The organism is Sphingopyxis sp. Q841, assembly GCF_052384365.1.
Lineage (GTDB): Bacteria > Pseudomonadota > Alphaproteobacteria > Sphingomonadales > Sphingomonadaceae > Sphingopyxis > Sphingopyxis terrae_A.
In genome coordinates, this window is the sequence record NZ_JBQSUM010000001.1 from 559,521 (window position 1) to 672,872 (window position 113,352).

The window sequence follows — 113,352 nt, forward strand, 5'->3', positions numbered from 1 at the left end:
CGAGGGTGGCTGACGGTCACCGATCGGGAGGCGCAGATCGACGCGTGTGCCGCCGATTTCGGTGCTGATGACCGCATTGCCGTCCTCGACCCCGATGCTCGTCTTGTCCCCGACCGGGATCGTCCCGACGTCGGGCACGTCAAGCGGCTGGACCGGTCCCGCAGGATCGGCAGCCCGCGGCGGCTTCTTCGGTTCGGCGCCGCGGCCGCTGGCCTGCACCATGAAATCGCGCCAGATTCGCGCCGGCACGCCGCCGCCGGTCACACCTTGCAGCGGCGAATTATCGTCGTTGCCGACCCACACGCCGACGACCAGCCCATCGGTATAGCCGATGAAATAGGCGTCGCGATTGTCCTGGCTCGTCCCCGTCTTGCCAAAGCCGGCGATCGGCAGCCGCGCCGCGCGCCCGGTACCGCGATTGACCACGGCGCCCAGCATATCCTCTATCCCGTCATGCTCGCGCGCCGAAAAATGGCTGGGCCCCCAGACCATATTTTCGAACCAGCCCTTGTCCTCGCTCTTGAAGGCGCGCGGCACGACCGGATAGGCGTTCGCCGCCACCGCAGCATAGGCGGCGGTCAGTTCCATCAACGTCATCGTCGAGGTACCGAGCGCCAGGCTCGGGTCACCCTTGGCCAGCGGTGCGGTGACGCCCAAATCGCGCGCCATCGCAATGACGCGGTCATCGCCCACTTCCTGCAGCAGCCGCACTGCCGCGACATTGCTCGAGGTCGCGAAGGCGTCTTCCAGCGTGATGCTTGGCGAATAGATGCCGCTGGCGTTTTTCGGCCGATAGGTGCCGATTTCGATCGGCCCGTTGGCGATGCGGTCGTCGGGGCGCCAGCCTTTGCGCAGCGCCGCGAGGTAGACGAACAGCTTGAAGGTCGATCCGGGCTGGCGCCGTGCCTGGGTGGCGCGGTTGAACGGCGATGCGGCATAGTCGCGCCCGCCGATCATCGCGACGACCTCGCCATCGGGGCGCATCGCGACCAGCGCCACCTGCGATTTGCCGAGCGCGGCGCGATTGACCGCACGCCGCGCCGCCGCCTGCAAACGGGCGTCGAGCGTCGTCGTGATCGTCTGGCGCGCATAGCCGATGTCGCTGAGCTTGCGGGCCTGCGGCAGCGCCCAGTCGGCGAAATAGGTGCCGGTGGGTAGGTCATCGCGCTCGCGCACGTCGATACGCGGCGGCCGCATCGCTTTCGCCTCGGCTGCGGTCAGATAACCCTCGCGCGCCATCGCCTGCACGACCAGCCGCATCCGCTTTTCAGCCAGATCGGGGTTCTTGGTCGGGGCCAGCCGCGACGGCGCCTGCACCAGCCCTGCCAGCATCGCCGCCTGCGCCGGGGTCAGCTTTTCGGGCTGGCGATAGAAATAATGGAGCGACGCGGCGCGCAAACCATAGGTGTTATCGCCGAAATAGGCGTTCGACAGATAGCGCTCGAGGATCTCGTCCTTGGTCAGCCATGCTTCGAGCCAGAAGGCGATCAGCGCCTCGCGCGCCTTGCGGCCCAGCGTGCGCTTGGGCGTCAGGAAGGTGAATTTGGCGAGCTGCTGCGTGATCGTGCTGCCGCCCTGGGTGCGGCCGCCGGTAACATTGCTCCACACCGCCCGCGCGACGCTGCGCGGATCGACGCCCCAATGATTATAGAAACGGCGGTCCTCGATCGCGATGAAGGCCTGCGTGACATGATCGGGCAGGTCGGCGACCTTCACCGGCTTGTCGACGACCGCGCCGATGCGCGCGATCGGGGTGCCGTTCGATGCGAGCAGGGTAATCTGCGGCGGCGCAATCGGTTCGAGCGATTTCGACAGCGGCGCCGTAATCGCCAGCCAGCCGACGAGCAGGATGAAGAGAATCGCAAAAGCCGCAAAACCGCGCGACAGCCAGCGCAGCCATCGTGGCCGCGGCTTCTTCGCGCCCGCCGGCGTCGCAGGCGTTTCGGCAGGCGGAAACAGCGGTTCTTCAACCGCCGGAGGCGGAGGATCATCGGAAAAAGGGAAAGCGGTCATTCTTCGCGCCGTATTACACGCCCAATACAGAGCGCGCAATCGCTCCTGCGGCGAAGCGCAATCGGGCGGCACTTCAGTGCATGTGGCGCAGCTTGTCGGGGTTACGCACGACGTAGATGCCGACGACCAGCCCGTCCTCGATTTCCAGCGCGGTCGTCTGATATTCGCCGTCGGCCTCGCGCGTCACGAAGCCGGGTAGCCCGTTGATCGTCCCGACCTCGACCAGCATTGAGGCATGTTTTCCGAACAGGACCGCCAGGCTGCGATGCACCCGCATGACGAGGTTGAAGCCGAGTACCGGCTGCATCGCCGCGGGCCGCTTGCCGCCGCCATCGGACCACATGCCGACATCGGCCGCGAGCAGGCTGCCGAGCGCGCTCATGTCACCGCTCCGCGACGCCGCGAAGAAGGCGCTCGCTATTTCGAGTCCGCGCTCGCGCTCGAGCCGGTAGCGCGGACGCGCGTCACGGACGTGGGCGCGGGCACGGGTCGCGAGCTGGCGCGTCGCCGCCGCATCGCGGCCAATCGTCGCCGCGACCTCGTCGAACCCGACGCCGAAGACGTCATGGAGCAGAAAGGCTGCACGTTCGAGCGGCGACAGCCGTTCGAGCGCAAGCATCAGCGGCAGCGTAACATCGTCGTCGGGTTCCTCGCCGACGATCGGGTCGGGGAGCCACGGCCCGACATAGGTTTCGCGCCGCGCCCGCGCCGATTTGAGCTGGTCGAGGCAGAGCCGCGTCACGGTACGCCGCAGAAAGGCAGCAGGCTCATGCACCGCCGCACGATCGGCGCCGAGCCAGCGGATGAAGGCGTCCTGCACCACATCCTCGGCATCGGCGACCGACCCGAGCATGCGATAGGCGACGCGCGTCAGCAGCGGACGCAGCGGGTCGAAACTCGCCGCCGCATCCGCCGCTTCCGCATGCGAAGGTGCCGTCCCCGTCACGCGGCGCGGGCCGGCTGTTCGTACCAAAGGTCGAAACCGACCGCGATGCGGTTCCATCCGTTGATGATGTTGATCATCAGCGTCAGCTTCACCTGTTCCTCCGGCGTGAATTCGGCCTCGAGCGCCGACTTGGCTTCGCCCTGTGTGTGCCCCTGCGACAGGCGCGTCAAGGCGTCGGTCCAGGCGAGCGCCGCGCGTTCGCGAGGCGTATAGCAGGGCGCCTCGCGCCACGCCGCCAGCAGATAGATGCGCTGCTCGCTCTCGCCGCCAGCGCGCGCTTCGGCGGTGTGCATGTTGATGCAATTGGCGCAGCCGTTGACGATCGAGGCGCGGATCTTGACGAGTTCGATCAGGCTTTTCTCGAGGCTGTCCTGCACAGCGAGCGAGGTCGCCATCCACTGCTTCATCAACTGCGGCGCTGCGGCGAAGGGGTCGGTTACCTTGGTCATGTCATCACTCCTTTGTTCGGGTTGTGCCGACATGACGAGGCAGCGCCGGTCGATTGTGACATGGCGCGCGAATAAATTTCGCGGCGACGGCTTTTTGCGATAGCTTCGCCCATCGACAACGACCGAAGGGGGCGTGTGATGAAGTTTCTCGATGGCTATCGTGAACAGGCCTATGCGCTGCTGCGCATTGTCGCCGGCTTGCTGTTCCTCGCGCACGGAGTGCAGAAATTCTTCAATTTCCCGACCGATTTTCCGATGCCGCTCAACCCGATGCTCTATGCCGCCGGAACGATCGAACTCGTCGCGGGCGCGCTGATCATCATCGGCCTGTTCACGCGGCCCGCGGCCTTCATCGCCAGTGGAATGTCGGCGGTCGGTTATTGGGTCGCCCACGCGCCGAACGGGCTCTATCCGATCGTCAACGGCGGCGAGACGATCATCCTCTACACCTTCATCTTCCTGTTCATCGCGACGCGCGGCGCCGGGATATGGAGCATCGACGCCAGCCGCTCCAAAGGCTGAACGGCTTTGGCGTCAGGGCGCCGTAGCTCTCAGCTTCCCGGCCCCTCATAGGCTTCGACGATCCGCCCGACGATGGGGTGGCGCACGACGTCGGCGCTCGTGAAGCGGCTGACGTTGATGCCTTCGAGACCTTCGAGCCGCGCGACCGCATCGGCGAGGCCCGATGTCGCGGGCAGCGGCAGGTCGACCTGCTTCGGGTCGCCGCAGATCACCATGCGGCTGTTCATGCCGAAGCGGGTGAGGAACATCTTCATCTGCGGGATCGTCGTATTCTGCGCTTCGTCGAGGATGATGAAGGCATCGGCGAGCGTGCGCCCACGCATGAAGGCAAGCGGGGCAATCTCGATCTCGCCGCTAGCGATGCGGCGTTCGACCTGCTCGGCGGGCAGGCAATCGTGCAGCGCGTCGTAGAGCGGGCGCAGATAGGGATCGACCTTTTCCTTCATGTCGCCAGGCAGGAAGCCGAGCTTCTCGCCCGCCTCGACCGCCGGGCGCGACAGGATCAGGCGCTGGACGCTGCCGGTGATGAGCTGGGCTACGGCCTGCGCGACCGCAAGATAGGTCTTGCCCGTGCCCGCGGGACCGAGCGCGAATATCACGTCGTCGCGCGCCAGCGCCTGCATATAGGGGATTTGCGACGGCGCGCGCGGGACGATCGTCTTTTTGCGCGTGCGGATCATCACCGGCGGCGCGTCGCTGGTTTCGTGGCGGATGATGCCGTCGAGCGTCGGCTGCGCCGTCATCGCGATCACCGCATCGACCAGCCCGCTGTCAATCTCTTCCCCGCGTTCGATCCGCGTATAAATTTCGGTCAGCACATCGCGCGCGCGCGCTGCGGCTTCGGCCTCCCCTTCGATCTGCACGCGATTGCCGCGCGCCGAAATATAGACGCCGAGCCTGTTCTCGATCGCCACCAGATTACGGTCGAACTCGCCGAATAATATGCCCAGAAGCTGGGTTCGCTCGAACTCCACCGACAATCGGACGCGGTCGCCGGGTTCGGCGGGCGATGCGGCGGTCAGCGGGCGTTTCGACACGTGGGCAGGGCTCCTTCTTTCAGTAACAACCTGTGTACTCCCGCGAAGGCGGGAGTCCATCCCGTGGCACCGGAATGCGGCGAAAGGAGATGGGTCCCCGCCTTCGCAGGGAAACCCAAACTCAAAGCCGGCACTAGGCAACCGCTTCCATCAACGGCTCGGCCCCCAGGCTGTTGGGCCCGGCCGATGTAACGCGCACATCGACCATGTCGCCGATCGCCAGCCCCGGCGCCGTCACATGCACCGATTGCAGCCAGGGCGATTTGCCGATCAACTGGCCGTCAAACTTGCCCTTGCGTTCGAGCAGCAGGCGCGTCGCGCGCCCGACCGTCGCTTCGTTGAATGCCTGCTGCTGCTGATTGAGCAGCGCCTGCAGCCGCTGGAGGCGGTCGTTCATCACCGCTTCGTCGATCTGCTCGTCCATCGTCGCCGCGGGCGTGCCGGGGCGGCGCGAATATTTGAAGCTGTACGCCATCGCATAATTGGTCGCGCGCACGATATCGAGCGTCGCCTCGAAATCGGCCTCGCTCTCACCGGGAAAGCCGACGATGAAGTCCCCCGAAATCGCAATGTCGGGGCGCGCCGCGCGAACGCGTTCGATGACGCGCAAATAGCTGTCGACGCTATGGCTGCGGTTCATCGCCGCGAGGATGCGATCGCTGCCCGCTTGCACCGGCAGGTGAAGGAATGGCATCAGATTGTCGACCTCGCCATGCGCCGCGATCAGCCCGTCGGTCATGTCGTTCGGGTGGCTTGTGGTATAGCGGATGCGCTCCAGCCCGCCCTCCCGCGCAAGCTCGCGGATCAGGCCGTCAAGGCCGATCGCCCGGCCCTTGTCATCCTCGCCGTCCCACGCGTTCACATTCTGCCCGAGCAGGGTGATTTCGCGCACCCCGCCCGCGATGAGCGCGCGCGCCTCGGTGATCAGGTCGGCGAAGGGCCGACTGATCTCGGCGCCGCGCGTATAAGGCACGACGCAGTAGGTACAGAATTTGTCGCAGCCTTCCTGCACGGTCAAAAAGGCCGTCGGGCGCTGACCGCCCGCGCGCTTTGGCAGCGCGCCGAACTTGCTTTCGAGCGGCATGTCGAGGTCGATCGCCTTTTCGCCGCGTTCGGCGCGCGCGATCAGGTCGGGCAACCGGTGATAGGCCTGCGGGCCGACGACGACATCGACGCTCGGCGCGCGGCGCGCGATTTCGGCGCCCTCGGCCTGCGCCACGCAGCCGGCGACCGCGATCGTCGGCGTACTGCCGTCCTCGCGCTTCAGCCGGCCGATGTCCGAATAGACCTTCTCGGCCGCCTTTTCGCGGATGTGGCAGGTGTTGAGCACGACCAGATCGGCATCGGCGCCGTCCGCGGCGGGAACATAACCCTGCGCGCCCAGCATCTCCGACATGCGTTCGCCGTCATAGACGTTCATCTGGCAGCCGAAGGATTTGACGTGGAAGGTCTTGGCGGGATTTTTGGCGGGGGAGTCGGATGTCATCGGCGCCCTATAGGCGATGGCGGCTGATCGCGGAAGGGTTTGGCGTCTGCGCCATCGCGCCGGCGATCGCGGCGCGCGCGGCCTCGGCCAATAGCTTGCGGTCCGCCTCGGCATCGTTGGGCAGCGGATCGAGATAATGGATGGTCAATGTGATCGGCCGCTTGCGCGCGAGCAGACGCTTGAAATTGTCGAGGCCCGATTCGGGATCGAGCCACGCAATATCGGGAGCCTCGACCCCATAGTCGAGAAACACCGGCTGCACCTGGAGCCGTGGCGGCGTCGGAATCACCGCCTGCAACAGCGACGGCCGGAATGGCAGCAAGCCGTCGCCGGGCCCCGTCGTCCCTTCGGGAAACAGCGTCACCGGGCGCCCGCGCGCAAGCGCATTGCGCAGATCGTTCGTCTGATTGTGAATCTCGCGCTTCGCCTCACGCTGGACATAGATGGTGTGATTCTGGTCGGCGAGCCAGCCGACGAGCGGCGTCGTGCCGACCTCGGCCTTGGACACGAAGGCCGATCGCGCCGCACCGCCGAGCGCCAAAATGTCGAGCCAGCTGACATGGTTCGACACGAACAGGACATCGCGGCGCAGCCGCGTCCCGGTCGTCGTGACCCGCAAACCCGCGATCCAGCCGACCGCGTTCAGAAAGGCCATGACCATCGGCGATGGCCGCCCGATGGCGCGGTAGAAAAGGTGCGGGACGATCAGGAAAAAGAGCGTCAGCACCATCAGCGCAAGGCGGAAGACCGAGCGCCAGGTGATCCGGGCGCGATCAGTCGCGCTTGCGATCGATGGCGACACCGTAAAGCTCCATGCGGTGATCGACGAGGCGGAAGCCCAGCCGTTCGGCGATCACCTTCTGCAACGCTTCGAGTTCGGGATCGACGAATTCGATCACCTTTCCCGTTTCGACGTCGATCAGATGATCGTGATGCGCCTCTGGCGCGGCTTCGTAGCGCGAACGGCCATCGCCGAAATCATGGCGGTCGAGGATGCCCGCTTCTTCGAACAGGCGCACGGTACGATAAACGGTGGCGATCGAAATGCCGCTGTCGATCTTCGACGCGCGCTCATAAAGCGTTTCGACGTCGGGATGATCTTCGGAATCCGAAATCACGCGCGCGATGATGCGACGCTGTTCGGTAATCCGCAGGCCCTTTTCATGGCAAAGGGCTTCAAGATCGATGGAACCGGGCATGATGGCCTTTCGTGCAAAGCGCGCAGGTCGCGTCCTGTTTCTTCAATCTGTATAGGGTCGCCCCGCGCATAGAACAAGGGCGGCGCCCCCCGGCACCGCCCCTGCATTCTGCGCCGTGAAAAGCTCAGACTTTCTTGCGCTTGCGGCCGCCGCCGCGCCCCTTGGTGCCCAGGCCGATTTCCTTGGCGAGCGCGCGGCGCCGTTCGGCATAATTGGGAGCGACCATCGGATAATCGGCTGGAAGGCCCCACTTTGCGCGGTAATCGTCGGGCGTCATGCCATAGTGGGTCATCAGGTGGCGGCGAAGCATTTTCAGCTTCTTGCCGTCTTCCAGACACACGATATGGTCAGGCTTCACCGACGCGCGGATCGATACCGCGGGCACCGGCTTTTCTTCTTCGACCGCCTTTTCGCCAAGGTTCGACAAGGCGGTGTGGACGTTGTTGATCAGGATTGCGAGATCTGAAATCGCGACGCTGTTATTGCTGACATGCGCCGCGACGATGTCGGCAGTCAGCGTGACGAGCATTTCATTTGTATCGGCAGACTCCGACATGAAACTCATTCCCCATATAAAGACCCGGATAATCAGCGATTTGATTATTGGGGGGTTCCTACCCCGAGGAAATTCATGCCATTTTGGTGGGAATTTCGCAATGCCTCAATTGCTAATGATCAGCGTCCTTGACTGGGCGCCGCATCGTAATCGCATCGCGCATTACGCCATCGCGCCCGCGATAATAAGCAGGGCGCCGTCCGCACTCCGTAAAACCCGACGCCCGGTAAAGATGAATAGCGTCATTGTCGGCCCGCATTTCAAGGAAATAGTCTTCGGCGCCTTCGCCCGATGCCCAATTCTGCCAGTCGGTCATGAGTTTTTTTGCGACGCCGCGGCCGCGAAAGGCCGGGTCGACGGCGAGCAGGAGCAATTCGCTTTCGGGACCGGCGATCCGCGCCGCATAAAAGCCGCACGCCCGCTCCCCGACCCATGCCAGACAGATGCGCGCCGAAGGTAGCGCGAACAGCGTCAGCAACTGACCTGCACTCCACGCTTCGCCATAGGCGGGTTCGAACGCCGCATCCATGATCCGCATCGCCGCGTTCAGGTCTGCGACGCGCGCGGTGGCGATCCGCACTGCCTCGCTCATGGCGTCGCCATCGGTTTTGCGTCGGGCGCCCGCCCGTAAATGGGACGGGGGTGATCGAACAGGGCTTCCGCCGGCAGCGCAGGGAGCGCACGCGCGTCGGGCAGCATAACGAGCGCTTCGCCGAAGCCGCGGCGCGCGACGAAAACGTCGGCGCGGTTCCCGACTATCAAGCCATCCGCGTTCTCTACGGCGACTTCGGGTAGCAGCGATTGAACTGGCCCGCGCGGCGTCAGCTTGGCGCCGAAGGGCTGGACGAACCATTGGCCGTGCCCGCCCTCCATGACGACGAGCGCGCCGCCTGCCGCCGCAATCGGCGCGGCCGCCGCCGCGGCGACGAGGGCGGGGGTCGAAAAGCCCCGGACCGGGACGCCCCAGGCCAGTCCCAGCGCGCGCGCCGCTGCGACGCCGATGCGAACGCCGGCAAAGCTGCCGGGCCCGCAGCCCACCAATATCCCGGCCGCTCGTCCACCGCCTTGCAGTTCGGCGATCAGGGGGATCAACCGTTCGGCATGTCCGCGCCCGATCACCTCGTGCCGCGCATCGACGGTGCGCGCGCCATCGATCAGCGCGACCGTGCAGGCCTCGCTGGCACAATCGATGACGAGCCGGAGCGCGTCAGGCGATGCGGTTGAAGCGGTCAAAGTCCGGCCGCGGGCTGCGCTCGAAGATGCTCGCCGGATCGCCATAGCCCAGCGTCGAGATGAAATTGCTCTTCACATTCGGCGTATCGGCGAAAAATGCGGCGTCGACAGCGTCATTGTTGAACCCCGACATCGGTCCGGTATCGAGCCCGAGCGCCCGCGCGGCCAGGATGAAATAGCCCCCCTGCAGACTGGAGTTGCGGAACGCGGTTGTCGCCGCGTGCGGCGCATTGCCAGCAAACCAGCTCCGCGCGTCGGTGTGCGGAAACAGTTCGGGCAGATGTTCGTAGAATTCATTGTCCATCGCGATGATCGCAGTGACCGGCGCCTTCAATATCTTTTCGGCGTTCGCGGGCATCGACAGCGCGGCGAGCTTTTCCTTGGCGGCGTTCGAAACGCACCAGACAATGCGCGCCGGCAGACTGTTCGCGCTCGTCGGGCCGAATTTCATCAGATCCCAGATCGCGCGAAGCTGCGCGTCCGACACCGGCTTGTCGAGATAGCCGTTATAGGTACGCGCGGTGCGGAAAAGCTGGTCGAGGGCGCTGTCGGAAAGCGGCTCGCTCATCGGGACATACTCCTGTGGCTGGGATCAGATCAGACCGCGTGGACGGCGGTGACTTCGGGAACATAATGTTTGAGCAGCGACTCGATTCCGTTCTTGAGCGTCGCAGTCGACGAGGGACAGCCGGCGCAGGCGCCCTGCATCTTCAGATAGACATTGCCCTTGTCGAACCCGCGATAGACGATGTCGCCGCCGTCGTTAGCGACCGCCGGGCGGACGCGCGTTTCGATCAATTCCTTGATCTGGTCGATGATGTCGGCATCGGCCGGGTCATCGGCAAAGCCGTCCTCCGCGTCGCCCGGAACGCTGATCCCCGCAGCACTCGCCGGGTTGAACAGCGGCATATCGCCCAGGAAATGATCCATGATGATGCCCAGCACATCGGGCTTCGCCATCGACCATTCGGCGCCGGGCGCGATCGTCACCGACACGAAGTCACGCCCGAAGAAGACGCCGCTTACGTCGCCGAGCGTGAACAATGCCTGCGCCAGGGGCGAGGCTTCAGCCTCTTCGGGGCTGGCAAAGTCGCGGGTTCCCGTTTCCATGACCGGACGGCCGGGCAGGAATTTGAGCGTCGCGGGGTTCGGAGTCGGTTCGGTTTCGATCAGCATGGGTCGCATTTGGGACCGCGCGGCCCTTTGTGCAAGCCGCCGCGCCGCGCTACACGCCAAATATGCGCCGTTTCACCCATTTTGCCGCCATCGACTGGTCGGGCGCCCGCGGCGCGCGCCAGCGTGGCATTGCACTCGCCGTGGCGAGCGGCGGGGCGGCGCCCGCGCTTGTCCGGCCGGGGCATGTCTGGTCGCGCGCGGAGATATTCGACTGGCTCTGCGACGTTGCCGCTCAAGGCACCGACATTCTGATCGGCTTCGATTTTTCGGCCGCATTCGCCTTTGCCGACCGCCACGCCTATTTCCCCAAATGGTCCGACAGTCCGCCCGATATGCGCGCGCTGTGGGCGCTCGTCGCGCGCCATGCAGCGGACGATCCGCATTTCGAGGCGCATGGCTTTCTGAACAATGTGGAAGCCCGCCGCCATTTCCGCCATGCAAAGGGCGATGTCGGCGACTTGTTCGAGGGCGGTACGGGCCGGCTGCGTATCGTCGAACAGCATCAGCGCGCGACGCGCCAGGCGGCGAGTGTGAGCAATTTCAACCTCGTCGGTGCGGCGCAGGTCGGCAAGGCAAGCCTGTCGGGGATGCGGCTACTCCACCATCTCGGCGGCGCTCTCCCACTCTGGCCGCTCGATCCGGCGCCCCCGCGCGGCCCGCTGCTCGTCGAAATCTACACCGCGCTTGCCGCGCGCGCCGCGGGCGTGCCCGCCGGACGCAGCAAGATCCGCGACGGCGCCGCGCTCGACACCGCGCTCGCGGCGCTCGGCTCGCCGCCGGCGGGGCTTGCGGGCCCGGTCAGCGACCATGCAAGCGACGCGCTGCTCAGCTCCGCGTGGCTTCGCGCGATCGCCGCCGATACCGCGCCCTGGTCTCCCGCACCGCTCACCCCGACGATCGCGCGCACGGAGGGCTGGACCTTTGGCATAATTTGACGCAAGGGGCGCGAACGCGCGCCGGCTTAGCTCAGTTGGTAGAGCAACCGCCTTGTAAGCGGTAGGTCGTCAGTTCGAGTCTGACAGCCGGCACCATCTAAAGCGCTGAAATCTGCAGTTTTTGCCAATTTTCGGCAGTTTTTCTGCTATCACCGTGGTTATCGCCCCCCCAGATTGTCTCCGTTTGCTCCACCCCATCGCAGGGCACCCAGCTACTGCATTTCCGGCTCGTCTCACCGGCACCCGTCACCACAGAGGTCGAGGTTGACACGCGCCGCCATTGGGACCGCGAATTCCGCATGCGCGACCTCGCCTGATGCCCCGATAAGGGACGGGGTGAAGCCTCGCACGCTCCGCAATATCAGGGCAACGTCTGGCGCCCGCGCGCGTTAGGCAAAGAGAATTGGAAAGGAAGACCATGGTGCGGTTGCTGCTTGTGATGACGTCGGCCCTGTCGATCGCCGCCGCGACGCTTTCGCTGCAATCCTGCGGCGCGAGTGATGTGGAGGCGGCGCCGCCGGCTGGCCCGCTTAACAATGTCGTGACTCTTCCCGACGGTTCGACGCTCGCCGCCGCCAAGGGCTCGCTTTCGCGCAACATCGCCGAGTGGCTGGCGTCGCGCGACGGGCAGAAGGGCGAGTTTGCATTTGGTGGCTTCGCCGAGGATCGGCCGATCCTGACGCGCGCAGGCATCGGGCAGGCGGCCGACCTTTCCAACATCCTGCGCGCGGCGCCCGCGGCTTCGATGGAAATTGCCGGTGACGCTGGGCAGGCGCGGGCGCTGGCGCATATGCTCGGCGACCGCGGCATCGCGCCTGATCGCATGAAGGTGGTTCCGGCGGCTGGACTGGGTAGTGTATGGCTGACGATCGACAGGGGTTCGACCGCCTCGTTGACAACCGCGAAATCCTGACGGCGTCATTCGGACCCTAGCGCCCGAAACCAATCGGCATAATCTGTATTTACCGCCATGCGGCGATTGAGATCGGGGGCGCCATCCGACCACCACCCCGGTCCGCGCTCGCCGAGCCCCCGCTTCGCGCGATCGACCGCGGCCCTCGACCGCCGCATGGCGGCGGCGTTCTTCTCCTCGCGCGCCATGCGCACCGCCCGCCGCGCCGCCATGAGGTCGGAGACAAGACGCGTGCGCTCTTTTTCCGACAAGTTGGGATTGGACATCCGCCAAAGACGACCGCGGACCACGAAATAACGGCCGTCGGGCGTCACGGGGTGGTGAAAAGATCGCTCTGGCACGTGCTGCCGCCCTTCCTTCCTCGGCGCAGCCGTCGGCCCGAACATGAGCTTAGGTGACCGGCGGCCGAAGGGTCGTGGGCCGCCGGCACCCGTCAGAAAAAGCGGACGAAAGATCGTCCACCCTTCCCGAACCAACGCCCGCGTCGATCAGGGCAACGTGCGGCGACCGCGCCCGAACAGAAAGGCGAGGACGAAAAGCACGACGCCGATGACGAGCAGAATTTTCGCAAAGCCGGCCGATAGACCGGCAATGCCGCCAAAGCCGAGAAGCGCGGCGATCAGCGCGACGACGGCGAAGATAATGGCCCATTTGAACATGAAATGTCTCCCGCGTTCCGGCCGCGCCGGTCCGCCTCCCCGCGTTTAGGCGTAGGAGCGGCAAGACGCGCCGTTCGGTCTATCCTTAGTGGATGCTCACCAAACGCTGCCGAACCGCGTTGGTTCCGGCTCCAATGCTCTGAATTTCCTTTCATAACATAGGTTAAGTCGATGTTTTCAAGTGATCTTTCAGGGGGCAATGGCCGCGGCCGTGCGTCTCCCATGCGCGCCCGCCCCCGAGGGCGATCTGAGAAGAAGAGGCCATCATGGCGCAGAATAATCAGCAGGGCGGCAGTCAGCCGAACCAGAACCCCCGGCCAGAATCCCGGCCAGGACGGCAAGCAGAAAGGTTCGATGCCCCGCACCGACAAATCAAGCTACACCGACAAGCAGAAACGCAGAGCCGAGCATATCGAGAAGGGCCATGAAGAGCGCGGGGTGAGCAATGAGGAGGCCGAGCGCCGGGCTTGGGCGACGGTCAACAAGGAATCGGGGGGCGGCGACATGTCGGGGTCGGGCCGCGGCCATTCCGACACCCATGAATCCTCGCGCAAGGGCAGTTCCGGTGAAAGCCCTGAGAAGCGCTCTCACGCAGCAAAGAACGGATGGGAAATCCGGCGCCGCTACGGGAACGGATGAGGAGGCGGATAAGGATGGAGCGATTGCGGCCTTGCGGACGTTGATCCCATGTCCGCAAAGTGAGTTTGTTCATGATCCAGCCAGCAACGAAAGAAGATGGCCACACGCATGGCGCGCATGATCATGCGGCGGGTGCTAGTTCGCGAAGCCTCGCGATCGCTTTGGCGCTGACTGCGCTGTTTCTGATCGCTGAACTCGCCGGAGCCTGGCTTTTCAACAGCCTCGCGCTCTTATCCGACGCTGCGCACATGTTCACCGATACAGCAGCGCTGGCGCTCGCGCTGGTTGCCGTCCGGATCGGGCGAAAGCCCGCGGATGCCCGCCGCACCTATGGTTATCGCCGCGTCGAGATCCTCGCGGCAGCCTTCAATGCGTTGCTTCTGCTTGCCATCGCCGCCTATGTGCTCGTTGCGGGGGCAAGGCGCCTTTTCGCGCCCGAGGATGTCGGCTCGATCGGCATGCTCGCCGTCGCGGCCGTCGGGCTCGCGGTCAATCTCGTCGCCATGCGCGTCCTCGCGCACGGCACGCGGGACAGCCTCAATGTCAAGGGCGCCTATCTCGAGGTCTGGGCCGACATGCTGGGATCGCTCGGCGTGATCGGCGCGGCCGGCCTCATCTGGCTGACCGGCTGGCGCTGGGTCGACCCTCTGGTCGCGATTGCAATCGGGCTCTGGGTAGTTCCGCGCACCTGGATATTGCTGCGCGATGCCGCCAATATCCTGCTACAGGGCGTGCCGCGCAGCGTCGACCTCGACACTGTCCGCGCGCAAATCCTGGCTTGCGGGGGAGTGGTCGCGGTCCATGAACTTCATCTCTGGTCGGTCGCCGGGAACGACATGAATTTCACCGCGCATATCGTTACCGCGACGCCTGATGGGCACGGCAGGGTCCGGCGGGAAGTGGCGGAAACATTGCAAGAGCAATTCGGCATTACGCACGCGACGCTACAGCTCGAAACGACGGGACGCGCGTGCAAGACGCCCGCGCACCCCTGACGCCTGTGCCCGAACCGGGAGATCATACGCGCCGGGTGGTACGACGGCTATCGCATATGGGCAAACTCGCCCGACCGGCGGCATCTGCTGGTCCCGCAATTCCGCAGATGGGAGCTGCGTCGGCGCGGCTAGAGTCCCGCGATTTCCCCGCTGTCGATCGCTTTGCGGACGCAGGCCTTTTGCGCCGCGTTCGCCGCAACGGGATCGGTCCGGGCGAGTTGTTCGGCGGCAAGTTTCGCGCCCGCCATCTGGTCCGCAGGGACGGTCTCGACCGCGACATCCCACCAGTCGCGTATCTGCCAGCTCGGGCCGGAAACCGGGCCTTCGGCCGCGATCTTCTCGATGAACAGTTCGACATGCGCCCGGCACGCCGCCGCGTCGAGCCCGGAGCCGGCTTCTGTCCGCGCGGCGACAGCGGCGCGCATCTCACGATGAGCGCGGTAGCGCGCAAGCAAAGCCAGCCCGTCGATATCGGGCGTGCGGCGCACCGCCAGCGCGGGATCACGGCGGCACATCATCTGCGCGGCGTGCCGCGCGAGATCATTGGATGGCGAGGCAAGCTCGGCGCGCCCGAATTTGCGCAGCCGCTTGCCACCCGCGGAGAATTCGCTGCCGGCGAGCATCTGGACCTGCAAGGCAGCACAGTCGGCGCGATAGGTCGCCAGCATGAAGGCTTCGCCGCGCGGGCCATCGGCAGGCAGGAGAAAGGCCCCGGCATAGTCGATCTGCCCGCCCCCGCGATCGACCCAGCGCAGATCGAAATATTTGGCGCCGTCGGGCCCAAGCGTGTCGGGCACGGGATTGGCTTGTCCCGACCGCGCAACGAGGTCGGCGAGTTCCGCCTCGGTTTCGGCCTCCCCGGCTTCACCGGCCGCGGCCAAGGCTAGCCGATACTGGCCCTGCGCGGCGTCGGGCGCGCCGAGCGCAGCATAGGCACGGCCAAGATCGAGATGCCACGCGGGCAGGATGGCGAGCATATGATGACGCGGCGCGACGAGCGTTTCGAGCATGTCGGCGGCTTCGCGCGCGCGGCCTCCGTCAAGGGCCTTCCGCGCCGACCGCGCCAGATCGGCATCGCGATCGACCTGACTTTGCCCGGAGGGTGGCGGCGGAGCGGCCAGCGAAGGCGCGGCCGCCGAAATTGCCGTAGCGATCCCGGCCAGCAAAAATCTGCGCGAGGCAAGCGCGCCGATGACGCGCCGTAGCAATGTGCAACTCGTCGGGGCGCCAGCGACCTTAGATGTCCGCATATCGATCGACGGTGCGCGCCGCCCCGCAAGAGCCGATACCGCTTTGTCCATGCCCGCCCCCTTCAACCTTCAAATTCAGCTTCGAGCAAAAGGCCCCGAAGTCAAGAGCGTAGCGAAGATCATCCCAGGCCAGGACCGCACGCGGATTGCCTATCCTGCGGAGCAGAACCCCTTGCCTGCCCGGCCGCGGGTCCCGCTGGACAGCCGGGCGTACCGTCAGCGGGATGGAAAGGGCAGCCGGCTGGCGCCCCTCCCCCCTCTGGCTCGACTAGAAGCGATAGCCCCCAGCGAACACGACCTGATGGCGCGACGCCTTGAGCCCGGTGCCGACACCGGCATAGCTATATTCGCCATAATCGGAATAGCGATATTCCAGCCGCCCGAAAATCGGACCCGATACATATTCTGCTCCGCCGCCAAGGCGATAGCCGTCCAGATTGTCGCCCTCGGTGAGGCTGCTCGTGCCGTCATTATATTTGAGCTTCACCCGGGCATTGGTGTAGCCGCCCTTGGCAAAAAGCAGGACATTGTCGCTGGCCGCAAAGCCGATCCGCGCGCCGACATAGAGGTCACGGCCGGTCACGAGCGATGCCCGGTCCCCCGGGACAACGACGTCGGAGACGCTTTCCTCGGCGGTCGAGTCGGAGATCTCGGTTTCGATTCCGAGGATCGCTCCACCCAGATCGACATCATAGCCGGCGGTCAGGCCATAAGCGAAGCCGCCTTTCGAGCCGCTGTCGCCGTCGAGTTCGAGCTTCACGCTGTCATAGCCTGCAATGGCGCCGAGCTTGAAACCCGCCAGACCGCTGCTGTCCTGCGCGTGCGCGGGAACCGCGAAAAGCGTTGCGGCAAATGCCGCCGTCATCATCTTTCTCAATTTTTCCTCCTGTTGACGAGCGCTTGGCTCGCGCCCGGAAGAAAAGGCGCAACGAGCTAAGTCAAACTCACTTCGGATATAATTGTCGATAAATTTTGCTTGTTGCCGTTGCGCCACAATTGCGCGCAATGTCTCTGGCGCACGTCGCGGGATCGCCGACACCACATGCACTGTCGATCCGATCGGATGAGCATCGCACTATTCGGGCTAGACCGCCCGTCTGCAGTGGATCTGCGTCATTGTCCTAGGGCGACGCAACGTCAGCCCGCGGAGCCGCCGATTTCGCGCAGTGTCCCCGCGTTTGCAAAATAAAGCTCCTCGAACAATGCGGGCGGGACCGGGGGGCCGAACCAGTAACCCTGCCCCTCCTCGCATCCCTGCTCGCGCAAGAAGGCTGCATCCTCGGCCGTTTCGACGCCTTCGGCGATTACAGAAATGCCGAGACGGCGCGCCATGTCGATCAGCGTGGTGACGATGATGCGCTCGCGCGGTGCACTACGCACCATCCGGGTGAAGCTCTTGTCGATCTTGATGTGGGTGACGGGCAGCGTGCGGAGCAGGTTGAGCGACGCAAAGCCGGTGCCAAAGTCGTCGAATGCGAGGTGCACGCCCTGATCGCGCAGTGCACCGAGCTGTTCGACGATCGGTGCTTCGCCCTCGATCAGGATATTCTCGGTGATCTCGAGTTCCAGTGCACTGGGCGCCAGGCCGCGGCGCGCGCAGACGCCGCGCACCAGCTGCGGCAGATCGCCGGCGCGAAACAGCGCCGCCGAGAGATTGATGCCCATCCGGAAATCGGGTGCGCGAGCGCGCCAGAAAGCTGCGCAGACGCTGGCCTCCTCGACGACCCAGCGCGCGACCGGCGCGGCGAGCGGCCCGGCTTCGAGCGCGGCAAGGAACGCGGCGGGCTCGAGCAGTCCGCGCTCGGGATGTTTCCACCGGATAAGGGCTTCGGCCCCGGTGAGCGCACCATCGGCGAGGCAGAACTGCGGTTGATAGAATAGACAGAATTCGCCGGCTTCGAAGGCCCGGTGCAATTCGGCGTCATACATGCGCCGTGCGACCGCTTCGGCGCGCAGCGCGGGCACATAGACATAACGCGACCCTGGCCCGAGCTGGCGAGCCTGGAACAGCGCCAGTTCGGCGCTGCCGATCAGCGCGTCGGCCTCACCGCCATGATCGGGCGCGAGCGCGATCCCGACATGGCCCGACAAACGATGTTCGACGCCATCAATATGGATAGGAGCGGCGATCGCTGCAATCATGGCCTCTGCCAGGGCATCGATCGCCAGAAGCGCGTCCGCCGCGACAAGCAGCGCAAAGGCAGCGCCGCCGCAACGCGCCGCCATATCGGATCCCGTAACCAGCGTGCCCAGCCGCGTCCCGATTTCGCCGAGCACCGCATCGCCCGCTGCCTGACCGAGCGCGTTGTTGACGTCTCCGAAGCCCGCGAGATCAGCGACAAGGAGCGCGTGCGGCGCGCCGGCGACGGCGGCTTCTGCCAGGCGCGCGCGCAGGAGATTGCGATTGGGCAGGCCAGTGAGCGCGTCATAATTCGCCAATCGGTAGAGCGCGTCATGCTCGGCCTGCGCTTCGGTCATGTCCCGCACGATCGTGCCGAAATGGATGACACCATTCTCGAACCAGTGCGACCAGTGAATCTCGCCCGGAAAGCGGGTGCCATCGGCCCTCACTCCCGTGAGCGGTGTCGCCTCGGTAACCGGCGTGCCCCCTCCGCGGACGCGCGCGATCGCGGCGTGGACGAGCGGATGATCGCGCGGATCGATGATGCTGTCGATCGGCTCGCCGATCATCGCCGCGGCATCGTGACCGAACATCATGCTCGCTGCCGCATTCCAGGCGGTTACGCGCGCTCCGGCATCGAAGCAGATGACCGCATTGGGTGACGTCGCGGCGCTCGCGGCAAAACGATTGGGCCGGGTTGCCGCCTGAACGCCGAGCCGGCGAAGCTCGAGCTTGTCCGACACGAGATCGGCGAGCGCGCGCAATCGCGCCCGGTCCCCGGGCGACAGGCCGGCGCGCGGCGCCGGATCGAGCACGCACAGCGCGCCAAGCGCATGGCCGGACGGCGATCTGAGCGCGGCCCCGGCGTAGAAGCGGATGAGCCCGTCAGCGACGAGCGGATTGTCGTGAAAGCGCGGATCGAGCGTCGCATCCTCGACGACGAGAATATCCTGGGCATTGATCGCATGCGCGCAGAAGCTCGCATCGCGCGACATGTCGCATGCCCCAACGCCCTCGCTTGCGGCGAAAAAGACATGGTCATCGCCGATCATGTTGACGGCAGCCGCGGGACAATCGAAGGTGCGCGCCGCCATTTCGACGATCGGCTGCAGGCCGGGCAAGCCGAGTGCGGGGTCTATCCCATATTCTGCGAGCGCTGCGAGCCGTCCGACTTCGTCAGTGCTTCGTTCGGGACATCGCAAGGCCGGCCTCCTCTCCCCGCATGATAAGCCATGCTTTGGTCAAATCGGCGTTAATCAGACCCCCAATAGGTCAATATTACATTGGTAAAGCCAGCGCGATCGCAACCATTTTGGTCTCAATTTTCCCGCCAGCGGCCCGCGGATGGCGGCGGGCGCGCCGCGCAATGGCGCGGCGCGGATCGCGCGGGTGCAATTTTGGCCCGCCAAGCCTCTAATCTTTGATCTGGCGACCGATACAGCAAGCAAGGCCGCTGGCGGGAACCCGTCTCGCGGAGGACCCTGCGGCCAGGCACCTCTCCGCTCAACCGCCGCGACATGGAAAATGATGAGGCAGGCTTGGCCGAACACGAAGCCGCGCCGACGAACATGCGCAACCATCCTTCGCTTTGGATGGTTCGTGCTTCGGAGCGGGGGCAGAAGAGGAAAGCAGAATGACCCGCAAAGCCAAAGCCGGAAAGGTCGGTGAAAACAGCAAGGAGAAGCGCGGAAAGCAGATCGCGGCAGCCAAGCTGCGCAAGCAAGTGGGCGACAGCAAGTCGATCGCCGCGCCGCTGGTCGATAGCGAAGCGACGCTGGCGCGCAAACCCGAGTGGGAGCCGCGCTATCGGGGTTCTGATCGCCTTGCCGGGAAGGTCGCGATTGTGACCGGCGGCGACAGCGGCATCGGCCGCGCGGTCTGCGCACTCTTCGCGCGCGAAGGGGCCGACATCGCCATCGTCTACAAATCGAACACGCGCGATGCCGAAGCGACGGCCAGGATCGTCGAGGCCGAGGGACGAACCTGCCTGACCATCAAGGCCGATGTCGGGCGGAAAGATGCCGCGGCGAAGATCGCGGACGAGACGATCGCCAAATTCGGTCGCATTGACATATTGGTGAACGATGCCGGCGAACAGCATCCCGCCGAGGACATCCGCGACATTTCGGTCGAACAGCTCGAGCGGACCTTCGCCACCAATATATTCGGCATGTTTTATCTTGTTCAGGCGGTACTACCGCACCTGCGCGCGGGCTCGGCGATCGTCAACTGCACCAGCGTCACCGTGTACCAGGGAAGCGCCGGACTGCTCGACTACAGTGCGACGAAAGGCGCGATCACCGCCTTCACCCGGTCGCTGAGCGAAAATCTCGTCGGCAAGGGCATTCGCGTGAACGCGGTCGCACCGGGGCCGATCTGGACACCGCTCAACCCGCGCGGCGGCGCGCCCGCCGAAAAGGTCGCGACGTTTGGCGAGAGCACGCCGATGAAACGACCGGGTGAGCCCAATGAGGTCGCACCCTGTTTTCTGTTCCTCGCCTGCGAGGACAGCAGCTATATGTCGGGCCAAGTGCTTCACCCGAACGGCGGCACCATCGTCAACGGATGAGCGACCCCGCTCTGGCGAGCGCCGCCGTAGGTGGCAGTTGCCCGCCCCTCACTCAAAATATCTACACGAGCCCCCGTCACTGCGGCGGTGCGCGCAGGACAGCGGACGAACCATGGCTGATCCAGCGCGTAGAGCCATCTGCGACCAGGCGGCTCACGCAAAAAGGCGAGGCCGGTGCGCGCTCTGCGGAGGGGCTGCGTCGCCTAACGCAGCCTCTTACGGACGGATGGGTCTCGGTCGCTCGGTCACCCGTTCGGACTGCAAGGCAGACCGTCGCGCGACGCCCATGAAGCTCCCCGAGCCGGCGGGCCCGCACGCCGGGCCGGTGAGCCGAGGGGTGCTGCACCATGGACGCCTTGATCAGCGATCGACCATCTTGCTCTGTGAGGGATCCCAGTCACCCGCGTTGAGGTGCCCCTGGAAGTCGGGCACTGGCCGCGCCCGAGCTTCCTCGGGGGTTGCCGCGATGCCGTGTGCCTCTATGTCGGCGATCAGCCATCTCATCTCGGAGATTTCCTTGCGCTGGGTCCGTATGATCCCGTTCGCAAGAGCGCGCACGCGCGCATCGTGGATGCGGGCCCGCTCGCTGGTCAGAATGGCGATCGAATGGTGCGGCACCATCGCGGACATATAGTCGGTGTCACCGACGGTTATCTGGCTGCGGACGAGAAAGAGCGAGCCGGCGAATACGGCCGCCGCGGCGCCGATTATGATCATATTCTTCTGCGAATTACGGTACATTGCGCGCATGAAGCCCAGCATGATCAGCGCCATTGCGGCGCCCATCACCAAGGTCATCCAGAAACGCGTCTCGCTCCACAGGACATGATCGAGCGCATAGCTATTGAGATACATGAGCCCGAACATCACCGCGGTTGAGGTCCCCACCATCGCCATGAAGCGCAGGTAGTTGCCGTTGTTCGAGCCGGCTTCATGCAGACTGTGGTTCATATTGCGTCTCCTCCGGAGCCCCCGCAGGAAGAAGCGCGCCGGACGTCTCAGGGGTTCCCGCGCCCTGCGACGCGCGGCGCCTTACGCTCGAACAATATCCGGACTCTCCGGCCGGCAGAGACGGCTTGCGGGCCGTCCTTCGGTGGGCGCCGCATCAGCTATCGAAGAGCTCGACATGCGTCTCGGCGGTGCGCCCGTAATAGACCACGCGCCGGCCCAGGAAGGAGACATGATAGCCGGCGCAGCCGGCCGTCTTGGCCTGCGCACTGAACGCGGCATAGCTGTAGTGGGGCACGTCCGACTGCGCCCAGCGCACCAGCGCCGCGATGCGCGCGTCATCGAAGCGGGCCGAAACGTCCTCTGAACAGGATGGCATCGCGAGCTCGACGCTGTCGCCGTCGGGGAGATAATATATCTGCATGGCCCGGCGATAGTCGACATCATAGCCTTCGAAACCCGCGTCGATGAGCTTGCCGACAATCTCGGGGAAACTCACGCGTCCGTCGTAAGCAGCGTTTAGGCAATATTCGGCGGTGGCGGTCTGGTCGGCGTGCATGTTCACTTCCTTTCGTTCGAAGATCTTTGCGCTCAGTCGACAGGAGCGGCCGAGAGGCCGTTCCGGGCGATCAGCGTCTCTAGAAGGGCGCGCAGCTCGGCGCGTTCGGCATTGCTCATCACCGCAAAAAAATCGGCATCATTGCGATCGGCAAGCGCAGCAATCGCATGCACCTTCTGCGCACCGGCCAGCGAGAGCGAGAGGCTGTGGCCCCTTTTATCGACGGGATTTTCGCGCCGCTCGACAAGGCGCTTGGCAATGAGCCGTTCGGCGAGCTTGCTGATCGCTCCTCTGGTCATCCCCATCTTCGTGGCAAGTACCGATGGCGCCATCTCGGTCTCATCATAGAGCGAGCGCAGCATGACCCATTCGGCGACAGTCACAGCTTCGGCTGCGATCTTGCGCGCAAACTCGTGCGACACTGCGTTCGAGACGCTGCGCATCAGATATCCGAGATGCGCCGTCAATTCAGAAACACCGCTCATGGCCGCTCCCTTCGCCGCCCGGTCGCACAATGACGTTTCCTAGTCAACTATATTGGGCGGAGAGGGCGAGGCTGCGACTTGGCACGGGTCAGCGACCACGCCCGGAGGGCGAGCGTTCCGCCAACCGCGTCGGTCGGCGGCGGCGCGGCATCGAGCGGGCGAATGCGCAGAGGTTTGATTTCTGTCGGTCGGCTCGGCCAAGGCCGAGGTTCACCGGTCTGCATGCGACCAGCGGAGCGAGCCACGATGCGGGACGCGCGTCGATCTTGTCGCCGGGACTTTTCCGATGCGCGCCGCAACCGCTGCCCGCGAGATCGCATGTGCGGGCGCGCTGGTGGCCCGGCCCCAAGCGTAGGAAGTGCCGTCAAACATCATTTCGGATCGAACTTGATCTATTTTATGTCGGCCGCCGATCGCTGCGGCTAAGCATCGCCTCCCATTCTGCTGCGCGCGACCCGGAGCAGATGTGAGTCTGCCTCCAGCTGGCGTAGCCATATTGCCACGGGGGCCGGAAGGGCTTCGCCGAACGCGAAGCCCTTCTTGGCTTATCGTGCCGCCGACATGCGGGCAGCCGTTCGCTCCGCCAGCATTCCCGCAAGCCAGAATACACCGCCTAAACAAAATGGTGCGATCGACAGGGTACCGGCCAGATCCGATGCCTCTCCCCAAATTGCCCGTTCGGCGGTGAATTCAAACGCCCCGGCTGGCACGCGCCGAAGCGGCGGAACAATTAGCGCGCGAATTCGTAAGGCCAGGCAGAGGCGCTGGTACGCCTTGTCACCGGAGAGAGGATATGAAGAAGCTGCTGACAATTTTCGCGATCAGCGGATCGCTGCTGGTCTTGTCGGCCTGCAACACGGTCGAAGGAGCGGGCAAAGACATCGAATCGGTCGGCGATTGCGCCGATGGCGTCAAGGGCAACTGCTAGGATTAACGCCGCTTTTGCGAATGCCGCGAACGGAGGCCGCGTCGGTTGCCACGCACGGAGCGTGATCGCGTTCGAGTGAAGTTGCTCTGTCGTCAGCCGCGCCGAGACGCTGGCGACCCTTCGGCGGATACGACCGCCGAGGGTCCCCATGCATGCACGCCTTCCTTCCGTCCCCCTGATTGTCGCCTCTCCGCCCGTTCCCGGTTCTGCCGCACCATATTGCCTTGCGCCGCTTATTTGGCTTCCTTAGCCGACAGCGCCCTTTTCGCTGCCGCTCATCTGCGGCGCGATATACTCTTCCTGCCAGTGCGTCTGCCGCCTTGCCGCTGCGTCTGACCGCGTTGCCCGCACAAGAAAAGGCCCGCCGAGGCGGGCCCAGTTTGCCACGGGGTATGGCGGGAGCTCAGGATTCGGTGCCGGGCGTGCCCAGCTTGGGTGCCTTGCCATCTTCGATGCGGCCTTCATTGCGAAGGTCGCGGCCTTCCTGCGCTTTGCGCTTGGCCTCGGGGCTGTCACCATTTTCATGCAGCTCTTCCTTCACATAGCCGGCGGCTTCCTTGATCTTTCCTTCGATGCTCATGCTGTCCTCCAATTGATTTGACATCGGATCAACCCCTTGAATCAGAAGAAAGTTTCCTTTGCAGAAGGCGGTATATTTTTGCTGCGGCAGGAAACATTTGCCCGGTGCGGGTGTTGCGCGCGGGCGGCCGAGTGCGAGGGGACCGACGGCGCCGGGCACGAGGGCGCGGAAATTCTCGGCAGCTTCGCCGCAATGGTGCGGCGGCACTAGCGAAGCGATGCCTTCCCCCTTTTTCAATAGCCCCCCGCCCCGTCCGCCGCCTCGCCTGCGACACGACCGCGAATTCTTTGCCTGCCGCGCGGAACATCGAGGCGCCGCGCAAGTTCCTGAGGAACGCTGACAAATTTGACTCATTCTCGTCGCTTCCCATGAGCGCGGGATAGCTTGCTATGGGCTTCAAATGACAAGCAGGATATTGATCGTCGAGGACGACCCGCTAGTGGCGATGATGATCGAGGGTTTCCTCGACGCCCTCGGCTGCGAACTTGCCGGCTGCGAAGGTAGTCTGGCCGGCGCTCTCGCGCGCTTGGCATCGCCCGATTTCGATGCGGTGATCCTGGACGTTCATCTTGCCAATGGCGAGACGAGCGAGGCGGTGGGAAAGGCGCTCCGCGAGGCAGATATTCCCTTTGTCGTCGCGACGGGCGACGGCGGCGCTGCTCGGTCCGGATTCGGAGAGGCAGCCGTGGTACGCAAGCCTTTTACCCTCGATGCGCTTGCGGCGGCCCTCGCCAGCATTGGCGTCTAGCGGCACTTCAGCCTGGCTCCGTCTATCGCGATCCATCCCACGCCGCGCGCCAGCGCCTTCGCGACTGCGGCGGCGCGGCCTCGCGACGATGATCGATCAACCGAGGAAAAAGACCGACCAGGATCCTGACAGGTACGTCCGCCTTTACCGGCGACGCCTTGCGGCAAATGACGCAATAAGCGGCATCGACGCGCGACGTTGACCGACCGATGCGCGAAGCGCTGCGCGCTCGGCAATCTCGATATTGCGCGTTCCGCGATAGCGGTTAGAGCATTGCACACCATAAGCCGAGCGCACGTCGTCCGCGGCAAGGAAAGGCATTGATAATGTTCGACCGCGACAAGGCGCCACCCGGCATGGGTGTGTTTCTGGCCAAGCTGCTCAGCCACAGCCTCCTGTCCACCGAAGACCAGGCGGCGATCGCCGCTCTGCCGCATCGCACGCGGCACCTTGAACCCAATGACTATATCCTGCGCGAAGGCGAGCGATCCGATATCTGCCCGGTGCTGCGATCGGGCTTTGCTTACCGCCAGAAGACGACCCCCGATGGCGGCCGCGAGATCGTCGCGATCAAGATCCCTGGCGACCCGCTCGATTTCCAGTCGATGTATCTTCGCACCGTCGATCATAATTTGCAGGCGCTCACCGCCGTCGAACTGACCGTGATCATGATTTCGGATTTCGAGCGGCTCGTGCAGGCCCGACCCGCGATCGCGCGCGCCGTCATGGTCGATATTCTCATCGAAGCGTCGATCGGTCGCAAATGGCTGCTCAACAACGGGCGCCGCAACGCACTCGCGCGGCTCGCCCATCTTTTGTGCGAGCTCCACTTCCGGCTGGACGACACCCACTGGGGCGGGCTCGACGTGCGCAAAATGCCGCTCACCCAGGAGCAGCTTGCCGACGTTCTCGGGTTGACGCCGGTGCATGTGAACCGGACCCTCAAGGCGCTCGAGCGCTCGGGTTCGATCGTCCGCGAAGGTCGCGGGATCCGGATTGCCGATCTCGATGCCCTGATCGCGGTCGCGGACTTCTCCGACCTCTATCTCCACCGCGATCAGTCCTGATCGGCTGAGGCAGACGCAAGCCGGGCAGCGACTTTTCCCGCGCGTGTGCCCGGTTCCGCAAGCTTGCCCCCCCCTCGCGCAACCCGCGCCAATTGCGCGCGCGGCAAGCATATCGCGAGTCGCCCAATGCGCGACGCCACCTGAAAAACTCGTGTTTAACCCATGTTAAACGGGGTCTTTTAGCGCGCGGTAAATCGGCACTCCAGCGGAACGGTCAGCTTCCCGCAATCGTTCATCCATCACACAGAATGGAGACCAATCATGAACAACGACACGATCAAGGGCAATTGGGAACAGGTCAAAGGCCATGTTCAGAAGAAATGGGGCGAACTCACCAACGACGAGGTCGACCAGATCAACGGCAGCCGCAAGGTGCTTGCCGGCAAGATCCAAGAAAAATATGGCCGCGCCCAAGATGAAGCCGAGCGCGAGATCGACGAGTTCGAAAACAGCTACTGATCTCCGCGAGGTTCAGGAAAGCCCGCGCGCTGCTGCCGCGCGGGCTTTTTCATGTGCGGAACAGCCTATTGGCGCAAGCTTCGCAATAGGTCAGGCTATCCGAGGCGCCGACCGGCACGTCTTATCGCGCCCAACGCCAAGCTTGCGCCGCGCCGGCCCTTCCCCGGGCAAAAAGGCTCAGATGGCGGGCTCGAAGACTTTGAGTTCGCCGGCCTTGAGGGGCAATAGGATTCGGGCCCGCATTCCCCGTCCGCCCGCCTGACCGGGCTCATAATGCACCTCAGCGCGGTGCGTTCGCGCGATCGCATCGATGAGCTTTGTACCCAGCCCGGTGCCTTGCGCCGGGACGCCGGCCGAAAAACCAGGCCCGTCATCTTCGACGCCGAGTTCGACCGTGCGATCGCCGCTCTGGCGCAGAATAATCCTCACTTCGCCGTCTTCGTCGTTCCCATAGGCATATTTGCAGGCGTTGCTCACCCATTCATTGGCGATCATGCCGAGCGCGACGGCCTTGTCGGTGGCGATCCGCAGGGGTTCGGCCTCGGCGCGCACGTCGCGGCGCGCCGCGCCGGTCGACCAGCTGGCGCCGAGGTCGGCGGCGAGGCCCTCCAGATAGTCGTCCATCGCGACGAATTCGACGTCATTGCTGGTGTAGAGACGGCGGTTCACCTGCGCGACGGTCGCGATCCGCTGCTGGGTCTTCTTGAGCGCTTCGCGCGCTTCGGGGTCGGGAAGCGTTTTCGCCTGGAGCGCGACGAACGACATGATCATCTGGAGATTGTTCGCGACGCGGTGATTGACTTCAGTCAGCAGCGCCTCGAGCCGTGCGTTGCTGGCCCTGAGTTCTTCCTCCGCGCGCTCGCGATCGCGGCGGAGGCTGGCGCGTTCGAGGACCTGCCCGAAGGTGCTTGCCAGCAGGTCGAAGAAATCGCTGCCCACCGATTTCACGACATAATCGTCGGCGCCCGCCTTGAGCGCGGCGACCGCGACGCGGCTTTCCTCCGAACCCGTCACATAGACGATCGGCGGACAGCCCGCGACGCTGCGCAGTGCTTCGAGCGTCGAAAGCCCGTCCTGCTCCGGCATATAATGATCGACCGCGATAAGGTCGAAACGCCCCGCACGGGTCATCGTCACACCCTCGGCGCCGCTCGCTGCCAGGCTGACGGTGAACCCCTCGCGTTCGAGATTGCGCGAGACGAGGCGGCGGATGCCCTCGTCATCGTCGATATAGAGAATATGCGCCACGCTCGACGAAGCCCTTCCGGTCAGGCCTGATCGGGATCGGGGACCTGGATCACCGACAAAAAGAGGCCGAGCTGGCGGATCGCATCGGCGAAATTCTCGTAATTCACGGGCTTGGTGATGTAGACATTGCAGCCCAGATCATAGCAGCGCTGGATCTCGACCTTGTCGTCGGTCGTCGTCAGCACCACGACGGGCGTCCGCCGCAGCGCACTGCCCTCGCCTTTGAGCCGCGCCAGAATATCGGTCCCGCTCATGTCGGGAAGATTGAGATCGAGAAGGACGAGCGCCGGACCGTTGCGCGCCGGCCCCTCTTCGGCGTCATAGAGAAAGTCGAGCGCCGACGTGCCGTCGGTAAAGTGATGGATGGCGTTCGAAATGCCGGCGCGGCGGATATTCTTTTCGATCAGCCGGGCATGACCTTCGTCATCCTCGATCATCACGATATTCACGGATTGCTGTTGATCAGGCATTTTCTTCTCCGCCTTTCCATTCGACCGGCAATGTGAGACGGAAAATCGATCCCTCGTCCAGCGCCGATTGCACGTCGATCGTGCCGCCAAGGCGATAGGCAAGCGCCCTGGCGTGTGCGAGACCGATGCCCTCGCCGGGCTGGTCCTGTGTTCCCGACCTTCTGAAAAGGTCGAAGATGCGATCATGGTCGCGCGGGTCGATCCCGCGGCCATTGTCCTTTACCTCGACGTATGCCCGTCCATATTCGCATTGCCCGCTGACGGCGATCACGCCCGCCCGCCCGGGCTTGAGATATTTGAGCGCATTTTCGATGAGGTTCGAGAGTATCTGTTCGACGGCGAGCCGGTCGTTGACGATCTGCGGCAAATCGCCGATTTCGAGCCGCGTCCCGGTTTCCTGGATGCGGTGCTCGAGGCTGTCGGCGATCGTCTTGACGACGAGCCCAAGGTCGAGCCGTTCGGGCGCCAGCGACCGCCGACCCTGGCGCGACAGATTGAGGATCGCGTTGATGAGCCGGTCCATCTTCTGGGTGGAGCTGCGGATGAAGCCGATCGCTTCGGGAAGGTCTTCCTCGATCGCGAGGCGGGTCGCGGGATCGGGCGCCTGCCAATTTCCTTCCTCGCTGCGCGCGAGATAATCGGCGATCGCCTTGCGCGCCGCTTCCAGCTCGGCGGTGAAGCCCATCACATTGACCAGCGGCGAGCGAAGGTCGTGACTGACGATATAGGCGAAGCGCTGGATCTCGGCATTGGCCCGGCTGAGCTCGGCGGTGCGCGCTTCGACAAGCTCCTCGAGGCTTTCGTTCAAATGGCGAAGCTGTTCGCGCGACAGGCGAAGGTCGACGAGATTGCGGCGAATGAGAAGAAGCGTGATCGCGGCGACCGCCAGAATGAGCAGCCCGGTGATCAGCAACGTGGTGTTGAATAGCGCCTGCGTGCGCCGCTGCTTGCTTTCGCGCTCGCGAAGCAGCGCGAGTTCGTTCGCCATCATGGCATCGACCACCCTGCGAACGTCGCGGACATAAGCGACCCCCGTATCGCTCGCAAACCCCTCGACGACCGCGCGCCGTGCCGCGATGCCGCCGCCGATCGCCTTGCGATTATAGGCGCCATAAGCGTCGATGAGCTTGCGAAGCCGCGCCACGCGCGCCACCTGCTCCGGATTGTCCCGGATCAACGCGCCAAGTTCGCCGAGCTGTGCCCGGGCGCTCTCCTCGGCCTTGTCCATGATCGCGGCGAAGCGCGGGTCGTTGGTCAACAAAAGCCCGCGTCTTGCGGTCTCCATCCGCTCATTGGCGCTCGCGAAGGCGCCAAGTCGCGCCTCGACCAGCAGCGTGTGCGAGACGCGCTGGGCAATTTCCTCATTCTGGCGCTGGGTCCAATAGGTTGCCGCGGCAGCAACGAGCAGCGCGACAAATCCGAGCGCGAGCAGCGCTACGATAGTGCGGCTTGCGCGGCGGTCGCGTCCGAGCGACGCGATCTTCTTCGATTCCATAGAGGTTGCCGTCTCCGCGCCGCGAGTGGAGAAGACCCATGGCGAGACCGGACAGATTGCGCAAGCCCTCGAAAAGCGAACGCAGGAACGCTGGCCGGGCGAACTTAACCTAGATCAAACTGCCGCGCCTATCGCCTCTCAGGTTCAATCGACCGAGCGGTGGGCGAGCTACTCCTCATCCCCGAAGCGTGCCGCGAAAAATATGGCCAGCATGAGCATGATCGCAAATGCGACCAGCCCGATAAAAAGCATCCCCTGCCTCATGCCTCCATCCTTACCAGACCTAGCCGACCACACAATCGCATTGGATCCGTCTTGCCCGCCGCGTTGCCGCTATTGATAAAAGCCCAATGACATCCACTGGTCGCCGTGCGGCGCTGATGATTTGCTTTTCTATATTTTAGAATGGAAGCGGCAATTTTATCTCACTGTTTAGGATGGCCGCCTCCGCGTAGATCGACTGTACCCCGAATGATCGGGATCACCGATCTTCCAGAGAAGGAGTGCCACCCATGTCGATCAAAGCCACCCCGACCCCCGCCAAGGCGCTGCTGGATCCAAGCGATCATGCGCTGGTCCTCATCGATTTCCAATCGCAGATGGCGTTCGCCACCAAGTCGATCGCACCCGAACTGCTTCGCAACAACGCGGCACTGGTCGCCAATAGCGCTGCCGGCTTCGCCGTCCCGACCATACTGACCACGGTTGCCGAGAAGAGCTTCTCGGGCCCGATGTTCAGTGAGATCACCGATGCATTTCCGGGGCAAGCGCTGTTCGATCGCACCAGCATGAACACCTGGGAAGACGCCGCCGTGATCGGCGAAGTCAATCGCATTGGCAAGGAGCGGCTCGTGTTCGCCGGCCTCTGGACCTCGGTCTGCATCGTTGGCCCCGTGCTCTCGGCGCTTGAACAGGGCTATGACGCCTATGTCATCACCGACGCGAGCGGCGATATCTCGACCGAAGCGCATGAGCGCGCCGTCGAGCGCATGGTGCAGGCCGGCGCGAAGCCGATCACCTCGCTGCAATATCTGCTCGAACTGCAGCGCGACTGGGCGCGCGCCGAAACCTATGACCTCACGACCGGCATCGCTCGCAAATGGGGCGGCGCCTACGGCCTTGGGATCACCTATGCCAAGACGATGTTCGGCGCCTCCGAGGCCTCGAAGTGATTTCACCCGCCGGACCGGAGGGTTGTTGAATCCGGTCCACTCCATCCAAATGCTGAAGGGAATTTGTCATGAGCTATGTAACCACAAAGGACGGCACCCAAATCTTCTACAAGGACTGGGGTCCGAAGGACGCGCAGCCGATCGTCTTCCATCATGGCTGGCCGCTGTCGTCGGACGACTGGGACAACCAGATGCTCTTCTTCCTCGCCAAGGGGTACCGCGTCGTGGCGCACGACCGCCGCGGTCATGGCCGGTCGCAGCAGGTGAGCGAGGGTCATGACATGGATCATTATGCGGCCGATGCGGCGGCCGTGATGGAACATCTCGACCTGCGGAACGCGGTTCATATCGGGCACTCGACGGGCGGCGGCGAAGTCGCAGCCTATGTCGCCCGCTACGGCATTCCCCAGGGCCGCGTCGCCAAGGCGGCGCTGGTATCGGCGGTGCCGCCGATCATGCTGAAGACCGACCGCTATCCCGGCGGCCTGCCGATCGAAGTGTTCGACGGAATCCGCAGCGAACTGGCGGCCAACCGGTCGAAATTCTTCCGCGACCTGCCCTCGGGCCCCTTCTACGGCTTCAACCGCGAGGGTGCGACCGTCATTCCTGCCGTAATCGACAATTGGTGGCGTCAGGGCATGATGGGCAGCGCCAAGGCGCATTATGACGGGGTCAAGGCCTTTTCGGAAACCGACCAGACCGAAGATTTGAAGGCGATCAGCGTGCCGACCCTCGTGCTGCACGGCGACGATGATCAGGTCGTGCCGTACAAGAATGCCGGCGTACTCCAGGCCGAAATCCTGCCGAATGCGACGCTCAAGATCTACGAGGGCTTCAGCCACGGCATGCTGACGGTCAACGCCGACGTCATCAACCCCGACCTGCTGGCCTTCGTACAGGCCTGAGGCAAATAAGGGAGAACGGACCCGTGAAAATCTATCTCGTCTCGCTGGGCGCCGGACTGCTCGCCGGTCTTGTCTACAGCCTGCTCGGTGTCCGTTCTCCCGCGCCTCCGGTCGTCGCGCTGGTCGGCCTCGCCGGAATCCTGCTCGGCGAACAGATCGTCCCCGTCGTAAAGCGCCTCGCCGATACCACTGAACTGGCTCGCTTCGTCCGCGAAGATTGTGCACCCCAAGTCCTCGGCGCACCGCCGCAGCGCCGCGAGCATGACGCATGAACCCGATAACCCGCCGCCAGGCGCTTGCCGGCGCCGCCACCACCGCCCTTCTCTCATCATCGGAAAGCTTCGCCATGAGCCCCAAGGATCTGATCATCGTCAACGCCAAGGTGACCACGCTCGACAAGGGCAATCCCGTCGCCGAAGCGGTCGCGATCCGCGACGGAAAATTTCTGAGCGTCGGCGGTGAGCAGGCGGTCCGCGCCGCCGCCGGACCCGACGCAACCGTCATCGATGCCAAAGGCCGCCGTCTGATCCCGGGGCTGATCGACAGCCACATCCACGTCATCCGCGGCGGGCTCAATTATAATATGGAACTGCGCTGGGACGGCGTGCCGAGCCTCGCCGAGGCGATGGCAATGCTGAAACGCCAGGCGGAACACACCCCGCCGCCGCAATGGGTGCGCGTCGTGGGCGGCTTTACCGAGCATCAGTTCGCCGAAAAGCGCCTGCCGACGCTCGACGAGATCAACGCCGCGGCGCCCGAGACGCCAGTGTTCATCCTCCACCTCTACGACCGCGCGCTGCTTAATGCCGCCGCGCTGCGGGCGGTCGGATACACGAAGGACACGCCGAACCCGCCGGGCGGCGAGATCGTCCGCGACGCCGCGGGCAACCCGACCGGTCTGCTGCTGGCGCAGCCCAATGCGACCATCCTCTATGCGACGCTCGCCAAGGGTCCGAAGTTGCCCGAGGAGTATCAGCTCAATTCGACGAAGCACTTCATGCGCGAACTCAATTCATTGGGCGTGACCAGCGTGATCGACGCGGGCGGCGGCTTCCAGAACTATCCCGACGATTACCAGATCATCGAAAAGCTGCATCAGGATGGCGAGATGACGCTGCGCATCGCGTACAACCTCTTTACGCAAAAGCCGAAGGAAGAGCTCAAGGATTTCGCGACCTGGTCGACCCAGGTTAAACCCGGCGACGGCGACGACACTTACCGCCACAATGGCGCGGGCGAGATGCTCGTCTATTCGGCCGCCGACTTCGAGGATTTTCGCGTCGAGCGGCCCGACATGCCGGCCAGCATGGAAAGCGACCTCGAACCCGTCGTCCGCTTGCTCGCGGAACGGAAGTGGCCGTGGCGGCTCCACGCGACCTACGACCAGACAATCGGCCGCGCGCTCGACGTGTTCGAAAAGGTCAACAAGGATATCCCGCTTCAGGGCCTCAACTGGTTCTTCGACCATGCCGAGACGATCAGCGAGCGCAACATCGACCGCATCGCCGCGCTCGGCGGCGGCATTGCGGTCCAGCACCGGATGATGTTCCAGGGCGAATATTTCATCGAACGCTATGGCGCCAAGGCCGCCGAAGCGACCCCGCCGATCAAGCGGATGATGGAGGCCGGAATCCCCGTCGGCGCGGGCACCGACGCGACGCGCGTCGCGAGCTACAACCCGTGGGTCTCGCTCTCGTGGCTCGTAACCGGCAAGACGCTCGGCGGCACGAACCTCTATCCCGTCCGCAACCGCCTCGACCGCGAAACCGCGCTGCGCCTGTGGACCGAAAAGAATACATGGTTCTCGAACGAGGTCGGCAAGAAGGGACAGATCAAGGCCGGCCAGCTCGCCGATCTCGCCTTGCTTTCGGATGACTATTTCAGCGTCGCCGAAAGCGAGATCGTGCATCTGCGTTCGGTGCTGACCATACTCGGCGGCAAGATCGTGCATGGCGAGGGCGATTATGGCCCGATCGCCCCCACGCTGCCCAAGCCGATGCCCGACTGGTCGCCGGTCGCGACCTTCGGCGGCTATCATCGCCGCCCCGAAGGCGCGCAGAAGATGGCATCCGCATGCGGCTGCGCTTCGTCTTGCGCCGTCCACGGCCATGACCATGCCGCAGCGCTCGGCGCCAACACCCCCGCCGCCGACGTCCAGAGTTTCTGGGGCGCGTTCGGCTGCGGTTGCTGGGCAGTCTGATCGATGAACGCGCCCGCTCCCATCGCCCGCCTGCTTGGCAAGCGCGGCTTCTCAACCCTTGCTGCAGCGCTTCTCACCTTGCCTTATTGGACGAGCGGGATCACCAAATTATTCGATATGTCAGGCGCGCTTGGCGAGGCCCGGCATTTCGGGCTCGAACCTGCGATACTCACCGTCATCGCAACAATATTCGTCCAGATCGGCGGTTCGCTCCTCGTCATCCTTGGCCGCCAGGCGTGGCTCGGCGCGGGCGCGCTCGGCGTATTCACCGCCGCGGCGACGCTGATCGCGCATCCCGTCTGGGAGGTCGCCGACCAAATGGCGCGCTTTCACGAGCGTAACAGCTTCCTTGAACATGTCGGACTGATCGGCGGCCTGATGCTCGCCGCGATCCTGCGGACGCAAAAATCATGACCGACACGGCTTCCCCTCCCCCGCGTCCGCTCGCAAGCCCGCTATTCCGCGCGCTGTGGATTGCCACGGTCGTCTCGAACATCGGCACCTGGATGCACGACGTCGGGGCGGGCTGGCTGATGACCTCGCTGTCGCCCGATCCGCTGATGGTCGCATTGGTGCAGGCCGCCACAACCTTTCCGATGTTCGTCCTCGCGCTTCCCGCCGGAGCGCTCGCGGATATCGTCGACCGGCGCAAGCTGCTGATGGGGGCGCAACTGTTCGGCCTAACCGGCGCGGCAATTCTGTCGGCATTGACGCTCGCGGGTCTGACCGACGCCCGGGTCCTGCTCGCCTTTACCGCCGCCATCGCGATTGGCGCGGCCTTTTCGGCGCCTGCCTTCCAGGCGATCGTCCCCGAACTCGTGCCAGGACCCGCACTGCAACAGGCGGTCGCGCTCAATTCGCTGGGCGTCAACATCGCGCGCGCGATCGGCCCCGCGCTCGGCGGCCTGATCATCGCAGCATCCGGGCCGGGCGCAGTATTCGCCGTCAATGCCCTTTCCATCCTCGGCATATTGGTGGTGCTCGCGCGCTGGCGGCGTGTCGCTCCCGATCGGCACCTGCCCGCCGAGCATATGGTAGGCGCGATGCGCGCCGGCTTGCGCTATGCGCTGCGAGCGCCCGAACTCAAGGTCGTGCTCGTCCGCTCAGTCGGCTTCTTCCTCTTCGCCAGTGGTCTCTGGGCGCTGCTGCCGATCATAGCGCGCCGCGACCTCGGGCTCGGCCCGCTTGGCTATGGCGGCCTCCTCACCTTCATGGGATTGGGCGCGATCGGCGGCGCGATGCTGATGCCAAAGCTGCGCGGCACAATGGGCGCCAATGCGATCACCCTCGCCGCCTCGATCCTGCTCGCCATCGCCATGGCGGGCTTGTCGCAGGCTGCGCAATTCGCGACCGCTGCGGCGGCGTTGTTCGTCGCGGGACTCGCATGGATCGCAATGATGGCGTCGCTCAACGGCGGCGCTCAGGCAACCTCGCCGGGCTGGGTCAAGGCGCGCGCGCTCGCCATCTACCTGCTCATTTTCCAGGGTTCGATGGCGGCGGGCTCGACCTTGTGGGGATCGATCGCCTCGCACATCGGCGTGCCATCGACCCTGCTTGCGTCCGCCACTTTGCTCGTTGCAGCGAGCCTGATCCTCGCCTGGCGCTTTCCGCTCGACCGCGCGAGCGCGCTCGATCTTGCGCCTTCGTCGCATTGGCCTGCGCCGCTTGTCGACGGCGCGGTCGAACATGACAGCGGACCGGTGCTGGTGACGATCGAATATCACGTCGACCCGGCGAAGCTGTCCGACTTCTTCACCGCAATGCAGGCGATGCGCCGCATTCGCCGCCGCGACGGCGCAATCCATTGGGGTGTTTACGAGGATACCGCGGCGCCCGGCACAGTGGTGGAAACCTTCACCGTCGAAAGCTGGCTTGAACATCTGCGCCAGCATGATCGCGTCACCAACGCCGACCGCGTGCAGCAGGACGCGCTCGCTGCCTTTCTGAACGGCGAGGCGCCAGTCGTGCGCCATTTCGTCACCCGCTGATGCGCCACCTCCTGCTCCTCGCCGCGCTCGCGCCCGCAACGGCCTTTGCGCAATCGGTCGAGCAGACCAATTTGCGCTACGACGAGGATTGGTCGCTTCTGCGCGACATGCCGCGCGAAGGCTGGCGGCAGCCCAAATATGTGCCGCTCGATGACACGGGCGATGCCTATCTGACCCTCGGCGCCGAAGCACGGGCGCGTTTCGAGGGCTTCGGCAACAATCTGTGGGGCGATCCGCCGGCGCCCGACGATGGCTATCTCTGGCTGCGTGTCATGCCGCATGCGGATTTTCACGCCGGCCCGGCGCGCGTCTTCGTGCAGGGTATCGCCGGCTATGCGCGCGGTGTCGCTGCGGGCAAGGGCCCGGCCGACGAAAGCGGGATCGACCTGTTGCAGGGTTTTGCCGACGTCCGCGTCGCGCTGGGCGGGGCCGGCAAGCTGACACTGCGCGGCGGGCGTGAACTCGTTGCGCTCGGGTCAGAGCGCCTTGTCGGCATCCGCTATGGCCCCAATATCCCGCAGGCTTTCGACGGCGTGCGCGCAATCGCGGATATTGGCCCGGTCCGCCTCGACGCATTTCATCTCCGCCCCGTGGCGATCGGTGCCGGCGATTTCGACGACCGCACGTCAACGACCCGGCGGCTCGACGGGCTTTACGTGACCGTCACGCCCGCCAAGGACATCGGGGTCGACGCCTATTGGCTGGGATATTCCAATGAAGCCGCGCGCTTTGCCAGTCGCGCCGGGCGCGAGATGCGCGACACATACGGGCTGCGCTTCTTCGGACGCCGCGGCGACCTGGGCTGGAATTGGGAAGCGATGCTGCAGCGGGGCCACTTCGCGGGCGACCGTATTCGCGCCTGGTCGCTCGCGACCGAAACCAGCTGGAGCTTTCCGCAGGCGGCCCTGAAGCCGCGCCTGCGCCTTCGCGCAAACATCGCCAGCGGCGACCGCGATGCCACGGACGACAGACTCGGCACCTTCAATGCACTATTCCCGAAGGGCAAATATTTCGGCGAACTGTCGCCGATCGGGCCGCGCAACATCATCAACCTCCATCCCAGCATCGATTTCGACCTTGGCGATGGGGCGTCGCTCGAACTCGTCGCCGCACGCTTCTGGCGCGAAAGCCGCGGCGACGGCATCTACGACATACCGGGCGGCCTCATCCGTCCCGCTGGCGGCAGCGAAGCGCGCCACATCGGCGACCAGCTGGAAATTTCGGTTGCTTGGCAAGCGACGACGCTTCTGTCCTTCGCCGCCTCGCTCTCCGCCTTTCGCCCCGGCTCTTATATCCGCGACACGGGACCAGCCCGCACGATCCAAATGGTTGGAGCCGAGGCAATGCTGAAGCTCTAGAGATCGATCATCCCGCCAAGCTCGGCATCATCCTGTCCGAGCTCGACAAATTGTTCGAGCAGCCACAATGCCGCCGGGCCGGGCGGCGTGTCACGGCGCCAGACGCCCGCAAAGCGATAGGTCCCTCCTGGATGATCGGGCATCGCAAGCTGGATCAGCGTTCCCGTGACAAGATCGGACTCGATCATCGGCAGCGGCATATTGCCCCAGCCTATGCCTTCGCGCAGCAACGCGTGCTTGGCGCCGAGATCGGCAAGTCGCCAGGTCTTGGGACTCATCACCGAATAGTCGCGCCCCTCGGTGAACCGCGATCGGTCGGTCAGGACAAGCTGCGTATAGTCGCGTCCCGCGCCCGGCGGGATACGTTCCATCCGGCTAAGCGGGTGGTCAGGCGCGGCGACCGGGACCATTGGGATCGATCCCGCCGCTATGCATTCGACCCCCTCGACCCCGGCGGCCAGCGGCCCCGATATGCCAAGGATCGCCTTGCGATCGAGAACCATTGCGGTAATCGCCCCGAGCGCTTCGACATGAAGCCGCAGCTGCACCGTCGGGAACTCGGCCGCAAAAGCACGCAGCACCTTGCCGAGCCTTTCGGACGGCAGCATCACGTCGACCGCGAGATCGACCTCGGCCTCCAAGCCGTCGAGCATCCCCTTTACCTTGGCGCGCAGGCCATCGATACCGACGGAAATCGCGCGAACTTCCGACAACAGCGCGCGGCCCGCGACGGTGAGCTGCGGTTTGCGCGTTCCCTCGCGTTCGAAGAGCGTGAGGCCGAGCTGCGCCTCAAGATTGGAAATACCGTAGCTGATCACCGAAACCGCGCGATTGAGCTGACGACCCGCCGCCGCGAAGCTGCCCGTGTCGACGATAGCAAGGAAGATGCGAAGCTGGTCCAGCGTCGGGGTGCCGGGATTGTTCACTTTTCCACTTCCTCGAACAGTTCGATGCAATTTATCCCACTGAACCAAATGGCGGGCAATGTCTAAAAGCTTTTCAACGGCAGCCACCCCGGCGCGCCCTGGAGACACAAAATGATCGAACTTCGCCCTTTCGACAGCCTTGGAGGCGCCAATCACGGCTGGCTCGACGCCAAGCATCATTTCTCGTTCGCGGGCTATCACGATCCCGCGCGCACCAGCTGGGGCAATTTGCGCGTCTGGAATGACGACACGATCCAGCCGCAAACCGGCTTCCCGCCGCATCCGCACCGCGACATGGAAATCATCACCTATGTCCGCGAAGGCGCGATTACGCATCAGGACAATCTCGGCAACAAGGGCCGTACCGAAGCCGGCGACGTGCAGGTCATGAGCGCCGGAACGGGTATCCGCCATTCGGAATATAATCTCGAGGACGTCACCACGAAGATCTTTCAGATCTGGATCGTTCCGACCCGCAGCGGCGAAGCGCCGCAGTGGGGCGCCAAGCCTTTCCCCAAGGGCGAACGCTCGGGCAAATTCGTCACGCTCGCCTCGGGCTACGACAATGACAATGACGCGCTGCCGATCCGCACCGACGCGCGCGTCGTCGGCGCGACACTGCGGGCCGGCGAGACTGCCGAATATCCGCTCGGCAAGGACCGCAAGGCCTATCTCGTCCCGGCGAGTGGCGCGGTGCAGATCGACAACCTCCGCGTGAATGCACGCGACGGCGCAGCAATCAGCGATATGGACATATTGCGCGTGACAGCGATCGAGGACAGCGAGATCGTCCTCGTTGACGCAGCATGACGAAAGGCTGGAGCGTCGCCATCGCGGCGGCGCTCCAGCCACAGGAGAAAATAGATGATCCAGTTCAGGGATCGCGGCGCGCGCGGCCGTCACCAAGGCGGTCAGATCGACGCCCGTCACAGCTTCTCCTTCGCGGACTATAACGACCCAAGGCATATGGGATTCCGGGCTCTTCGCGTGCTTAACGAAGACCGCGTCGTCCCCGGCGCTGGCTTCCCCGAGCACGGCCATCAAGACATGGAGATTGTGACGATCGTCCTGAAAGGTGCCGTTGTGCATCGCGACAATCTGGGCAATAATGCGATCATTCGCGCGGGCGAGGTGCAGCGGATGAGTGCCGGCACCGGCATCCGGCATAGCGAGCGCAACCCCAGTGCCGACGAACCCACCCATCTGCTCCAGATATGGATTATTCCGGCCGAGGCTGGCGGCGCGCCTTCTTACGAACAAAGGTCGTTTGCCGACGACGGTGCGCGCAACCGCTGGGTCACGATAGCAAGCGGTGATGCGCGCGACGAATCGCTGACGCTGCGGCAGGACGCGGTGATGGACGTCGCGCGCCTTGACGACCGCCATATCCTCATGCGCTCGCTCGACCCGACACGCGGCTATTGGGTTCAAGTCGTCGCAGGAATCGTCAGTCTCAACGGAACCGAAATGCGCGAAGGCGATGGCGCCGCGGTCACTTCGGAAGACAGGCTTGCGATCGAAGCGGAAACCGACGCGGAGGTGCTGCTAATCGATCTACCCTGACCCGTACGGTGCGCCGAAGCCCCGATCACAGCAAGGAAAATGACCATGTGGTCAAGCATCGATCCCGCCGACCGAGCGGCTCCTGTCGACTTCGACTGGCTCTTCCCCGCAGATCTTCAGCGTGTATTCAACGCGCGTGACGCCGGCCTGCGGGCCGCTGCAATTAAGACATCAATGTCGCGGAGCCGATAATGTTCGAGGCTGATGCCTTGCGATCTGCTCCCGAGGCCGACGGCGTCTACCACCACGGCATAGGGGCAATGCTCGGGCAGGCGGGACCCCTATCCACTCCGCATATGGTGACGGGAAAGGGATGTCGGCGAAATAGTCCACGGCAAAATAGCTCGCCTTTGAATAGTGCTGAACTCAACGGTCTAACTCCCCGCTCTGCCAGATGCTCTATCACCGTCGCGCCCTGGCCCTGGACCGCGCTTCGCGCCATTTGATGGCCCGTCCGATCGTACCGCCCTGCACGATGACCGAAAAGAGAACCGCAATATAGGTTGCCGCGAGAATATAGGGGCGCTCCGGGCCGTCCGGCAGGCCGAGTGCGAGGGCGATTGATATGCCGCCGCGCAGCCCGCCCCAGATCAGCGTAATCGGCGCCAGCCTGCCCAGCGGGAGCAAGGTTCGCATCACGCCCAGAGGGGCCAGCACGGACAGGCAGCGGGCGGCAAATATGAGCGGAATCGTGAGTGTACCCAGCAGAATAATCCGCGTGTCGGAGGGAATGGTAACGACCTCAAGCCCGATCAGCAGAAACAGCAGCGCGTTCAGAATGTCGTCGATCAGACTCCAGAATTTGAGCAGATAATCGCGCGTCATGTCACTCATCGCGTGCGCGACGCCGTGGTTGCCGATGATGAGCCCCGCGACGGCCATCGCGACTGGACCGCTGACGTGCAGCTGGCTGGCAAGAGCGTAGCCGCCCATCACCACTGCGAGGCTGATCATCACCTCGGTCTTATACTCATCGATAGACTGCATGGCCCTGAAGGCTGTCCAGCCGATGACAAGGCCCAGAAGAATCCCGCCGCCCGCCTCGGCCACGAACATCCGCAGGGCGTGCGGCGGCGAAAGGGGGGCGCCGCTTGCCGCTGTAGCAAGTAGAATCGCGAATATCACGACTCCCACGCCATCGTTGAACAGGCTTTCCCCCGCCACGGTCGCCTGCAGCGTGGGTGGAACGTCGGTTTCGCGCAGGACACCCATGACGGCGACCGGGTCGGTCGGGCTGATGAGCGCCCCGAAAACCAGGCACCAGATCAGGGGTATGGCGATACCCATCCAGCCGGAAAGCAGGTGAAGTCCGGCACCGACGAGCGCCGTCGAAAGAAGGACGCCGATCGTCGAAAGCGCCAATATTGCCCAGCGCCCCCTGCGCATTTCGGTCCAGTCGACATGGAGCGCGCCCGCGAACAGCAGGAAAGAGAGCATCCCGTCCATCAGCGCTGCGTGGAAATCAATGCCGGCGATAAATTTCACGATTTCGTCCGCCACCGATGGCCCTGACAGCAAACGGTCGAGCGCGACGACGAGAAGCGACGCAACGGCGCCCATGATTGTCGGGCCTATACTGGTCGGCAGGCCGATGAAGCGGTGATTGATATAGGCAAGCGCCGCCGCGAGGACGATCAGGATTGCCGCCGCATCAAAGGGCGTGATGACGAAGCTCATCGGGTCCCTTCCTTTCTTGCTGTCCGCTGCGGCCGTTGCACCGCTTCTATTTGTCGGGCAGCGCGTCGACCCAGGCCGCGCGTTTCTTGAGGCGGTCGAAATCATGGTCGAACATCCCGGCCTTGCCTGCCCGTTCGAGCGCCCGCGCCGCGTGCGACCGCGCGCAATCTGCATAAAGCGCCCGATTGTTCCTCGCCAGCGCCTCGAGGGCGAACTGGAGGCGCATCTGGACTTCGACCAGTGCCGCACCGTCGCGGGCGATCGGATTGAAGAAATCGTCGAAGAGGTCGCGCGCTGCCAGATCATGGGCGTGAAGCCTCTCGAAACAGGGCTCCTGTGGCTCGGACCGGGCATCGCCATAGGCGAGCATGACCCGCAGCCCGGCACCGATGACTTCGATTGCGGTGCCCGGGTCGTTGACCGCGGGCGACAAGGCTCGCGACGCGATTTCGGAGAGTACGATCAGCCCGAAGCGCGGATCCTGATCATATTCGCGATCGGCACCAATGGTGATGCATTTGGCGATCCGGGCGGCGCAGTCATCGTGCGCGGGCGGCGACACGTAGGCGACGGGGCGCGCGGCATGAACGAAGGATCCCGCGACAACGTCTATATGAATGGTAACGCCGGCATCGGCGGCGATGTCGGCGAGCGCGGCCATGTCGATGTGCCGAACATAACCGACGTCCGGGCACATAACTTCGGACGCGCCATAAGGGATCATCGTCCAGGGCCGCGCCCCAAGGCGCGGGCGGTTCCCCCATTGCCCCGCAGGCGCTGTCGCGGCCTCTTCGACACGCTTGATCGTGTCGCCTACGCGCCCGAACTTGCCCAGTTGCTCGATCCAGCGCAGCAGGGTGCCGGCAATGATCAGCAGGACGGCAAGCGTGGCGCCGAACAGGATGATCCGCCCCTTGTCGCTGTAGAAGCCGGCGGCGAGACCGATGATCCCCACGATGCTGAAGAGGAAACTGCCGATGAAGGTCGCGAGCGTGTTTTGCGCGACAGAATCGCTCAGCAGCAATTTGGTCGACCGAGGGGTGACGTTAGCCGCCGCCGCCGAATAGGCCGACACCATGACCGAAAGCGAAAAGGTCGTCACCGCCAGCATGCTCGAAGCGAGGATATCGAGGATATTGCCGACCGAGCCTGCCGCCAGGGTGAGGTTGAAGTCATAGGGGATCAGGGGCTCGGCTATCGCGGCGAGCACCGCCGTTGCTACCGCGGCGAGGCTGAACATTGCCGCGCGGACCCATATCTGCTTCCTGAACTGGCGCAGCAGCCAGCTGGTCCGGCCGATGAACGGCCCGTCGAGCGGCATCATTATGGCCTTCCGAACGCCGTAGCAGCGTGCCGTGTGGGCGGATATTGCACCTTCATCCTCCTGTCGCTGCTGCCGTTCCCTCGGCTATCGGGTGGAGGGAGCGCTGCCGGTGCTGGTAGCACAGGCGGACGCCGACTGCATCAGCCGCGCATCCTCGCGCCGTTCAGGCCGGATGTAGATGGAGCTGATGTCGGGGGCGGCCGCCTTGAGTTCGGCCTCAATCGCCGCGATGAGCGTCTCGGCGTCGCCCATGCGCAAGTCATCCTCGAAATCGGCGCTCACCGCGACGAATATCGCCTTTGGCGCGGTGTGAATGGTGCGGACATGGTTGACAGCACTGACGCCCGCACGCGCGCCCACCGTCTGCTGGATCAGGGCAATCAGCGCCGGATCGGCGGCTTCACCGATCAATAGCCCTTTCGCTTCGCGGGCCAGCAGCGCGGCAACTGCGGCGAGGATGAGGCCGATCGCGATCGATGCGGCCCCATCGATCCGCGCATCGCCGGTCGCATGACTGAGCCAGACTCCTGCCGCGGCGATGAGGAGCCCGGCAAGCGCCGCGCTATCCTCAAACAGGACGATGAAGGCTGCGGGATCCTTTGACTGCCGGATCGCCTGCCACCAGCTGCGTCCGCCGCGCCCGGCATCGAAAGCCCGCACGGCCAGCGCCCAAGATGCACCTTCGAGCAGGAAGGCAATCGCGAGTACGATATAGTTTATCGCGGGATCGCGAAGTGGAGCAGGAGCGCGGATATGGATCCAACCCTCGTAGATCGACATGCCCGCGCCCGCCGCGAAGATGAGGATCGCCACCACGAACGCCCAGAAATAGAGTTCGCGGCCGTAGCCGAAGGGATGGCGGGCATCGGGCGAGCGGCTCGCCCGGTGCTGGCCATAGAGCAGCAGCATCTGATTGCCGCTGTCGACGAGCGAGTGAATGCCTTCGGAGGCCATCGATGAGGACCCGGTGATGGCGGCGGCGACCAATTTGGCCGCAGCGATCCCAAGATTGGCGAAGAGCGCGCCAAAGAGCACGATATTCGCCTTTAGATGACGAAGGGAAAGCGTGTTACTCATCGGTCCACCCCGACGAGAATCGACTGCCTGACTGTTAACATATCGCGCGATCAGGGCAGCGCATAGGCCACGACCTCATCACCGACGGGTGTCTCCATGAAATGATGGCCACCGGCATAGATCACGAGATACTGTTTGCCATTGGCTTCATAGGTCATCGGCGTCGCCTGCCCGCCGGCGGGCAGCACGTCAGACCAGAGCGTCTTTCCGGTCGCAAGATCGATTGCCCGGATCAGATTGTCGGTAGCCGCCGCGACGAAGATGAGACCGCTCGCCGTCACCACGGCGCCGCCATTGTTCGGCGTGCCGATGGTAACGGGCAGCATCGAGGGGATGCCGAACGGACCGTTGGTTCGGGCGGTGCCGATCGGGCGGTCCCAGATCGTCTTGCCGGTCGCGATGTCAATCGCGCGAATGCCCCCATAGGGAGGCTGCTTGCACAGCAGCCCCGTAAAGGGCAACCGCCACCCGGCGTTGACGTCGATCGCATAGGGAGTATGCGCCTGGGGATCGCCTGCCCCTTCGGCCCCGCCGATAGTGCCGCGTGCCTGATCGCGCGGCGCCCAACCCATTTCATTTGCTTTGCGCCGCGGTACGAGGCGCACATAGTTGGGCATGTCGTTATAATTGGCAACGATCACCCCGCGCACGGGATCGACAGCGACCCCGCCCCAGTCCGTGCCGCCATTGTAGCCGGGATATTCGATCGAGCGCCGCATGCTTTCGGGAGGTGTGTAAAAGCCCTTGTAGCTCGCCTGGCGGAACTGGATACGGCAGATCATCTGGTCGATCGGCGACATGCCCCACATATCCTTTTCGGTAAGGTCGGGCTTGCGCAGCGTGTGCCAGAGCGACACGATCTGCGTCGGCGCGCGATCCTTGGGCTCGACGCCGCCGCCGGGCGCCCTGATCGTCCCGATCGGGGTCAGCGGCTTGCCCGTTCGCCGGTCGAGCACATAGATGTCGCCCTGTTTCGACGGCAGCACGATCGCTGGCACGGTTCCGGTCGCCCCCGGAAAATCGATCAGTGTCGCCTGCGCACCGAAATCATAATCCCACACGTCCTTCTTGACCGCCTGGAAATGCCAGCGCGGCTTGCCCGTCGTCACGTCGAGCGCGACCAGCGAGGTTGCAAATTCATTCTCCGCGGGGCGCCGCAGGCTCGAATAATAATCGGCCGCGGCATTGCCCATCGGCAGATAGACGAGGCCAAGCGCTTCATCGGCCGAAGCGATCGTCCACATGTTCGGTGTTCCCCGCGCCCATGTCTGGCCTGCGGGAGGATAGCCGTCCCAATCGGGATGCATCATGTCCCACGCCCATTTGAGCTTGCCGGTTGCCGCGTCGAAGCCGCGGATCACACCCGATGGTGCCCAGCGGTCCTGCCCGTCGAGCACCTGGTGCCCGGTCACCACGACCCCGCGCACGATCGTCGGTGGCGAGTTGATCGAAACATAGCCCGGGGGCGTGTTCCCCATTCCGATCTTGGTGTCGACCTGACCGTTCGCCCCGAAATCCTGGCAGGGTCTGCCGGTGGCGGCGTCGAGGGCGAAGAGCCGCGCGTCAAGCGTTCCGAAGATGATCCGCCGCGCGCAGGGCTGACCGGCAGCTGCTGTCGGAACGGCATAATAGCTCACGCCGCGGCAAGCCGCTGTATAGGGGATTGCATCATCGGGGACCTTCGGGTCGAAACGCCATCGCTGCTTGCCGGTCGCCGGGTCGAGCGCCATGACGATATTCTTCGGTGTGCAGATGTAGAGGCTGTCGCCAATCTTGAGCGGCGTATTCTCCGCGCCATAAGTCCCTTTGGCGGCGCTGGACGGCAGATCGCCGCTATGGATCGTCCAGGCGCGCTTGAGCGTGCCGACATTGGCGGGAGTTATCTGTGCGAGCGGCGAATAGCGACGCGCGCTTTCGGTGCCGCCATAGGCAGGCCAGTCGACCCCGGTCTGCATGAGCGCCGGGTCGGTCATCGCCATCCGGCTCGCCGGCAACGGCCCGAGCGGGCGCGATGCATTCAGCCAGCCAAGGGTGGCGCCGCCCGTGGCCAGCAGGAGAAGGACAAGCGCGCTCCCTGCAAGCGCAAATCGCCAGCGCCGGGGCCGCGCCGACAGCGCGGCCATCGCGAACAGCACAGCGACAAGGAGCACGGCCGGCGCGACGACGCGCGGTACGAGCGCCCAGCCGTTGCCGCCCACTTCCCAGAACGCCCAGAGCAGCGTGAACAGCATGACGGCGCCGTAAAGCCAGCCGCCAAGCATCCGCCCGCGCATCAAGAGCAGGCCCGCAGCCAGCATCGTAGCGCCTGTGGCAAGATAATAGAGGGACCCGCCGAGCAGCGCGAGCCAGAGCCCTCCTGTCACAAGCACAAGCGCAATGAGTGTCAGGAGCGCGCCGACGAAGAGCGCGATAAGGGGAGCCGGAAAAAGCGTGCGGAAGCGGATCATCGCCAGTCCTTCTTGTGGGGCGCGTATAAAGCACCGGACGCGCGGCAGGGCGGCCGCATCGCGCACCCCGACAAGGCAGTAACACGCCGCAGCGCCGAACGATGCGTCGCGCCGAAGTAAATGTTGCGCGGGCGGGCCTCCCCCGCGACCGCGCCGCCGACAGATATTCAGGGGCGGGCATTATTCTGGGGGACCTAGCGCCCCTAAAAACAGACCAGACCTCGGCAATCTGACGCTCGATTACGCCGACCAAGCGAGAAGCGCGCGCCTTCATCTATCTCGATGAAAGTGCGGTCCGCGACCCTTGCGCTTTGTAAAGATACGGCCGGTTCAAAAGCATGCAGCTCGCGAGGCTCGGCAACCAGATCGCCCGGGCCCCGGACCCGACCTCGACGCGCAGGCTTGAGCACCGCATCGAGATTGAGCGCACGTTAGCGACCCTAATCGTTAAGACTATCGGCGACCAGATGCACTGGGATCGCGATCGGCATAGCGATTGAAGGCATCCGGACCGTGGGCCACCGCCGGCGGTAATCAGCCCCCACCGCCGTTCGCTGGAGCCGCGTCGCTCACCTTGGCGGAGACATGGTTAGGATCCGGTCCGGAGTGGAGCAAAGCAGGATTCCATGAAAAACTGAACATTTCCAATATTTTGCATTTCAGTCACTGACCGTTCGCGCTCTGCTTTTATCGCGCGCCGTGCCAACGCTTTCCCGATGGCTCCGATTTGGGCGCGCTTGGCCGCGACGCAGGCAATATCGCATGGCATAGCGAGCCTTGCCACCTTGGGTGGTGCCAAAGACACAATTACCGCCTCGTCAATCGACAAGGCGAATATATTACTTGCATATTTCAAATATTAATTTCGATAAAATTCTGTATTTCTCTCATATACCAAATATAAAAGTTTGTTCCTTAAATAGACAACTTCAGATCCGTTGATCCTGTTCGGAAATGAAGGAGTCTTGTCATGAGGAAACAACTTGCCGTTTCCATCGCCGCCGCCACTCTCGGCCTTACTCTTGCAGCACCGGCGCGGGCCGACATCACCGGCAGCATCGATGCGACGATCACACTCGAAGCGGGCTGCATTATCAACGGCCAGACGCTGAGCGACGGCGCGGGTGGCGCCGACTTTGGTACGATCGACTTCGGCACTCAGAATACGTTGTTCAGCGAGGCCGATGGCGAACTTCTCAGCGGCGGCGGCGCACTTCGCATCCAGTGCAGCCCCGGGATCGTCCCGACGCTGTCTTTCGAGGCCGGCGAGAATGACGGTTCGGGCGCGGGACCGGGCGCGCATGCCATGGCGCACGCCAGCAGCCCCGGCCATTATGTGACCTACAATCTCTACAGCGATGTCGGGCGCAGCACGGTCATCCCGGTCGGCGGCAGCGTCACGCTCGCGGCTACCGGCGCCGAACAGCAGATTGACATCTATGCGCGCGCCTTCGGCGAGCCGGGGCTCGTGACGGGCGCCTATAGCGATACCGTCACGGTCGTGCTCGAGCTGTGACGCCCGGCGCGCGCCTTCTTTTTGCGGCCCGTCAGGCCGCCTCCCCGTTTGCGGCGCGCCCCACCGCGCAGCAATCGCCGGCGCATCGCCGGTCGCTTCAGCGCGCCGCGCTGGCCGCCCTCGCCATCGTGGTCCTTGGCGGGGGCGGCACCCCGGCGCGCGCCGAAACGAGCGCGACCTTCGGCGTCGCCGCGCGGATCGACGCGGGATGCCTCGTCGACGGGCTTGGATCGAGCGGCGACGCGGGCACGATGGGCACGCTCGATTTCGGAAGCGACATGAGCCTTTCGACCGCCACGCACACGGCCTCGGCAAGCGCTGCGCAGACGATCCGCTTGCGCTGCACGCCGGGAACCGCGCTGCTCATGACGATCGACGGCGGCGAGCATGAAGCGGGCGGCGTGCGCTACCTCCAGCACGGCGCCGACAGCGGAGCGCGCATCGCTTACAGTCTGTGCAGCGACGGGAGCTGCGCCGCACCGATCGCGGTCGGCGCCGCGACCCCGGTCACGGTCCTCGATGCGAATAGCGAAGATATCAGGCTGCCGCTCTATGGCCGCCTGACCCTGCCGGGCGCCCTGCCGCCGGGTCTCTACAACGATCGGTTGTTGGTGACCTTGTCATGGTGACGCGCCGCCTTCCTCCTCGCGCCGCACTGCGGCTTGCGGCGGCGCTCGGCTTCTTCGCGCTCGTGCCCGCCCTCGCCCGTGCCGAACCGCCGGCCTCGCTCCTGATCTGGCCGGTCAATCCGGTAATCGAGGCCAATCGTCAGGCGGCCGCACTGTGGCTGGAAAATCCGGGATCGACCCCGGTCACGCTGCAGGTGCGGATATTCGCCTGGGCGCAGCAGGAGGGGCAGAATGTCTATGCAGCGCAGGACAGGGTCCTGCCCTCGCCGCCGCTCGTCACCATTGCCCCCGGCGAGCGCCAGCTCGTGCGGCTGACACGCACCGCCCCGCCCCCGGCGGCGGGCGAAGACGCCTACCGCGTCATCGTCGATGAGATTCCGACCCGCGCCGCCGCCGAAGCGGCGCCGGCCGCTGCCGTGAGCTTCCGCATGCGCTATTCGCTGCCGCTCTTCGTCCCGGCCCCGTACGCCGCCCCCTCGCGGAACGGCGCCCGGCAGGACCCCGCCGACGCGCCCGCGCCAGCGCTGAGCTGGCGGATCGGCGAGGATGCACGCGGCGCCTTCGTCGAGATCGTCAACAGCGGCAGCCTGCATGCGAGGCTGGTCGAGGCGCGGCTCGAAGAGGGCGCGCGAAGCGTCCCGCTGGCACCGGGGCTCCTCGGCTATGTGCTCGCCGGCAGCCGCGCCCGCTGGCCGCTCCCCGAGGGCGCACCGCATGCGCGGCTCAGTGCCGGCGTCAACGGGGGCGAGCGGCAAATGCTCGCACCGGCGGACGAATGACCCGTGGCGCGGGGGCGCATCGCGATGCCGCTCGCCGGGCTGATTGCGAGCGTGCTCGGCGGCCTGCCGGCGGGCGCCCTCGCTGATGAGACGGGCGGCACCAATGCGGGTGAATATGGCGCTCTCCCGCCGCCTGGCGCCGGGCCTGCTGCCACACTCAACACCCCCGAAACGCTCATGCTCGAGCTCGTCATAAATGCAAAGCCGAGCGGCCGCATCGTCCGCGTGACGCGCGAAGGCGCGCGCCTGGCGGTTCTGCCCGCCGATCTCGCGCGCGCCGGGATCAGGGTCGCGCCGGATGGCGCGCCGCTGTGGCTCGACACGCTCCCTGGCCTCAGCGCGCGCTACGATGCGCCGCGCCAGCGGCTCGAGATCGTCGCCGCGAGCGCGCTGCTTCCAGGGCAGAGGCTGGGCGGCACGCCGCGCAAAGCGGCGGCCGCGCGCTACGACATGGGCGCACTCCTCAACTATGACCTGTATGTCAGCGGCGGCAGCGGGCAGAAGTCGGCCGCCTCGCTCTACCATGAAGCGCGTTTCTTCAGCGCCGCAGGGACGGTATCGACCACGGGCGCGCTGCGCTCGGGACACGGCAAGGCCTATATTCGCTACGACAGCGTCTGGCGGCGCTCCGACGAGGCGAGCGCGGTCACGGTCGAGGTCGGCGATGTCGTCACGCGCGGCCTTGGCTGGGCGAGCGCGGTGCGGCTCGGCGGTATCCAGGTGTCGCGCGACTTCGCCGTGCGCCCCGATATCATCACTTACCCGCTCCCGCAGTTTTCGGGGAGCGCCGCCTTGCCCTCGACCGTCGATCTGATCGTCGGCGGTCAGCGCGTCGGGGGCGGCGCCGTCGATCCCGGCCCGTTCAGCGTCGAGGCCCTGCCACCGGTCAGCGGCGCGGGCGAAGCCGATCTGATCGTCACCGACATGCACGGGCGCAAGATCCAGACCGCCATGCCCTTCTATGTCGCGAGCGATCTGCTGCGGCCCGGGCTCACCGATTTTGCCGCCGCTTTCGGGGCGTTCCGCAACCATTATGGCACCAGAAGCTTCGATTATGGCGATATTGCCGCCACCGCTTCGCTGCGTCACGGCGTGACCGACGCGGTCACCCTCGAGATTCGCGCCGAGATCGCTGATGGCGCCGAGCTTGCCGGCGGCGGCGCGGTCGTCGCGCTCGGCGGCGGCGGCGTGCTGAGCGGCGCCTACAGCCGTAGCTTCGGCGACGGCAGCGCGGGCGGCGAGTTGACGCTCGGCTATGAATATCAGTCGCGCTTCGCCTCGATCGCGCTGCGTTACGCGCGCCGCACCGGCGATTTCACCGATCTCGCTGCCGCCGCCGGCTGGCGCGCGTGGCGGGCGCGGCGCGTCTTTTCGGCGGCGCTGAGCTTCGCGCTCGGCCGCGCGGGCACCCTCGGGGTCGGCTATTTCGATATTGCCGCCGAAGATGAGCGCGCGAGCCGCCTCGCCAATGCGGCGTGGACGCTGCCGCTGGGAAGCGGCAACCGTCTCGCCGCGACCGTGTCGCACGACTTCGGTGACCGCAGCTGGTCGGGCGCACTCAGCGTCAGCATTCCGCTCGGCGGGACTCGCGGCACGCTCGGCGCCGGCGTCTTCGACGCGCCGGGCCAGCGAATGGGCTGGCGCGCCGACTATAGCCGTGCCTTGCCGGCGGCAGGCGGGTGGGGATGGAATGCGAGCGCCGCGGCTGCCGATGGCCGCGGGCTTTACCTGCGCGGCGATGCCGCGCTGCGCACCGACGCGATGACGCTGCGCGGCGGCGCTTATGGCAGCGGCGAGGCGACCGTCTGGGGAAGCGCAAGCGGTTCCCTCGTCTTCATGGACGGTGGGCTTTTCGCGGCCAACCGGATCGCCGATGCCTTTGTTGTGGTGAATACCGGCGCGCCCGATATTCCGGTGCGCTATGAAAATCAGCTTGTCGGGCGCACGAACGGCGACGGTCAGTTGCTGATTCCCTGGGCGAGCGCCTATTATGACGCGCTCTATGCGATCGATCCGCTCGCGCTCCCGGCGAACGCGCGCGTTCCGCTCGTCGAGCAGCGCGTCGCGGTGGCGCGCGGCAGCGGGCATGTCGTGCGCTTCCCGGTCGAGATCCGCCGCGCCGCGACGGCGACGCTCCGGCTGCCCGGCGGCGCCCCGGTCCCCGCCGGCGCGATCGTCCATACAGGCGCCGCCACCAGCTATGTCGGCTGGGAGGGCTTCGTCTATCTTGAAGACTTCGACTCCGGCGAGCGTCTCGACATCGATCTCCCCGACGGCGCGCGCTGCAGCGCGCGGCTCGGCGAACCCGCCGCCGCCGACGCTACCGCCGATACGGTCATCGATCTTGGAGACCTGCCATGCGCCGCCTGACCTTGCTTCGCGGCCTGCTCGGCGCCGCCTTCGCCGTGGCGGCGCCCGAGGCCGCCTCGGCCTGCACCGTTGCGACCGCGAATACCAATCTTGGCACCACATCGACTTTTGCCGCCGCCAGCGCCGCGCAGCAGGCGAGCGGGTCGGCAGGGCTCTCGTGCGACATATTGCTGGCGGCGCTCACCACCCATTATGTGGGACTGCGCGTCGAGGCATCGAGCTTTCAGCTGACCGGTCCCGGCGGCGCCACCATCGGCTTCGCCGCCTCGCTTGCGCCCGGCGGCCCCGCGCTCGGCGTCGGAAGCTTCCAGGATCTTTCCTCGTTCAGCCTCGTCAGCCTCTTCGCCGGCGCCGGGGGATCGATCCCAATCTATGTTCGTACCACGCCGACCGCTTCGCTGCCTGCAGGGACCTATACGGGCTCGCTCGATCTGCGCTGGTATTATTCGGTTTGCTCGCTCGGGGTGGCGGTCTGCCTCGCCTATTCGGCAAGCCCCGGCTTCGTGCGTCCCGTGCCGCTCGTAACCTCGCTCAACTGGGGAAGCGGCACCGCGGTGCGGATCAACATCAGCCTGATCCTCGAAAAAGATTGTCTGATCGACGCCCCGGCGATCGACTTCGGCGCCGCGCCGCTCGTTGGCAGTTTCGCGCCGGTGACCCAGACGCTCACCATCCGCTGCAGCGCCGGCGCCGCCTATAGCGTCGGCCTCGACAATGGCGCCCACGCCGCGGGCGCGCAGCGCCGGATGACCAATGGCAGCGCCTTTCTCGCCTACGACATTCTGAAGGGCGCGGCCTCGCCCGGTCGCTGGGGGCTGCTCGGCGCCGAGCGCCGGTTGAGCGGCGATGCCGAGATCAATGCGGGCGTCTATAATGGGCTGGCGGCGCAAGGTTTCACTTACCGCGCACGCATCGACGGCGCGCAGCCTACCCCGCCCGCGGGAAGCTACAGCGATACGGTTCGCGTCGATATCGAATTCTGACCGGCTCGGCGCTGCAAGCAAGCACCGCGATGCGTCCGGATCGGAGACAAATTGGCACCCGCGCAGGGTTAAGGTGCGGCATGAAGTTGTCGTAAGCCTATCTAGGAAAGGAGGACCATCATGGGTCAATCCTGGGAGAGTTTCGAACGCCAGTCGGGCATCGATCCGCGCCGCTTCGGCCGCGTCGAGGATAATCTCGAAAGCCTGATCGCGCGCCTCGAATATCTGATGTTCGAATACCCGGAGCGCACCGACGCCCCGATCACCCACTTGGCACGGCGTGGAGGGCCGGCCCAAAACCGCGAGCACGGAGCCGGCGCAGCGCAGGAAATCGAGGCAATCCAAAGGCACGCGAACGGCCTTCCCGCGGCCCCGCCCGCTCCGCCCGCAAGCTTCCCTGGGGCACGCGCCGCGCTTGTCCGCGAACGATTGCGTCAGCGCCGGGCGCGCGAGACGCTGTTCGGCGATATCTTCTGCGACCCTGCCTGGGACATGCTGCTCGACCTTTATGCTGCGCATTATGAATGCAATGAGGTGTCGGTATCGAGCCTCTGCATCGCCGCGCATGTGCCCGCCACCACCGCGCTGCGCCACATCGAGACGATGACGGAACGCGGCTGGCTCGAACGGCATGCCGACCCTGCCGACAAACGCCGCAGCTTCATCCGGCTCACCGATAAGGCGCGTACGCGCCTCGACCGCTATTTCGACGATCTGCCGCGCCAATCGTAGAGCCGCTTCGCTAGCACCCGACAGGAGATAGCAAGCGCCCCCAGGGGCCGGGGGTTACTGCCAGTTTTGCAGCAATATTTTCCTTATGCGCTCGCGCCCGGGCGGCGCGTTTCCGCGCGTCTGTCGCCGTTCTGATCGGGCGCGCAAAAGGCGCGCTTCCGGCCATATTCTGCCCTGGTTTCGCGCGGTGCGCGAGGTCGCCCGACCGCTCGGAACGCGAAGCGGCGGGGCTGGTCAGGCAGATCACCCTGCCGCGCCCGCTTGTGCGCGGAGCCCGATTCATGGTTAAAGACGCGGGGCAGAAACAGATGAAAACCGGGCCACATCCTGATCAACGCGCCTTCACGGCGCTGACGCGCAAGCAGATCGCCGTCCTCGACCTTCTCGCCAACAACCGGACGAGCAAGGAGATCGGTCATGCGCTCGGGATTGCCGAAGCCACGGTTAACCGCCGCATCGAGGTGCTGCGCTCGCGCCTCGGCGGCGTGACGCGGCACGAGCTTGCGCGCCGCTACCGCGACTGGACAAGTCTCGCGGACACCTCCGAACCCGCTGCCGACCCATGTGTAGAAACACCACCCCAATTTCTACCACTCGCCGAGCCGGGGCTCGTGCGCCACGTCTCGGGTCAGGACGAAACCGCCACCGACCGGTTTGAAGACGCCCTGAGTCTATCGCTCGAAGCGCCGTGGAGCCGGGAAGCAAGACAGCGGATCGTCCCCGGGGTGCTCGACGGCAAACATGCCGTGCTGGCCCGGATCGCGACGATCATAGCGATGCTGCTGGGGATCGTCGCCAGCCTCGTGCTGGGGCTCGCCGCGGCGAGCGCGATCACGGACCTTCTCGGCTAACGACCCCGCCGCGAAATATTGTGGCGTGCGCAGCGAGCGCGCAGGCCCTGGGGGTAAACTCATGACCGACGCCGTACCCGCCTATATGGCGCGCATCCGCAACCAGATCCGTCTCGCCGAAGCGAAAGCCGACGAGAGCCTGCTCGCCAAGCTCGACGTGATGCAATCGATCCTGCGCGCGCGCCAGGTCGAAGATATTCCCGCGCCGCATGTCGGCCAGGAAGCGATCGTTCGCCTAGGCCGCGCAATCCAGTCGGACATCGGCGCCGCGAACGACATATTCCGTTCGCACAATGCGCTGGTCGGCGACAAGATCAAGATCACCGGCATGCCGGGGCACGACGACACGCTGGCGTTCGCCGAGCTCGAATCCCAAGCCGAAGCCGCCGCCTGACGATTGACGGCGCCGCCGCGCGGGGCCACCAACCGGTCATGGGTTGGATCTGGGCCTTCAACATCGCCTCGCTGCTGCTCCTGATCATCGCCGCCAGGCGTTGGGGAGCGGCTCCCGAGAGGATCTGCACGGCGGCGCTCGTCTTCATGAATGTCGGCGACCTCATCTATCATGCGGTCGTGGGGCGGTGGACGATCTACGCCTCGGTCGACGTCGGGCATCTCGTAATTGACGGGCTGATTGCGGCGGTCTTTCTTGCCGTCGCGATCCAGGCCAACAGGGTCTATCCTTTATGGCTCGCAGCAATTCAACTGGTCTCGGTGATCGCGCACTTCGCGCGCGAGGCCAACAGCCAGGTGGCGAAACTCGCCTACGCGCTGATGGACTATCTCCCCTATTATGCGCTGCTGATCATTCTCTTCATGGCGATCCGCACGCATGCGAAGCGGGTGCGGCGTATCGGACCCTATCCGGCGTGGCGTCGCTCATCGAACCCTTTGCGGGCGCCCGTGCCACTGAAGCCGCCGCCGGCCTGATCGGGCGCTTCGGCGGGCTCGGCCGCGCGCTCGCCGCAACGCCGCAGCAATTGCTCGAGGCGCTCGGCGGTGATGTTTCGCTTCGCGACGCGATCGTCGCCGCGCGCACACTCATGATTGCAGGGCTGCGCGAACGCATCACCCGGTCGGTGGTGCGCACCGACGATCCCGACTTCCTCCATTATCTGCAGATATTGCTGGCCAAGGCGCCCGTCGAATGTCTCCACGTCACCTTCACCGCGCATGACATGGGCTATCTGGGCGACGAGCTGATCGCACGCGGGACGATTGCTCGCCTCGGCATCGAAATCCGCCATATCTTCGAGCGCGCCTTCGAGTTCGGGGCGCACGCGATCATCCTTGCGCATAACCACCCGACCGGATCGAGCGAACCGAGCGCGCGCGACGTCGAGTTCACGCGCCGCATCGCCGCACTCACCAGCGCCGTCGACATTCCGCTCGTCGATCATCTGATCGTGGGCGCCGAGCACGTGACGAGCATGCGCGCGCGAGGTCTGCTATGAAGGCCGAAAGCCCGGCCGCGGCGGTCTCAAACGAGCCGCCTTCGCTTGAGACGGCGCTCCACAAGATGCGCCGCTCGCCTGATGACCAAGCTGACGACAGCGGCGACATGATATTGCTTGTTGCGGCACGCGCCGAGCAGGAATATGCGAACCGCCGCAGGCGCGAGCGGGCGCTGCCCGGCGATCTGCTCGGCGAACCGGCTTGGGACATGCTGCTCGACCTCTATGTCCAGAAGGCGCGCGCACGTCCGGTGAGCGTCCACAGCCTGTGCATTGCCGCGATGGTTCCGCCGACGACCGCGCTGCGCTGGATCGACAAGCTGCTCGCCTGCGGGCTTGTCGAGCGGCGGCGGTGCGAACGCGATCTCAGGGTCGTGCACATCGAACTGACCGGGCGCGGGATGACGGCGATCGAGGCACATTTTGCGGGCACGCAGGCGTCGTAGCAAAGCCGCTGTCGGGACGGGCGCGCCTTTGAGCATCGTACCTCAGCGCCAAGGCCGGATCAGCCGCCGACCACCCGAAGCCGCGGGCCTGCTAGCGTGAATTCGGCAGGCCGCCCGAACAGGAAGCCCTGCGCCTGCGGGCAGCCTTCCTCGAGCACCATCAGCCGCTGCGCCTCAGTTTCCACGCCTTCGGCGACGACGGGCAGATCGAGACTGCGGCCAAGTCCGACGATCGCGCGGATGATCGAACGCGCCGACTCGTCGTCGGTGACATGACTGACAAAGCTCCGGTCGATCTTGATCTTGTCAAAGGGAAAGGCCTGGAGATTGCTCAGCGAAGAGTATCCGGTTCCAAAATCGTCCATCACGATCCGCACGCCGAGCGCCTTCAGCCGGTGAAGCGTGTCGAGCGCGCCCGCCCGGTCACGCAGCATCACGCTCTCGGTGACTTCGAGCTCGAGCCGGGCGGCGGCAAGACCGCTCGTCTCGAGCGCATCGGCGACGACGGCGGCGAGATTGGGGAGCTGGAACTGGATCGCCGAGACGTTCACCGCGACACTGACGTCATCGGACCAGAGCGCGGCGGCAGCGCAGGCCTCGCGCAGCACCCATTCGCCGATCGGGATGATCGCGCCAACATCCTCGGCGATCGGCACGAATATCTCGGGCGCGATCGAGCCGCGGGTCGGGTGCGTCCATCGCAGCAGCGCCTCATAGCCCATGACCGTGCCGCCGGCGGTTGCGACGAGGGGCTGAAAGACCAGGTGCAATTGGCCGCGCGTGATCGCGTGGCGCAGGTCATGTTCCAATTCGCGCCGCTCGCGGACCTGGCGATCCATTTCGAGATCGAAGAAGCAGGCTTGGCCGCGCCCGCATTCCTTGGCCCGATAGAGCGCGACGTCGGCATTATGGCGCAGCCGCTCGATATCGGTCGCATCGCCTGGGAAGAGTGCCACCCCTATGCTCACCCCCACCGCCATGGGATCGCGCGTGATGTCCATCTCGAGAGCAAAGCCGGCGAGGATGCGCTCCGCGAGACGCTGGGTGTCGGCGACGTCGCCGACGCCGCGCTGAATGATCAGAAATTCATCGCCGCCGATCCGCGCTACCAGATCGACGTCGCGGATCGCGTCGCGCAGCAGTGCAGCGACCCGGCAGAGGATCGCATCGCCCGCGGCGTGGCCGAACAGGTCGTTGACCGCCTTGAAGCGATCGAGATCGAGCGCCAGCAGCGCGAAATGCTCGCCCGACCGCGCGAGCGCTTCGAGCGCAGAGGTGAAGCGGGCGCGGTTAGGAAGGCCCGTCAAAGTGTCGTGCGAGGCGAGATGCTCGATAAGCTGCTCGGCCCTCTTGCGCGCGGTAAGATCGCGAACCGCAAGAACCTGGCAGCGCCGACCGCGATATTCGATCGCATGCGCCGCTATTTCGACGATCAGCTCCTCGCCGTTGGTGCGCCGGATCACCGCTTCGGCCGGCCCATCGCGCGTCGCCACCAGCCCCTCGCCGTCCGCGGGCACGAGCCAGTCGGCAGCGCGCGATCCGATTAATTCGGGCACCTCGACCCCCAGCAGACCCGCAAGCTGGCTATTCGCCTCCAGAATGCGGCCGTTGCTCAGCACCGCAAGGCCCTCGAGCGTCGCGTCGGTGAGACCGCGAAGGTCGGTCAGCAGCCGATCGAGAAAGGCGCCAATAAGCACGAGGCCGATAAGCGCGATCGTCGCGACGACGGTTGCGGCGACGAGCCAGCCATCGCCGGTTCCGGCCGCCGGAGGCCCGCGGGCCGGATCGGGCACGAGCAAGGTCGCCGACATGGCGGTAAAATGCAGCAGCAGCACCGCCGCGACCGCCAGCGACGCGGGCAGCAGGATACGCCATTTTTCCTTGAGCTTGCCGAACAGCCAGAAGGCAGCGACAAATATCATCGCGGTAAGCACGAAGGCAGCGGCGATCGCCGGCCAGTCGTATTGCACCGCAACCGGCGCATCGATCGCGGCCATCCCGGCAAAATGCATCGCTGCGACCCCGATTGCCGCCATCAAGCCCGCCATCCCGCTCGCGGCGGGCCGAAATTCCCTGCCGAGAACAAGAAAGGCCGACCAGAAGGCGAGGATCGCAATGACGACCGAAGTTGCGGTCATCCCGGGCGCGAAACGCAGCGGGACCGCGCCGCGATAGGCCAGCATGGCAATGAAATGGGTTGCCCAAACGCCGACCCCGGCGGCGAGCGCGGCGATCGCGAGCCATTGACGCCGCCGGGCATCGACGCAGTCGAGCGATCGGCCGAGCAGGAGGAAGATCGCGGCGCTCCCCAATATCCAGACAAAAGCCGCGAGAAGGACGAGCCGCATGTCATGCTCGCCTGAAATGCATTCGAGAACCTTGAACATCGAGCTGCCCCTTTCACAAGGCGTCCGGCTTGCCTGCAAAGCGGTAAATCGCCTTCTAGCAGCAGCGCGCGAGACTGGTCCGAATTGAATGTTTGCCGCGCGCTCCCAATCAAAAATGCAGGTTGATTGCTTGCCCATGTCGATTTGCCGGTGGGTCGGCGCGCCGGGCTGGCGTGGAGTTGGGAACCGCGATCCTGCCATTATGGACGCAAAAGCCGGTCTCCCTGCGCGGCAAGCGGACAATGGCTTTAACGGGACTGCAGACGAAATTTTTCGGCTGCGATGTCACAGTCTGCCTCTCTCCCTCGTCAAGCAGGTGATGCCGCCACCGGCTCGACAGGAAAGGATGATGATATGAAGCGCTTGAACTGGTCCGAAGTCGCTCCCGCCGGAGCCAGGGCATTCTTCGGCGTGCATCAGTATGTGACAAACAGTAGCGCGCTTCCTGCAGAATTGATCCACCTGGTCTTCCTCAGGGTTTCCCAGATCAACGGCTGCGCGCATTGCATCGATCTGCACACGCGAGACCTTCTCCAGACCATGCCGGTCGACAAGGTCGCTCTGCTTCCCGTGTGGGAAGAAGTCCCTCACCTTTTCCCGGAACAATATCGCGCAGCGCTCGCTTGGGCGGAAGAGGTCACGCGCATCAGCGAGACGCATGCGTCCGACGCAGCCTATGCCGCCGCGTCCGCCGCATTCGAGGCGAAAGATCTTGTCGATCTGACAATCGCGATCGCTGCAATGAACGCCTTCAATCGGCTGGGCGCGCCCTTTCGCCTCCCGGTGGCGGCGAAGCCCTGAGCACCGGAACGCAAGCCTGCGAGCCGGCTCCTGGCCCGCGCTGGCCGAACCGGTCCGATTATTTTAGCAGGAAAAGCGGACGCTAGACCGCTGCGAGCGGAACAAGAGCGCTGCGCCGATGAGCACGAAGCAGAGGCATAATGCATATTTCCACGCGAAGCGCTGCAGATCGCCCAGCTCGATCCCGAGAAGAGCACATTTCATATAGACCGCCGCGACGAGCGGGCTGGGCCACATTAAGGTCACACATCCAGAAACCAATAATTCGACATTTTGTTTCAATATATTAATGGCTTAGATAGGCCCCGGAAGCCGCGCCACCGTTCCTCCTCTGATACGACAGTCCGAATTACCGTCGATAATCCTTGGCCCTGAGGCCATATTTCGTCAATCGGTCGTAAAGCGTCTTGCGCGGCAGCGACAACCGTTGCTGCACCTCGTCCACCTGTCCCTTTGCATCGCGCAGCGCGTCCTCGATCACTGCGCGTTCAAAGCGGGCGACCAATTCACGTAGGCTTTGCGGCTCCGCATTGTAGGCTGAGCCCTGTGCGATTCGCGTCAGACCAGTGGCGAAGTTGCGCGCAAAGGTGCGCAGTTCGCGTATATTGCCCGGCCAGTCGTGACTCAGCAGATGGCGCCACTCGGCCTCGCCGAGTTCGCTTGTCTCCAGTTCCAGTTCGGCCTCGAACGCGGCCACAAATTCGCGGAAGAGATCGGGAATATCCTCGCGCCGGCTGGCCAAATTGGGCAGCGCGATAGCAATGCCGCCGAGCCGGTGGAGCAGTGCGGGATCGAGCGGCCGCGCGCCTTCTCCTTCGCCCGCGCTGCGCGAGATGGCGATGATACGGACGTCCACCGAACGTGGTCGCTCGGCGCCGATCGCGAGGAAACGGCGCGTGTCGATCAGGCTCAGCAACTGCCCTTTGGCGCGCTCGGGAATGCTCTCGATCTCGTCGAGAACCAGCGTGCCACCCTGCGCCCGTTCGACGAGGCCCGACCGTGACAGCGCCACCGAAGGATCGCGCCCGAACAGGATCAGATTCGCGTCGTCGTGCATCAGCACGCCTGCATCGACGGTCACGAAAGGCCGGTCACGCCGCGGGCTGAGGTCGTGGACCAGCCGCGCGACGAAATTCTTGCCCACACCCGTCGGCCCGGAGATCACCAGATCAACATCGGCACGCGCCACTTCGGCGATCAGGCGCTGCAGCCGCTCGGCGGTCTGCGAGGAGCCGCCGATCCGCCGATGCTCCCGCTCGCGCAGCGCGTCGCGCAGGCGCCGGTTTTCGAGCACCAGCGCGCGCCGGTCGTGCGCCCGGCGGATCGCATGCACTAGCCGCGAGACCGAATAGGGTTTGGTAAAAAAGTCCGCCGCACCATTTTTCATCGCCTCGACGGCCATCGCGACATCGCCATGCGCGGTCGTGAAAATCACCTGCATTTCGGGATCGAGCGCGCGCAGATGGTCGAAAAAGGCGATCCCGTCCATTCCGGGCATACGGATATCGCTGACGATCACGCCGGCAAAGGCGGGGGTGACGGCACGCAGCGCGGATGGAGCGTCGGCGTGGGCCGACACCTCGAAACCTTCGAGCGTCAGCGCCTGCACCGTCGCCTCGCGCAGCGTCTCGTCATCCTCGACGAAAAAGATCGTGGGCGGCGCGCCGGTCATGCGCGCGGGATCGTCATGACGAAGGTCGTCGCGGATGCGTCCGCTTCATAGGCAAGCTCGCCGCCAAGATCGCGCATGATGTCGCGCGCGATGACAAGTCCGAGGCCGAGGCCGTCGGGCTTGGTCGTCGCGAAGGGCCGGAACAGATCGTCGGCCTGCGCCAGCGAAAGCGGCGTCCCGCTGTCGATCACGCGCAGACAGACGGCATCTCCCCCTGCCTCGACGGCGACGGTCACCCTGCCCCCTTCTCCGGCGGCATCGAGCGCATTTTGCAGCAGGTTGACCAGCACCTGTTCGAGCCGGACATGTTCGGCGGCGACGACGACCTGCGTTGCCTCCTCGGGCGGCAGGGCAATGGCGACGTGCATCGACCGGATGCGATCGCGCAGCAGCAGGAGCGCCCCGTCGATCGCCTCGCCGAGCGGCATTTCGCGGCGGTCGGCGGGTTGCCGCCGGCTGAAGCGCCGCAGTTCGCCGGTGATCCGCCCGATCCGGTCCGCCAGATCGACGATGCGGGCAAAATTGCCCGACGCCTGCTCGACTTCGCCGGCCGCGAGCATCTTTTGCCCATTTTCCGCAAAAACCCGCGTCGCAGCGACCGGCTGCCCGATCTCGTGCCCGACGCCGGCCGATATCTGGCCGAGCGTCGCCAGTCGGTTGGCCTGCGACAGCTGTTCGCGCAGCGTGCGGGTTCGCTCGTCGAGCAGCGCCTGCGCTCGCGCATCGCGGCGGCGGCGCATCACGACGCCCGTCGCAGCAAGGGCCGCCAGCACCAGAAAGCCGAGCGCGAGCGCCAGCCGCCCGGTCGCCACCGCCGCATCGACGCGCTGCGCCGGATCGGCGAGAAGGTGCAGCACCCATCCGTCGGGAAGGATCGGCTGCCGCGTGTCGAGCAGCGGGATGCGCACCGCCTCGCCCTCGTTGGGCGAAACGATCGCGAGCGGGCGCAGCGTCCGAATGCCGAACTGCCGCAGATCGGCCTCGGCGTCGCGCGCGTAGGCGCTCGCGCCTTGGGCCAGATGAAACCGCCAACGCTCGTCGCTTGCCAACAGCACCACCCCGTCGCGATCGGTCACATAGACGCGCTGGGCCGTGTCGCGCCAACTCCTCTCGAGCCCGTCGAACTCGACCTTCACTGCCACCACACCCAGCGGCGCGGCGCGCGTCCCGATGCGCCGCGCGATGTAGAGCCCCGGCTCGCGGCTGACAGTGCCGAGCGCGAACTGGGTGGCCGAGCCGTTGGCGAGCGCATCGTGAAAATAGCGGCGAAAGGCATATTTCGACCCGACGAAACTGGTCGGCAGCCGCCAGTTGCTCGCCGCGAGCGTCGTGCCGTCGGCGCGCATCACATAGATCGCCGCCGCCGCCGATTGGCGCGCAAGCGCCTCGAGCCGCCCGTTGAGCGGCGCCACTGAAGCACCGTCGCCCGCGGCCAGCGCGCGCACCTGAGGATCGTCGGCGAGCGCGATCGGAAGCAGGCTGAACTTGTCGAGCTCGCTGCGCAGGCTCGACGCCAATATCGCCGCATCGTTACGCGCGAGCCCGGCCTGCTCGGACAGCGCGCGATCGTGCATTACCCGATCGGTGATCGCGACCGCGAGCGCGATGACGAGCAAGGCACATAGCCCCGCAGCCAAGGCCCAGCGCCGCGCGCGCAGATCGATTCCCAGCACCGTCATCGGCCGATTGATGTGCGAATATCCGCACTTTGTATATCCAAAATATGCGGAAATCTGCACAAAACTGATAGGAGATCATCGTAAGCTGTTGTTTTATATAGAGCCGAAGGAAGGCAGCGCGATCGTTGCGCCCGCCGCGAACCATCCTAGAATTCCCGCAACAGCCGGTTCGAGCCGGCGGACAGGGGACAGGATGGCATGGGGTCGATCAGCATCGCGGCAGATAAAGGCATGGCCGGGCGCAAGCGCGTACCGCTCTATCGACAGCTCTATTTCCAGGTCGTCGTGGCGATTTTGCTCGGCGCGCTGCTGGGTCATTTCTATCCCGATGCCGGCGAGGCGCTGAAGCCGCTGGGCGACGGCTTCATCAAGCTGGTGAAGATGATCATCGCGCCGGTGATCTTCCTGACGGTCGCGACCGGCATTGCCAGCATGAAGGACATGTCGTCGATCGGCAGCGTCGCGGCCAAGGCCTTCATCTATTTCCTGACCTTTTCGACGCTGGCGCTCATCGTCGGTCTGGCGGTCGCCAACATCGTGCAGCCTGGCGCCGGGCTCAACATCGATCCCGCCGCGCTGGATACCACCGCGGTCGCGACCTACGCGCACACCGCCGATGAACAATCGCTAGCCGGCTTCCTGCTCAACATCATTCCGACGACGCTGTTCAGCGCGATGACCGACGGCGAAATCCTGCAGGTTCTGCTCGTCGCGATCCTTTCGGGCGTCGCAATCTTCACGACGCGCCCCAAAAGCGACCTCGTGCTCGATCTGCTGACGTCGTTCAGCGAAGTGATCTTCAAGCTTGTTCACATGCTGATGAAGTTCGCGCCGATCGGCGCGTTCGGCGCGATCGCCTTCACCATCGGCAAGTTCGGGATCGGGTCGCTTGCCAGCCTCGCGACGCTCGTCGCGACCTTCTACCTCACCTCGCTGCTGTTCGTGATCGTCGTGCTTGGGTTGGTCGCACGCTTCACCGGCTTTTCGATCTTCGCGCTGATCCGCTATCTTCGCGAAGAGCTGCTACTGGTCCTGGGCACCTCGTCGTCTGAAGCGGCGCTGCCCAGCCTTATGGAAAAGCTCGAAGTCGCTGGCTGTCGCAAGACGGTGGTCGGGCTCGTCGTGCCGACCGGCTATTCGTTCAACCTCGACGGCACCAACATCTACATGACGCTCGCCGCGCTGTTCATTGCGCAGGCGACGGGCATCCACCTGTCGCTCGGCGAGCAGCTCGCGCTCGTCCTTGTCGCGATGATCAGTTCAAAGGGCGCGGCCGGGGTGACCGGCGCGGGCTTCGTGATCCTTGCCGCGACGCTCTCGGTCGTCCCGTCTGTTCCCGTCGCGGGCATGGCGCTGATCCTCGGGATCGACCGCTTTATGAGCGAATGCCGGGCACTCACCAACTTCATCGGCAATGCGGTGGCGACGATCGTCGTCGCCAAATGGGAAAAGGCGCTCGATACCGATCGGCTGGCGGCGGCGATGGCCGGCACGCCGATGGCGCTGCCGAGCGAGGATAGCGAGCGCCACGAACGCTCCGGCCCGCACAGCCTTGCGATGGCCAAGTCAGGAGAAGGCGCATGATCTCGCGGCGGTCAATCCTTGCCGGCGGCGCGGCGCTCGCAGGTGCCTTCGGCGCTGCCGGATCGGCCCCGGCGCTTGCCTTTGCGGTTGAGGAAATTCCGCTCTGGCCCGGCAAACCGCCGGGGGGCAACGGACCCAGCGGTCCCGAAAAGATCGGCGGCGCGGGGTCCGGCTATGGCGCAGTCTCGAATATCGCGACCCCGCGGCTGCGCGTCTACCGGCCCAATATCGCCAACGGCCGCGCGGTGATCGTCTGCGGTGGCGGCGGCTATTTCCGTATCCAGCTGTGGAAGGAAAGCACGCCCGCGGCGAAATGGCTCCAGCTGCACGGCTATACCGTGTTCGAGTTGATCTATCGCCTTCCGCGCGACGGCTGGGACGCAAGCGCGCCCTTCGCCGACGCGCAGCGGGCGATGAAGATCGTGCGCACCCGCGCCGCCGATTTCGGCATCGCGCCCGACCGCATCGGAATCATGGGCATGTCGGCGGGCGGGCACCTCGCAGGCTTCACCGCGCTGCGGCCCGACCAGAAATTCTACGACGGCACCGATCGTTTCGAAAACGCCCCGGCACGCCCCGACTTCGCGGCGCTGCTCTTTCCGGTGGTGCAGTTGCGCAAGCCGTTCGATACCACGCGGACGCGGCGCGAGATTATCGGCGAGCATCCGACCAAAGCCGCCGAAGATGCCTGGTCGCTCGATACGCTGGCGAACGGAAACGCACCGCCGATGATCCTATTTTCGGCATCCGACGATCCGATCGCACCGCCCGGCCATAATCTGTCGCTGTTCCAGGCGATGCTCGCCAAGGGCGCGAAGGCCGAGCTGCACATTTTCGAGGAGGGCGGCCACGGATGGGGCCTCGGCACGCCCGACCAGATCCTCAGCCAATGGCCCGATCTGTTCGAAGCCTGGATGACCAGGCGGCCATTCGATCGATGAATACAGACAACAGGGGAAGGGAAATATCCATGCGTGCAATCACCATCGCAAAGCTGGCGCTACTCTGCGGACCTAGCTTGCTTGCGGCGACCGTCGCACAGGCGCAGGAACCGCTCGCCGCCGAAACCGCGGCGGACCAGAGCGCCGACCAGCCGGCACCGCCCGCAGACGCGAATGAGGCGATCGTCGTTACCGGCTCGCAGATTCAGGGTGCGAAGATCAACGACGTCCTGCCCGTCACGGTGCTCGACGAAACGGCGATCGAAAACACCGGGGCGTCGTCGGGCGACGAGCTGTTCCGGGCGATCCCGCAGGCCGGCACCGTCGCGTTCAACGAACAGAATTCGTCGACCGTCAACAATGTCCGCGGCGACGTCGGCTCGATCAACCTGCGCGACCTCGGCACCGGCAACACGCTGCTGCTGATCAACGGCCGCCGGATGACGCTTCACCCCGGTTTCCAGACCGAACTGCTCGTGCCCGTGGTGAGCTCCGACACCAACGAAATCGCGCCAGGCAGCGTCAAGCGGCTCGAAGTGCTGCGCGACGGCGCGTCGGCGATCTATGGCGCGGACGCGGTGGCGGGCGTGATCAACACCGTCCTCAAGGGCGACATGAAGGGCGGCTTCCTCGAAGGCGACTGGCGCGCCTCCGACGGCACCAGCCTCTACAGCTACCAGATTTCAGGCGGCTATGGTTTCGACTTCGGCGGCGGACGCGGCAACCTGACCGTCTATGGCGGCTATTTTTATGAAAACGGGCTATCGAATGCCGCGCGCGACTATGCCGCGGACGATAATCGCCTGCCGCTGGTCGAAGGCACCGATTTCGAAGGCGACGCGTCGTTCAACAATCGCAACACCTTCGGTCCGTTCGGGCAATTCGACATCCAGGGCTCGTCGCCGTCGAGCCGGACGCCGATCGGCGACGATGATTTCTATCTCCAGCCGTCGAGCTTTCCCGGCTGCAAGATGGACTTCGGAGACGGCCTCTGCGCCCGGAACGGCACGACGCCGACCACGGACGTCCGCTACAACACGATCTACGGTAACAGCCTGATCAGCCAGAAGCGTCGCTACAATGCGATGGCGCTGCTGAGTTACGAACTCAGCAACAATGTCGAGGCCTATTTCGAAGGCAGTTTCTACCGGTCTGAAAACAACCGTCAGCTCGACGCTTCGGCGATCCTGAGCGCGGTGCCGGTCGGCATTTCGAAAAATGCCTATTGGAACCCGTTCGGCCCGGTCGGCAGTCCCAACCGCCTGCCCGGCACCACCATCGCCGCGAGCGGTGTGGATGTCATTATGGAGCGCTATCGCTTCGTCGATGTCGGCAATCGCGACGTGTCGGTCGACAAGAATGTCTATCGCCTCGTCGGCGGGCTGCGCGGCAATATCGGCGCGTGGGACTTCGACACCGGCTTCGTCTATTCCGAGGCTAAGCTGAACGATGTGACGCACAACCGCGTCTCGCTCACGCTGATGCAGAACCAGATCAACCTGACGACGCCCGACGCCTATAATCCGTTCAACGGCGGCTGCGTCACCTCCGATCCCGGCATCGGCGACTGCACGCCCAACCCCGACTCGTCGATCGATCCCTTCCGTATCGACGTCTACCGCAAGGGCGGTACCAGCCTCGCGCTCGGCGACTTCAAGATCAGCCGCAACGACCTCCTGTCGCTGCCGGGCGGCGATCTGGGTATCGCCGCGGGCGTCGAATGGCGCCGCAAAACCTTCTACGATGACCGCGATCCGCGGCTCGACGGGACGATCACCTTCACCGACAGCGTGACCGGCGAAGTCAATGGCAGCGACGTCGCGGGCACCAGCCCCTCGCCCGACACCAGCGGCTCGCGCGAAGTCTATTCGGCCTTCGCCGAACTGCTCGTGCCGGTCGTCAGCCCGGAAATGAATATCCCGCTGATCAACCGCTTCGATATCCAGCTCGCCGGCCGCGTCGAGCATTTCAAGGATATCGACGAAACCGCCGCGGTGCCGCGCATCGCCGCATCCTGGTCGGTCTTCCCCGGCGTGACCTTCCGCGGCGCCTGGTCCCGCGGTTTCCGGGCCCCCAATCTGGTGCAGGTCAATGACGCGGGGACGACGCGGTCGAACACGCGCGACGATTTCGTCCTGTGTCAGGCGCAGCTCGAAAAGGGGCTGATTTCCAGCCTCGGTTCCTGCACCGGCGCGGGCACGATCAGCTATCGCTCGGGTACCGAGAATTTAAAGCCCGAGGATAGCACCAGCATCAACCTGGGTATCGTCCTCGAACCGCGCTTCATCCCCGGGTTGACGCTGACCGCCGATTACTGGCGCGTCAAGCAGACCGGGCTGGTCGGCACGTTCGGCGACGACAATGCCATCGCGCTCGACCTGCTGCGCCGCCTGAACGGCAGCAGCAACCCCAACGTCATCCGCGCCGATCCGACCGCGGAGGACATTGCGCTGTTCACCGGCACCAGCCTCGCCCCCGCGGGCAAGATCACCCAGGTGCTCGACCCCTATCTCAACCTCGACAGCCGCGTCTCCAAGGGCTGGGACTTCGGCCTGTTCTACAAGGTGCCCGATTTCGGCATGGGCAAGTTCCGCCTGAGCCTCAACGTCGCGCACCTGATGAGCTTCGTCCAGTCGGCGGGGCCCGACGGTCAGGAAATCCTCGACGGCATCGCCTCGGGCGTCCTGCCGCTCGACGTCACGGTCGGCGGTCTGGGCGAGCTGGTCGAGATCGAGGGCCGCCCGAAATGGCGCGCGACCGGCGCGATCAACTGGGGAAGCGGCCCGGTCGATATCGGCCTGTTCGGCCAATATACGGGCAAGGTTTACGACACGAGCGTGATCCGCGACGTGCTGATCGATTCCGACGATCCGAACGCAAACTATTACCCGGTGCACGATCAGTTTACGCTGAACCTCTCGATCGCCTACACGATCAAGAATGACACCCCGCTCGACGGCACCCGCTTGCGCTTCGCGATCAACAATCTGTTCAACGAAGATCCGCCGCTGGCTGACGAGGATTATGGCTTCTTCAGCAGCCTCTACACCGCGCGCGGCCGCGTCTTCCACGTCGAGTTGCGCAAGAAGTTCTAGCGCAATGCGACTGTCCAGCGCCCTGGCGCAGCGCGTCGCGCTTGCGCTGGTCATCGGAGGGACGGGGGCGTGCAGCAGCACACCCCCGCTTCCGCCGTCCCTCGCCGCCGCGCCGGTCGAACGCGGTTCGGGATGCACGACGAGCACGGTGCGGATCGACTTCGATTTCGACGAAGCGCCCGCATCGCGCTGCGTCATCCGGGGCGAGCGGTCGTTCACGATATTGATCGGCCCCGAACATGCGCCGCCGATCAACCCGAGCCCCTGGTACGCCTTCCGCTACCGGGCGAGCGGGTCGGCGGACATTTCGGTCGAACTCGACTATCTTGGCGCGGCGCATCGCTATGCGCCCAAATTGACCGTAGGCGGCACCGCCGCGCCCCTTTCCGCCAGCGTTGCGGCCGACGGGATGAGCGCCACGCTCTCGCTGCCCGCCGGCGAAGGGATCGTCAGTGGGCAGGAATTGTTCGGCAGCGACCGCTATGATGCGTTGCTCGACCGGCTTGCGGCGCTACCCGCAGCCGAGCGGCTGACACTTGGCGCGTCGCTCGACGGTCGGCTGCTATCGGCGGTCCACATCGGCGACACGAAGGCGCCGCGGCTCGTCATCCTGATCGGACGCGCCCATCCGCCCGAAATTACCGGCGCGCTCGCAATGGATGCCTTTTTGCGCGCGCTCGCGGACGAGATCGCCGCGGGGCGCGTCGACACCGCAGCGACGCAATTCCTTATCCTGCCCTTGCTGAACCCCGACGGTGTCGCGCGGGGTCACTGGCGCGCGAACCGCGGCGGCGTCGACCTCAATCGCGACTGGGGCATCTTTTCGCAGCCCGAAACGCGCGCGGTCAAAACCTGGCTTGATCGCCTGCCCGCAGGCGTGCGCCCGGTCGCCATGGTCGATTTCCATTCGACGCAGCACAGCCTCTTCTATGTGCAGGGCGCCGACGAAACGACGCCCGCGGAGGAGGCGTGCCTTGCAGCATGGCTTGGCGGGAAGGAGAAGGCGCTGCCCGGCTATCCCTTCACGATCGAACGCCGCAACGCCAACCCCGGCTCGGGCACGTCGAAAAACTGGTTTCACGCGACCTATGGTATCCCCGCCTTTACCTATGAAGCCGGCGACGAGGCCGACCGCCCCGGAATCGATGCCGCCGGAGGGAAACTCGCACGCGCCTTTCTGAGCGCACTTCCGCTCCTCGCTCGATAATCTTCCGGCGCCGGACGCCGAAAGGCCGGTCCGCATCGGCGGACCGGCCTCGGCAACCGGGAACTGACGCTGGCGATCAGCCCTTGGTTGCGGCCTTCTTTTCGGCCTTCTTCATCTTTTGCGCGTGGTGCGTCGCCTTTTTCGCGGGCTTCGACGTCGCCGCCTTGGTCGGCGTCGCGTCAGCGGCGAAAGCCGAGCCGCTCACCATGGCGAGCGAAAGGACGGCGGCGGCAGCGAGTTTGCTATAGTTACGCATGAGACTTCCACTCCTTGACAGTTCAACCACCCGCAATCGGGGGCTGTCAGGGCGGCCGATCCGTTCCAGGGACGGGGGAAACGGTTCGGATCGGCCTTGCCCGACGACCGATCAATAGACCCGGGGCCCTGCCCGGCCGATGGCGGCGGGATTACAAGTTGGTCATCTGTCGGCGCGCTCAGGTCGCGGCGAGCGACCGCTTAGCGAGTAGCGCCCGCTGCGGGCTTGCAGGCACCCTTGTCAAAAATCGCCCTCCCGCCTATCGCTCGCGCGTGCCTCCCCGGCCCGCGACCAGCGCGCGCCGCCACCGAAGATTGCGTCCGCTGAACCCTGTTCCAGCCACTCCCTACGTCGAACAGCTCAGCATCGGGGCGGGGCGCCGGCTGTTCGCGATCGGCCTCGCTGTCCTGATTCCGGCGCTGCTGCTCCTGCTGCTTCTCACCACGGGCCTGGGATCGCTGCCCGACAAGCAGCAGGAACGGATCACCATGGTGAGCCTGGAAGCCGCCGAAGTCGCCGAGCAAGCACCCGAGTCCGCCAGCAAGGCGCGCGAACAGCAGAAGGAGGCGCCGACGCCGCCGGTGACGAGCCCCCCCGTTCCGGCGCCACCGCCCACCCCACTGCCGCCACAAGTCCCGCAGCCCGCGACGCCCCCGCAACCACCGGCGCCGCCAGCCACCCCGCCGACGAAACGCATCGGCGTCCGCCTCAACAGCGGGCAGTCCTTTGGCCCGCCAGACAGCGGCGGGTCGGCGGCATCGCGCGACACGCCGCGCGTGGGGAGCGCTCCAAACGGCGAGCCGCTTTATGCGGCGGCATGGTATCGCGAGCCGAGCCGCGACGAACTGCGCGGCTATCTGTCCACCGCCAGTGGGCCGGGATGGGGGCTGATCGCCTGTCGCACCGCCCCCGAGTTTCGCGTCGAGGATTGCGTCGGGCTCGACGAATATCCGCAAGGATCGCAGATCAACCGCGCGGTGCTGGCGGCGGCGTGGCAATTCCGCGTGCGGCCGCCGCGGGTCGGCGGGCGCTCGATGGTCGGGGCCTGGGTCCGGATCAGGATCGATTACGGAATCGAACGACCCTAGGGGCTGGCCCCATAAATCAGGCGAGCGGTTCGCCCGAAATGGTGATGCGGTGCATCAGGCGGCGATGGCCGTGATAATCATTCATCGCATAATGCCAGGTCGACCGGTTGTCCCAGATTGCCAGCGATCCGGGCGCCCATTGGACGCGGCAATGAAACTGCTCCTGCATCGCGACCTGATAGAGATAGGTGAGCAGCGGCACGCTCTCCTCGCGCGTCCAGCCGTCGAAATGCAGCGTGAAGGCCGGATTTACGTACAGGATCTCGCGCCCGCTTTGCGGGTGCCGGATCACCACCGGATGCACCGCGCGCGTTCGTTCCTCATGCCCCTTCAGGTCGACACCCTGATCGGTCTTCGAATAGAGGCCATCGGCGCTGTAGATATGATCGGCCGAGTGGACGGCGCGAAGCGTCCGCAACATGTCCTTCAGGCCCGGTGACAACGAATCGAAAGCCGCGCCCATGCCCGCGAACAATGTATCGCCGCCGCTGGGCGGAGTTTCGCGGGCGAGCAGGATGGAGCCCATTGCGGGGATCTGGTCATAGCTGTGATCGGTGTGCCACCCGCCGCCGATATTGGTCTGCTGGCTCTCCGACTTGCGGACCTCCGCAATTTCCGGGTGCCCGCCATTGGCAGGGAAATATTTGTTGATGTCGATCTCGCCCCAGCGGCGGGCGAAAGCGATATGCTGTTCGGGGGTGAGCGTCTGATCGCGCACGAAGAGGACGCCGTGCTCGGCGACGGCCTGCCGCAGAAGCCCGATATCCTGCTCGTCGAGATGGTTCAAATCGATCCCGGTCGCTTCGACACCGACGTGCGGCGACAGGGGGTGCATCTGTATCGACGTCATGGAACTCTCCCGCATTATCCCGGCGACGATAGCGCAAACGCTGGCATTCAAATGCCACCTTCGTTACAATTCTTCATGACGATCGGCGATCAGCTCCGGCAATGCAGATGGTTTTGCCGCTGCGATCCTGCGGTGCAGCAGGCGATCGCGGCCGATGGCCGGCTGGCAACGCTCGCGCGCGGGCAATGGGTCTATGGCGAGGGGGACATGGCGACCGGCATCGTCATCGTGCTCGACGGGATGCTGCGCCTCGAAGCCGCGGCGGGGGAAAAGATCGTGCTGGTCGGCATCGCCCGCGCCGGCGACGCCTTCGGTCAGTCGCGCCAGATGGGCGGCGGTCCGCGTATCGTGACCGCGATCGCCAGCCGGCCGAGCCGCGTCCTGACGATCAGCGACACGATGCTCGACCGGATCGGGCATCGCCTCCCCGCGCTCTGGAAGGCGACGAGCGAACTGGTGTACGGGCAACTCGACGCCAGCGTGCACGGGCTGGCGCAGATGCTGTCGCTGAGGCCCCGCGGACGCATCGCCGCGCGGCTCCTGACCTTCGCGCGTGACGCCGAGGTACCGCTCAGCCAATCGGATCTGGCCGAACTCTGCGGCCTGTCGCGCAAGGTCGTGAGCGCCCATCTTGCCGCGCTCGAGCAAGCGGGCGCGATCCGGCGCGGCTATCGCACCATCCACCTGCGCGACATGGCTCAGTTAAGTCGCCTCACGGGTGCATAAGGGGCCACCCGATAGTGTCCCGCGGGATCGAGCCAACCCGTCCACCTGATGAAATGCCAAGATTCTGCAGGAGGAAGTGCCGCGTAATTGCGCGAACCTATGAAGAGGACCGTCGGCCATCAGGCATCGCCTTAGAACCGCTTGCGCAGCGAAATACGGACGCTCCGTCCCAAGGGATCGGCGTCATAGCGTCCATACCCGGCAGGCCTGCTGCCATCGCCCAAGCGTACTTGGCGATAGCCGTCGAACAGGTTCCGGACGTCGGCCGAAATCTGCAGATCCTGCATCCATGTCGGAATATGTCCCGACAGGATGCGCGCCGGTTCGACATGGATGCGCAAATTGGTCAGGAGCAAGGCGTCGAACCGATAGTCCTCGCCACCGACGGCGTCAGCGATGGCGCGCAGCCTGTATCCGCTCTGCCAATTTCCGTCGAGCGTCAGGCCCAACCCGCTCCGCCCGAGGTTGAGCTGGACGCCCAGACTGTGTCGCGATTGGCCGATGTCGCCGTCTATCCGGTCCAGCACCGGTAATCCGGCGCCAGTCCGCACCTCGCTGTGCAACAGCCAGCCGTGTGTCACCGAGAGAGTGGCCTGCCACGGCTTTTCGCGGCCTCCGAAACTCCGTATTGCGGCAACGAGGCTGGTGTCCAGACGTTCGTCCACGTCCGCGACGATAGCGATCGGGCGGGCGTCGATCGCTACAAGCCGGCCCATCCCATCGCGCCGGATCCGATCGGGGAAGGCCGCTTCAACGACAGGCGTAAACGCAGGAAAAGGCGCCGCACCCCCATGACTGACCTGACGGCGGTATTCGCTGGCGAGCGTTATCGGTGCGGTACCGAACGGTTTGATTGTCATCCGCAACCCGTATGTGCGCTGGCGTCCGCCGCCGAGGTCGGGGTTGCCGCCCGTAATCCACAAGACGTCCGAGATCCTGTCGCTTCGAAAATCATAAATCTGCCGGACGACTTCAATTGGTGCGCCGGCAATCTGATCGGGCGTCGGAGCTCGTTCGGCAAACCCAGTCATCGCGCGTATCTGCAGCGCTGGGACCGGCGACCAGTTTATTCCGACGTCATAGCGGAACTGGGCCGCAATGCCGGACGGACGATTGGCGCCGGCGGAAATATCTAATGACACATCGCCCACCGGCATTGCATGTTCACCGGCCGCGAAAAGCGGCACGGCGAGTGCCAGTGCCACATCCTGCTGATCACGCCGAAAGACGATTGCATCTGCATCGTCCGCACGCCGACTGTCCGACCAGTTGCGGTTCGCCGCCAGAGTCAGATTTGCCGTCGCGGCGCCCGCGGGGAGTGTCATAATCGTCCGATTGAAATTTAACTGCGCGGACAGATTTTCGCTCCGCGCCCGCCCGCGCCTTGGCACGATATTGCCCTTGTCGCTCCGCGCTTCGATGATGCTGTCGGTCCATGACCAGGCGTAGCGGAGGATAAGGCTGCCCTGCCAGCCCGCAACCTGTCCCGCGAGGAGGGCAGAAGCACCGATGCTTCGCCCCCTCTGCCGGCCCTCAAGCGTTCGGGCCGTCTCCGCTAGGCCGTCGCCAGCGCGGCCGGTCAGCTGACGCTGCTCTTGCCACCCCGCGTCAAGAGTGAGGGTGCCGGTGAAACGCCCCAGAGGGCGCGCCAAGGCGACATTTGCCGACGCGCCCTTAATCGCGGGCAGCAGCGTGTAAAATCGCCCATCGCCACCTCTGTTCGAATCGGCAGGCGGCCTTTCGTCGCGCCGCAGCGCGGCGTCGCCGGAAAGCTCGACGCGACCGTTCCACCGCGCAGGCCCGTCGATCAAAAAGCGGCCAAGCGCGGCCTGCCCGCTCTCTCGTCCGCCGGCGGTGGCTACCCCGAACGCAGTCTCACCCTGCCAGGACGCAAAATGCGGTTTAAGAACGAGATTGACCACGCGCTGGCCGGGCGGATAGCCATAGCGGGCCGCCGCCTCCGGCTTGAGAAGCGCAAGGCGGGCCAATGCTTCGGGCGGAAACCCGTTTATCCCGGCCGCCCCGTCGACCCGCTTTCCATCGATCAGAATGATCGGCAGTTCGTCCGGCCGACCGGTCAGCGGAGCGATCCGGGCGACGAGGTCGCCGATCGTCGCAGCGCCGTAAGTGTCTATCTCTGCCGGGCTCAATTCCAGTTCGGCAGCGACGAGCGCTTCGCCGCCGCGAGCGGTCACGACGATATGATCGGACTCTGCACCCGGCAATCCAGCCTGCGCCGCCGCCGGAACGGCGTGGAGGCAAAGCGCGGCCGCCAAGCCGAACAAGCCATGGGCTACACGCCATAAGCTGGGCCGTTTCATCGAGGCCTTTCACGACATTCCGCAGCAACGGATGAAGACCGGAAGGCAATGCGCCTTCCGGTCTTCATCTTTCCGGGCCGACATCGGGCGGTTTGGGGGGGAGGGAGGGGCCGCCCCGTCATACCTGCGGAAGCGACAGGCTGGCGCCGGTTGGTTTCGCTGACCGCAATCAGGGGTAGGAGTAGGAAGCCGTTGGGCTGGTCGAGACATTGCCCTGCATGCTGCACGGCGAACCGCCTGCGGGATCCGACGGAATCGTATTGGCGTGATTGAATTGCAGCACGCCGCCGACGAGCTTGGCCTTCAGATCGCCGCGGCAGTTGCCGGTGATGCCCGTGACGCGCACGTCGTGAATGATGACATCGGTCGAGCTGGTAGCGCTGACGTCATAGGGCATGCCGGTAAAGGATACCGCGCCGCAAAGTCCGCCGCTCAGCGCAATGCTGGTGATCTTCGTGCCGCTCGGCGTGCCGGTGCTCGAAATCGTACCGTTGGAGGTCGTACTCGCGGTGAGCGTGCATGTGAGGGTGATACCTTTCTTCACCTGAACGGTGCTCGGTCCTGCGCCACCCGATCCCGATGGCGAATAGGTTCCGGCCAAGGCGGCCGCGGGCAACAGGCTCAGCGAAGCCAGGGTGCAGATCGAAACTTTCAAAAGGCGTTTCATGATAATCCTCTCCTCTGCTTTGGTTCGGGAAGATTTTGCCTTCCCAAATGATTAGACGCCCGCAAAGGTCGCGAGGGGGGATGGGAAGCAGGTTCTGAACCCAAAAAAGAAGGGCGCGCCCGAAGACGCGCCCGAGGCGGAGCGGCCGTGCCGGATCAGAACCGCTTGGTGACGTTGAATCCGATGATCCGGGGGTCGAGCGTGAAGATATTCGCGCTCAGCCCGGTGTCGTCGCTGTTGGTAAAGGTGTTTGTGATCGGCGTGTCGTTGAACAGATTCTTGACATAGAGTTGCACTGCGAACTGCGATTTCGGTCGCTCGATCGTGATCGCCAAATTGGCGTTGTCCCAGGCGCGAAGCCGATCATATTCGGTGTTGTATATGCGCGCATAGCTTTTCGCCTGGCGATAATAGTCGCCGCGCAGCGTGACATTCCATTCGCCGGCAAAGACCGTGTATTGCGCGCCGATATTGAAGGTATAGCGCGGTGAATTGGGAAGTTCTTTTCCACTGAGGTCCGCATAAAAGCCGCGCCCGCCATTCGGCGCGTCGGTCAGCGGGTCATAGGTAAAGCCAAGGAACTGGTCCCAGCGCAAATTTGTCTCGACGTTCGGGTTGAAGCTGCCGTAGCGCGCCGACCCCGCACAAAGCGCCGAGAGCATGAAGTCCCCGAGCCCGCCCGGCCCCGCAAAGAAGGATGAGAGGATCGCCTCGACCTTGTCCTTGGGCGCGATGCAGTTCGACGGCACACCGAGCTGTGGACGCACGACGACCCAGTCGGGATTGCCCTGCGTTCGGTTCATCACGTCGATCGACTGCTCCCCCTTGCCGATCCGCGTGCGCAGATAGCCGAAGTTGGAATCGACACGGAAGTTGCGCGAAGGCTGCCACGCCGCTTCAAGCTCGAGTCCCCAGGTCGTCGCGTCGAAATTTTCGTTGAGCGAGATGCGATCGACGATCTGAGAGACCTGATAGTCCTTGTATAGATTGAGGAATGCGGTCGCGTTGAGCATGACCTTGCCGCCGGCGAGACTGTTCTTCATCCCGATCTCGAACGCATTGACATATTCGGGCTCGAAGGTTTCGGCGAGCGGCTGGTACTGGATTACCTTCGGGTCGATGTCGACGCGTGGCGGATTGGAGCCCCCACCCTTGTAACCACGCGAATAGGACGCATAGACCAGCGTGTCGTCGGTGAACGACGTCTGCGGCGACCAATCGACGACAAGACGACCGGTGAAGGCATTCCATTCCTGGTTGATCGGCGGAAGGGCCGGATAGCCGCGACTTACGCGGCCGCCGCTCGAGGGGCCGCTTTCGGTTCCGAAATTGAACGCACCGAGCAAAAGCTGGCTCGGAATCGGGGTCGAACGCTTGCGGTCGTTGGTATAGCGCGCGCCGGCAGTGATCTTCACATCATCGGCGATCTGCCAATAGGTTTCCCCGAACAGCGCCCATGAGCGCGTCTGCACGACATTCTTGCTGCGGAAATAATTATGACCCTCGCCGTTGATCTGGTCGATCGGATTGGGATCGACATAGACGCATTCGCGAAATTCGTTGCCTGCATCGCAATTGCGGGTGCCCGTCCCGATCTCGCCGGGCGCATCCTCGCGATTGTAGAAATATTCGGCCAGCAGGCTGAACAGGTTGCTGAACACATAATAGTCGTCCTGCGATTTGAAGTTCAGCGCATTCGCTCCCACGCTAAAGTTGAAGGGGCCGCTGAAATCGGACTGAAGCCGGAGTTCCTGCGTCCACTGACTGTTCCGCGACTGGCTGACGTCGACGGCGAGCATCCGGTCGGATGGACCAAGCTGCGGATCGGTGTAGACGCCGCCGGGCGTCGGCCCCGGTATGTTGTTCGGTCTACCGAGCACGTCGACGAGCCGCGGGTCCAGTGAATCAGCGAAGACCGGAGCAGAGACGAAGCGGTTGTAATCCTGCGACGAATAATAGCGATCGCGCGCATAGGCGGTTTGCGACACCAGCTTGAGATCGCCGAGACCGGCCTCCAGATTGAGCTGGAAGACGTCGTTTTTGGCGCGAAATACAGGATCGTAGCTTGTCGAAATTTCGCGCAGATTGCGCGATTGATTGATCCCTGCGTAGGGATCGGACAAATTGTTGACGATCGGCACCGGCGCCAGGCCCAAGACGGGATCGGGCAGCAGCCCGACGTCGATCAATCCCGCTGTGTAATAAAAGGCAAAGCTGGTCGCGTTCGGTGCGCCAAAGGCAGCCTCGCTGTAGAGCGATCCCGGAAGGCATCCCTGGCTCAGCTTGCCGCGAAGATGATCGGGAACCGGGGTATCGCCGACCATATCGGGGCCGGGATCGCGGGTGCAAAGCTGCTTGCCAGTCCGCGATCGCCGATCCTTCTCCTGGAAATGCTGCCAGACGAAATTCGCCTTCAGGTTATCGCTCGGCTCCCACTGCGCCGACAGGCGCGTCGACCACAGATCGCGGTCGTTGACGTGACGATTGGTAAAGCTGTTGTAGTCGAAGCCTTCGCGCTTCGTCATGGCCGCGGCGCCGCGGATCGCGAACCGGTCGCCCAGCGGGATGTTCAGCATCCCGTTGAGGCGCATCGTCCCAAAGCTGCCCACCTCGGCCTTCGCCAGACCCTCGAAGCTGTATTTCGGCATTGCGGTGATAATGTTGACGACGCCTCCCGTTGCGTTGCGGCCATAGAGGGTACCCTGTGGGCCGCGCAGCACCTCGACGCGTTCAAGGTCGAAAAACTCCTGTTCGAACAATCGATTGCGGATCAGCGGCGTATTGTTGAAGCTTACCGCGACGGCCGGGTCGCTCGACGCGGATATCGCTTTGGTCCCGATCCCGCGGATCGTGAAATCATAGCCCGAAAAATTGCTCTTCGAAAAATTGACGTTGGGCACCGCGCGAACGAGTTCGGCCCCTCCTTCGACCTTCTTGTCGTCGAGTGCCCGCGGCGTGAAGGCACTGATCGCAATCGGAACGTCGATGATCTTTTCCGCACGCTTCTGGGCGGTGACGATGATTTCATTGTCGCCGTCGGTCACCGCCGCGGCGGTCGGGGTCTCGTTTCCCACAGGCTGCACGACGAAAATATTGCCCTCACGGCGATAGCCCAGCCCGGTTCCGCGGAGCAGCACGCGCAACGCGGTTTCGGGATCGGACCGGTCGCTATATCCGCCGCTGCGCTTGCCGTTGACGATCATAGCGTCGGCCATGATTGTCATGCCGCTCTGTAACCCGAAATCCCGCAGCGCGCGGCCCAGCGGCTGGGCGGGAATCTTGTAGCTGGTCGCTTTGTCCTGTCCCTCGCGCGCCTGCGCCGTGCCGACCGATAGCGCGAGGCATCCGATGGCGACCCCGCTCAGAAAAATCTTGCGCAACCCACATGCCCGAAATTGCATGCTTCCTCTCCCTAGCCCATGTTCCGCGGGTCTTCCCGCTAGATGCGACGGAGTTCCCTCCCGTCATATGCTAGACGCCCATCCCCTTGTTTCGGGGGGATGAGTGCGTGATAATTTTCAACGATGTTAATGTTAACAACGCACCAACGCATGATAAAATTGTACAATTATGGTTATTTGCTCCCCCCTCTCTTCGCGCGCGGGCGTCTATCTTAACGAGCCTTGCTCCGGTTTGCCGGGTGAGGAGGAAAAATGGATTGGACCGATAGCTCAATGACGGCGATGAAGGCGATCAACGCGCAATGCCTTTGCGGGCGCCCCTGCCGAGCGGGCACGGTCTGACATGGGCGTGCCGCGCCCTGACCAGGACCTGGAGGCGTGGATGCACGCCTATGGTCCGGGATTGCGGCGCTATTTCCGGCGGCGGGTCAACGACGGGGACGTAGATGACCTGGTGCAGGACGTATTTCTGCGCCTGCAGGCGGCTCAGTTCGGAACGCCAGTGGAAAATGTCGAAGGCTATCTGTTCGCGACCGCGCGGAATGTGCTGATCAGCCGCTACCGCAAACAGGCGCGCAGTAGCGCGGTCCTCCAGGCGGCATGGGCGGACGGCGTCGAAGAGGCCGACCAGCTTTCGCCCGAACGCATTGCGATCGGCCAGGAGGAATATCGCCGCGTGGTGGCGGCGATCGTCAATTTGCCTCCACGGGCGCGACAGGCGTTCGAATTGCACCGGTTCGAACATCTGACCTATCAGGCGATTGCGCAGCGCATGGGGATCACCAAGGATTCGGTGAAGGAATTGATGCACCGCGCGCTGGTCAGGATTGCCGAAGAAATGGAGGCCGAACTGTGAGCGCCACCGACCATGGCAATCGCGCGGCCGCGCGTTCGGAAGCCGCGCATTGGCTGAACCTGCATCTTGCCGGCGACATGACGGTCGACGACGAACGCCGCTTTCACGAATGGCTCGATCATTCCGACTTGCATCGCGACGTCTATCGCCGGGTCGAACGGGCGTGGGCGCTTGCGGGCGCCGCTGCCGACGATCCCGCGTTCGCAGCGTCGCGCGCGGAGCCGGACATCGACGACAGACCGTCTTCACGCCCTATGGGCTGGTGGATGGCGATCGCGGCGTCGATCTTGCTTATGGTCGCCGCAGCTTTTTTGGCGCCGCCGCTGATGCGCGGCGAACCGGCGCAGCTTGCTCAGACATTCCGTACAGAAACCGGACAGCGCAGCACCGTCACCCTACCCGACGGGACGGTGGTAACGCTCGATTCCGAAACCGACATGCGGTTTCAGGAGCGCGGTGGCCGGCGCTTGGTCGAACTGATCGGCGGCCGGGCCTTTTTCCGGGTCGCGCACGACAAATCGCGTCCCTTCATCGTTCATGCGAACGGCAAGAGCGTTCGCGCCGTCGGCACAGCCTTCGAAGTCAGCCTCGATGGCGGCAATGTCGTCGTGGTTCTGGCCGAGGGTAAGGTGCGCGTCGAGGAGAGCGCCTCAGGGACCGGTGATGGCGCCGATATGGTCCCCGGTCGCAAGCTGACGATCGGGACCGATCGCAATTGGACCCTGCGGCGTGTCGATGTCAGCAAGGAAACGAGCTGGACCGAAGGCCGCCTCGTCTTCATGCAGGACCCGCTGGCCGAGGCGGTTGACCAGATGAACCGCTATTCAATCCGCAAGCTGACGTTCGCAAACGGCGTGGTGCCCGATCGCCGCATTGTCGGCGTGTTCGAGGCGGGCGACGTCGACGGGTTCGTCAAGGCCATGGAACTCAACGGCATTGCGCATCGCGTGTCGACATCCGACGATAGCATCCTGCTCGCGGCTGGCCCCTGACCCCAAGATACTGACCCTAGTCCTCGGCCAGCCCCAGAAAGCCGGGAGACAGGAACAGCGGCAGAAAGCGGGTGACGAGATCGCGCATCGCATCATCCTTCTGGCCCAGCATATCGCGTAGATAGGGGCCGATCACCGCATCGCCGAACGCGCTGACAGCTACCATCAGCACTGCGGCGCGGACGCGCTCGCGCGCGGCGGCATCCTTCGACTGACCGACGATCGCGGTGACGAGCGCACCGACCGCTTCGCGGATCGGCTCGAGGCGGCCGACATCGCCCGACAGAACGATCCACGCCGCGAGCGGCCCGGCGCCGCCCTTGTCAAAGGCATCGAAAACATGATCGGTAATCGTGCGCGGCGCCGCATCGTCGGTTTCCAGCAGGTCGACGACATTATCCAGCGCGCCCGTCAGATCCTGGATCATCGATCCCATCAGCGCCGATTGCAGACCCGCCGCTGAACCGAAATGATGCAGCACATTGGCGTGCGACATGCCGATTGCTTCGCCGACGTTGGCAAGCGTCACGGCACCCGGACCGCCGTCGAGCAGCAGACGACGCGCCGCGGCCAGCCCTTCTTCGCGCACCTCCGCGCCCGATCGCTTGCGGCGTTTCGGGGCGGGCCGCGCCATCTTGTACATTCGCGCCATCGCTCTTTCCTCCACCTGCGGTCCACATGGCCTTAGACCAATGTACGCAAGCGAAACAGCCTTCCGATCGGCTTCCGAAAAAGCCGTTCTGAAACAGGATAGTAGCATCTCTTGCGAATGGCGAATATTTGCATTATAAACATTGATGTTAATGTTGATGATTCGCAGGAGCTGTTCATGACCCTCGATACGCCCACGCCTCCTGATCTCAGGATCGAGAAGCGCGACATGAAGTTCGGCCGCGAGCAGGCCCCGCCGCGCTGGTGGCACAGCGGCGACCCCGGTCGCACCGCCTTTTTCAACGCGCTGTCGTCCACCTTCCCTGTCGGCGAGAAATTCTTCATGACATCGGTCCGGCAGTATCGCGAAGGCACGCCGCAGCCGCTGCGCGGCCAGATCGACGATTTCATCTATCAGGAATCGATGCATTCGCGCGAACATGTCGTCTTCAATCGCCAGGCCGAAGATGTCGGTTACGACATCGCCCCGCTCGAAGAACGCGCGCGCCGGACGATCGCATGGGCGAAACAGCGCCCGCCGCTCCAGCAATTGGCGGCAACCTGCGCACTCGAACATTTTACCGCGACGCTGGCGCATGACGCGCTCGCGAATCCCGGGCATCTGGGCGGCGCGAGCGAGGAAGCGCGGCGTTTGTGGCGGTGGCACGCGATCGAGGAAATCGAGCATAAGGCGGTCGCCTACGACACCTATCTTCATGCAACGCGTGACATGATGCCGCTGCGGCGCTGGTTGAAGCGCTGCGCCGTCATGGGCGTTACGACTTTGCGCTTTCACTATGTGATTTTCCGCAATACCGCAGATCTGTTGCGGCAGGACGGGCGCAACGACTGGACGACGTGGCGGCACTTGCTCGCCTATCTCTATGGAAGGCACGGCCTGATGCGGCATCTGCTCAAAGGTGTGGTCGGCTATATGCGGCCGGGCTTTCATCCCTGGCAGCACGACGACCGCCCCCTCCTGGCCGAAGCGCTCGCTTTGCTGAACGCGCCCGCGAGCCGGGAGCAGGCGGCATGAGCCGCCGCGCGATTGCGATGGGCCTCGCTGCCGCCGCCGCTCTTGCCCCCGCAAGCGCCATGGCTGCCGATCCCGTTGGGCTGTGGGCGACGGGCAGCGAAGGCGGACGGGTCGAAATCTATCGCTGCGGCGCGGCGCTATGCGGCAAGGTGGTCGATGCAAAGCGGCTGCGCGCCAATCCCGATCTGCGCGACGTGCGGAACGGCGATCCCAAGCTGCGCCAGCGTCGGTTGATGGGGCTGGTCGTGCTCCAGAATTTCAAGGGCGGCCCGTCCCAGTGGAAGGGCGGCCCCGTGTACGACCCCGAAACCGGCGACGGAGCGTCGCGCGGCGAACTGCGACTGCTCGGCAACGGCAAGCTGGAAGTGAAGGGCTGCCTCGCCTTTTTCTGTCGAACCAAGACGTGGACGCGGCTTAACTAGCGCGGCTGCGCATTACTATCGGCTCCGGACGCTCATTCGATCTCGAACGTCAGATTGTGGATGCCGATTTCGCCGTCGCAATGGTTGCAGGCAACGATCATCCGAAGGTCGTGGCCGCATGGCTTGTGCGTCAGGATCAGCGGCGGGCCGCGTTCGTCGGAAAACCAGCGGTCGCCCCACTGGAGCAGCGCCAGCAATACGGGATAAAGGTCGCGGCCCTTTTCGGTCAGCCGATATTCGACGCGGTCGGCGTGCGCCGAATAGGGAATGGTGCGCAATATGCCCTGCCGGATCAGCCGTTCGAGGCGGCCGGTCAGGATATTGGTCGCCATCAACGTGTCGCGCTGAATGTCATCGAAGCGGTTGATGCGCGTGAACATCGCGCGCACCACAAGCGTCGCCCATCGATCGCCGAACAATTCGATCATCGTGTCGACCAGCGGGCGCCCGCCCGGGCGGCGCGCCGTCACCGCGCCGTTGAAGCGCCGGCGTTCATAGTGCGGAACGACCTGGGCCAGCCCCGGCCCTTCGCGCCAGTCGACGTCGCGCGGGTCGATTTCCTTCCGGCAATGGGCGCATATCGGCGTCGGCTCGGTTTCCGCGCCGCACGCGCTGTGCCGCAGACGAACGCGAAAGTCGCGGCTTGCGGCTTCCCAGCGATGCTGCCAGCGCAGCATCATCAAGGCGTTGGGAAACTGGTCGCGCCCCTTCTCGGTCAGCGCATAATAGGAACCGCGCCCTTCCTTCTTCGGCCGTTTGGCAAGGCAGTCCTCGTCGACCAGCTTGCGCAGCCGTCCGCTGACGACCGATCGCGCGAGCCCGGTCCGCGCCACGAATTCGTCGAAGCCATGGGTGCCGAGAAAGGCCTGCTCCATGATGAGCAGCACCGGAACGTCGCCGACGACATCGAGCGCGCGCCAGATCGAACAGGCGCGGATGGTGCGATCTTCTTTCACGGCTGATGCGTCCATTGCTGGGCCCGCCCTACTCCGCGGAACAGCACGCGACAAGGCCGGTCCGACGGAAGATGGGCGGTGCCCGCGCCCATGCTTCCGTCGGGGGAGAGCTGGTTCAAAAGCGCCCCGTAACCTGCACCGCAATCGTTCGCGGCCGATCGACGATCCCGTTATAGGCATTGCCCGCCCCGCCCGTAATCGTCGTCGCAAGCGGCATCGCGCTGCCGGTCTGAAGGATCCGCTGGTCGGTCAGATTGCGGCCGATCAGCGCCACTTCCCAGCGATTGTCGATCTGTCCCAAGCCGATGCGGGCGCCAAGCTTCGCATAGCTGCCCTGATAGGTCCGCGGGTCGAGGTTCGCCGCCGCGATATAGGAGGAGGAAAAGTCGGCGTTGACGTTGAATGACAGCTTGAGGTCGCTGCCGACCGGCGTCCAGTAATCGACATTGAGATTACCCGACCATTTCGGACTCAGCGCGTTACGCTTGCCGCTATAGTCGCAGAAGCCACCCGGTCCCGGCGTCTGCAGATAATAGCATTGGCCGTCGGTGAAGTTGGTGAATTTGAAATCGAGATAGGCGATCGCGCCGCTGATGGTCAGGCCTGCGGCGAGCGCCGCGCGAAAATCCGCTTCGATCCCCTGCGTCCGCGCCGCCGCCGCATTGCGGACGTTGAAGTTGAGCGTCCCGTCGAAGATGTTGACCTGCAGATCCTTGTATTTGGTGCGATAGAAGGACAGGTTGAAGGCGACGTCGCGGCCCTTGTATTTCAGCCCCGCTTCGAAATTGTCGGCGCTTTCGTCCTGGAATTCGAACGCGCCGGGCTTGGCGACCGTGGTCGACGTCGGCAGCGAGTTCGACCGGATGTCGAAGCCGCCAGCCTTGGTTCCGCGCGCGTAGGACGCGTAGAGCATCAGGTCGTCGGTCGCGTCGAACTGGACGTTGACCATCGGATTGAAGCTGTCCTCGCTCAGCTTGCCGGCGATGCTGTGCGCCTCGATGTTGAGCGCGCGGAACACCGCAGCGACGACGGCAGCGGGCGCGGTGCTGAGCGGGCCTTGCACGATGGCGAGCGATCGGCGGCCGCTCTTCTTCTCATGGTTGAAGCGCGCGCCGGCGGTAACGCGAAGCTGGTCGGTCAGCGACAATTCGCCTTGCGCAAAGGCCGATATCAAGTCCGACGTCTGGCTGTAGTCGCGGTCGTTGCGCGTGTCACCGAGCGCGTTGAACGGTGCGCCCAGCCCCAGGAAGGTCGGATTGAAGAGGGTGAAATCCTGAACGTCCAGCTTGGCGTGCTGATAATAGACCCCGCCGATATAGTTGAACGCCTCGCCGCCGGGCGAGGTCAGGCGGAGCTCTTGCGAAAACTGCCGATAATCCTCGCGCAAATTCGTACCGTCGAGAAAGCTGATCCCCGAAAAGTCGACATCGACGATCTCGCGCGTCTTATAGTCGAGCAGCGACGTGACCGAGGTCAGCGTGTGCTCGCCGATTTCCAGATCGGCGTTCAGCGTCGCCCCGAACACCTTGTTGCGGCTTTCATAGCCATTATCCTCGCGCACATAGTCGGGGACGGTGCTGACGAAGAAGGGGCCCTGGAAGACCGCATTGTAATTCCCGACCGCGCCGAACACGTCGCGTGGCTGGCCCTTCATCGCGAAGTCTGCATATTCGAGCTTCAGTTCGGCCGCGAGCGGCCCGCCCTTGTCGAACTCCACCTTGCCGCGGACATAATATTCATCGACGTTGGGCTCGTTGCGCTTCAATTTCTGGTTGTAGAAATATCCGTCCATCGAGCGATGATAGCCAACCACGCGCGCTTCGATGCCGTCGCTCAGCGGCCCCGACAGAACGCCGGTCAGCTGCAGTTCCTTGTGATTGAATTCATAGAGGCCGCTCACCGTCCCCTCGAATTCGTCGGTCGGGCTGCGTGTCGTGATATTGACCGCCCCTGCGATTGCATTCTTGCCGAACAGCGTCGGTTGGGGGCCTCGCAAAACCTCGACCCGCTCCATATCGACGAGCGGCAGGCGCGAAAGCTGGTCGCGTCCATAATAGACGCCATCGACGAACATCGCGACCGACTGTTCGAACCCCTTGTTGTCGCCCGAGGCGATGCCGCGGATCGCGATGCGATTGGCGATCGCGGTCTGGGTGATCTTAAGATTCGGCACCGACGAACTGATCTGCTCAAGGTTGGTCTGCCCATAGCTTTCGACCTGCTTGCCGCTGACCGCGGAAATCGAGATCGGCACATCGGACAAGCCCTCGGCGCGCTTCTGGGCAGTAACGATGATGTCGTCGAGGCCGCCCTGGCTTTCGGCGGGGGCCTCCTGCGCGAACGCAGCCGCGGGACCGGCAAGCGCCGACGCAGCCAACAGCATGGCAAGTGAATGCTTCATGATTCTCCCTCTCCCCACTGCCGGCGACGGGCCGGCATGTTTTGCTTGCAAATGCCTCTTGAACGGGCATAAGTTCTGTTACGCAAGTTAGTATCACTATGCAAGTAAGTTTTGGGAGACAGGAATGAAGCCGAAGCACGGCCTTCCCGCAGCTTTGACGCGCAATTTGCGCCTGCCCGCAATCGCGGCGCCGATGTTCCTCGTCTCGGGCCCTGATATGGTCATCGCCGCCTCGCGCGCCGGAATGATCGGCAGCTTTCCCGCTCCCAACGCGCGGACGACCGCCGATCTGGAAGCCTGGGTGAGCCGCATCGATGCGGCACTCTCGAACGATCCCGACGCCGCCGCCTGGGCGGTCAATCTGGTGGTGCATCCGTCGAACAGCCGGCTTGCCGACGACCTCGCCTGCGTCGTGCGGCACAAGGTTCCGCTCGTCATCACTGCGCTCGGCAGTCCCGCCCGCGTCGTCGAGCAAATCCACGCCTATGGCGGCATCGTTTTCGCCGACGTCAATTCGGTGGGCTTCGCCCGCAAGGCCGTGGCTGCGGGCGTCGATGGACTGGTGCTCGTCGCGGCGGGAGCCGGCGGCCATACCGGCGCCACCGCCGGTTTCGCCTTTGTCGAGGAAGTGCGACAGTTCTGGGACGGGCCCTTGGTGCTGGGCGGCGCAATCTCGACCGGCCACGCGATACGGGCCGCCGAAATATTGGGAGCCGACTTCGCCTATCTTGGCACGTCGCTGATCGCCTGCACCGAGAGCATGGCGGCGCAGCCTTACAAGGACATGGTGGTCGCGGCAGGCGCCGAGGACATCGTGCCGTCGAACGGCATCACCGGCGTGACCGCCAACTGGCTGAAATCGAGCCTGATCGCTGCGGGCTACGACCCAGCGAACATGCCCGAGGACAAGCGCCCCAATTTCTCCGATGCGCAGGACGACGCCAAGGCATGGAAGAATGTCTGGTCTGCGGGTCAGGGCGTCGGCGCGGTGCGCGCGACCGAACCCGTCGCGGACATCGTCGACCGTCTCTTGAAAGAATATGATGCGGCCGCCGCCAGGCCGCGCTTTGCAGCCGCCGAAGGAGTCATCGCATGACCGCTCAGCTTGTCGACACGATCCGGACCACCGTTCAACCGAACGACCATCCCTATATGAAGGGCGCGTGGCGGCCGACCTACAATGAGTGGAATGCGGTCTTCGCCAATGGCGATGTCGAGGTGATCGGCACGATCCCGACCGACATCGACGGCGTTTACGTCCGCACTGGCGAGAACCAGATTCACGAACCGATCGGCCGCTATCATCCCTTTGACGGTGACGGCTTCATCCATGCGATCTCGTTCAAGGACGGCCGCGCGAGCTATCGCAGCCGCTTCGTGCGCACCAAGGGGTTCGAGGCCGAGAAGGAAGCCGGCCGCTCGCTCTGGGCCGGGCTGATGGAACCGCCGCACAAATCGACCCGCCACGGCTGGGGTGCGCAGGAATGGCTCAAGGATTCATCGTCGACCGACGTCGCGATCCACGCGGGCAAGATCATCTCGACCTTCTACCAGTGCGGCGAGGCCTATCGGCTCGACCCGTTCACGCTCGAACAGTTCGGCACCGAAAGCTGGGTGCCGCTCGACGGCATTTCGGCGCATTGCAAGGTCGATCTCGCGACCGGCGAACTGATGTTCTTCAACTATTCGAAGCACGCGCCCTATATGCATTATGGCGTCGTCGGCGCGGACAATAAGCTGAAACATTATATTCCCGTGCCGCTCGCCGGACCGCGGTTGCCGCACGACATGGCATTCACCGAAAATTACACCATCCTCAACGACATGCCGCTCTACTGGAACGCGGAACTGCTCGAAAAGAACCTGCACGTCGTCCAGTTTCACCCCGACGAAAAGACGCGCTTCGCGATCATCCCGCGGCACGGAACCCCTGAGGATATCCGCTGGTTCGAGGCCGAACCGACCTACACGCTCCACTGGCTCAACGCGTGGGAGGAAGGCGACGAGATCATCCTCGACGGCTATTATCAGGAAGAGCCGATGCCCAAATCCTATCCCGATGCTCCCGAGGGGCTGGAGCGGATGATGGCCTATCTTGACCAGGGCTTGCTCAAGCCGCGCCTTCATCGCTGGCGCTTCAATCTCAAGACCGGAAAGACGACCGAACAAAGGCTCGACGAGCGCGACCTCGAATTCGGCATGTTCAACCAGCGCTATGCGGGCAAACCCTATCGCTATGCCTATAGCGCCATCCCCGAGCCGGGCTGGTTCCTCTTCCGCGGCCTCGTCAAGCATGACCTCGATGCCGGCACGAGCGAGGAGTATCTTTTCGGCCCCGGCCGCTTCGGCAGCGAAGCGCCGTTCGCGCCGCGCATCGATGCCAAGGACGAGGACGACGGCTATCTCGTGTCCTTCATCGCCGACCTTGAAACCGACACGTCCGAATGCGTGCTGGTCGACGCGAAGAATATCGCGGCGGGGCCGGTGTGCCGGATCATCCTGCCAGAGCGCATCTGTTCGGGCACACACACCGTCTGGGCGAGCGGCGATGACATAGGCATGGGTCCGAACAGCGTGCTGGCCGGCTGACGATGATCGTCGCGGGAGAGGATAAAAGGCGGCGCTACCGCGAAAGTGGCTGGTGGGGCGATCGCACCTTCGACGATCTGTTCGCAGCCAATGCGGCCGCCCATCCGGACCGGCTCGCACTGGTCGATGCCCCCAATCGCGGCGGCTTCGCTTTCGGCGATCCGCAGCGGTTGACCTATGCCGAGCTGACGGCGGAGATCGATCGGCTCGCGGGCGCGCTCGTCGCGGCGGGGATCGGCAAGGATGATGTACTGCTCGTCCAGCTTCCGAACATCAGCGAGTTCGTCGCGCTCTATTTTGCGGCGGCGAAGATCGGCGCGATCGTCAGCCCGGCGGCGGTGCAATATCGCAGCCATGAGCTGAAAGGCATGATCGGCGTGGTCGAACCCAAAGCCTTCGTCTGCGCGACGCAAATGAAGGGTTGCGATCATGTCGGCGTAGCAGCGCCGCTGCTGGATGGTATCCGGCTGATGACCTTCGGCCCCAAGGCGCCCGTCGGCGCGATCGACCTGTCGACCGCCAGCGGCGACGCCGAGGCTCTTGCAGCCCATGTCGCCGCCAACCCGGTCGATGCCGACGACATCTTCACCATCTGCTGGACCTCGGGAACCACCGGCGTGCCCAAGGGCGTCCCGCGCAGCCATAACCACTGGATCGCGGTCGCAGGGGCAGGATACGAGGCGATGAAGGTCGGGCCGGGCGATGTCCTGCTCAACCCCTTCCCGCTCATCAATATGGCGAGCATCGGCGGCATCACCATGTGCTGGCTGACCAGCGCGGGCACGATGGTGCTGCATCATCCCTTCGATCCCGGCGTCTATTTGCAGCAGATCGCGACCGAACGGCCGAGCCTGACGATCGCCCCGCCCGCCGTGCTCAATATGCTGCTGCAGAATGAGGCTTTGCTGGCGAGCGTCGATCTCTCCAGCCTGCGCGTCATCGCCTCGGGTTCGGCACCGCTAGCGCCCGCGATGGTGCGCGGCTTTCAGGAAAAGCTCGGCATCGTCATCGTCAACGTCTTCGGGTCGAACGAGGGGATGAGCTTCATCACCGGCGAGGGCGACATGCCCGATCCCGACAAGCGCGCGAGCCTGTTCCCGCGCCGCGGCACTTATCGGCGCCCCTATGGCGAGGGCCGCGCGCCCAATATCGAAAGCCGCCTCGTCCCGCCCGGCGGCGGCGATCCGATCGAGGCGGACGGCATCTCGGGCGAACTTCAAATCCGCGGACCGACCTTGTTCGAAGGCTACCACAACGTGCCCGAGCGCACCGCCGAAGCCTTCACAGCCGACGGCTGGTTCCGCACCGGCGACCTGTTCGAAATTGCCGAAGGCGGCGATTTCTACCGCTTCGTCGGGCGCTGCAAGGATCTGATCATCCGCGGCGGCGTGAACATCTCGCCCGAGGAGATCGACCAACTCTTGGGCGGCCATCCCTTGCTGGCCGAGGCCTGCTCCTTCTCGCTGCCTTGCGCGAAGATGGGCGAGCGGATCGGGCTCGCCTATGTCCCGCGCGGCGGCGTGGATGTGGGGCTGTCCCACGTAACCGACTATCTCCGCGAAAAGGATCTCGCGGTGTTCAAACTGCCCGAACGGCTGTTTCGCTTCGACGCCTTGCCGCGCAACGTCACGAACAAGGTGATGCGTAGCGAAGTGCGCGAAATGGCGCTCGCCACTCTCGAAAAGGAAGCCTGACATGGCGAAAGATGTCTTCATCCTCGGCGGCGCGCAAACCGACTTTGCACGCAATTTCGAACGCGAAGGCGGCGGGTTGTTCGAGCTGTTCCGCGACGTTGCAGAGGCCGCATTCGCCGCGACCGGTATCGAACCCCGCGAGGTCGAAACCGCGCACGTCGGCAATTTCGTCGGCGAACTGTTCGCGGGCCAAGGCCAGCTCGGCGGCTTCTTCGGCCATGTCCACCCCGACCTTGCGGGCATCCCCGCCTCGCGCCACGAGGCCGCCTGCGCCTCGGGCAGCATTGCGATCCTCGCCGCAGCGGCCGAGATCGAGGCCGAGCGCTATGGCCTCGCGCTCGTGCTCGGCATCGAACTGATGCGCAATGTGCCCGGCCAGCGCGCCGCCGAATATCTCGGCGTCGCCGCCTGGGCCGGGCGCGAGGCGCAGGAGGCGCGTTACCTGTGGCCGTACATATTCGCGCGCGTCGCCGAGGAATATGACGAGCGTTTCGGGCTCGATCGCGCGCATCTGCGCGCCATTTCGGCGAATAACTTCGCCAATGCCAAGAAGAACCCCAACTCGCAGACGCGCGGCTGGGCGGTGACCGACGATCATCTCGGCGAGAATGACGAGGTCAATCCGCTGATCGAAGGAAGCCTGCGCAAATCCGACTGCGGACAGGTGACCGACGGCGCTGCCGCCATCTTCCTCGCCTCGCGCGAGGTTGCCGAGGCTTATGCGAAGCGCCGCGGCATCCCGCTCGAAAGCATCCCGCGCATCAAGGGCTGGGGCCACGCCACCGCCCCCCTGCTCTATTCGACCAAGGTCGCCGACAGTCGCGGCGGCGACTATGTCTTCCCCAGCGTGCGCAAGGCGATGATGGACGCGCTGCGCCGCGCCGAGATGCCCGATATCTATGCCTGCGACGGGGTCGAGGTGCATGATTGCTTCTCGATAACCGAATATATGGCGATCGATCATTTCGGCATCACCAAGCCAGGCGAAAGCTGGCGCGCGGTCGAGGACGGGACGATTGCGCTCGGCGGCAAGCTGCCGGTCAATCCGTCGGGCGGGCTGATCGGGCTCGGCCATCCGGTCGGCGCGACGGGCGTGCGGATGCTGCTCGACGGCTGGCGGCAGGTAACGGGCAATGCCGGCGACTATCAGGTCGAAGGCGCGCGCAATTTCGCGACCTTCAACGTCGGCGGCAGTGCCACGACCGCAGTCAGCTTCGTCGTCGGCACCTGATTTGACCGACGTCTATATCTACGACGCGGTGCGGACACCGCGCGGCAAAGCGCGGCCGGACGGCGGCCTTGCAAAGCTCAGCCCGCAGGAACTGGTTCGCCAGCAGATCATCGCGCTGCGCGCGCGATGCGGCGATGCGGCGGCCGCGCCCGACGCGCTGCTGCTCGGCTGCGTAACGCAGAGCGGCACGCAGGGCGGCCACATCGCGCTGGTCGCCAAACTCCACGCCGGTCTGCCGCACGAAACCATCGCACACAGCATCAACAATTACTGCGCATCGGGCCTTTCGGCCATCGGCCAGGCGATTGCGAAGGTGGCGAGCGGCGAGATGAATTCGATCCTCGCCGGCGGCGTCGAATCGATGAGCAGCGCGCCCTTTCTGGGCGACCGGGCGAGCTTCTACACCAACGCCGAGTTGCCGCCGCATGCTCGCTTCGTTCCGCCGGTTCTCGGCGCCGACCGGCTCGCCCATGCCGAAGACATTGCGCGTGCCGACCTAGACGCTGTCGCCCTCCTGTCACAGCAGCGCGCGGTGGCGGCGGAGGACAGCCTGGCGCTGCAACGCTCGCGCATCGACACCGGGGCGCTGTCGCGCGAGGAATGCCTGCGCCCGCAAACCAGCGCGGAGACCCTCGCCGACACACCGCCAGCTTTTGGCGACCTGCAGGATCAATATGCTGGGGCGCTCGGCGGCGTGCGCTTTGCGCCGCTGCACAGCGTCGCCCACACGCCGCCGATCTGCGACGGCACCGCCCTCGCGCTTCTCGGAACCGACGGGCTCGGCGACGCCCCGCGCGCGCGCGTCGTCGCCTTTGCCGAATGCGGCGGCGATCCGGCCGCGTCGCTGACCGCCGGCTTCGCCGCGATGGACAAGGTATTGGCACGCACCGGACTGACGATCGACGCCATGGATCGCATCGAATTCATGGAAGCCTTCGCGGTCACCATCGCCAAATTCCTGCGCGATTATGATGTCGATCCGATGCGGGTGAACGTCGGCGGGGGGCATCTGGCAAAGGGACATCCAATGGGCGCCAGCGGCGCGATCCTGACGTCGGCACTGCTCGACGCGCTCGATGCGTGCGACGGGCGTTTGGGGCTCGTGGTCGTAACGGGCGCGATGGGGGTTGGCGCCGCCCTGATCGTGGAACGGATCGATCGCTCCTGACGCAGCGGCAATGCGACGGCGAGTGCATAGGGACGCGCGAATTACCTGTCTTGACAATATATGTAGGCGCCTACATTGATAGCCAATGATCGATGATCCTTCGGCCGCATCGACGGCGTCCATGCATGCGGCGGTTGGCCGCCGATCCTTTCTTGCCGGAGCGCTTTCGGCCGTTGCGCTCGCGCCACCAGCGCTCGCGCGCTCCCCCGCCGCCGAGAACCTCGACCGCTTCCTTGCGGACCAGAGGCGCAGCGGCGGGATGACAGGCCTTGCCGTCGGCCTTGCGCGATCGGGCAAAGTGCTGCTGTCGCGAACCTGCGGCCATGCCGACATTGCCATGCGGCGGCCTGTCACCGTCGATTCGATGTTTCACCTCGCGTCGGTGACGAAAACGATTACCGCCACCGGGATCATGATGCTGGCGGAGGAGGGACGGCTGGATATCGACGCGCCGATCAACCGCTACCTCGACTTCGCGGTCGTTTCTCCGGCAGCGCCCGAGCAAAATATTACCGCGCGCCACCTTCTCATGCACATGTCGGGCATCTCGGATGCGACCTATTATGCGGTCGATTTCCGGACGCACGGCGGCGATTCGCCGCTCGCACTCGGCGATTTCCTGCACAGTTACCTGGTTCCCGGCGGAACACATTATTCTGCGACCGGAAGCTTTTCCGGCGCGCCACCGGGACGGGCCTATGACTATTGCAACGTCGGCTATGGCCTGCTCGGCTATATCGGCACGCGCGTCGCCGGCGTCGATTTCAGGACCTATCTGCAGCGCCGGCTGTTCAGCCCGCTCGGCATGGATCATCTGTCGTGGACCCTCGCCGATGTTCCGGCCGCGCTTCGCGTCACGCCCTATGAAAGCGACGCGCAGCGTCTTGTCCCTGTTGCGCCCGTCGGATTTCCCGATTGGCCTGCGGGCATGCTCCGCGCCTCGATCTCGGGCCTCATGCCCTTCGTCGCGGCGTCGGCAAATCGCGGCCGCACCGGGTCTCACCGGATGCTCGCCGAACCCTCGATGGACGAGATGCTCCACATGCAAAAGCCGCCAGGTCTGCCGGTTTGGCTGACCGGTCAAGGGCTCGGCTGGATGGAATCCGAGGGCGAAGGCGCGCCGCGCATCAATCATTGGGGCGGCGATCCCGGCGTTTTCACGGCGGTCTACCTCGATCCCGCGACGACGACCGGGATCGCAATCCTCACCAACGGCTCGGCGACCGCATCCAGCAAAGCCGCGATCAAGGCTATCGCACGCAAGTTGTTCACGCTCGGGAACGCGCTCTCATGAGCGAACAACCCGATTACAGCCGACTCGCCGGCGGCGCGGCACTGGGCGCCAGGCTGCGCCGGCTGTCCGAACGGATCGATCGCGAGAGCGCTCAACTATACGCCGCATTCGGCATCGAATTCGAGCAGCGATGGTTCGGGATTCTCAATCAGATCATGCGCAACGGGCCGATGACCGTAGGCGACATCGCGTCGGCGCTACGTCTAACCCATGTCTCGATAAGCCAGGCGCGGCGTTCGCTGGAGGCCAAGGGCTTCGTCCACAGTCTCACCGACGGCAAGGATGCGCGAAGACGTCCGATAGCGCTGACGCCGAAAGGCGAGGCGCTGACCAGAGAACTCGCCGGACTCTGGCAGGCGCTCGGCGCCAGCGCGGCCGAACTCAATGCCGAAGCCGGCGATCTGATACCGCTCCTCGACCGCCTGGACGATGCGCTGGCGGAGCGCTCGCTTCTCGACCGCGCTTTGGCACATGCGGCGCGGCCTTGAGCGCGACGGCACGAAAGCCCCTATCATTTATAATATTCGCTGGAACGGCGCACACTTCGAGAGCCGCCGTGGTCCGGCCTGGCAGGGGCAGCAGGATTCGAACCCGCGACCCTCGGTTTTGGAGACCGATGCTCTACCAGCTGAGCTATACCCCTAGGCCGGAGTGCGCCCTTAGCCGTAACGGGGGGCCGCGCGCAAGGGGATTGCACGATCGATCCCAACATTGTTGTCGCCGCTTGGCTCGGGCCGGAACCCTAGCTTGCAAAGCATCGGCAGGCTGATATGCGAAACGGCGCATGAGCACCGCCCCGTCCCCCGAGGTTCCGCAGCATTATCTGGGCGGCATCGCGCTGCGGCTGCTCGCCATGCTCAGCCTCTCCTTGATGTTCGTGCTCGTGAAGCGGATCGACGCCGCGGGCATCCATATCGTCGAGAGCCTGTTCTGGCGGCAGGCGATCGTGCTGCCGATGCTTGTCGGCTGGGCGCTGACGCGGGGCGACCTTGCCATCTATCGCACCCACCGGATCGGCACCCATGCGCGGCGAGCGATGATGGGGCTGACCGGCATGGCGCTCAACTTCGGCGGGATGATCTTTTTGCCCATGGCCGAGGCGACGACGATCAACCTGTCGGTGCCGATCTTCGCGGTGATCTTTGCCGCGCTGTTCCTCCGCGAGCCAACGGGGTGGCAGCGGTGGAGCGCCGTGCTGGTCGGTTTCCTTGGCGTCCTGCTCGTCCTCAATCCGACGACGCTCGTCGCGCAGGGCTTCACCGGCCATCACGGGCTCGGCACGCTGATTGCGCTCGGCGGGGCGGTGATGACCGCGCTGATCACGATCCAGGTCCGCGATCTGGCGCGCACCGAAAGTCCGATGACGATCGTCTTCTGGTTCAGTCTGATCTCGATGCTCCCGCTCGGTCTGGCGCTGCCGTTCGTGATGACCGCGCATGGCGCCGGCGAATGGGCGTTGCTGATCGGGCTCGGCCTGCTCGGTGCAGTGGTGCAATTGTCGCTGACCGGCGCGCTGCGCCTCGCGCCTGTCGCGGTGGTGACGCCGATGGATTATTCGAGCCTGCTGTGGTCGATTGCCTGCGGCTGGTTCTTCTTTGGCACCCTGCCTGCGGAGACGACCTGGGTCGGCGCGCCGCTGATCGTCGCGAGCGGGCTGTTCATCGCCTGGCGCGAGCATCGCCTGCATATCGAACGGATGAAGGATATCACCGCATGACCCCGCCCATCCTCTACCATTGCCCCGATGCCCGCTCGCTGCGCTGCCTGTGGGCGGTCGAAGAGGTGGGCGCAGACGTCGACCTGCGCGTCCTGCCCTTTCCGCCGCGCGCCTTTGCGCCCGAATATCGCGCCGTCAATCCGCTGATGACGGTGCCGGGCTGGGTCGAAGGCGGACGGGTGATGACCGAATCCGCGGCCATATGCGAACGCATCGTCGAGGACAGCGCGCTCGAGGTGCGCCGCGACGAAGCGGATTATTGGGACTATCGCAACTGGCTGCACCGCAGCGATGCCACGCTGACCTTCCCGCTCGCGGTCATGATCCGCTACACGCGCGTCGAACCCGCCGAGCGCCGGCTCGCGCAGGCGGTCGACGATTACAAGGCCTTCTTCGGCGGCCGCGCCAAGAGCATCGAGGCGGCGCTCGCCGACGGGCGCGACTGGCTGGTCGCCGGCCGTTTCACCGCCGCCGACATCGTGATCGGCTATGCCGCCTTCCTTGCGACAACGCTGGGCGCGGCCGACGTGCTGGGCGAAGCGACGACCGACTGGCTGCATCGCTGCACTGCCCGCCCCGCCTTCCTTCGCGCCCGCGAACGCCAGCGCACCGACGCGCCGCAGCTATAGCCCCAGCATCAGCTTGGCCATGATATTGCGCTGAATCTCGTTCGACCCGCCATAGATCGACGCGGCGCGACCGTTGAAATAGCGCGCCGAAGCGGTGAGATCGTCTTCGGGTCCGACGAAGGGCAGATTGCTGCCCGGCGCGCGCGCCGCGAACTGGTGCGGCGCCGCGTAGGGACCGGCGATGTCGACCGCCAGTTCCTGTATCCGCTGCTGCGCCTCGGTTCCCTGCACCTTCAGCATCGATGACGCCGGACCGGGGCTGCGCCCGAGCGCGATTGCCGCCATCATCCGCTGCTCGGCGGCATGGATCGCGTGGACATCGGTATAGAGCCGTGCGAAACGCCGCCGGATCGCCGGATCGTCAAGCAAGGTGCCGCCCTCGCCGAAATCGCGCGCCGCCGCGCCGGCCAGCAGGCGATCGAGCGCCGCGGTCAGCCCCGCAGCGTAAGCCGCCGAGCGTTCGAACTCGAGCAGATATTTGGCGACGCCCCACCCCCGATCCTCTTCGCCGAGCCGCCCCGATTGCGGCACGCGGACATTGTCGAAAAAGACCTGGTTGAAATCATGGTCGCCCGACAGCGTCAGGATCGGCCGCACCTCGATCCCCGGCAGCGTCATGTCGAGCAACAGGAAGGTGATGCCCTGTTGCGGGCGGCCGTCACGGCTGGTGCGCACCAGGCAGAACATGCGGTTCGCGAAATGGGCGTGCGTCGTCCAGATCTTCGACCCGGTCAGCACATAATCGTCGCCATCGCGCTCGGCGCGGAGCGACAGGCTGGCAAGATCCGATCCTGCCTGCGGTTCGGAATAGCCCTGGCACCAGAAATCCTCGCCCGACAGGATACGCGGCAGATAATGCGCCTTCTGCTCGGGGGTGCCGAAGCGCATGATGCACGGCGCGACCATGCGCAATCCCATCGGCGACAGGCTGGGCGCGCCGGCAGCGGCGAGTTCGGAATCGAAGATATGCCGCTGTGTCTCGTCCCAGCCGGTCCCGCCATATTCGCGCGGCCAGTGCGGCGCCGCCCAGCCATGGCGATGCAGGATCGCCTGCCACGCCATCGCATGCGGCTTGTCGACGAACACGCTCGTCGCGCGCGCCGCGGCGTCGCGCAGATCGTCGGTCAGATTGGCCGCAATCCAGCCGCGAACCTCCTGCCGGAAGGCCTCCAGCCCCTGCCTCTGGATCGGATCGGCCGTCAATTCACCATCCGCTCATAGCCTTCCCAATAAGGGGCGCGGAGATCCTTGCGAAGAATCTTGCCGCTGGCGTTGCGCGGCAGCGCCTCGATCACGTCGACGCTGCGCGGACATTTGAATGGCGCTATGCGCTCGCGCGCCCAGGCAATGATGTCGGCCTCTTCCACCGTCGTCCCGGGCTTGGGCACGACGACCGCCTTGACCGTTTCACCCCATTTGAGATCGGGGATGCCGATCACGGCGACTTCCTGCACCGCCGGGTGGCCGTAGATCGCGCTTTCGACCTCCGCCGGATAGACATTCTCGCCGCCGGTGATGATCATATCCTTCACCCGGTCGTGGATGTAGAGATAACCGTCCTCGTCCATATAGCCGGCGTCGCCGGTGTGGATCCAGCCGTCGCCCGTCATCGTGCGCGCGGTCGCCTCGGGCAGGTTCCAGTAACCGAGCATATTGTTCGAAGAGCGCGTGACAACCTCGCCCACCGCGCCCACGGGCATATCCTGCCCGTCGTCGCCGATGATCCTGATCTCCACGCCGGGCAGCGGCTTGCCCGCCGACCGCATGCGCTTGTTGCCTTCGGGATCATGATCCTCGGGCGGCAGCATGCAGATGGTGCCTGTCGTTTCGGTCATCCCATAAGCCTGGATGAATTCCGCCCCGAACATCTTGATGCACTGGCGCAGCAGTTCGAGCGGGATCGGCGCCGCGCCATAGAGAATATATTTGAGCCGGCTGTAATCGACCGTGCCGCAGCGCGGGTGGAGCAGCAGCATCTGAAGCGCCGCGGGAACGATGAAGAAGCGCGTCACGCCATGCTGTTCGACCGCATCGAAAACCCCGTCGGGATTGAACTCGGCGAGGATGATGCCGGGCAGCCCTGCCGCCAGCGCCATGATCCCAAGCCCCGTTCCGCCGATATGCGCGCAGGGCATCGCGACAAGCACCGCCTCGTCATCGTCCCATTTCGTATAGGCCAGATCGGCGTCGGCCGAGTTTTTCCGCAACGCGAACAAATTGCGGTTCGACAGCACGGCACCTTTGGGACTGCCGGTGGTCCCCGAGGTATAAAGTTGCAGCACGGCATCGTCGGGACCGGACGGGGTGAAGGGCGCGCGCGGCGTCGCCTCGATCAGCGCGCGTGCCTCGGTATCGCCGACGATGCGCGGCGCATGGTCGAGCTTGCCCGCCAACTGATCGGGCACCGCGTCGAAACCGGGGCCGGTGAAGACGATCTTCGCCCGGGTATCGTTGATGATATAGGCCCATTCGACGGGCGTAAGCCGCCAGCCGATCGGCGCCATGACGATCCCGGCGCGCGCGGCGCCAAAGAAGAGCGTGAAATAGAGGTCGCTGTTCTTGCCGATCCACGCGATGCGATCGCCCTTCTCGAGCCCCGCGGCGCGCAGCGCGCTTGCCACGCGCGCCGTCCGCTCCTCAAGCTCGGCATAGGTGAACAATCGGTCCTCTTCGCGCATCGCAATGCGCGACGGCCGGTCGGCGGCCCAGTGGGTGATGAATTCGTCGAAACTGACAAGGTCCGAAACGTCGGCAGCCATCGATCCTCTCTCCTCGAATCGCGTTGCTATTTGCAATCGAGAAGGACGCTAAAGCTTCGGCGGCCAAGGTAAAGCGCCGAACGCCCAACCTGACAGCAGTGACAGCTTGGGCGCGCCGCCGGACTCAGCTGTGTTTGCGGAACAGCAGCATCAAATTGTTCGCCGGCATGGTGCGGCGCTCGGTTAAGCCAAATCCGTGCGGCGCGGCCGCATCGACGACCGCCTCCACTTCGCGCAGCCCCCAGGCGGGATTGCGGCTGCGCAGGCTCTCGTCAAAGGCAAGGTTGCTGTCGGCGGTCGCGACATCGGCTTCGAGATAAGGGCCGTAAAGGATCAGAGGGGCGCCCGATCCCAGCAATCGCGCCGCCCCCGCGAACAAGCCCAGCGTCGCCGCCCACGGGCTGATATGCACCATGTTGATGCACAAGAGGGCATCGGCATGTCCCAGCGGCCAGTCCGGCGCCGATGCGTCGAGGTGCAGCGGCGCGGCGATGTTCGGCAGCCCTGCCTCGGCGCTCCAGGCCGCGATCGAGGCGAGCGCGGCTGGGTCGGGGTCGCTCGCCTGCCAGTCAAGCTTCGGGAAGGCGGCGGCGAAATGGACGGCATGCTCGCCCGAACCGCTCGCCACCTCAAGCACCGTGCCCGACGCGGGGAGCCAGTCGCCGAGCACCGCGGCGATCGTGTCGCGATTGCGCAAGGTTGCGGGGGCATGGCGCTTGTCGCCCTCGCCGCCGTCCGAAGGCGTCCACGGCCCCTTCATCGCCGCGACGAACGCGCTGCCGCGAGCAGGCGCCGGGCGCGCAGCGCGATCTCGACCCGCTGAAAAACGATGAAGCCGAGCGCGAAGGCCATCAGGATATCGGTAACGGCCATCAACCCCGCCTGTCCGTGGCCGGCGACGCCTTCGGCCATGTTGCGCGACACACCCCGGATGAAGATGAGCGCGACGAAGAAGAGCAACGCTGCGGGCGACACGGTCTGGCTGAGTTCATGCGTGTCGGGATCGACCGCAACCTGCATCAACTTGCCGCGCATCCAGCCGAGGCCGCTGCCGACCGCGAGCGCGACAAGGCACCATATCCACACCAGTCCGTGCGGCGGAGCGTTCCAGAAAATGAAGCCCAGCAACAGCGCGTAGAAGGTCGGCAATATCCACAGGCGTTCGAGCCGCAACCGCCGTGCCTTGCCGACCGAGCGCAGCCTAAAGAACAGCACGAGCAGAACGACCCCGGCGGGGATCAGATAATGCAGCAGCGGCGACGGGGCGGTTCCGGCGTTCATGACCGCCTCACTTCGCCTTTGCCTGCGTCCGCGCGCGACGTTCGCGCACGATCAGCCACGCCAGCAGCCCGACCGGCCCGACCATCAGCGTCAGGAACAGGAAAGGGAACTGGACGATCCGGCTGAAACCCTTGGCATCGGCATCGCGGGCAATCCACATGCCCGTGAACAGGTCGAAGGCCAGATAATGCGTCCAGCCGAGCGTCGCGCCGCCGGGACTGTCGAATAATTTCATCACCCCCGCCAGCGTCGTGAAATTGCCGCCGCCGGTTCCGCCGGCATCGATCGTGCCGGAGAGGAAGCCGCCGAGCATCACGGCATAGGCGAGGCAGAGCAGGAAGACCCCGGCATAGAGGATCAGCGCCAGCACTTTCGGCCCGCGCGGCGCGAAGGCGAGAAGCAGCCAGCCACCGATCGCCCAATAATTGGCCAGCAGGAAAACGCTATCCCAGCTCATCGCTTCTCCCCTTCAGATCAGTCCGCCGACGCCGAGAAAGATGATTCCGCCGAACAATGCAACCAGCCCCGCCGACAAAATCAGCAGCGTCATTCGCGCCGCGGCCCGCCGCCGCATCACGACGAAGGCGGTGAGCAGCGCGAAACCCAGCGCGATGAGCGGCGCATAGCCGAACACCCAGTGGTGCGCGAGCGCGCGGCGGGGCCGGACGATTTCCCATTGTTCGGCGACAAGGCCGTAGCCGGTTACCGCGGCCAGCCAGATCGCGGCGAAGACGACGAGCGACAAGGCGGCGGCGAGACCGCAGCCGCCCCGGCGCGGCGCGGCACCGCTTTCATCCTCGCCCGCGGCGCGCATCAATCCTCCCAGCGAAGCACCGGCTTGCGCGCCGCCAGCGTCTCGTCGAGCCGCGCGCGCGGCGCGAAATGCGGCGCCGACTTGAGCGCCGGATCGCCGTTCTTTGCGCGAAGCGCGATGCTGCGCAGCGCACCGACGAACTGGTCAAGCACCGCCTTCGATTCGGTCTCGGTGGGTTCGACGAGCATCGCGCCGTGGACGACGAGCGGGAAATAGACCGTCATCGGGTGATAGCCTTCGTCGATCAGTCCCTTGGCGATGTCGAGCGTCGAGAAGCCCTCGGCAAGCCCGCGATCGCTGAACAGCGCCTCGTGCATGCATGGTCCCGACGCGGCGAAGGGCGCATCGAGCACATCCTCCAGGCTGCGCAGGATATAGTTTGCGTTGAGCACCGCATCCTCGGCGACCTGCTTCAGCCCGTCGGCCCCGTGGCTGAGAATATAGGCCAGCGCGCGGGTGAACATGCCCATCTGGCCGTGGAAGGCGGTCATGCGACCGAAGGTGTCGGGGTGCTCGGCGCCCGCGCTTTCTTCCTCGACCAGCTTGAAAGACCCGTCGGCGTAGCGCGCCGAATAGGGGATCGGGCCATAGGGCGCGAGCGCCTTCGACAGCACGACCGGCCCCGAACCGGGACCACCGCCGCCGTGCGGGGTCGAAAAGGTCTTGTGCAGGTTGATGTGCATCGCGTCGATGCCAAGGTCGCCGGGGCGAACCTTGCCGACGATCGCGTTGAAGTTGGCGCCGTCGCAATAGACATAGCCGCCCACCGCGTGCACCGCGTCCGAAATCGCTTTCATGTCGCGTTCGAACAGGCCGCAGGTGTTGGGGTTGGTGATCATCACGCCCGCCACATCGGGGCCGAGCCGCGCCTTGAGCGCCGCGAGATCGACGCGCCCCTCCGCGGTCGCCGGAATATCCTCGACCGTGAAGCCGGCAAAGGCAGCTGTTGCGGGATTGGTCCCATGCGCGCTTTCGGGGACGAGCAGCACCCGCCGGTCCTCGCCGCGCGCTTCGAGCGCCGCCTTGATGCACAGGATCCCGCAAAGCTCGCCGTGCGCGCCCGCCTTGGGCGACATGGCGACGCCGTACATGCCGGTCAGTTCGATCAGCCACACCGCGAGTTCGTTGATGACCGCAAGCGCGCCCTGCACCGTTTCCTGCGGCTGGAGCGGATGCACGTCGGCAAAGCCCGGCATCCGCGCGACCTTTTCGTTGAGGCGCGGGTTATGCTTCATCGTGCAGCTGCCAAGTGGGAAGAGGCCGAGGTCGATCGCATAATTCTGGCGCGACAGGCGCGTATAGTGGCGCACCGTTTCGGACTCGCTGAGCCCCGGCAGGCCGATGGGATCGCGGCGCATCAGCGCGCCGAGATCGGCAGCGGGCGCCGCCTCGTCGAAGTCGACGCCGGTGGTCGCGGTCGAGCCGATCTCGAAGATCAACGGCTCCTCGAGCATCAGCGCGCGGTTGCCGGTAAATGTCGCGGTATCGGCGGCACCACCAGCGCCGTGCATTTCGGGGCGCCAGCCGGCGGGGTTGGGCGCGGTCATGCCAGCACCTCCTTCAGCGCCGCGGCAAAGGCGGCGATATCCTCTTCGGTCGCGGTTTCGGTGACGGCGACGACCAGGCCGTTCGCCAGCGCGTCATTGTCAGGATAAAGGCGCCCGAGCGACACGCCGCCGAGCACGCCCTTTTCGGCGAGCTTGTGAACCGTCGCGCGCGCGTCGACGGGCAGCCGCAGCGTGAATTCGTTGAAGAAGCCGCTGTTGACGACCGACACGCCCGGTACTTGCGCCAGTTCGGCCGCTGCCACCCTGGCGCGCCCGTGGTTGATGCCGGCAAGCTGCCGCAACCCCGCTTCGCCGAGCAAGGTCATGTGGATGCTGAAGGCCAGCGCGCAAAGCCCTGCATTCGTGCAGATATTGCTCGTCGCCTTCTCGCGCCGGATATGCTGCTCACGCGTCGACAGCGTCAGAACGAAGCCGCGCTTGCCATTGGCATCGACCGTCTCTCCGCACAGCCGCCCCGGCATCTGGCGGACATATTTCGTCTTGCACGCAAACAGGCCAACATAGGGACCGCCGAACTGGAGCCCGACGCCGATCGCCTGCCCCTCGCCCACCACGATATCGGCGCCCATCTCGCCCGGCGACTTGATGAGGCCCAGGGCAACGGGTTCGGTAACGACCGCGATCAGCAGCGCACCGGCCGCCTGGCATGCCGTAGCGAGCGCGCTCATGTCGTCGATGCGGCCCAATATATCGGGATATTGAACGACGACGCAGCTTGTATCCTTGTCGATAGCGGCGGCGAGCGCGGCCCAGTCGGTACCGGCTTCAAGCGTCGGGTCGCCGTCGACAAGCTGGTCACCGGTATATTTCGCCATCGTCCGCGCGACGCTGCGATAATGCGGATGGAGGCCGGTCGAGAGCAACGCCTTGCCGCGCTTGGTGATGCGCCGCGCCATCACGATCGCCTCCCAGCAGGCAGTCGAGCCGTCGTACATGGACGCATTGGCGACGTCGGTGCCGAAAAGACGCGCGACCTGCGTCTGGAACTCGAACAGCATCTGCAGCGTGCCCTGCGCGATTTCGGGCTGATAGGGCGTGTAGGCAGTCAGAAACTCGCCGCGCTGGATCAGATGGTCGACACTCGCGGGCACATGGTGGCGATAGGCGCCCGCACCGAGGAAGAAGGGACCGTCGCCGGCGGCGCGATTCTGTCGCGCGAGCGCTGCCATATGGCGCTCGACCGCCAGTTCGCTGGCATGACCGGGAAGGCCGGCGATCGGGCCGTCGAGCCGCGCTTCGGCAGGCACGTCGACGAACAGATCGTCGATCGAGGCAGCGCCGACCGCCGCGAGCATCGCGCTGCGGTCATCGGGCGTGAGGGGGAGGTAACGCATGAACTACTCCGTCGAAGAAGCTGATTTTATGGCAAGAAGCTGGGCCAGATCGGGAAGCGATCCGGTAAAGATCGCCGGCCCGCTGTGCGTGGTCTTCACCCAGGGGGCGAGCCAGATGCGAAGCCCCGCATCGCGCACGCGGCGGCAAAAGGCATAATCGTCCGACAACTGCGCCCGCGTGTCGGGTTCGATCATCGGCAGGAAATAGGCATAGGCCTCCTCGCCGATCCCGTGCGCGGCGCGCTCGGCGGGATCGGTGCGGAAGACCAGTTCGGGATGACGCGCGCGCAACCTGTCGAACACGTCGCGGCGGATCATCATCATCCCGCTGCCGACCCGCGTCAGTTCGACCAGATCGGTGAGCGCGAAGGATTGGTCGGGATGCAGGAAATGCAGCGCAAACTCCCCCGAAAAGCGCCCGAGCGCCGCCGGATCGGCGTCACCCAGCCCGGCTTTGGCGGCCAGCGCCGCATTGCGCCAGTTGAGCATCCGCCGCGGACAGGCAGCCCCCAGAATCGCGCAATCGTCGCGGCCGACCATCGCGCGCAGCATCGCGAATACATCCTCGGCGCCGAAGTCGATGTCGGCATCGACGAACAGCATGTGGGTGCAGTCGCTTTCCGCGAAGATCGCGGCGAGCATGTCGCGCGCGCGCGTCACCGACGGCTGGTAGAGGATGAACTCGAACCGCACCGTCAGGCCGATCGCCTGCGCGCGTAACGCAAGGTCGAGCAGCGCGCGGACATAGCTACCCTGCGCCCCGTCATAGATGGGCGTCGCCACCATCAGGCGGCAATTGGCAAGCGCAGGGTCCGTCATGGTCTTGCGGCCTTTCCCCCTCCCGCGACCGGAAGGAGTTTGCGATCACAGATCGGCGATGAATTCCTTGTACGCCTGCGCATTCATCAGCCCGTCGAGCTGGCTCTTGTCGCTGAGCGTCATGCGAAAGAACCAGCCTTCGCCTTCGGGGTCCGAATTGACGAGCGCGGGGTCCTCCTCAAGCTGGCCGTTGCCTTCGGTGACGGTGCCATCGACGGGCGCGTAGACGTCGCTCGCCGCCTTCACCGATTCGACCACCGCGGCGTCGCCGCCCTTCGACAGTTCGGCGCCGGTGTCGGGAACCTCGACGAAGACGATATCGCCGAGCTGGCCCTGCGCGAAGTCGGTGATGCCGACCGTCGCCACATCGCCATCGACATCGATCCATTCATGCTCTTCGGTATAAAAACGCGGCATCGATCAGCCTCCCTGTTTGCGCACGTAACGATGTGGAACGAAGGGCATCGGCGTCACCGTCACGGCGACGCGCTTGCCGCGGACTTCGGCGGCGAGCGCCGTGCCGGGCTCGGACAGGCCGGTGGGCACATAGCCCATCGCTATGGGGGCGCCGACGCTCGGCGCAAAACCGCCCGAGGTGACGACACCGACTTCGCGGTTCCCGTCGAAAATCTTGGCGCCCTCGCGCACCGGCATCTTGCCATCTACGGTCAGGCCGACGCGCTTGCGCGGACTGCCATCGGCAAGATGGCCGAGGATGCGCGCGGCGCCCGGAAAGCCGCCTTCCTCGCGGCGGCGCTTGCTGATCGCAAAGGCCAGATCGCCCTCGACGGGGTCGATGCCTTCGTCGAGGTCGTGGCCGTAAAGCGGCAATCCCGCTTCGAGCCGCAGCGAATCGCGCGCGCCGAGGCCGATCGGTTTTACCGCCTCCTGCGCGCACAGCGCATCGGCGAGGGCCGAGACGTCGCTCGCCGGCACCGAAATTTCGAACCCGTCTTCTCCGGTATAGCCCGAACGGCTGATCCCCAGCCGCACGTCGCCCCACAGATAGGGGCCGGCCTGCATGAAGACGAGGCGATCGACGGGAAGAATATCGGAAAATTCGGGCACCACGCCGAGCGCCGTCAGCGCGGCCGCGGCCTTTGGCCCCTGCAGCGCAAGCAGCGCCTGTTCGTCGAGCAGGTTCATCTCGATCTCGTCGGGCAGATGTTCGCGCAGATGCGCGATGTCGTCCCACTTCACCGCGCCATTGACGACCATGTAGAGGCCATGCCCCGTATTGGTGACCATCAGATCGTCGAGGATGCCGCCATCGTCGGCGAGCAGCAGCGAGTAGCGCATCCGCCCCGGCTTCAACGCCGAAATATCGCCCGGAACCAGCGCCTCGAGCGCTTCGGCGGCGCCTTCGCCGCTGAACACGAGCTGCCCCATGTGGCTGACGTCGAACAGACCCGCATTGTCGCGCGTCCACAGATGTTCGGCCATGATGCCGTCATACTGGATCGGCATGTAATAGCCGGCGAATTCGACCATCCGCGCGCCCCTTGCACGGTGCCAGGCGTCGAGCGGAAGCGTTTCGATCGCGACCGTTTCGGCCATTTCTTCGGTTTCGCTCATATCGGCCTCCCGTCGTTGACATGACGCGGCGCGGCCCGATGCCGTTCCTTCGCCACGCCCCCTCTGTCACGGGAACCTGAGAGTTTTCGTCCATGCGCCCACGATGACGGGTCGGCATGGAGTTACCCCTTCGGTGGTCCGGGCGACGCCCGAACGCTTTCCAGAGTGTCCGTTCCAGCCGCGCGGTCCGTTGACCTGAGAGTTTCCGGGGCGGTTGCTCCTTCGGTGGCGACGGCCGGTTTCCCTGCCCCCGCGCTCTCCCGCGTGGCCGGTCGAATCTCTTGGAGAGGCTCGACAGACGCCTGAGCCTTGGCGCTCGCCTTCGGCAGAGTCAATCGGCGAGCTGTTGCATCGCGTCATTTTCGTGGACGAAGTGTCCAGGCGCCGCGAGCGACGCCGCGGCTACGATCGCGCGCGCCACCGTTTCGGCCGGAATCGAGCGATAGCGGCGCAGCGATCCGTGCAACAGCGCGTCGGTGAACGGCGCGGCAAGCATCGCCAGCCCCTCGCCAATCCGCTTCGGCCCCCGCCGGTCGCCGGTGAGCAGGCCGGGGCGCATCAGGTCGAGCCGCAGGAAATTGAGCGCGCGCAGCGCCTCCTCCACCTCACCCTTCGTCCGCAGATAGAAGTTCGCGCTATGCGCCGCCGCGCCGACGCTGCTGACCGCGATCATGTGCGCCGTCCCCGCCGCCTTCGCCGCACGGGCGCAGGCGAGCAGCAGATCATGATCGACCGCGCGAAACGCGTCCTGCGACCCCGCCTGGCGGATCGTGGTGCCGAGGCAGGAGATCAATATCCCGGGTCGCTCCGCCGCGATGATCTCGGCCCATTCGCCCGGATCGGCGGTCATGGCGCGATGGCCGGCCCCCGCCTCGACCAAGCGGCGCGCCAGCAGGGTAAGCGGCAGGGAATGGCCGCAGCGGGCAACCGCCTGTCCGACAAGCCCCGTCGCTCCGATCAGAAGCGCGCGGGGTGCGGCATCAGACATGCGCCAGCGCCTCGGGCACCGCGGCCCGCCCATTCATCTCAGCAAAGCGATCGATCGCGAATCGGTCGGTCATCCCGGCAATATAGTCGCCGATGTGGCGCACCGTCGCCCCGTCCGTATCGGGCAGCCGCGATGCCCATTCCTCGCCCATCAGCGCAGGATCGTCCCTGTAGGCCGCAAACAGCCCCGAAACGACGGTGCGCGCCGCGTCGGCGGCCGCGATCTGCGACGGATGGTGATAGAGGTTCGCATACATGAAGCGTTTGAGATCGCGCTCCTGCCGCGCCAGCGTATTCGAAAAGCCGCCGAGCGTGCGGCCCGCCGCGCGCACTTCCGCTACGCTCTCCACCCCCGCATCGGCGACATTGGCCTTGGTCGCGGCGATCACGTCGTTGACCATCACGCCGATCTGGTCGCGCACCAGCTCGCGCAGCAACCGGTCGCGCGGCGCGCCCGGAAAGCGGGCTTCGACGAGGCGGAAATTCTCGGCGACGAAGGGCTGCGCCATCAACTGGTCGATCGTCAGCAGTCCCGCGCGCAGGCCGTCGTCGATGTCGTGATTGTCGTACGCGATGTCGTCGGCGACCGCCGCCACCTGCGCCTCCAGGCTGGCATGGCTCGTCAGGTCGAGCGGAAATTCCGCGTCGATTTCCGCCAATGCCCAGCCGGGGTGACGCACCGGACCATTGTGCTTCGCCAACCCCTCCAGCGTCTCCCACGTCAGATTGATGCCATCGAAGCGCGGATAGGGACATTCGAGCCGCGCGAGCGTGCGCAGCGTGTGCCCATTATGATCGAACCCGCCATGCGCCATCATCGCCGCTTTCAGCGCGTCCTCGCCCGCATGACCGAAGGGCGGGTGACCGATGTCATGGGCAAGGCACAAGGCCTCGGTCAGATCTTCGTTCAGCCCCAGCGCCCGGGCGATTCCGCGACCAATCTGCGCGACTTCGATGCTGTGCGTCAGCCGGACGCGATAATGGTCGCCGTCGGGCGCGACGAAGACCTGCGTCTTGTGACGCAGCCGGCGGAAAGCGATCGAATGGATGATGCGGTCGCGGTCGCGCTGAAAGGCATCGCGCGGCCCGCGCACGACGCGGCCCGGTTCGTCATGGCGGCGTCCGCGTGTCGCCCTGGGGTCACTCGCACAGGCCGACAACGTCATTTGAAGAGATCGACCTCTTGCCCCGCATCGCTGGTAAAGACGAAACCATCGCCGCCCGCCTTCTTATATTGCGCGAGCCAGTCGGCAGCCGCCTTCTTGTCCTTGAACGGCCCCACGAGCAGGCGGCGGGTGCGGCCCCATTCGGTCGAGCCGCCATCCTTGCCCTTGAACAGCGCGGCATTCTTTTTGGCGAAGCGGTTGAAATCGAAGGCGAGCGCCTTCTGGTTCGACCCCGCCGCAACTTGCACCCAGATGCGCGAGGGATTGGCCTTTTTCTTCGCGGCCTCTTCCTTCGCCTTGGCGTCGGCCTCCGCCTTGGCCTTGGCCGCGGCTTCTTCCTTTTCGCGCTTTGCCGCTTCGGCGGCATCTGCCTTGCGCTTGTCCTCGACCAGCTTGGCAAGCGTATCGGCGCCGACCGCGCCGCTGGTGCGCTCAAGCTCCTCGGGCGGAATCTCGATCGAGCTGACGATCTGCGCCAACGAGGCGAGCGGAGCCGCAGCACTCGGCGCTGGCGTGGTCGTCGCCGACGGCGGCGCAGCGGCAGCGGCCGGCGGCTGGCCGACATCGCTCAGCGAGAAGCCCGGACCGACCGGACCGGCACCGCTGTTCACCGCGACGCCCACCGGTTGGGCCGCCGCTGGCGCCGGTGTCGGCGCGGGAGGCTTCGCTGCCGGGACGGACGGTGTATCAGCACGGCGCACCGGCACGGCGGCTGGCGGCTGCGCCAAGGTCGGCGCAGGCGCTGGCGTGGGCGCAGGTGTCGGCTTCGGGGTCAGCGTCGGAGCCGGTCGCGTCGCCGGTGGCGGCGTGGCAGTGGCCACCTGCACCGGTTTGCCCTTGTCGGCGCGCCGTTTGCTCGGCGTCGAAGTCGGGGAAGGCGCTGGTGTCGGGGCCGGAGCGGCCGCAGCGATCTGCACGGGCTTGCGCACCGGGCCAAGTTCGCCAGCCGGGAAGCGCCCGAAATGCGCGGCGGCGGCCTGCTGCGCCGGATTGAGCCGGTCCATCTGGGTTAGATAGGGCAAAATGCTCTGCGCCAGCAGCGCCGGCATCGTCGCCTTGACGATCTCGGTCGCCTCGTCATTGCGGCCGTTGATCGCTAGGATCATCGCGCGCGACCGCCATGCGGCACGGTCCTGCGTGCGAAGCTGCGGCGTGAGGAGCTGAATCGCGCGGTCGGCCTGCCCCGTGATGCCGAGCGAGATCGCATAGCGGCGGATCACTTCGTCGCTCGGCGCGATCGACAGGGCGAGTTGATAATCGCGCTGCGCCCCATCCTGCTGGCCCAGCAAATCGCGCGCAAGCCCGCGGTCGGCAAGGAATAGCCGCTCGGGGGCGCCGAGAAGCTGCGCCTCGCCGAAATAGTCGAGCGCCCGCGACGGCTTTTCGAGATGGAGCATCGCCGACCCGAGCGCCGCCTTGACCCCGCCGTCGCGCGGGCTCGCCTGCTCGGCACGGGTCAGAAAGCCGAGCGCGGCGCGATAATCCTCCAGCTCGATCGAAGCGCGTCCGGCATCAAGCAGCGCGGCGCTGTCGGCGGCGTTCGAGGCGAGCCGAGCGATCGCCGACGACAGCATCGTCCGCGCGGCGGTGCGTTTTTCCATCGCCGCCTTGGTGGCCGCATCGGGCGGCGTCACCTGAAATGCATGCGCCGCTGCGAAGGGGGCAGCGGACAGGAACAGCAGGCCGAGCGCGCCGACATGAAGTCGAACGCGCCGCGGCCCCGCCGTCAATATGGATCGCCGCATGGGCAAATCATCCCGTGTTCGGGCCGCCTGCCCATCGGGCGGCCGCGATGAACCCTGTTACTGGTTGTTCTGACGGCCCAGGAAGCGCGGAATATCGACTCCGTCTTCCTTGTCGCCTTCTTCGGCAGGGGCCGAACCGCCACGCGACAGACGCGACATGCGTTCGAACAAGGTGCCGCCACCGATCGGCCGCGCAGGCTCGGCCGCGGGGGCCGGGTCGGCAGCCGGCGCGGGCGCCGGTTCGGGTGCATCAAGTACGAGCTCGTCGCTGGTATCGTCATAGGTCGCGGCGACCTGCGACAGTTCCATCGGCTCTTCCTCGGCCGGCGCCGGTGCTTCGGCCGCGGGAGCATCGCCCAGCGAGAAGCCCGGTGCGGGGTCGGTGTCGACTTCGGGTTCCGCAGCTTCGACCGGCGCTTCCACAGCCGCCGCCTCGACCGGCTCCTCGGCAAAGGGCGCCGGCGCCGGGCTGCGCGCGGGGGCGAAGGAGAAGCTGCGCGCCGCCGGTGCCGCCGGAGCCGCCGCGTCGCCAGAACCGTCGATGCCGGTCGCGACAACCGATACGCGAATCTTGCCTTCCAGCCCTTCGTTGAAGGCGCTGCCCCAGATGATGTTGGCGTCGGGATCGACGAGTTCGCGAATATGGTTCGCCGCTTCGTCGACTTCCATCAGGCGCATGTCTTCGCCGCCGGTGATCGAGATGATCACGCCCTTCGCGCCCGCCATCGACACGCCATCGAGCAGCGGGTTGGCGATCGCCTTCTGCGCAGCTTCGAGCGCGCGACCGTCGCCTTCGGCTTCGCCGGTGCCCATCATCGCCTTGCCCATTTCGCGCATCACGCTGCGCACGTCGGCAAAGTCGAGGTTGATGAGGCCGGGCATGACCATCAGATCGGTGATACCGCGCACGCCCTGCTGGAGCACTTCATCCGCCATGGTGAAGGCTTCCTTGAAGGTCGTGTTCGGGTTGGCGACCAGGAAGAGATTCTGGTTGGGAATGACGATCAGCGTGTCGACATGGTCCTGAAGCTCGGCAATGCCGGCTTCGGCCGACCGCATGCGGCGGTTGCCCTCGAAGGTGAAGGGCTTGGTCACGACGCCGACGGTCAGAATGCCGCGGTCGCGGGCCGCCTTGGCGATGACCGGAGCCGCACCGGTGCCCGTGCCGCCGCCCATGCCGGCCGCGACGAAGCACATATGCGCGCCGTTCAGCGCCTCTTCGACCTGCGCAATGCTTTCCTCGGCCGCCGCCCGGCCGACTTCGGGACGCGAACCCGCACCCAGACCCTGGGTGATCTGCGTTCCGAGCTGGATGCGACGCTCCGCCGGCGAGGCGTTGAGCGCCTGCGCGTCGGTGTTGGCGACGACGAAATCGACGCCCTCGACCTTCGCCGCGATCATGTTCGCGATGGCATTGCCCCCCGCGCCGCCGACGCCGATCACGGCGATACGCGGCTTCAGTTCATCGACCTGCGGCGGGCCAATATTGATGCTCATCAACCAATCTCCCTGTAGCGGCGGACCAACGCCGCTTCCCTCACCTTGCGACCCATTCGGGCGGTAGTCCGGCCGCCCGTCATTGATTTATCGCATTGCACTATTGTGACGCCGGAATCACCCAAAAAATTAACCTTTCGCGCAACCGCGCGTCAGAAACTGCTCTTCAGCGCGGTGATAAGTCGGTTGATGATCGACGACCCCTTGGGACGGTACACATCCTGCGCCATCGTGGGCAGGTCGCGCAGATCCACGGGATCGGATGCGGCATAAAGAACCAGACCGGCAAGCGTCGCGAAAGCCGGTCCCGAATGGGCATCGGGCAGGCCGTGCAAGCCGCGCGGTCGCCCGACGCGCGCCGCCCGGCCGAGTGCGATCTGGGTATAATCGGCGATGCCTTTCAGATCGGCGCCCCCGCCGACGAGCACGACCTGGCGGCCGATCGGGCCGACGAAGTGAAGATCCTTCAGCGTCCGTCCGATGTCGCCCATCATCTGGTCGAGCCGCTGGCGAATGACCGAGATCAGCTGCGCGCGCGTGATGCGCGGCGCATCGCTGCCCGCGGGCGCGCCGGGATCGAGTTCGATCAAATCATTGTTGTCGCGCGGGCTGGCCGAGGCCGAGCCGTAGAAGCTCTGCAGCCGCTGCGCCTGGCTGCGCCGGATACCGAAGGCCGAGGCGATGTCGTCGGTGATGTCGCTCGCCCCGAACGGCAGCGAAACCATCTCGACGAGCATTCCGCCCGCATAGAGCGATACCGTCGTCACCGCCGCGCCGAGCTCGACAAGCGCCACGCCAAGGTCGCGTTCTTCTTCCGACAGGCAGGCGAGCCCCGCCGCGATCGGCGAGGCGACCACCGCATTGACGTCGAGATGCGCCTGCCGCACCGCGGCTTCCAGATTTCGCACCGGGGCGCCGTCGGCCATGATGATGTGGATGTCGACGCCCAGCCGGTCGGCGTGCAGGCCGATCGGATTCTTGACGCCGGTCAACCCGTCGAGCGTGTAGAGCGCCGGCTGCGCGTGCAGGATCATCCGCCCTTCGGGATCGATCCCCGCGCGCCCGGCGGCGAGCAGATCGTCGATATCTTCCTGTTCGATGCGGTGACCGCCCAATTCGCTCTCGATCGGGGCGACGTCGCTCAAGAGGCTGCCCGCCGAGAAGCTGACCCAGACGTCGTCGATATTGAGACCCGCGATACGCTCGGCCTGTTCGATCGCCTCGCGCACGATATGCTCGGTCTGCTCCATGTCGGCGACATAGCCGCGCTGGACGCCGCGGCTTTCGCGCTGGCCGGTGCCGAGCACGTGCAACTGCCCGTCGGCAGTCTGGCCCGCGATGAGCGCACAGACCTTCCACGACCCGACATCGAGCGCGGTGATAATCTTTTCGATGCGCGGCGGCGCCATCGCT

106 protein-coding genes, 2 tRNA genes and 2 riboswitches (1 of these 110 cut by a window edge) are annotated in these 113,352 nt (G+C 65.0%); of the genes, 51 read left to right on the top strand and 57 right to left on the bottom strand.

The window, feature by feature from the left end; genetic code table 11:
- The 3 genes from ACT17R_RS02795 to ACT17R_RS02805 form a co-directional block, all read right to left on the bottom strand.
- Window positions 1-2,013, bottom strand: partial view of a transglycosylase domain-containing protein gene (locus ACT17R_RS02795; RefSeq protein ID WP_444808948.1) — the 5' portion only. 72 nt of this gene lie to the left of the window's left edge; 2,013 of the gene's 2,085 nt are visible here — the first part of the coding sequence; the start codon lies at window positions 2,011-2,013; its stop codon lies off the left edge, out of view.
- A gap of 73 nt (window positions 2,014-2,086) precedes the next feature.
- Window positions 2,087-2,959: a sigma-70 family RNA polymerase sigma factor gene (locus ACT17R_RS02800; protein ID WP_444808949.1), complete on the bottom strand. Its 873-nt coding sequence runs from the start codon at window positions 2,957-2,959 to the stop codon at window positions 2,087-2,089.
- Window positions 2,956-3,408 carry a carboxymuconolactone decarboxylase family protein gene (locus ACT17R_RS02805; RefSeq protein WP_444808950.1) on the bottom strand — a complete coding sequence of 151 codons (453 nt, stop codon included), beginning with the start codon at window positions 3,406-3,408 and terminating at the stop codon, window positions 2,956-2,958. The genes ACT17R_RS02800 and ACT17R_RS02805 overlap by 4 nt, the downstream gene beginning before the upstream one ends.
- 138 nt (window positions 3,409-3,546) lie before the next feature.
- On the opposite strand from ACT17R_RS02805, the gene ACT17R_RS02810 reads away from it, so the two are divergent.
- On the top strand, window positions 3,547-3,930 hold the full coding sequence (locus tag ACT17R_RS02810; RefSeq protein ID WP_062900479.1) for a DoxX family protein: 384 nt from the start codon (window positions 3,547-3,549) through the stop codon (window positions 3,928-3,930).
- A gap of 29 nt (window positions 3,931-3,959) precedes the next feature.
- Here the strand turns inward: ACT17R_RS02810 and ACT17R_RS02815 are convergent, their stop codons facing one another.
- From ACT17R_RS02815 to ACT17R_RS02855, 9 genes are all read right to left on the bottom strand, one after another.
- Window positions 3,960-4,967 carry a PhoH family protein gene (locus tag ACT17R_RS02815; RefSeq protein WP_003039878.1) on the bottom strand — a complete coding sequence of 336 codons (1,008 nt, stop codon included), beginning with the start codon at window positions 4,965-4,967 and terminating at the stop codon, window positions 3,960-3,962.
- A gap of 133 nt (window positions 4,968-5,100) precedes the next feature.
- The gene (gene miaB / locus ACT17R_RS02820; RefSeq protein WP_444808951.1) at window positions 5,101-6,453 is read right to left on the bottom strand and encodes a tRNA (N6-isopentenyl adenosine(37)-C2)-methylthiotransferase MiaB; all 1,353 of its coding nucleotides are present in this window, start codon (window positions 6,451-6,453) and stop codon (window positions 5,101-5,103) included.
- 7 nt (window positions 6,454-6,460) lie between these two features.
- Complete coding sequence (locus tag ACT17R_RS02825) at window positions 6,461-7,255, bottom strand: lysophospholipid acyltransferase family protein (RefSeq protein ID WP_444808952.1); 795 nt, start codon at window positions 7,253-7,255, stop codon at window positions 6,461-6,463.
- A complete protein-coding gene (locus ACT17R_RS02830; RefSeq protein WP_003039883.1) occupies window positions 7,227-7,652 on the bottom strand; it encodes a Fur family transcriptional regulator in 426 nt (141 codons plus the stop codon). Before ACT17R_RS02830 ends, ACT17R_RS02825 begins: the two co-directional genes overlap by 29 nt.
- A gap of 124 nt (window positions 7,653-7,776) precedes the next feature.
- A complete protein-coding gene (locus ACT17R_RS02835) occupies window positions 7,777-8,208 on the bottom strand; it encodes a MucR family transcriptional regulator (RefSeq protein ID WP_062902952.1) in 432 nt (143 codons plus the stop codon).
- A 112-nt stretch (window positions 8,209-8,320) separates the two neighbouring features.
- Window positions 8,321-8,800 carry a GNAT family N-acetyltransferase gene (locus tag ACT17R_RS02840; RefSeq protein WP_062900482.1) on the bottom strand — a complete coding sequence of 160 codons (480 nt, stop codon included), beginning with the start codon at window positions 8,798-8,800 and terminating at the stop codon, window positions 8,321-8,323.
- Window positions 8,797-9,441 (bottom strand): tRNA (adenosine(37)-N6)-threonylcarbamoyltransferase complex dimerization subunit type 1 TsaB, encoded by a 645-nt coding sequence (gene tsaB, locus ACT17R_RS02845; protein ID WP_186402740.1) that lies wholly within the window; start codon window positions 9,439-9,441, stop codon window positions 8,797-8,799. Before tsaB ends, ACT17R_RS02840 begins: the two co-directional genes overlap by 4 nt.
- Window positions 9,416-10,009, bottom strand: coding sequence for a malonic semialdehyde reductase (locus ACT17R_RS02850; protein WP_186402739.1), 594 nt, complete (start codon window positions 10,007-10,009; stop codon window positions 9,416-9,418). The genes tsaB and ACT17R_RS02850 overlap by 26 nt, the downstream gene beginning before the upstream one ends.
- 29 nt (window positions 10,010-10,038) lie before the next feature.
- The gene (locus ACT17R_RS02855; protein WP_062900485.1) at window positions 10,039-10,617 is read right to left on the bottom strand and encodes a NifU family protein; all 579 of its coding nucleotides are present in this window, start codon (window positions 10,615-10,617) and stop codon (window positions 10,039-10,041) included.
- Window positions 10,618-10,679: 62 nt separating this feature from the next.
- On the opposite strand from ACT17R_RS02855, the gene ACT17R_RS02860 reads away from it, so the two are divergent.
- The 3 genes from ACT17R_RS02860 (at window position 10,680) to ACT17R_RS02870 (ending at window position 12,465) form a co-directional block, all read left to right on the top strand.
- Window positions 10,680-11,552: a hypothetical protein gene (locus ACT17R_RS02860; RefSeq protein WP_186402738.1), complete on the top strand. Its 873-nt coding sequence runs from the start codon at window positions 10,680-10,682 to the stop codon at window positions 11,550-11,552.
- 20 nt (window positions 11,553-11,572) lie between these two features.
- Window positions 11,573-11,648: transfer RNA gene (locus ACT17R_RS02865), tRNA-Thr, on the top strand.
- A gap of 343 nt (window positions 11,649-11,991) precedes the next feature.
- Window positions 11,992-12,465, top strand: a complete 474-nt coding sequence (locus tag ACT17R_RS02870; RefSeq protein ID WP_444808953.1) for a hypothetical protein — start codon at window positions 11,992-11,994, stop codon at window positions 12,463-12,465.
- A gap of 5 nt (window positions 12,466-12,470) precedes the next feature.
- Here the strand turns inward: ACT17R_RS02870 and ACT17R_RS02875 are convergent, their stop codons facing one another.
- Both ACT17R_RS02875 and ACT17R_RS02880 read right to left on the bottom strand, forming a co-directional pair.
- The gene (locus ACT17R_RS02875) at window positions 12,471-12,779 is read right to left on the bottom strand and encodes a hypothetical protein (protein ID WP_217373556.1); all 309 of its coding nucleotides are present in this window, start codon (window positions 12,777-12,779) and stop codon (window positions 12,471-12,473) included.
- A gap of 174 nt (window positions 12,780-12,953) precedes the next feature.
- Window positions 12,954-13,124 carry a DUF1328 domain-containing protein gene (locus ACT17R_RS02880; protein WP_082819779.1) on the bottom strand — a complete coding sequence of 57 codons (171 nt, stop codon included), beginning with the start codon at window positions 13,122-13,124 and terminating at the stop codon, window positions 12,954-12,956.
- 354 nt (window positions 13,125-13,478) lie between these two features.
- Here ACT17R_RS02880 and ACT17R_RS02885 point away from each other — a divergent pair, with 354 nt between their 5' ends.
- Complete coding sequence (locus ACT17R_RS02885; protein ID WP_186402734.1) at window positions 13,479-13,763, top strand: plasmid stabilization protein; 285 nt, start codon at window positions 13,479-13,481, stop codon at window positions 13,761-13,763.
- A gap of 59 nt (window positions 13,764-13,822) precedes the next feature.
- Window positions 13,823-14,758, top strand: a complete 936-nt coding sequence (locus tag ACT17R_RS02890) for a cation diffusion facilitator family transporter (RefSeq protein ID WP_234178588.1) — start codon at window positions 13,823-13,825, stop codon at window positions 14,756-14,758.
- 128 nt (window positions 14,759-14,886) lie between these two features.
- Here ACT17R_RS02890 and ACT17R_RS02895 read toward each other — a convergent pair whose 3' ends face one another.
- The 3 genes from ACT17R_RS02895 to ACT17R_RS02905 form a co-directional block, all read right to left on the bottom strand.
- Window positions 14,887-16,059 (bottom strand): hypothetical protein, encoded by a 1,173-nt coding sequence (locus ACT17R_RS02895; protein WP_186402733.1) that lies wholly within the window; start codon window positions 16,057-16,059, stop codon window positions 14,887-14,889.
- A gap of 217 nt (window positions 16,060-16,276) precedes the next feature.
- Complete coding sequence (locus ACT17R_RS02900) at window positions 16,277-16,876, bottom strand: outer membrane protein (RefSeq protein WP_254535684.1); 600 nt, start codon at window positions 16,874-16,876, stop codon at window positions 16,277-16,279.
- 269 nt (window positions 16,877-17,145) lie between these two features.
- Window positions 17,146-19,251, bottom strand: coding sequence for a putative bifunctional diguanylate cyclase/phosphodiesterase (locus ACT17R_RS02905; RefSeq protein WP_444808954.1), 2,106 nt, complete (start codon window positions 19,249-19,251; stop codon window positions 17,146-17,148).
- Between the two features lie 512 nt (window positions 19,252-19,763).
- Between ACT17R_RS02905 and ACT17R_RS02910 the strand changes: the two genes are divergently transcribed.
- Window positions 19,764-20,699 (top strand): SDR family oxidoreductase, encoded by a 936-nt coding sequence (locus ACT17R_RS02910; RefSeq protein ID WP_444808955.1) that lies wholly within the window; start codon window positions 19,764-19,766, stop codon window positions 20,697-20,699.
- A 360-nt stretch (window positions 20,700-21,059) separates the two neighbouring features.
- Here ACT17R_RS02910 and ACT17R_RS02915 read toward each other — a convergent pair whose 3' ends face one another.
- From ACT17R_RS02915 to ACT17R_RS02925, 3 genes are all read right to left on the bottom strand, one after another.
- Complete coding sequence (locus ACT17R_RS02915) at window positions 21,060-21,650, bottom strand: DUF305 domain-containing protein (protein WP_234178586.1); 591 nt, start codon at window positions 21,648-21,650, stop codon at window positions 21,060-21,062.
- Between the two features lie 154 nt (window positions 21,651-21,804).
- Window positions 21,805-22,206 (bottom strand): hypothetical protein, encoded by a 402-nt coding sequence (locus ACT17R_RS02920; protein ID WP_062900493.1) that lies wholly within the window; start codon window positions 22,204-22,206, stop codon window positions 21,805-21,807.
- A 32-nt stretch (window positions 22,207-22,238) separates the two neighbouring features.
- The gene (locus ACT17R_RS02925; RefSeq protein WP_444808956.1) at window positions 22,239-22,721 is read right to left on the bottom strand and encodes a MarR family winged helix-turn-helix transcriptional regulator; all 483 of its coding nucleotides are present in this window, start codon (window positions 22,719-22,721) and stop codon (window positions 22,239-22,241) included.
- 763 nt (window positions 22,722-23,484) lie between these two features.
- Here ACT17R_RS02925 and ACT17R_RS02930 point away from each other — a divergent pair.
- Window positions 23,485-23,619, top strand: coding sequence for an entericidin A/B family lipoprotein (locus tag ACT17R_RS02930; RefSeq protein ID WP_086457012.1), 135 nt, complete (start codon window positions 23,485-23,487; stop codon window positions 23,617-23,619).
- A 403-nt stretch (window positions 23,620-24,022) separates the two neighbouring features.
- Here the strand turns inward: ACT17R_RS02930 and ACT17R_RS02935 are convergent, their stop codons facing one another.
- Window positions 24,023-24,406, bottom strand: coding sequence for a hypothetical protein (locus tag ACT17R_RS02935; protein ID WP_217373589.1), 384 nt, complete (start codon window positions 24,404-24,406; stop codon window positions 24,023-24,025).
- A 193-nt stretch (window positions 24,407-24,599) separates the two neighbouring features.
- On the opposite strand from ACT17R_RS02935, the gene ACT17R_RS02940 reads away from it, so the two are divergent.
- The 3 genes from ACT17R_RS02940 to ACT17R_RS02950 all read left to right on the top strand — a co-directional run bounded on the left by ACT17R_RS02940 (window position 24,600) and on the right by ACT17R_RS02950 (window position 26,473).
- A complete protein-coding gene (locus ACT17R_RS02940; protein WP_186402727.1) occupies window positions 24,600-24,947 on the top strand; it encodes a response regulator in 348 nt (115 codons plus the stop codon).
- Between the two features lie 326 nt (window positions 24,948-25,273).
- Window positions 25,274-26,014 carry a Crp/Fnr family transcriptional regulator gene (locus ACT17R_RS02945; protein WP_186402726.1) on the top strand — a complete coding sequence of 247 codons (741 nt, stop codon included), beginning with the start codon at window positions 25,274-25,276 and terminating at the stop codon, window positions 26,012-26,014.
- A 261-nt stretch (window positions 26,015-26,275) separates the two neighbouring features.
- Window positions 26,276-26,473, top strand: coding sequence for a CsbD family protein (locus ACT17R_RS02950; protein ID WP_062900498.1), 198 nt, complete (start codon window positions 26,276-26,278; stop codon window positions 26,471-26,473).
- Between the two features lie 177 nt (window positions 26,474-26,650).
- Here ACT17R_RS02950 and ACT17R_RS02955 read toward each other — a convergent pair whose 3' ends face one another.
- The 3 genes from ACT17R_RS02955 to ACT17R_RS02965 are packed head-to-tail and all read right to left on the bottom strand — an operon-like array spanning window position 26,651 to window position 29,686.
- Window positions 26,651-27,721: a response regulator gene (locus ACT17R_RS02955; protein ID WP_234178581.1), complete on the bottom strand. Its 1,071-nt coding sequence runs from the start codon at window positions 27,719-27,721 to the stop codon at window positions 26,651-26,653.
- Window positions 27,722-27,741: 20 nt separating this feature from the next.
- Window positions 27,742-28,191, bottom strand: a complete 450-nt coding sequence (locus ACT17R_RS02960) for a response regulator (protein ID WP_086457017.1) — start codon at window positions 28,189-28,191, stop codon at window positions 27,742-27,744.
- Window positions 28,184-29,686, bottom strand: coding sequence for a sensor histidine kinase (locus tag ACT17R_RS02965; RefSeq protein WP_217372567.1), 1,503 nt, complete (start codon window positions 29,684-29,686; stop codon window positions 28,184-28,186). The genes ACT17R_RS02960 and ACT17R_RS02965 overlap by 8 nt, the downstream gene beginning before the upstream one ends.
- A 512-nt stretch (window positions 29,687-30,198) precedes the next feature.
- Between ACT17R_RS02965 and ACT17R_RS02970 the strand changes: the two genes are divergently transcribed.
- The 7 genes from ACT17R_RS02970 (at window position 30,199) to ACT17R_RS03000 (ending at window position 37,309) form a co-directional block, all read left to right on the top strand.
- Window positions 30,199-30,858, top strand: coding sequence for a hydrolase (locus ACT17R_RS02970; protein ID WP_217372568.1), 660 nt, complete (start codon window positions 30,199-30,201; stop codon window positions 30,856-30,858).
- 68 nt (window positions 30,859-30,926) lie between these two features.
- Window positions 30,927-31,763, top strand: a complete 837-nt coding sequence (locus ACT17R_RS02975) for an alpha/beta fold hydrolase (protein ID WP_217372569.1) — start codon at window positions 30,927-30,929, stop codon at window positions 31,761-31,763.
- Window positions 31,764-31,786: 23 nt separating this feature from the next.
- Entirely contained in the window at window positions 31,787-32,035 is a 249-nt protein-coding gene (locus tag ACT17R_RS02980; protein ID WP_186402721.1) for a XapX domain-containing protein, read from the top strand.
- Window positions 32,032-33,963 (top strand): amidohydrolase, encoded by a 1,932-nt coding sequence (locus ACT17R_RS02985; protein ID WP_444808957.1) that lies wholly within the window; start codon window positions 32,032-32,034, stop codon window positions 33,961-33,963. The genes ACT17R_RS02980 and ACT17R_RS02985 overlap by 4 nt, the downstream gene beginning before the upstream one ends.
- Before the next feature lie 3 nt (window positions 33,964-33,966).
- Complete coding sequence (locus ACT17R_RS02990) at window positions 33,967-34,377, top strand: DoxX family protein (RefSeq protein ID WP_444808958.1); 411 nt, start codon at window positions 33,967-33,969, stop codon at window positions 34,375-34,377.
- Entirely contained in the window at window positions 34,374-35,951 is a 1,578-nt protein-coding gene (locus ACT17R_RS02995; protein ID WP_062900507.1) for an MFS transporter, read from the top strand. The genes ACT17R_RS02990 and ACT17R_RS02995 overlap by 4 nt, the downstream gene beginning before the upstream one ends.
- On the top strand, window positions 35,951-37,309 hold the full coding sequence (locus ACT17R_RS03000) for an alginate export family protein (RefSeq protein WP_444808959.1): 1,359 nt from the start codon (window positions 35,951-35,953) through the stop codon (window positions 37,307-37,309). The genes ACT17R_RS02995 and ACT17R_RS03000 overlap by 1 nt, the downstream gene beginning before the upstream one ends.
- Here ACT17R_RS03000 and ACT17R_RS03005 read toward each other — a convergent pair.
- Window positions 37,306-38,235, bottom strand: a complete 930-nt coding sequence (locus ACT17R_RS03005) for a LysR family transcriptional regulator (RefSeq protein WP_444808960.1) — start codon at window positions 38,233-38,235, stop codon at window positions 37,306-37,308. The two genes, ACT17R_RS03000 and ACT17R_RS03005, sit on opposite strands and share 4 nt — an antisense overlap.
- 111 nt (window positions 38,236-38,346) lie before the next feature.
- Between ACT17R_RS03005 and ACT17R_RS03010 the strand changes: the two genes are divergently transcribed.
- Together ACT17R_RS03010 and ACT17R_RS03015 are read left to right on the top strand one after the other, a co-directional pair.
- Complete coding sequence (locus ACT17R_RS03010; RefSeq protein ID WP_444808961.1) at window positions 38,347-39,045, top strand: pirin family protein; 699 nt, start codon at window positions 38,347-38,349, stop codon at window positions 39,043-39,045.
- A gap of 54 nt (window positions 39,046-39,099) precedes the next feature.
- A complete protein-coding gene (locus ACT17R_RS03015) occupies window positions 39,100-39,798 on the top strand; it encodes a pirin family protein (RefSeq protein ID WP_444808962.1) in 699 nt (232 codons plus the stop codon).
- Between the two features lie 402 nt (window positions 39,799-40,200).
- On the opposite strand, the gene ACT17R_RS03020 is transcribed toward ACT17R_RS03015, so the two are convergent.
- The 4 genes from ACT17R_RS03020 to ACT17R_RS03035 all read right to left on the bottom strand — a co-directional run bounded on the left by ACT17R_RS03020 (window position 40,201) and on the right by ACT17R_RS03035 (window position 46,323).
- Complete coding sequence (locus tag ACT17R_RS03020) at window positions 40,201-41,475, bottom strand: cation:proton antiporter (protein WP_444808963.1); 1,275 nt, start codon at window positions 41,473-41,475, stop codon at window positions 40,201-40,203.
- Between the two features lie 46 nt (window positions 41,476-41,521).
- Complete coding sequence (locus ACT17R_RS03025; RefSeq protein WP_444808964.1) at window positions 41,522-42,799, bottom strand: DUF2254 domain-containing protein; 1,278 nt, start codon at window positions 42,797-42,799, stop codon at window positions 41,522-41,524.
- 84 nt (window positions 42,800-42,883) lie between these two features.
- The gene (locus ACT17R_RS03030; RefSeq protein ID WP_444808965.1) at window positions 42,884-43,876 is read right to left on the bottom strand and encodes a cation diffusion facilitator family transporter; all 993 of its coding nucleotides are present in this window, start codon (window positions 43,874-43,876) and stop codon (window positions 42,884-42,886) included.
- Window positions 43,877-43,926: 50 nt separating this feature from the next.
- Window positions 43,927-46,323: a membrane-bound PQQ-dependent dehydrogenase, glucose/quinate/shikimate family gene (locus ACT17R_RS03035; protein ID WP_444808966.1), complete on the bottom strand. Its 2,397-nt coding sequence runs from the start codon at window positions 46,321-46,323 to the stop codon at window positions 43,927-43,929.
- A 970-nt stretch (window positions 46,324-47,293) separates the two neighbouring features.
- Here ACT17R_RS03035 and ACT17R_RS03040 point away from each other — a divergent pair.
- The 11 genes from ACT17R_RS03040 (at window position 47,294) to ACT17R_RS03090 (ending at window position 56,083) form a co-directional block, all read left to right on the top strand.
- A complete protein-coding gene (locus tag ACT17R_RS03040; protein ID WP_444808967.1) occupies window positions 47,294-47,839 on the top strand; it encodes a Csu type fimbrial protein in 546 nt (181 codons plus the stop codon).
- A complete protein-coding gene (locus ACT17R_RS03045; RefSeq protein WP_444808968.1) occupies window positions 47,836-48,468 on the top strand; it encodes a Csu type fimbrial protein in 633 nt (210 codons plus the stop codon). Before ACT17R_RS03040 ends, ACT17R_RS03045 begins: the two co-directional genes overlap by 4 nt.
- Window positions 48,462-49,247: a fimbrial biogenesis chaperone gene (locus tag ACT17R_RS03050; protein ID WP_444808969.1), complete on the top strand. Its 786-nt coding sequence runs from the start codon at window positions 48,462-48,464 to the stop codon at window positions 49,245-49,247. Before ACT17R_RS03045 ends, ACT17R_RS03050 begins: the two co-directional genes overlap by 7 nt.
- A gap of 3 nt (window positions 49,248-49,250) precedes the next feature.
- On the top strand, window positions 49,251-51,617 hold the full coding sequence (locus ACT17R_RS03055) for a fimbria/pilus outer membrane usher protein (RefSeq protein WP_444808970.1): 2,367 nt from the start codon (window positions 49,251-49,253) through the stop codon (window positions 51,615-51,617).
- Complete coding sequence (locus tag ACT17R_RS03060; RefSeq protein ID WP_444808971.1) at window positions 51,605-52,600, top strand: Csu type fimbrial protein; 996 nt, start codon at window positions 51,605-51,607, stop codon at window positions 52,598-52,600. The genes ACT17R_RS03055 and ACT17R_RS03060 overlap by 13 nt, the downstream gene beginning before the upstream one ends.
- A 120-nt stretch (window positions 52,601-52,720) precedes the next feature.
- Window positions 52,721-53,332 carry a MarR family winged helix-turn-helix transcriptional regulator gene (locus ACT17R_RS03065; protein WP_444808972.1) on the top strand — a complete coding sequence of 204 codons (612 nt, stop codon included), beginning with the start codon at window positions 52,721-52,723 and terminating at the stop codon, window positions 53,330-53,332.
- Between the two features lie 281 nt (window positions 53,333-53,613).
- Window positions 53,614-54,183, top strand: a complete 570-nt coding sequence (locus ACT17R_RS03070) for a LuxR C-terminal-related transcriptional regulator (protein ID WP_217372583.1) — start codon at window positions 53,614-53,616, stop codon at window positions 54,181-54,183.
- Between the two features lie 61 nt (window positions 54,184-54,244).
- A complete protein-coding gene (locus tag ACT17R_RS03075; RefSeq protein WP_186402704.1) occupies window positions 54,245-54,577 on the top strand; it encodes a hypothetical protein in 333 nt (110 codons plus the stop codon).
- Window positions 54,578-54,615: 38 nt separating this feature from the next.
- Window positions 54,616-55,113 (top strand): hypothetical protein, encoded by a 498-nt coding sequence (locus ACT17R_RS03080; RefSeq protein ID WP_444808973.1) that lies wholly within the window; start codon window positions 54,616-54,618, stop codon window positions 55,111-55,113.
- Window positions 55,053-55,637 (top strand): JAB domain-containing protein, encoded by a 585-nt coding sequence (locus tag ACT17R_RS03085; protein ID WP_444808974.1) that lies wholly within the window; start codon window positions 55,053-55,055, stop codon window positions 55,635-55,637. The genes ACT17R_RS03080 and ACT17R_RS03085 overlap by 61 nt, the downstream gene beginning before the upstream one ends.
- Window positions 55,638-55,702: 65 nt before the next feature.
- Window positions 55,703-56,083 (top strand): MarR family transcriptional regulator, encoded by a 381-nt coding sequence (locus ACT17R_RS03090; RefSeq protein ID WP_444808975.1) that lies wholly within the window; start codon window positions 55,703-55,705, stop codon window positions 56,081-56,083.
- Window positions 56,084-56,142: 59 nt separating this feature from the next.
- On the opposite strand, the gene ACT17R_RS03095 is transcribed toward ACT17R_RS03090, so the two are convergent.
- Window positions 56,143-58,470, bottom strand: coding sequence for a bifunctional diguanylate cyclase/phosphodiesterase (locus ACT17R_RS03095; protein ID WP_444808976.1), 2,328 nt, complete (start codon window positions 58,468-58,470; stop codon window positions 56,143-56,145).
- A gap of 282 nt (window positions 58,471-58,752) precedes the next feature.
- Between ACT17R_RS03095 and ACT17R_RS03100 the strand changes: the two genes are divergently transcribed.
- A complete protein-coding gene (locus ACT17R_RS03100; protein WP_234178579.1) occupies window positions 58,753-59,271 on the top strand; it encodes a carboxymuconolactone decarboxylase family protein in 519 nt (172 codons plus the stop codon).
- A 349-nt stretch (window positions 59,272-59,620) separates the two neighbouring features.
- On the opposite strand, the gene ACT17R_RS03105 is transcribed toward ACT17R_RS03100, so the two are convergent.
- Window positions 59,621-60,943, bottom strand: coding sequence for a sigma-54-dependent transcriptional regulator (locus ACT17R_RS03105; protein WP_263587614.1), 1,323 nt, complete (start codon window positions 60,941-60,943; stop codon window positions 59,621-59,623).
- On the bottom strand, window positions 60,940-62,622 hold the full coding sequence (locus ACT17R_RS03110; RefSeq protein ID WP_062900519.1) for a sensor histidine kinase: 1,683 nt from the start codon (window positions 62,620-62,622) through the stop codon (window positions 60,940-60,942). The genes ACT17R_RS03105 and ACT17R_RS03110 overlap by 4 nt, the downstream gene beginning before the upstream one ends.
- A gap of 231 nt (window positions 62,623-62,853) precedes the next feature.
- On the opposite strand from ACT17R_RS03110, the gene ACT17R_RS03115 reads away from it, so the two are divergent.
- Genes ACT17R_RS03115 through ACT17R_RS03130 form a run of 4 tightly spaced genes read left to right on the top strand, consistent with a single transcriptional unit; the run spans window position 62,854 to window position 69,449 of the window.
- Window positions 62,854-64,206, top strand: a complete 1,353-nt coding sequence (locus ACT17R_RS03115) for a dicarboxylate/amino acid:cation symporter (protein ID WP_444808977.1) — start codon at window positions 62,854-62,856, stop codon at window positions 64,204-64,206.
- Window positions 64,203-65,147, top strand: coding sequence for an alpha/beta hydrolase (locus tag ACT17R_RS03120; protein WP_217372586.1), 945 nt, complete (start codon window positions 64,203-64,205; stop codon window positions 65,145-65,147). The genes ACT17R_RS03115 and ACT17R_RS03120 overlap by 4 nt, the downstream gene beginning before the upstream one ends.
- 29 nt (window positions 65,148-65,176) lie before the next feature.
- Complete coding sequence (locus ACT17R_RS03125; protein WP_444808978.1) at window positions 65,177-68,242, top strand: TonB-dependent receptor domain-containing protein; 3,066 nt, start codon at window positions 65,177-65,179, stop codon at window positions 68,240-68,242.
- 4 nt (window positions 68,243-68,246) lie between these two features.
- The gene (locus ACT17R_RS03130; protein ID WP_444808979.1) at window positions 68,247-69,449 is read left to right on the top strand and encodes a M14 family metallopeptidase; all 1,203 of its coding nucleotides are present in this window, start codon (window positions 68,247-68,249) and stop codon (window positions 69,447-69,449) included.
- Between the two features lie 76 nt (window positions 69,450-69,525).
- Here ACT17R_RS03130 and ACT17R_RS03135 read toward each other — a convergent pair whose 3' ends face one another.
- On the bottom strand, window positions 69,526-69,705 hold the full coding sequence (locus ACT17R_RS03135; protein WP_062900524.1) for a hypothetical protein: 180 nt from the start codon (window positions 69,703-69,705) through the stop codon (window positions 69,526-69,528).
- Between the two features lie 272 nt (window positions 69,706-69,977).
- Between ACT17R_RS03135 and ACT17R_RS03140 the strand changes: the two genes are divergently transcribed.
- Window positions 69,978-70,793: a hypothetical protein gene (locus ACT17R_RS03140; RefSeq protein WP_234178577.1), complete on the top strand. Its 816-nt coding sequence runs from the start codon at window positions 69,978-69,980 to the stop codon at window positions 70,791-70,793.
- Window positions 70,794-70,809: 16 nt separating this feature from the next.
- Here the strand turns inward: ACT17R_RS03140 and ACT17R_RS03145 are convergent, their stop codons facing one another.
- On the bottom strand, window positions 70,810-71,643 hold the full coding sequence (locus ACT17R_RS03145) for a TauD/TfdA dioxygenase family protein (protein ID WP_217372587.1): 834 nt from the start codon (window positions 71,641-71,643) through the stop codon (window positions 70,810-70,812).
- 75 nt (window positions 71,644-71,718) lie between these two features.
- Between ACT17R_RS03145 and ACT17R_RS03150 the strand changes: the two genes are divergently transcribed.
- Entirely contained in the window at window positions 71,719-72,369 is a 651-nt protein-coding gene (locus ACT17R_RS03150; RefSeq protein WP_217372588.1) for a Crp/Fnr family transcriptional regulator, read from the top strand.
- A gap of 131 nt (window positions 72,370-72,500) precedes the next feature.
- Here the strand turns inward: ACT17R_RS03150 and ACT17R_RS03155 are convergent, their stop codons facing one another.
- The 3 genes from ACT17R_RS03155 to ACT17R_RS03165 all read right to left on the bottom strand — a co-directional run bounded on the left by ACT17R_RS03155 (window position 72,501) and on the right by ACT17R_RS03165 (window position 78,758).
- Window positions 72,501-74,645 (bottom strand): hypothetical protein, encoded by a 2,145-nt coding sequence (locus ACT17R_RS03155; protein ID WP_444808980.1) that lies wholly within the window; start codon window positions 74,643-74,645, stop codon window positions 72,501-72,503.
- A gap of 214 nt (window positions 74,646-74,859) precedes the next feature.
- The gene (locus ACT17R_RS03160; RefSeq protein WP_186402690.1) at window positions 74,860-75,357 is read right to left on the bottom strand and encodes a hypothetical protein; all 498 of its coding nucleotides are present in this window, start codon (window positions 75,355-75,357) and stop codon (window positions 74,860-74,862) included.
- 155 nt (window positions 75,358-75,512) lie between these two features.
- Window positions 75,513-78,758 carry a TonB-dependent receptor domain-containing protein gene (locus ACT17R_RS03165; protein WP_217372590.1) on the bottom strand — a complete coding sequence of 1,082 codons (3,246 nt, stop codon included), beginning with the start codon at window positions 78,756-78,758 and terminating at the stop codon, window positions 75,513-75,515.
- 343 nt (window positions 78,759-79,101) lie between these two features.
- Between ACT17R_RS03165 and ACT17R_RS03170 the strand changes: the two genes are divergently transcribed.
- Both ACT17R_RS03170 and ACT17R_RS03175 read left to right on the top strand, forming a co-directional pair.
- On the top strand, window positions 79,102-79,614 hold the full coding sequence (locus ACT17R_RS03170) for an RNA polymerase sigma factor (RefSeq protein WP_062900528.1): 513 nt from the start codon (window positions 79,102-79,104) through the stop codon (window positions 79,612-79,614).
- On the top strand, window positions 79,611-80,606 hold the full coding sequence (locus ACT17R_RS03175) for a FecR family protein (protein WP_062900529.1): 996 nt from the start codon (window positions 79,611-79,613) through the stop codon (window positions 80,604-80,606). The genes ACT17R_RS03170 and ACT17R_RS03175 overlap by 4 nt, the downstream gene beginning before the upstream one ends.
- Before the next feature lie 16 nt (window positions 80,607-80,622).
- Here ACT17R_RS03175 and ACT17R_RS03180 read toward each other — a convergent pair whose 3' ends face one another.
- Entirely contained in the window at window positions 80,623-81,258 is a 636-nt protein-coding gene (locus ACT17R_RS03180) for a TetR/AcrR family transcriptional regulator (RefSeq protein WP_234178575.1), read from the bottom strand.
- A gap of 177 nt (window positions 81,259-81,435) precedes the next feature.
- On the opposite strand from ACT17R_RS03180, the gene ACT17R_RS03185 reads away from it, so the two are divergent.
- The gene (locus tag ACT17R_RS03185) at window positions 81,436-82,293 is read left to right on the top strand and encodes a metal-dependent hydrolase (protein WP_062902957.1); all 858 of its coding nucleotides are present in this window, start codon (window positions 81,436-81,438) and stop codon (window positions 82,291-82,293) included.
- A complete protein-coding gene (locus ACT17R_RS03190; protein ID WP_062900531.1) occupies window positions 82,290-82,715 on the top strand; it encodes a DUF2147 domain-containing protein in 426 nt (141 codons plus the stop codon). Before ACT17R_RS03185 ends, ACT17R_RS03190 begins: the two co-directional genes overlap by 4 nt.
- 32 nt (window positions 82,716-82,747) lie before the next feature.
- Here ACT17R_RS03190 and ACT17R_RS03195 read toward each other — a convergent pair whose 3' ends face one another.
- Window positions 82,748-83,686 (bottom strand): winged helix-turn-helix transcriptional regulator, encoded by a 939-nt coding sequence (locus ACT17R_RS03195; protein ID WP_062900532.1) that lies wholly within the window; start codon window positions 83,684-83,686, stop codon window positions 82,748-82,750.
- 100 nt (window positions 83,687-83,786) lie between these two features.
- Window positions 83,787-86,072, bottom strand: a complete 2,286-nt coding sequence (locus ACT17R_RS03200; RefSeq protein WP_444808981.1) for a TonB-dependent receptor — start codon at window positions 86,070-86,072, stop codon at window positions 83,787-83,789.
- Between the two features lie 124 nt (window positions 86,073-86,196).
- On the opposite strand from ACT17R_RS03200, the gene ACT17R_RS03205 reads away from it, so the two are divergent.
- The 7 genes from ACT17R_RS03205 (at window position 86,197) to ACT17R_RS03235 (ending at window position 94,536) form a co-directional block, all read left to right on the top strand.
- Complete coding sequence (locus ACT17R_RS03205; protein WP_062900534.1) at window positions 86,197-87,168, top strand: NAD(P)H-dependent flavin oxidoreductase; 972 nt, start codon at window positions 86,197-86,199, stop codon at window positions 87,166-87,168.
- Window positions 87,165-88,661, top strand: coding sequence for a carotenoid oxygenase family protein (locus ACT17R_RS03210; protein WP_062900535.1), 1,497 nt, complete (start codon window positions 87,165-87,167; stop codon window positions 88,659-88,661). Before ACT17R_RS03205 ends, ACT17R_RS03210 begins: the two co-directional genes overlap by 4 nt.
- Before the next feature lie 2 nt (window positions 88,662-88,663).
- Complete coding sequence (locus ACT17R_RS03215; RefSeq protein WP_186402688.1) at window positions 88,664-90,355, top strand: class I adenylate-forming enzyme family protein; 1,692 nt, start codon at window positions 88,664-88,666, stop codon at window positions 90,353-90,355.
- A 1-nt stretch (window position 90,356) separates the two neighbouring features.
- Window positions 90,357-91,586 carry an acetyl-CoA acetyltransferase gene (locus tag ACT17R_RS03220; RefSeq protein ID WP_444808982.1) on the top strand — a complete coding sequence of 410 codons (1,230 nt, stop codon included), beginning with the start codon at window positions 90,357-90,359 and terminating at the stop codon, window positions 91,584-91,586.
- 1 nt (window position 91,587) lies between these two features.
- A complete protein-coding gene (locus ACT17R_RS03225; RefSeq protein ID WP_062900538.1) occupies window positions 91,588-92,754 on the top strand; it encodes an acetyl-CoA C-acyltransferase in 1,167 nt (388 codons plus the stop codon).
- A gap of 85 nt (window positions 92,755-92,839) precedes the next feature.
- Complete coding sequence (locus ACT17R_RS03230; RefSeq protein WP_062900539.1) at window positions 92,840-94,048, top strand: serine hydrolase domain-containing protein; 1,209 nt, start codon at window positions 92,840-92,842, stop codon at window positions 94,046-94,048.
- On the top strand, window positions 94,045-94,536 hold the full coding sequence (locus ACT17R_RS03235) for a MarR family winged helix-turn-helix transcriptional regulator (RefSeq protein ID WP_444808983.1): 492 nt from the start codon (window positions 94,045-94,047) through the stop codon (window positions 94,534-94,536). The genes ACT17R_RS03230 and ACT17R_RS03235 overlap by 4 nt, the downstream gene beginning before the upstream one ends.
- A 79-nt stretch (window positions 94,537-94,615) precedes the next feature.
- Here ACT17R_RS03235 and ACT17R_RS03240 read toward each other — a convergent pair.
- A tRNA-Trp gene (locus ACT17R_RS03240) sits at window positions 94,616-94,691 on the bottom strand.
- 141 nt (window positions 94,692-94,832) lie between these two features.
- Between ACT17R_RS03240 and ACT17R_RS03245 the strand changes: the two genes are divergently transcribed.
- A complete protein-coding gene (locus ACT17R_RS03245; RefSeq protein WP_444808984.1) occupies window positions 94,833-95,765 on the top strand; it encodes a DMT family transporter in 933 nt (310 codons plus the stop codon).
- Window positions 95,762-96,394: a glutathione S-transferase family protein gene (locus ACT17R_RS03250; protein ID WP_062900542.1), complete on the top strand. Its 633-nt coding sequence runs from the start codon at window positions 95,762-95,764 to the stop codon at window positions 96,392-96,394. Before ACT17R_RS03245 ends, ACT17R_RS03250 begins: the two co-directional genes overlap by 4 nt.
- Here the strand turns inward: ACT17R_RS03250 and ACT17R_RS03255 are convergent.
- The 16 genes from ACT17R_RS03255 to ftsA form a co-directional block, all read right to left on the bottom strand.
- Complete coding sequence (locus ACT17R_RS03255) at window positions 96,389-97,597, bottom strand: acyl-CoA dehydrogenase family protein (protein ID WP_186402684.1); 1,209 nt, start codon at window positions 97,595-97,597, stop codon at window positions 96,389-96,391. The two genes, ACT17R_RS03250 and ACT17R_RS03255, sit on opposite strands and share 6 nt — an antisense overlap.
- Entirely contained in the window at window positions 97,594-99,153 is a 1,560-nt protein-coding gene (locus tag ACT17R_RS03260) for a fatty acid--CoA ligase (protein ID WP_444808985.1), read from the bottom strand. The genes ACT17R_RS03255 and ACT17R_RS03260 overlap by 4 nt, the downstream gene beginning before the upstream one ends.
- Before the next feature lie 124 nt (window positions 99,154-99,277).
- On the bottom strand, window positions 99,278-99,913 hold the full coding sequence (locus tag ACT17R_RS03265) for a DUF938 domain-containing protein (protein WP_062900545.1): 636 nt from the start codon (window positions 99,911-99,913) through the stop codon (window positions 99,278-99,280).
- Window positions 99,910-100,434, bottom strand: coding sequence for a CcdC protein domain-containing protein (locus tag ACT17R_RS03270; RefSeq protein ID WP_062900546.1), 525 nt, complete (start codon window positions 100,432-100,434; stop codon window positions 99,910-99,912). Before ACT17R_RS03270 ends, ACT17R_RS03265 begins: the two co-directional genes overlap by 4 nt.
- 7 nt (window positions 100,435-100,441) lie before the next feature.
- Window positions 100,442-100,891, bottom strand: a complete 450-nt coding sequence (locus tag ACT17R_RS03275; protein WP_444808986.1) for an ABA4-like family protein — start codon at window positions 100,889-100,891, stop codon at window positions 100,442-100,444.
- A 12-nt stretch (window positions 100,892-100,903) separates the two neighbouring features.
- Window positions 100,904-101,248: a hypothetical protein gene (locus tag ACT17R_RS03280; protein WP_062900548.1), complete on the bottom strand. Its 345-nt coding sequence runs from the start codon at window positions 101,246-101,248 to the stop codon at window positions 100,904-100,906.
- Window positions 101,248-102,795 (bottom strand): aminomethyl-transferring glycine dehydrogenase subunit GcvPB, encoded by a 1,548-nt coding sequence (gcvPB, locus tag ACT17R_RS03285; RefSeq protein WP_444808987.1) that lies wholly within the window; start codon window positions 102,793-102,795, stop codon window positions 101,248-101,250. Before gcvPB ends, ACT17R_RS03280 begins: the two co-directional genes overlap by 1 nt.
- Entirely contained in the window at window positions 102,792-104,150 is a 1,359-nt protein-coding gene (gene gcvPA, locus ACT17R_RS03290; RefSeq protein ID WP_186402680.1) for an aminomethyl-transferring glycine dehydrogenase subunit GcvPA, read from the bottom strand. The genes gcvPB and gcvPA overlap by 4 nt, the downstream gene beginning before the upstream one ends.
- A gap of 3 nt (window positions 104,151-104,153) precedes the next feature.
- Window positions 104,154-104,969, bottom strand: coding sequence for a glycosyltransferase family 2 protein (locus ACT17R_RS03295; protein ID WP_062900551.1), 816 nt, complete (start codon window positions 104,967-104,969; stop codon window positions 104,154-104,156).
- A gap of 45 nt (window positions 104,970-105,014) precedes the next feature.
- A complete protein-coding gene (gene gcvH, locus ACT17R_RS03300; RefSeq protein ID WP_062900552.1) occupies window positions 105,015-105,386 on the bottom strand; it encodes a glycine cleavage system protein GcvH in 372 nt (123 codons plus the stop codon).
- Between the two features lie 3 nt (window positions 105,387-105,389).
- Window positions 105,390-106,544, bottom strand: a complete 1,155-nt coding sequence (gcvT, locus tag ACT17R_RS03305; RefSeq protein ID WP_062900553.1) for a glycine cleavage system aminomethyltransferase GcvT — start codon at window positions 106,542-106,544, stop codon at window positions 105,390-105,392.
- A 53-nt stretch (window positions 106,545-106,597) separates the two neighbouring features.
- Window positions 106,598-106,717: riboswitch (glycine riboswitch) on the bottom strand.
- A riboswitch (glycine riboswitch) is annotated at window positions 106,718-106,817 on the bottom strand.
- Between the two features lie 58 nt (window positions 106,818-106,875).
- Window positions 106,876-107,532, bottom strand: a complete 657-nt coding sequence (locus ACT17R_RS03310) for an NAD-dependent dehydratase (protein WP_444808988.1) — start codon at window positions 107,530-107,532, stop codon at window positions 106,876-106,878.
- Complete coding sequence (locus ACT17R_RS03315) at window positions 107,525-108,697, bottom strand: deoxyguanosinetriphosphate triphosphohydrolase (RefSeq protein WP_444808989.1); 1,173 nt, start codon at window positions 108,695-108,697, stop codon at window positions 107,525-107,527. Before ACT17R_RS03315 ends, ACT17R_RS03310 begins: the two co-directional genes overlap by 8 nt.
- Window positions 108,694-110,442: an SPOR domain-containing protein gene (locus ACT17R_RS03320; protein ID WP_444808990.1), complete on the bottom strand. Its 1,749-nt coding sequence runs from the start codon at window positions 110,440-110,442 to the stop codon at window positions 108,694-108,696. The genes ACT17R_RS03315 and ACT17R_RS03320 overlap by 4 nt, the downstream gene beginning before the upstream one ends.
- Window positions 110,443-110,499: 57 nt before the next feature.
- Complete coding sequence (gene ftsZ / locus ACT17R_RS03325; RefSeq protein ID WP_186402676.1) at window positions 110,500-111,939, bottom strand: cell division protein FtsZ; 1,440 nt, start codon at window positions 111,937-111,939, stop codon at window positions 110,500-110,502.
- A 152-nt stretch (window positions 111,940-112,091) separates the two neighbouring features.
- Window positions 112,092-113,348 carry a cell division protein FtsA gene (gene ftsA / locus ACT17R_RS03330; protein ID WP_003040016.1) on the bottom strand — a complete coding sequence of 419 codons (1,257 nt, stop codon included), beginning with the start codon at window positions 113,346-113,348 and terminating at the stop codon, window positions 112,092-112,094.
- Window positions 113,349-113,352 lie beyond the last annotated feature (4 nt).

Excerpts from the sequence above, each read along its gene's own strand:
- ACT17R_RS02805 (WP_444808950.1), bottom strand. The coding sequence starts at position 3,408 with ATGACCAAGGTAACCGACCCCTTCGCCGCAGCGCCGCAGTTGATGAAG.
- ACT17R_RS02810 (WP_062900479.1), top strand. The coding sequence starts at position 3,547 with ATGAAGTTTCTCGATGGCTATCGTGAACAGGCCTATGCGCTGCTGCGC.
- miaB (WP_444808951.1), bottom strand. The coding sequence starts at position 6,453 with ATGACATCCGACTCCCCCGCCAAAAATCCCGCCAAGACCTTCCACGTC.
- ACT17R_RS02830 (WP_003039883.1), bottom strand. The coding sequence starts at position 7,652 with ATGCCCGGTTCCATCGATCTTGAAGCCCTTTGCCATGAAAAGGGCCTG.
- ACT17R_RS02835 (WP_062902952.1), bottom strand. The coding sequence starts at position 8,208 with ATGTCGGAGTCTGCCGATACAAATGAAATGCTCGTCACGCTGACTGCC.
- ACT17R_RS02840 (WP_062900482.1), bottom strand. The coding sequence starts at position 8,800 with ATGAGCGAGGCAGTGCGGATCGCCACCGCGCGCGTCGCAGACCTGAAC.
- ACT17R_RS02850 (WP_186402739.1), bottom strand. The coding sequence starts at position 10,009 with ATGAGCGAGCCGCTTTCCGACAGCGCCCTCGACCAGCTTTTCCGCACC.
- ACT17R_RS02855 (WP_062900485.1), bottom strand. The coding sequence starts at position 10,617 with ATGCTGATCGAAACCGAACCGACTCCGAACCCCGCGACGCTCAAATTC.
- ACT17R_RS02860 (WP_186402738.1), top strand. The coding sequence starts at position 10,680 with ATGCGCCGTTTCACCCATTTTGCCGCCATCGACTGGTCGGGCGCCCGC.
- ACT17R_RS02870 (WP_444808953.1), top strand. The coding sequence starts at position 11,992 with ATGACGTCGGCCCTGTCGATCGCCGCCGCGACGCTTTCGCTGCAATCC.
- ACT17R_RS02880 (WP_082819779.1), bottom strand. The coding sequence starts at position 13,124 with ATGTTCAAATGGGCCATTATCTTCGCCGTCGTCGCGCTGATCGCCGCG.
- ACT17R_RS02885 (WP_186402734.1), top strand. The coding sequence starts at position 13,479 with ATGCCCCGCACCGACAAATCAAGCTACACCGACAAGCAGAAACGCAGA.
- ACT17R_RS02895 (WP_186402733.1), bottom strand. The coding sequence starts at position 16,059 with ATGGACAAAGCGGTATCGGCTCTTGCGGGGCGGCGCGCACCGTCGATC.
- ACT17R_RS02900 (WP_254535684.1), bottom strand. The coding sequence starts at position 16,876 with ATGATGACGGCGGCATTTGCCGCAACGCTTTTCGCGGTTCCCGCGCAC.
- ACT17R_RS02910 (WP_444808955.1), top strand. The coding sequence starts at position 19,764 with ATGACCCGCAAAGCCAAAGCCGGAAAGGTCGGTGAAAACAGCAAGGAG.
- ACT17R_RS02915 (WP_234178586.1), bottom strand. The coding sequence starts at position 21,650 with ATGAACCACAGTCTGCATGAAGCCGGCTCGAACAACGGCAACTACCTG.
- ACT17R_RS02920 (WP_062900493.1), bottom strand. The coding sequence starts at position 22,206 with ATGCACGCCGACCAGACCGCCACCGCCGAATATTGCCTAAACGCTGCT.
- ACT17R_RS02930 (WP_086457012.1), top strand. The coding sequence starts at position 23,485 with ATGAAGAAGCTGCTGACAATTTTCGCGATCAGCGGATCGCTGCTGGTC.
- ACT17R_RS02940 (WP_186402727.1), top strand. The coding sequence starts at position 24,600 with ATGACAAGCAGGATATTGATCGTCGAGGACGACCCGCTAGTGGCGATG.
- ACT17R_RS02945 (WP_186402726.1), top strand. The coding sequence starts at position 25,274 with ATGTTCGACCGCGACAAGGCGCCACCCGGCATGGGTGTGTTTCTGGCC.
- ACT17R_RS02950 (WP_062900498.1), top strand. The coding sequence starts at position 26,276 with ATGAACAACGACACGATCAAGGGCAATTGGGAACAGGTCAAAGGCCAT.
- ACT17R_RS02960 (WP_086457017.1), bottom strand. The coding sequence starts at position 28,191 with ATGCCTGATCAACAGCAATCCGTGAATATCGTGATGATCGAGGATGAC.
- ACT17R_RS02965 (WP_217372567.1), bottom strand. The coding sequence starts at position 29,686 with ATGGAATCGAAGAAGATCGCGTCGCTCGGACGCGACCGCCGCGCAAGC.
- ACT17R_RS02970 (WP_217372568.1), top strand. The coding sequence starts at position 30,199 with ATGTCGATCAAAGCCACCCCGACCCCCGCCAAGGCGCTGCTGGATCCA.
- ACT17R_RS02975 (WP_217372569.1), top strand. The coding sequence starts at position 30,927 with ATGAGCTATGTAACCACAAAGGACGGCACCCAAATCTTCTACAAGGAC.
- ACT17R_RS02985 (WP_444808957.1), top strand. The coding sequence starts at position 32,032 with ATGAACCCGATAACCCGCCGCCAGGCGCTTGCCGGCGCCGCCACCACC.
- ACT17R_RS02990 (WP_444808958.1), top strand. The coding sequence starts at position 33,967 with ATGAACGCGCCCGCTCCCATCGCCCGCCTGCTTGGCAAGCGCGGCTTC.
- ACT17R_RS02995 (WP_062900507.1), top strand. The coding sequence starts at position 34,374 with ATGACCGACACGGCTTCCCCTCCCCCGCGTCCGCTCGCAAGCCCGCTA.
- ACT17R_RS03000 (WP_444808959.1), top strand. The coding sequence starts at position 35,951 with ATGCGCCACCTCCTGCTCCTCGCCGCGCTCGCGCCCGCAACGGCCTTT.
- ACT17R_RS03010 (WP_444808961.1), top strand. The coding sequence starts at position 38,347 with ATGATCGAACTTCGCCCTTTCGACAGCCTTGGAGGCGCCAATCACGGC.
- ACT17R_RS03015 (WP_444808962.1), top strand. The coding sequence starts at position 39,100 with ATGATCCAGTTCAGGGATCGCGGCGCGCGCGGCCGTCACCAAGGCGGT.
- ACT17R_RS03020 (WP_444808963.1), bottom strand. The coding sequence starts at position 41,475 with ATGAGCTTCGTCATCACGCCCTTTGATGCGGCGGCAATCCTGATCGTC.
- ACT17R_RS03025 (WP_444808964.1), bottom strand. The coding sequence starts at position 42,799 with ATGATGCCGCTCGACGGGCCGTTCATCGGCCGGACCAGCTGGCTGCTG.
- ACT17R_RS03030 (WP_444808965.1), bottom strand. The coding sequence starts at position 43,876 with ATGAGTAACACGCTTTCCCTTCGTCATCTAAAGGCGAATATCGTGCTC.
- ACT17R_RS03035 (WP_444808966.1), bottom strand. The coding sequence starts at position 46,323 with ATGATCCGCTTCCGCACGCTTTTTCCGGCTCCCCTTATCGCGCTCTTC.
- ACT17R_RS03040 (WP_444808967.1), top strand. The coding sequence starts at position 47,294 with ATGAGGAAACAACTTGCCGTTTCCATCGCCGCCGCCACTCTCGGCCTT.
- ACT17R_RS03050 (WP_444808969.1), top strand. The coding sequence starts at position 48,462 with ATGGTGACGCGCCGCCTTCCTCCTCGCGCCGCACTGCGGCTTGCGGCG.
- ACT17R_RS03060 (WP_444808971.1), top strand. The coding sequence starts at position 51,605 with ATGCGCCGCCTGACCTTGCTTCGCGGCCTGCTCGGCGCCGCCTTCGCC.
- ACT17R_RS03065 (WP_444808972.1), top strand. The coding sequence starts at position 52,721 with ATGGGTCAATCCTGGGAGAGTTTCGAACGCCAGTCGGGCATCGATCCG.
- ACT17R_RS03070 (WP_217372583.1), top strand. The coding sequence starts at position 53,614 with ATGGTTAAAGACGCGGGGCAGAAACAGATGAAAACCGGGCCACATCCT.
- ACT17R_RS03075 (WP_186402704.1), top strand. The coding sequence starts at position 54,245 with ATGACCGACGCCGTACCCGCCTATATGGCGCGCATCCGCAACCAGATC.
- ACT17R_RS03080 (WP_444808973.1), top strand. The coding sequence starts at position 54,616 with ATGGGTTGGATCTGGGCCTTCAACATCGCCTCGCTGCTGCTCCTGATC.
- ACT17R_RS03090 (WP_444808975.1), top strand. The coding sequence starts at position 55,703 with ATGCGCCGCTCGCCTGATGACCAAGCTGACGACAGCGGCGACATGATA.
- ACT17R_RS03095 (WP_444808976.1), bottom strand. The coding sequence starts at position 58,470 with ATGTTCAAGGTTCTCGAATGCATTTCAGGCGAGCATGACATGCGGCTC.
- ACT17R_RS03100 (WP_234178579.1), top strand. The coding sequence starts at position 58,753 with ATGTCACAGTCTGCCTCTCTCCCTCGTCAAGCAGGTGATGCCGCCACC.
- ACT17R_RS03105 (WP_263587614.1), bottom strand. The coding sequence starts at position 60,943 with ATGACCGGCGCGCCGCCCACGATCTTTTTCGTCGAGGATGACGAGACG.
- ACT17R_RS03110 (WP_062900519.1), bottom strand. The coding sequence starts at position 62,622 with ATGACGGTGCTGGGAATCGATCTGCGCGCGCGGCGCTGGGCCTTGGCT.
- ACT17R_RS03115 (WP_444808977.1), top strand. The coding sequence starts at position 62,854 with ATGGCCGGGCGCAAGCGCGTACCGCTCTATCGACAGCTCTATTTCCAG.
- ACT17R_RS03120 (WP_217372586.1), top strand. The coding sequence starts at position 64,203 with ATGATCTCGCGGCGGTCAATCCTTGCCGGCGGCGCGGCGCTCGCAGGT.
- ACT17R_RS03125 (WP_444808978.1), top strand. The coding sequence starts at position 65,177 with ATGCGTGCAATCACCATCGCAAAGCTGGCGCTACTCTGCGGACCTAGC.
- ACT17R_RS03130 (WP_444808979.1), top strand. The coding sequence starts at position 68,247 with ATGCGACTGTCCAGCGCCCTGGCGCAGCGCGTCGCGCTTGCGCTGGTC.
- ACT17R_RS03135 (WP_062900524.1), bottom strand. The coding sequence starts at position 69,705 with ATGCGTAACTATAGCAAACTCGCTGCCGCCGCCGTCCTTTCGCTCGCC.
- ACT17R_RS03145 (WP_217372587.1), bottom strand. The coding sequence starts at position 71,643 with ATGACGTCGATACAGATGCACCCCCTGTCGCCGCACGTCGGTGTCGAA.
- ACT17R_RS03150 (WP_217372588.1), top strand. The coding sequence starts at position 71,719 with ATGACGATCGGCGATCAGCTCCGGCAATGCAGATGGTTTTGCCGCTGC.
- ACT17R_RS03160 (WP_186402690.1), bottom strand. The coding sequence starts at position 75,357 with ATGAAACGCCTTTTGAAAGTTTCGATCTGCACCCTGGCTTCGCTGAGC.
- ACT17R_RS03165 (WP_217372590.1), bottom strand. The coding sequence starts at position 78,758 with ATGCAATTTCGGGCATGTGGGTTGCGCAAGATTTTTCTGAGCGGGGTC.
- ACT17R_RS03170 (WP_062900528.1), top strand. The coding sequence starts at position 79,102 with ATGGGCGTGCCGCGCCCTGACCAGGACCTGGAGGCGTGGATGCACGCC.
- ACT17R_RS03180 (WP_234178575.1), bottom strand. The coding sequence starts at position 81,258 with ATGGCGCGAATGTACAAGATGGCGCGGCCCGCCCCGAAACGCCGCAAG.
- ACT17R_RS03185 (WP_062902957.1), top strand. The coding sequence starts at position 81,436 with ATGACCCTCGATACGCCCACGCCTCCTGATCTCAGGATCGAGAAGCGC.
- ACT17R_RS03190 (WP_062900531.1), top strand. The coding sequence starts at position 82,290 with ATGAGCCGCCGCGCGATTGCGATGGGCCTCGCTGCCGCCGCCGCTCTT.
- ACT17R_RS03195 (WP_062900532.1), bottom strand. The coding sequence starts at position 83,686 with ATGGACGCATCAGCCGTGAAAGAAGATCGCACCATCCGCGCCTGTTCG.
- ACT17R_RS03200 (WP_444808981.1), bottom strand. The coding sequence starts at position 86,072 with ATGAAGCATTCACTTGCCATGCTGTTGGCTGCGTCGGCGCTTGCCGGT.
- ACT17R_RS03205 (WP_062900534.1), top strand. The coding sequence starts at position 86,197 with ATGAAGCCGAAGCACGGCCTTCCCGCAGCTTTGACGCGCAATTTGCGC.
- ACT17R_RS03210 (WP_062900535.1), top strand. The coding sequence starts at position 87,165 with ATGACCGCTCAGCTTGTCGACACGATCCGGACCACCGTTCAACCGAAC.
- ACT17R_RS03215 (WP_186402688.1), top strand. The coding sequence starts at position 88,664 with ATGATCGTCGCGGGAGAGGATAAAAGGCGGCGCTACCGCGAAAGTGGC.
- ACT17R_RS03220 (WP_444808982.1), top strand. The coding sequence starts at position 90,357 with ATGGCGAAAGATGTCTTCATCCTCGGCGGCGCGCAAACCGACTTTGCA.
- ACT17R_RS03230 (WP_062900539.1), top strand. The coding sequence starts at position 92,840 with ATGATCGATGATCCTTCGGCCGCATCGACGGCGTCCATGCATGCGGCG.
- ACT17R_RS03235 (WP_444808983.1), top strand. The coding sequence starts at position 94,045 with ATGAGCGAACAACCCGATTACAGCCGACTCGCCGGCGGCGCGGCACTG.
- ACT17R_RS03245 (WP_444808984.1), top strand. The coding sequence starts at position 94,833 with ATGAGCACCGCCCCGTCCCCCGAGGTTCCGCAGCATTATCTGGGCGGC.
- ACT17R_RS03250 (WP_062900542.1), top strand. The coding sequence starts at position 95,762 with ATGACCCCGCCCATCCTCTACCATTGCCCCGATGCCCGCTCGCTGCGC.
- ACT17R_RS03260 (WP_444808985.1), bottom strand. The coding sequence starts at position 99,153 with ATGGCTGCCGACGTTTCGGACCTTGTCAGTTTCGACGAATTCATCACC.
- ACT17R_RS03265 (WP_062900545.1), bottom strand. The coding sequence starts at position 99,913 with ATGAAGGGGCCGTGGACGCCTTCGGACGGCGGCGAGGGCGACAAGCGC.
- ACT17R_RS03270 (WP_062900546.1), bottom strand. The coding sequence starts at position 100,434 with ATGAACGCCGGAACCGCCCCGTCGCCGCTGCTGCATTATCTGATCCCC.
- ACT17R_RS03275 (WP_444808986.1), bottom strand. The coding sequence starts at position 100,891 with ATGAGCTGGGATAGCGTTTTCCTGCTGGCCAATTATTGGGCGATCGGT.
- ACT17R_RS03280 (WP_062900548.1), bottom strand. The coding sequence starts at position 101,248 with ATGCGCGCCGCGGGCGAGGATGAAAGCGGTGCCGCGCCGCGCCGGGGC.
- gcvPB (WP_444808987.1), bottom strand. The coding sequence starts at position 102,795 with ATGACCGCGCCCAACCCCGCCGGCTGGCGCCCCGAAATGCACGGCGCT.
- gcvPA (WP_186402680.1), bottom strand. The coding sequence starts at position 104,150 with ATGCGTTACCTCCCCCTCACGCCCGATGACCGCAGCGCGATGCTCGCG.
- ACT17R_RS03295 (WP_062900551.1), bottom strand. The coding sequence starts at position 104,969 with ATGACGGACCCTGCGCTTGCCAATTGCCGCCTGATGGTGGCGACGCCC.
- gcvH (WP_062900552.1), bottom strand. The coding sequence starts at position 105,386 with ATGCCGCGTTTTTATACCGAAGAGCATGAATGGATCGATGTCGATGGC.
- gcvT (WP_062900553.1), bottom strand. The coding sequence starts at position 106,544 with ATGAGCGAAACCGAAGAAATGGCCGAAACGGTCGCGATCGAAACGCTT.
- ACT17R_RS03310 (WP_444808988.1), bottom strand. The coding sequence starts at position 107,532 with ATGTCTGATGCCGCACCCCGCGCGCTTCTGATCGGAGCGACGGGGCTT.
- ACT17R_RS03315 (WP_444808989.1), bottom strand. The coding sequence starts at position 108,697 with ATGACGTTGTCGGCCTGTGCGAGTGACCCCAGGGCGACACGCGGACGC.
- ACT17R_RS03320 (WP_444808990.1), bottom strand. The coding sequence starts at position 110,442 with ATGCGGCGATCCATATTGACGGCGGGGCCGCGGCGCGTTCGACTTCAT.
- ftsZ (WP_186402676.1), bottom strand. The coding sequence starts at position 111,939 with ATGAGCATCAATATTGGCCCGCCGCAGGTCGATGAACTGAAGCCGCGT.
- ftsA (WP_003040016.1), bottom strand. The coding sequence starts at position 113,348 with ATGGCGCCGCCGCGCATCGAAAAGATTATCACCGCGCTCGATGTCGGG.